At 64.0% G+C, this 112,895-nt stretch carries 103 protein-coding genes, 5 tRNA genes, 1 other RNA gene and 1 pseudogene (1 of these 110 only partly in view); 50 read left to right on the top strand and 60 right to left on the bottom strand.

The annotated features are described in order from the left end of the window. Window positions 1-12: 12 nt before the first annotated feature. Window positions 13-450, bottom strand: a complete 438-nt coding sequence (gene rpiB, locus EGM87_RS04200) for a ribose 5-phosphate isomerase B (RefSeq protein WP_137709770.1) — start codon at window positions 448-450, stop codon at window positions 13-15. Window positions 451-552: 102 nt separating this feature from the next. Here rpiB and EGM87_RS04205 point away from each other — a divergent pair, with 102 nt between their 5' ends. After that, window positions 553-747: a hypothetical protein gene (locus EGM87_RS04205; RefSeq protein WP_025549837.1), complete on the top strand. Its 195-nt coding sequence runs from the start codon at window positions 553-555 to the stop codon at window positions 745-747. Here EGM87_RS04205 and EGM87_RS04210 read toward each other — a convergent pair. Further along, window positions 744-1,829 (bottom strand): HPP family protein, encoded by a 1,086-nt coding sequence (locus tag EGM87_RS04210; protein WP_137709769.1) that lies wholly within the window; start codon window positions 1,827-1,829, stop codon window positions 744-746. The two genes, EGM87_RS04205 and EGM87_RS04210, sit on opposite strands and share 4 nt — an antisense overlap. Window positions 1,830-1,991: 162 nt before the next feature. Further along, window positions 1,992-2,648, bottom strand: coding sequence for an alpha/beta hydrolase (locus tag EGM87_RS04215; RefSeq protein ID WP_013040443.1), 657 nt, complete (start codon window positions 2,646-2,648; stop codon window positions 1,992-1,994). A 147-nt stretch (window positions 2,649-2,795) separates the two neighbouring features. Here EGM87_RS04215 and EGM87_RS04220 point away from each other — a divergent pair, with 147 nt between their 5' ends. The 12 genes from EGM87_RS04220 (at window position 2,796) to EGM87_RS04275 (ending at window position 12,886) form a co-directional block, all read left to right on the top strand. After that, window positions 2,796-3,842 (top strand): cysteine desulfurase family protein, encoded by a 1,047-nt coding sequence (locus EGM87_RS04220; protein ID WP_061940060.1) that lies wholly within the window; start codon window positions 2,796-2,798, stop codon window positions 3,840-3,842. Continuing rightward, complete coding sequence (locus EGM87_RS04225; protein ID WP_253719140.1) at window positions 3,839-4,927, top strand: cysteine desulfurase family protein; 1,089 nt, start codon at window positions 3,839-3,841, stop codon at window positions 4,925-4,927. The genes EGM87_RS04220 and EGM87_RS04225 overlap by 4 nt, the downstream gene beginning before the upstream one ends. A 69-nt stretch (window positions 4,928-4,996) precedes the next feature. Then, window positions 4,997-5,332 carry a 2Fe-2S iron-sulfur cluster-binding protein gene (locus tag EGM87_RS04230; protein ID WP_025549833.1) on the top strand — a complete coding sequence of 112 codons (336 nt, stop codon included), beginning with the start codon at window positions 4,997-4,999 and terminating at the stop codon, window positions 5,330-5,332. Window positions 5,333-5,346: 14 nt separating this feature from the next. Further along, window positions 5,347-6,264: an SGM family class A beta-lactamase gene (gene blaSGM, locus EGM87_RS04235; protein WP_410483111.1), complete on the top strand. Its 918-nt coding sequence runs from the start codon at window positions 5,347-5,349 to the stop codon at window positions 6,262-6,264. A gap of 89 nt (window positions 6,265-6,353) precedes the next feature. Further along, an RNA gene (gene ffs / locus EGM87_RS04240) (signal recognition particle sRNA small type) lies at window positions 6,354-6,451 on the top strand. Between the two features lie 114 nt (window positions 6,452-6,565). Further along, window positions 6,566-8,176 (top strand): DNA polymerase III subunit gamma/tau, encoded by a 1,611-nt coding sequence (locus EGM87_RS04245; RefSeq protein ID WP_137709766.1) that lies wholly within the window; start codon window positions 6,566-6,568, stop codon window positions 8,174-8,176. Then, window positions 8,173-8,496, top strand: coding sequence for a YbaB/EbfC family nucleoid-associated protein (locus tag EGM87_RS04250; RefSeq protein ID WP_025549830.1), 324 nt, complete (start codon window positions 8,173-8,175; stop codon window positions 8,494-8,496). The genes EGM87_RS04245 and EGM87_RS04250 overlap by 4 nt, the downstream gene beginning before the upstream one ends. Window positions 8,497-8,626: 130 nt before the next feature. Further along, window positions 8,627-11,023 carry an endopeptidase La gene (gene lon / locus EGM87_RS04255; protein WP_171407191.1) on the top strand — a complete coding sequence of 799 codons (2,397 nt, stop codon included), beginning with the start codon at window positions 8,627-8,629 and terminating at the stop codon, window positions 11,021-11,023. Between the two features lie 176 nt (window positions 11,024-11,199). Beyond that, window positions 11,200-11,472, top strand: coding sequence for an HU family DNA-binding protein (locus tag EGM87_RS04260; RefSeq protein WP_007688799.1), 273 nt, complete (start codon window positions 11,200-11,202; stop codon window positions 11,470-11,472). A gap of 287 nt (window positions 11,473-11,759) precedes the next feature. Next, window positions 11,760-11,836: transfer RNA gene (locus tag EGM87_RS04265), tRNA-His, on the top strand. 158 nt (window positions 11,837-11,994) lie between these two features. Then, entirely contained in the window at window positions 11,995-12,366 is a 372-nt protein-coding gene (gene hisI, locus EGM87_RS04270) for a phosphoribosyl-AMP cyclohydrolase (RefSeq protein WP_044662087.1), read from the top strand. Beyond that, window positions 12,353-12,886, top strand: a complete 534-nt coding sequence (locus tag EGM87_RS04275) for a hypothetical protein (protein ID WP_137709764.1) — start codon at window positions 12,353-12,355, stop codon at window positions 12,884-12,886. The genes hisI and EGM87_RS04275 overlap by 14 nt, the downstream gene beginning before the upstream one ends. Before the next feature lie 56 nt (window positions 12,887-12,942). On the opposite strand, the gene EGM87_RS04280 is transcribed toward EGM87_RS04275, so the two are convergent. The 4 genes from EGM87_RS04280 to EGM87_RS04295 all read right to left on the bottom strand — a co-directional run bounded on the left by EGM87_RS04280 (window position 12,943) and on the right by EGM87_RS04295 (window position 18,227). Then, window positions 12,943-14,139, bottom strand: a complete 1,197-nt coding sequence (locus EGM87_RS04280) for an MFS transporter (RefSeq protein WP_137709763.1) — start codon at window positions 14,137-14,139, stop codon at window positions 12,943-12,945. Window positions 14,140-14,255: 116 nt separating this feature from the next. Then, window positions 14,256-14,933, bottom strand: coding sequence for a L,D-transpeptidase family protein (locus EGM87_RS04285; protein WP_171010028.1), 678 nt, complete (start codon window positions 14,931-14,933; stop codon window positions 14,256-14,258). A gap of 92 nt (window positions 14,934-15,025) precedes the next feature. Next, window positions 15,026-17,293: an NADP-dependent malic enzyme gene (locus tag EGM87_RS04290; RefSeq protein ID WP_025549824.1), complete on the bottom strand. Its 2,268-nt coding sequence runs from the start codon at window positions 17,291-17,293 to the stop codon at window positions 15,026-15,028. Between the two features lie 10 nt (window positions 17,294-17,303). After that, complete coding sequence (locus EGM87_RS04295; protein ID WP_171010044.1) at window positions 17,304-18,227, bottom strand: LysR family transcriptional regulator; 924 nt, start codon at window positions 18,225-18,227, stop codon at window positions 17,304-17,306. 92 nt (window positions 18,228-18,319) lie between these two features. On the opposite strand from EGM87_RS04295, the gene EGM87_RS04300 reads away from it, so the two are divergent. Both EGM87_RS04300 and EGM87_RS04305 read left to right on the top strand, forming a co-directional pair. After that, window positions 18,320-20,416, top strand: a complete 2,097-nt coding sequence (locus EGM87_RS04300) for a malate synthase G (protein WP_137709762.1) — start codon at window positions 18,320-18,322, stop codon at window positions 20,414-20,416. 157 nt (window positions 20,417-20,573) lie between these two features. Next, window positions 20,574-21,512, top strand: coding sequence for a glutaminase (locus tag EGM87_RS04305; RefSeq protein ID WP_103001352.1), 939 nt, complete (start codon window positions 20,574-20,576; stop codon window positions 21,510-21,512). On the opposite strand, the gene EGM87_RS04310 is transcribed toward EGM87_RS04305, so the two are convergent. The 7 genes from EGM87_RS04310 to aroA all read right to left on the bottom strand — a co-directional run bounded on the left by EGM87_RS04310 (window position 21,509) and on the right by aroA (window position 28,075). Beyond that, window positions 21,509-23,293 (bottom strand): cation:proton antiporter domain-containing protein, encoded by a 1,785-nt coding sequence (locus EGM87_RS04310; RefSeq protein ID WP_044662091.1) that lies wholly within the window; start codon window positions 23,291-23,293, stop codon window positions 21,509-21,511. The genes EGM87_RS04305 and EGM87_RS04310 overlap by 4 nt on opposite strands. Window positions 23,294-23,369: 76 nt before the next feature. Continuing rightward, window positions 23,370-23,455 (bottom strand) — tRNA-Leu (locus tag EGM87_RS04315). 55 nt (window positions 23,456-23,510) lie between these two features. Beyond that, a complete protein-coding gene (locus tag EGM87_RS04320) occupies window positions 23,511-23,801 on the bottom strand; it encodes an integration host factor subunit beta (protein WP_025549821.1) in 291 nt (96 codons plus the stop codon). A 168-nt stretch (window positions 23,802-23,969) separates the two neighbouring features. Beyond that, a complete protein-coding gene (gene rpsA, locus EGM87_RS04325; protein WP_044662092.1) occupies window positions 23,970-25,682 on the bottom strand; it encodes a 30S ribosomal protein S1 in 1,713 nt (570 codons plus the stop codon). A 172-nt stretch (window positions 25,683-25,854) separates the two neighbouring features. Next, window positions 25,855-26,490: a (d)CMP kinase gene (gene cmk, locus EGM87_RS04330; RefSeq protein ID WP_025550487.1), complete on the bottom strand. Its 636-nt coding sequence runs from the start codon at window positions 26,488-26,490 to the stop codon at window positions 25,855-25,857. Further along, window positions 26,487-26,738: a CBU_0592 family membrane protein gene (locus tag EGM87_RS04335; protein ID WP_137709761.1), complete on the bottom strand. Its 252-nt coding sequence runs from the start codon at window positions 26,736-26,738 to the stop codon at window positions 26,487-26,489. The genes cmk and EGM87_RS04335 overlap by 4 nt, the downstream gene beginning before the upstream one ends. Beyond that, window positions 26,735-28,075 (bottom strand): 3-phosphoshikimate 1-carboxyvinyltransferase, encoded by a 1,341-nt coding sequence (aroA, locus tag EGM87_RS04340; protein ID WP_137709760.1) that lies wholly within the window; start codon window positions 28,073-28,075, stop codon window positions 26,735-26,737. Before aroA ends, EGM87_RS04335 begins: the two co-directional genes overlap by 4 nt. Before the next feature lie 149 nt (window positions 28,076-28,224). Here aroA and EGM87_RS04345 point away from each other — a divergent pair, with 149 nt between their 5' ends. From EGM87_RS04345 to EGM87_RS04365, 5 genes are all read left to right on the top strand, one after another. Next, window positions 28,225-28,560, top strand: coding sequence for a TIGR02300 family protein (locus tag EGM87_RS04345; RefSeq protein WP_007688826.1), 336 nt, complete (start codon window positions 28,225-28,227; stop codon window positions 28,558-28,560). An 87-nt stretch (window positions 28,561-28,647) separates the two neighbouring features. Beyond that, a tRNA-Ala gene (locus tag EGM87_RS04350) sits at window positions 28,648-28,723 on the top strand. A 195-nt stretch (window positions 28,724-28,918) separates the two neighbouring features. Continuing rightward, a tRNA-Ala gene (locus tag EGM87_RS04355) sits at window positions 28,919-28,994 on the top strand. Between the two features lie 425 nt (window positions 28,995-29,419). Further along, window positions 29,420-30,106, top strand: a complete 687-nt coding sequence (locus EGM87_RS04360) for a phytanoyl-CoA dioxygenase family protein (RefSeq protein ID WP_137709759.1) — start codon at window positions 29,420-29,422, stop codon at window positions 30,104-30,106. A 97-nt stretch (window positions 30,107-30,203) separates the two neighbouring features. Further along, window positions 30,204-30,701, top strand: coding sequence for a YcxB family protein (locus EGM87_RS04365; protein ID WP_137709758.1), 498 nt, complete (start codon window positions 30,204-30,206; stop codon window positions 30,699-30,701). Window positions 30,702-30,884: 183 nt separating this feature from the next. On the opposite strand, the gene EGM87_RS04370 is transcribed toward EGM87_RS04365, so the two are convergent. After that, window positions 30,885-33,161, bottom strand: coding sequence for an ATP-dependent helicase (locus EGM87_RS04370; RefSeq protein WP_137709757.1), 2,277 nt, complete (start codon window positions 33,159-33,161; stop codon window positions 30,885-30,887). 106 nt (window positions 33,162-33,267) lie between these two features. Here EGM87_RS04370 and EGM87_RS04375 point away from each other — a divergent pair. Both EGM87_RS04375 and EGM87_RS04380 read left to right on the top strand, forming a co-directional pair. Further along, window positions 33,268-33,663, top strand: a pseudogene (locus tag EGM87_RS04375) (GFA family protein). A 136-nt stretch (window positions 33,664-33,799) separates the two neighbouring features. Further along, entirely contained in the window at window positions 33,800-34,273 is a 474-nt protein-coding gene (locus tag EGM87_RS04380; RefSeq protein ID WP_253719141.1) for a Fe-S oxidoreductase, read from the top strand. Between the two features lie 206 nt (window positions 34,274-34,479). Here the strand turns inward: EGM87_RS04380 and rsmD are convergent, their stop codons facing one another. Continuing rightward, window positions 34,480-35,028: a 16S rRNA (guanine(966)-N(2))-methyltransferase RsmD gene (gene rsmD, locus EGM87_RS04385; protein WP_137709755.1), complete on the bottom strand. Its 549-nt coding sequence runs from the start codon at window positions 35,026-35,028 to the stop codon at window positions 34,480-34,482. Window positions 35,029-35,087: 59 nt separating this feature from the next. Next, on the bottom strand, window positions 35,088-35,999 hold the full coding sequence (locus tag EGM87_RS04390) for a pseudouridine synthase (RefSeq protein WP_137709754.1): 912 nt from the start codon (window positions 35,997-35,999) through the stop codon (window positions 35,088-35,090). 161 nt (window positions 36,000-36,160) lie between these two features. On the opposite strand from EGM87_RS04390, the gene EGM87_RS04395 reads away from it, so the two are divergent. Both EGM87_RS04395 and EGM87_RS04400 read left to right on the top strand, forming a co-directional pair. Further along, complete coding sequence (locus EGM87_RS04395) at window positions 36,161-36,619, top strand: response regulator (protein ID WP_025550502.1); 459 nt, start codon at window positions 36,161-36,163, stop codon at window positions 36,617-36,619. Between the two features lie 93 nt (window positions 36,620-36,712). After that, on the top strand, window positions 36,713-38,029 hold the full coding sequence (locus EGM87_RS04400; RefSeq protein ID WP_137709753.1) for an AmpG family muropeptide MFS transporter: 1,317 nt from the start codon (window positions 36,713-36,715) through the stop codon (window positions 38,027-38,029). Here EGM87_RS04400 and EGM87_RS04405 read toward each other — a convergent pair. From EGM87_RS04405 to EGM87_RS04435, 7 genes are all read right to left on the bottom strand, one after another. Beyond that, complete coding sequence (locus EGM87_RS04405; protein ID WP_137709752.1) at window positions 38,014-38,454, bottom strand: DUF6628 family protein; 441 nt, start codon at window positions 38,452-38,454, stop codon at window positions 38,014-38,016. The two genes, EGM87_RS04400 and EGM87_RS04405, sit on opposite strands and share 16 nt — an antisense overlap. 68 nt (window positions 38,455-38,522) lie before the next feature. Further along, a complete protein-coding gene (locus EGM87_RS04410) occupies window positions 38,523-39,845 on the bottom strand; it encodes a bifunctional folylpolyglutamate synthase/dihydrofolate synthase (protein WP_137709751.1) in 1,323 nt (440 codons plus the stop codon). 23 nt (window positions 39,846-39,868) lie between these two features. Beyond that, entirely contained in the window at window positions 39,869-40,720 is an 852-nt protein-coding gene (gene accD, locus EGM87_RS04415; protein WP_044662102.1) for an acetyl-CoA carboxylase, carboxyltransferase subunit beta, read from the bottom strand. Beyond that, a complete protein-coding gene (gene trpA, locus EGM87_RS04420; protein ID WP_137709750.1) occupies window positions 40,717-41,547 on the bottom strand; it encodes a tryptophan synthase subunit alpha in 831 nt (276 codons plus the stop codon). The genes accD and trpA overlap by 4 nt, the downstream gene beginning before the upstream one ends. Before the next feature lie 129 nt (window positions 41,548-41,676). After that, entirely contained in the window at window positions 41,677-42,918 is a 1,242-nt protein-coding gene (gene trpB, locus EGM87_RS04425; protein WP_137709980.1) for a tryptophan synthase subunit beta, read from the bottom strand. A gap of 90 nt (window positions 42,919-43,008) precedes the next feature. Beyond that, window positions 43,009-43,653: a phosphoribosylanthranilate isomerase gene (locus EGM87_RS04430; protein ID WP_137709749.1), complete on the bottom strand. Its 645-nt coding sequence runs from the start codon at window positions 43,651-43,653 to the stop codon at window positions 43,009-43,011. Between the two features lie 41 nt (window positions 43,654-43,694). Continuing rightward, complete coding sequence (locus EGM87_RS04435; protein ID WP_137709979.1) at window positions 43,695-44,588, bottom strand: lysophospholipid acyltransferase family protein; 894 nt, start codon at window positions 44,586-44,588, stop codon at window positions 43,695-43,697. A gap of 53 nt (window positions 44,589-44,641) precedes the next feature. On the opposite strand from EGM87_RS04435, the gene EGM87_RS04440 reads away from it, so the two are divergent. The 3 genes from EGM87_RS04440 to EGM87_RS04450 all read left to right on the top strand — a co-directional run bounded on the left by EGM87_RS04440 (window position 44,642) and on the right by EGM87_RS04450 (window position 47,731). Further along, the gene (locus tag EGM87_RS04440) at window positions 44,642-45,760 is read left to right on the top strand and encodes a glycosyltransferase (RefSeq protein ID WP_137709748.1); all 1,119 of its coding nucleotides are present in this window, start codon (window positions 44,642-44,644) and stop codon (window positions 45,758-45,760) included. A 5-nt stretch (window positions 45,761-45,765) separates the two neighbouring features. Then, the gene (locus tag EGM87_RS04445) at window positions 45,766-46,284 is read left to right on the top strand and encodes a TPM domain-containing protein (protein ID WP_171010027.1); all 519 of its coding nucleotides are present in this window, start codon (window positions 45,766-45,768) and stop codon (window positions 46,282-46,284) included. Window positions 46,285-46,588: 304 nt separating this feature from the next. Next, window positions 46,589-47,731 (top strand): acyltransferase family protein, encoded by a 1,143-nt coding sequence (locus EGM87_RS04450; RefSeq protein ID WP_137709746.1) that lies wholly within the window; start codon window positions 46,589-46,591, stop codon window positions 47,729-47,731. Here the strand turns inward: EGM87_RS04450 and EGM87_RS04455 are convergent, their stop codons facing one another. Both EGM87_RS04455 and gyrA read right to left on the bottom strand, forming a co-directional pair. Beyond that, window positions 47,732-48,079 (bottom strand): DUF952 domain-containing protein, encoded by a 348-nt coding sequence (locus tag EGM87_RS04455; protein ID WP_025552078.1) that lies wholly within the window; start codon window positions 48,077-48,079, stop codon window positions 47,732-47,734. Continuing rightward, window positions 48,076-50,811, bottom strand: coding sequence for a DNA gyrase subunit A (gene gyrA / locus EGM87_RS04460; protein WP_025552080.1), 2,736 nt, complete (start codon window positions 50,809-50,811; stop codon window positions 48,076-48,078). Before gyrA ends, EGM87_RS04455 begins: the two co-directional genes overlap by 4 nt. 274 nt (window positions 50,812-51,085) lie before the next feature. Here gyrA and EGM87_RS04465 point away from each other — a divergent pair, with 274 nt between their 5' ends. Together EGM87_RS04465 and EGM87_RS04470 are read left to right on the top strand one after the other, a co-directional pair. Next, a complete protein-coding gene (locus EGM87_RS04465) occupies window positions 51,086-52,366 on the top strand; it encodes a hypothetical protein (protein WP_025552082.1) in 1,281 nt (426 codons plus the stop codon). Between the two features lie 106 nt (window positions 52,367-52,472). Continuing rightward, complete coding sequence (locus tag EGM87_RS04470) at window positions 52,473-53,741, top strand: tetratricopeptide repeat protein (protein WP_137709745.1); 1,269 nt, start codon at window positions 52,473-52,475, stop codon at window positions 53,739-53,741. A 199-nt stretch (window positions 53,742-53,940) separates the two neighbouring features. On the opposite strand, the gene EGM87_RS04475 is transcribed toward EGM87_RS04470, so the two are convergent. Continuing rightward, window positions 53,941-54,414 carry an Lrp/AsnC family transcriptional regulator gene (locus EGM87_RS04475; protein WP_025551551.1) on the bottom strand — a complete coding sequence of 158 codons (474 nt, stop codon included), beginning with the start codon at window positions 54,412-54,414 and terminating at the stop codon, window positions 53,941-53,943. 204 nt (window positions 54,415-54,618) lie between these two features. On the opposite strand from EGM87_RS04475, the gene EGM87_RS04480 reads away from it, so the two are divergent. From EGM87_RS04480 to EGM87_RS04495, 4 genes are all read left to right on the top strand, one after another. After that, the gene (locus tag EGM87_RS04480; RefSeq protein WP_171010026.1) at window positions 54,619-56,328 is read left to right on the top strand and encodes a sensor histidine kinase; all 1,710 of its coding nucleotides are present in this window, start codon (window positions 54,619-54,621) and stop codon (window positions 56,326-56,328) included. 51 nt (window positions 56,329-56,379) lie between these two features. Next, a complete protein-coding gene (locus EGM87_RS04485) occupies window positions 56,380-57,417 on the top strand; it encodes a polysaccharide deacetylase family protein (RefSeq protein ID WP_137709743.1) in 1,038 nt (345 codons plus the stop codon). Between the two features lie 25 nt (window positions 57,418-57,442). Then, a tRNA-Ile gene (locus tag EGM87_RS04490) sits at window positions 57,443-57,518 on the top strand. 155 nt (window positions 57,519-57,673) lie between these two features. Then, the gene (locus tag EGM87_RS04495) at window positions 57,674-59,059 is read left to right on the top strand and encodes a tyrosine-type recombinase/integrase (RefSeq protein ID WP_076605735.1); all 1,386 of its coding nucleotides are present in this window, start codon (window positions 57,674-57,676) and stop codon (window positions 59,057-59,059) included. A gap of 40 nt (window positions 59,060-59,099) precedes the next feature. On the opposite strand, the gene EGM87_RS04500 is transcribed toward EGM87_RS04495, so the two are convergent. From EGM87_RS04500 to EGM87_RS04515, 4 genes are all read right to left on the bottom strand, one after another. Then, on the bottom strand, window positions 59,100-59,804 hold the full coding sequence (locus EGM87_RS04500) for a nucleotidyl transferase AbiEii/AbiGii toxin family protein (protein ID WP_044662110.1): 705 nt from the start codon (window positions 59,802-59,804) through the stop codon (window positions 59,100-59,102). Between the two features lie 4 nt (window positions 59,805-59,808). Continuing rightward, window positions 59,809-60,114, bottom strand: coding sequence for a hypothetical protein (locus EGM87_RS04505; protein ID WP_235600721.1), 306 nt, complete (start codon window positions 60,112-60,114; stop codon window positions 59,809-59,811). 177 nt (window positions 60,115-60,291) lie between these two features. Further along, complete coding sequence (locus EGM87_RS04510; RefSeq protein ID WP_044662111.1) at window positions 60,292-60,600, bottom strand: type II toxin-antitoxin system TacA family antitoxin; 309 nt, start codon at window positions 60,598-60,600, stop codon at window positions 60,292-60,294. Between the two features lie 174 nt (window positions 60,601-60,774). Then, on the bottom strand, window positions 60,775-61,056 hold the full coding sequence (locus tag EGM87_RS04515) for a helix-turn-helix transcriptional regulator (RefSeq protein ID WP_082718616.1): 282 nt from the start codon (window positions 61,054-61,056) through the stop codon (window positions 60,775-60,777). A gap of 11 nt (window positions 61,057-61,067) precedes the next feature. On the opposite strand from EGM87_RS04515, the gene EGM87_RS04520 reads away from it, so the two are divergent. Next, window positions 61,068-61,244, top strand: a complete 177-nt coding sequence (locus tag EGM87_RS04520) for a hypothetical protein (protein ID WP_157009830.1) — start codon at window positions 61,068-61,070, stop codon at window positions 61,242-61,244. A 106-nt stretch (window positions 61,245-61,350) separates the two neighbouring features. After that, entirely contained in the window at window positions 61,351-61,791 is a 441-nt protein-coding gene (locus EGM87_RS04525; protein WP_235600722.1) for a hypothetical protein, read from the top strand. Here the strand turns inward: EGM87_RS04525 and EGM87_RS04530 are convergent. Further along, window positions 61,775-65,503 carry a conjugal transfer protein TraG N-terminal domain-containing protein gene (locus EGM87_RS04530; protein WP_044663125.1) on the bottom strand — a complete coding sequence of 1,243 codons (3,729 nt, stop codon included), beginning with the start codon at window positions 65,501-65,503 and terminating at the stop codon, window positions 61,775-61,777. The genes EGM87_RS04525 and EGM87_RS04530 overlap by 17 nt on opposite strands. Before the next feature lie 13 nt (window positions 65,504-65,516). After that, complete coding sequence (locus tag EGM87_RS04535; protein ID WP_044662112.1) at window positions 65,517-66,938, bottom strand: conjugal transfer protein TraH; 1,422 nt, start codon at window positions 66,936-66,938, stop codon at window positions 65,517-65,519. 127 nt (window positions 66,939-67,065) lie between these two features. On the opposite strand from EGM87_RS04535, the gene EGM87_RS04540 reads away from it, so the two are divergent. Further along, window positions 67,066-68,232 carry an ATP-binding protein gene (locus tag EGM87_RS04540; protein ID WP_044662113.1) on the top strand — a complete coding sequence of 389 codons (1,167 nt, stop codon included), beginning with the start codon at window positions 67,066-67,068 and terminating at the stop codon, window positions 68,230-68,232. 32 nt (window positions 68,233-68,264) lie between these two features. Here EGM87_RS04540 and EGM87_RS04545 read toward each other — a convergent pair whose 3' ends face one another. From EGM87_RS04545 to EGM87_RS04575, 7 genes are all read right to left on the bottom strand, one after another. Further along, the gene (locus EGM87_RS04545) at window positions 68,265-68,861 is read right to left on the bottom strand and encodes a hypothetical protein (protein ID WP_044662114.1); all 597 of its coding nucleotides are present in this window, start codon (window positions 68,859-68,861) and stop codon (window positions 68,265-68,267) included. Next, window positions 68,858-69,706 carry a conjugal transfer protein TraF gene (locus EGM87_RS04550; RefSeq protein WP_044662115.1) on the bottom strand — a complete coding sequence of 283 codons (849 nt, stop codon included), beginning with the start codon at window positions 69,704-69,706 and terminating at the stop codon, window positions 68,858-68,860. Before EGM87_RS04550 ends, EGM87_RS04545 begins: the two co-directional genes overlap by 4 nt. Next, window positions 69,703-70,302 carry a S26 family signal peptidase gene (locus EGM87_RS04555; protein ID WP_044662116.1) on the bottom strand — a complete coding sequence of 200 codons (600 nt, stop codon included), beginning with the start codon at window positions 70,300-70,302 and terminating at the stop codon, window positions 69,703-69,705. Before EGM87_RS04555 ends, EGM87_RS04550 begins: the two co-directional genes overlap by 4 nt. Further along, window positions 70,274-71,122, bottom strand: a complete 849-nt coding sequence (locus tag EGM87_RS04560; RefSeq protein ID WP_235600723.1) for a type-F conjugative transfer system pilin assembly protein TrbC — start codon at window positions 71,120-71,122, stop codon at window positions 70,274-70,276. The genes EGM87_RS04555 and EGM87_RS04560 overlap by 29 nt, the downstream gene beginning before the upstream one ends. After that, window positions 71,094-72,128, bottom strand: coding sequence for a conjugal transfer protein TraN (traN, locus tag EGM87_RS04565; RefSeq protein ID WP_044663127.1), 1,035 nt, complete (start codon window positions 72,126-72,128; stop codon window positions 71,094-71,096). Before traN ends, EGM87_RS04560 begins: the two co-directional genes overlap by 29 nt. 59 nt (window positions 72,129-72,187) lie before the next feature. Further along, window positions 72,188-74,119, bottom strand: coding sequence for a hypothetical protein (locus EGM87_RS04570; protein WP_044662117.1), 1,932 nt, complete (start codon window positions 74,117-74,119; stop codon window positions 72,188-72,190). A 367-nt stretch (window positions 74,120-74,486) separates the two neighbouring features. Further along, window positions 74,487-75,494, bottom strand: coding sequence for a TraU family protein (locus EGM87_RS04575; protein WP_044663128.1), 1,008 nt, complete (start codon window positions 75,492-75,494; stop codon window positions 74,487-74,489). 96 nt (window positions 75,495-75,590) lie between these two features. Here EGM87_RS04575 and EGM87_RS04580 point away from each other — a divergent pair, with 96 nt between their 5' ends. Together EGM87_RS04580 and EGM87_RS04585 are read left to right on the top strand one after the other, a co-directional pair. Continuing rightward, complete coding sequence (locus EGM87_RS04580) at window positions 75,591-75,899, top strand: type II toxin-antitoxin system TacA family antitoxin (protein WP_044663129.1); 309 nt, start codon at window positions 75,591-75,593, stop codon at window positions 75,897-75,899. Between the two features lie 27 nt (window positions 75,900-75,926). After that, the gene (locus tag EGM87_RS04585; RefSeq protein WP_044662118.1) at window positions 75,927-76,451 is read left to right on the top strand and encodes a GNAT family N-acetyltransferase; all 525 of its coding nucleotides are present in this window, start codon (window positions 75,927-75,929) and stop codon (window positions 76,449-76,451) included. A gap of 29 nt (window positions 76,452-76,480) precedes the next feature. Here EGM87_RS04585 and EGM87_RS04590 read toward each other — a convergent pair whose 3' ends face one another. The 11 genes from EGM87_RS04590 to EGM87_RS04640 form a co-directional block, all read right to left on the bottom strand. Beyond that, a complete protein-coding gene (locus tag EGM87_RS04590) occupies window positions 76,481-77,116 on the bottom strand; it encodes a conjugal transfer protein TraW (protein WP_044662119.1) in 636 nt (211 codons plus the stop codon). Further along, complete coding sequence (locus EGM87_RS04595; protein WP_044662120.1) at window positions 77,106-77,342, bottom strand: hypothetical protein; 237 nt, start codon at window positions 77,340-77,342, stop codon at window positions 77,106-77,108. The genes EGM87_RS04590 and EGM87_RS04595 overlap by 11 nt, the downstream gene beginning before the upstream one ends. Beyond that, window positions 77,339-77,668, bottom strand: a complete 330-nt coding sequence (locus tag EGM87_RS04600; RefSeq protein WP_044662121.1) for a hypothetical protein — start codon at window positions 77,666-77,668, stop codon at window positions 77,339-77,341. The genes EGM87_RS04595 and EGM87_RS04600 overlap by 4 nt, the downstream gene beginning before the upstream one ends. Continuing rightward, window positions 77,668-80,187 (bottom strand): TraC family protein, encoded by a 2,520-nt coding sequence (locus tag EGM87_RS04605; protein ID WP_061934585.1) that lies wholly within the window; start codon window positions 80,185-80,187, stop codon window positions 77,668-77,670. The genes EGM87_RS04600 and EGM87_RS04605 overlap by 1 nt, the downstream gene beginning before the upstream one ends. Next, a complete protein-coding gene (locus EGM87_RS04610; protein WP_044662123.1) occupies window positions 80,184-80,819 on the bottom strand; it encodes a TraV family lipoprotein in 636 nt (211 codons plus the stop codon). Before EGM87_RS04610 ends, EGM87_RS04605 begins: the two co-directional genes overlap by 4 nt. A 32-nt stretch (window positions 80,820-80,851) precedes the next feature. Further along, window positions 80,852-82,234 (bottom strand): TraB/VirB10 family protein, encoded by a 1,383-nt coding sequence (locus EGM87_RS04615; RefSeq protein ID WP_373886318.1) that lies wholly within the window; start codon window positions 82,232-82,234, stop codon window positions 80,852-80,854. Continuing rightward, window positions 82,231-82,998, bottom strand: coding sequence for a type-F conjugative transfer system secretin TraK (locus tag EGM87_RS04620; RefSeq protein WP_044662125.1), 768 nt, complete (start codon window positions 82,996-82,998; stop codon window positions 82,231-82,233). The genes EGM87_RS04615 and EGM87_RS04620 overlap by 4 nt, the downstream gene beginning before the upstream one ends. Beyond that, window positions 82,982-83,617, bottom strand: a complete 636-nt coding sequence (locus EGM87_RS04625; protein ID WP_044662126.1) for a TraE/TraK family type IV conjugative transfer system protein — start codon at window positions 83,615-83,617, stop codon at window positions 82,982-82,984. The genes EGM87_RS04620 and EGM87_RS04625 overlap by 17 nt, the downstream gene beginning before the upstream one ends. 8 nt (window positions 83,618-83,625) lie before the next feature. Then, window positions 83,626-83,892 carry a type IV conjugative transfer system protein TraL gene (locus tag EGM87_RS04630; RefSeq protein WP_044662127.1) on the bottom strand — a complete coding sequence of 89 codons (267 nt, stop codon included), beginning with the start codon at window positions 83,890-83,892 and terminating at the stop codon, window positions 83,626-83,628. A 126-nt stretch (window positions 83,893-84,018) separates the two neighbouring features. Continuing rightward, a complete protein-coding gene (locus tag EGM87_RS04635; RefSeq protein WP_373886337.1) occupies window positions 84,019-84,321 on the bottom strand; it encodes a hypothetical protein in 303 nt (100 codons plus the stop codon). 227 nt (window positions 84,322-84,548) lie between these two features. Further along, the gene (locus EGM87_RS04640; protein WP_044662129.1) at window positions 84,549-85,331 is read right to left on the bottom strand and encodes a DsbC family protein; all 783 of its coding nucleotides are present in this window, start codon (window positions 85,329-85,331) and stop codon (window positions 84,549-84,551) included. Window positions 85,332-85,919: 588 nt separating this feature from the next. Between EGM87_RS04640 and EGM87_RS04645 the strand changes: the two genes are divergently transcribed. The 6 genes from EGM87_RS04645 to EGM87_RS04670 all read left to right on the top strand — a co-directional run bounded on the left by EGM87_RS04645 (window position 85,920) and on the right by EGM87_RS04670 (window position 90,375). Continuing rightward, window positions 85,920-86,339 carry a hypothetical protein gene (locus tag EGM87_RS04645; protein ID WP_044662131.1) on the top strand — a complete coding sequence of 140 codons (420 nt, stop codon included), beginning with the start codon at window positions 85,920-85,922 and terminating at the stop codon, window positions 86,337-86,339. Between the two features lie 237 nt (window positions 86,340-86,576). After that, on the top strand, window positions 86,577-86,996 hold the full coding sequence (locus tag EGM87_RS04650) for a helix-turn-helix domain-containing protein (RefSeq protein WP_044662132.1): 420 nt from the start codon (window positions 86,577-86,579) through the stop codon (window positions 86,994-86,996). 9 nt (window positions 86,997-87,005) lie between these two features. Next, complete coding sequence (locus EGM87_RS04655) at window positions 87,006-87,638, top strand: GntR family transcriptional regulator (RefSeq protein ID WP_044662133.1); 633 nt, start codon at window positions 87,006-87,008, stop codon at window positions 87,636-87,638. A 123-nt stretch (window positions 87,639-87,761) separates the two neighbouring features. Further along, complete coding sequence (locus EGM87_RS04660; RefSeq protein ID WP_137709742.1) at window positions 87,762-87,896, top strand: benenodin family lasso peptide; 135 nt, start codon at window positions 87,762-87,764, stop codon at window positions 87,894-87,896. Between the two features lie 65 nt (window positions 87,897-87,961). Next, a complete protein-coding gene (locus EGM87_RS04665; protein ID WP_082718614.1) occupies window positions 87,962-88,618 on the top strand; it encodes a lasso peptide biosynthesis B2 protein in 657 nt (218 codons plus the stop codon). Further along, entirely contained in the window at window positions 88,618-90,375 is a 1,758-nt protein-coding gene (locus EGM87_RS04670) for an asparagine synthase-related protein (protein ID WP_044662135.1), read from the top strand. The genes EGM87_RS04665 and EGM87_RS04670 overlap by 1 nt, the downstream gene beginning before the upstream one ends. A gap of 76 nt (window positions 90,376-90,451) precedes the next feature. Here the strand turns inward: EGM87_RS04670 and parT are convergent, their stop codons facing one another. The 6 genes from parT to EGM87_RS04700 all read right to left on the bottom strand — a co-directional run bounded on the left by parT (window position 90,452) and on the right by EGM87_RS04700 (window position 97,795). Continuing rightward, complete coding sequence (gene parT, locus EGM87_RS04675) at window positions 90,452-90,937, bottom strand: type II toxin-antitoxin system Prs ADP-ribosylating toxin ParT (RefSeq protein ID WP_044662136.1); 486 nt, start codon at window positions 90,935-90,937, stop codon at window positions 90,452-90,454. After that, window positions 90,934-91,413: a type II toxin-antitoxin system Prs ADP-ribosylating antitoxin ParS gene (gene parS, locus EGM87_RS04680; RefSeq protein WP_044662137.1), complete on the bottom strand. Its 480-nt coding sequence runs from the start codon at window positions 91,411-91,413 to the stop codon at window positions 90,934-90,936. Before parS ends, parT begins: the two co-directional genes overlap by 4 nt. An 87-nt stretch (window positions 91,414-91,500) precedes the next feature. Beyond that, the gene (locus EGM87_RS04685; RefSeq protein ID WP_044662138.1) at window positions 91,501-93,582 is read right to left on the bottom strand and encodes an Atxe2 family lasso peptide isopeptidase; all 2,082 of its coding nucleotides are present in this window, start codon (window positions 93,580-93,582) and stop codon (window positions 91,501-91,503) included. After that, the gene (locus tag EGM87_RS04690) at window positions 93,582-96,152 is read right to left on the bottom strand and encodes a TonB-dependent receptor (RefSeq protein WP_044662139.1); all 2,571 of its coding nucleotides are present in this window, start codon (window positions 96,150-96,152) and stop codon (window positions 93,582-93,584) included. The genes EGM87_RS04685 and EGM87_RS04690 overlap by 1 nt, the downstream gene beginning before the upstream one ends. A gap of 85 nt (window positions 96,153-96,237) precedes the next feature. Next, window positions 96,238-97,236: a FecR family protein gene (locus EGM87_RS04695; RefSeq protein WP_052628226.1), complete on the bottom strand. Its 999-nt coding sequence runs from the start codon at window positions 97,234-97,236 to the stop codon at window positions 96,238-96,240. Beyond that, the gene (locus EGM87_RS04700; RefSeq protein ID WP_044662140.1) at window positions 97,229-97,795 is read right to left on the bottom strand and encodes an RNA polymerase sigma factor; all 567 of its coding nucleotides are present in this window, start codon (window positions 97,793-97,795) and stop codon (window positions 97,229-97,231) included. Before EGM87_RS04700 ends, EGM87_RS04695 begins: the two co-directional genes overlap by 8 nt. A 431-nt stretch (window positions 97,796-98,226) precedes the next feature. Here EGM87_RS04700 and EGM87_RS04705 point away from each other — a divergent pair, with 431 nt between their 5' ends. Then, complete coding sequence (locus tag EGM87_RS04705) at window positions 98,227-98,349, top strand: hypothetical protein (RefSeq protein ID WP_262857254.1); 123 nt, start codon at window positions 98,227-98,229, stop codon at window positions 98,347-98,349. Here the strand turns inward: EGM87_RS04705 and EGM87_RS04710 are convergent. Genes EGM87_RS04710 through EGM87_RS04720 form a run of 3 tightly spaced genes read right to left on the bottom strand, consistent with a single transcriptional unit; the run spans window position 98,339 to window position 104,200 of the window. After that, window positions 98,339-100,558, bottom strand: coding sequence for a DEAD/DEAH box helicase (locus tag EGM87_RS04710; RefSeq protein ID WP_044662141.1), 2,220 nt, complete (start codon window positions 100,556-100,558; stop codon window positions 98,339-98,341). The two genes, EGM87_RS04705 and EGM87_RS04710, sit on opposite strands and share 11 nt — an antisense overlap. Further along, window positions 100,539-101,822: an ATP-binding protein gene (locus EGM87_RS04715; RefSeq protein ID WP_044662142.1), complete on the bottom strand. Its 1,284-nt coding sequence runs from the start codon at window positions 101,820-101,822 to the stop codon at window positions 100,539-100,541. Before EGM87_RS04715 ends, EGM87_RS04710 begins: the two co-directional genes overlap by 20 nt. After that, on the bottom strand, window positions 101,819-104,200 hold the full coding sequence (locus tag EGM87_RS04720; protein WP_082718613.1) for a tellurite resistance TerB family protein: 2,382 nt from the start codon (window positions 104,198-104,200) through the stop codon (window positions 101,819-101,821). The genes EGM87_RS04715 and EGM87_RS04720 overlap by 4 nt, the downstream gene beginning before the upstream one ends. Before the next feature lie 192 nt (window positions 104,201-104,392). Between EGM87_RS04720 and zorA the strand changes: the two genes are divergently transcribed. From zorA to EGM87_RS04745, 5 genes are all read left to right on the top strand, one after another. Continuing rightward, window positions 104,393-106,375, top strand: a complete 1,983-nt coding sequence (zorA, locus tag EGM87_RS04725) for an anti-phage ZorAB system protein ZorA (RefSeq protein WP_082718612.1) — start codon at window positions 104,393-104,395, stop codon at window positions 106,373-106,375. 5 nt (window positions 106,376-106,380) lie between these two features. Beyond that, a complete protein-coding gene (locus EGM87_RS04730; RefSeq protein WP_044662144.1) occupies window positions 106,381-107,091 on the top strand; it encodes an OmpA/MotB family protein in 711 nt (236 codons plus the stop codon). A gap of 8 nt (window positions 107,092-107,099) precedes the next feature. After that, complete coding sequence (locus EGM87_RS04735; protein WP_061934581.1) at window positions 107,100-108,752, top strand: EH signature domain-containing protein; 1,653 nt, start codon at window positions 107,100-107,102, stop codon at window positions 108,750-108,752. After that, window positions 108,749-111,970 (top strand): DEAD/DEAH box helicase, encoded by a 3,222-nt coding sequence (locus tag EGM87_RS04740; RefSeq protein ID WP_044662146.1) that lies wholly within the window; start codon window positions 108,749-108,751, stop codon window positions 111,968-111,970. The genes EGM87_RS04735 and EGM87_RS04740 overlap by 4 nt, the downstream gene beginning before the upstream one ends. Before the next feature lie 64 nt (window positions 111,971-112,034). Then, window positions 112,035-112,895, top strand: the 5' portion of a protein-coding gene (locus EGM87_RS04745; RefSeq protein WP_171010024.1) for a metallophosphoesterase family protein. It continues 393 nt past the right edge of the window; 861 of the gene's 1,254 nt are visible here — the first part of the coding sequence; its start codon is at window positions 112,035-112,037; its stop codon lies off the right edge, out of view.

Below are 112,895 nucleotides of genomic sequence, written 5' to 3' on the forward strand. Positions count from 1 at the left end.
AGGGCAGGCTCCTTAAAGCGCGGGATGGGAGAGCTTTTCAACGCGGCCGGCATGGCGGCCACCGCCGAAATCGGTGGAAAGGAAGGCGGAGACGCAGGCCTTGGCCATGTCGACGCCGGTCAGGCGCGCGCCCATGGCGAGGACATTGGCATCATTATGCTCGCGGCTGAGCGCGGCCGACAACGGCTCCGACACCAGAGCGCAGCGGCAGGCGGGGTTGCGGTTCACGGCGATGGAAATGCCGATGCCCGATCCGCAGAGCGCAATGCCGCGTTCGGCGGCGCCGGATGCCACCGCCTTCGCCAGCTTATAACCGAAATCGGGATAATCCACGCGGTCTGCAGTCGCTGGACCCAGATCGTCGACATCATGCCCTTCGCCGCGCAGCCAGTCGGCAAGTTCCGCCTTCAGATCGACGGCGGCATGGTCGGAAGCGATGGCGATTTTCACGATAAGGTTGTCCACTCACGCAAAAGGTGATTCGTTCCCGCGCCTCATAGGGGCAGCGCCGCGATATTGCCACAGTCCACCGGCCGACCTATGGCCTGCTTCATGGCTGGCACGATTTTATCCATATTGATGCTCGCAGGCATGGCGCTGACCGGCGGCGGCGCCTACGCCATCGTGAAGAAGGGCGACCGCAAACGGGGCACGCTGATGATCCTCGCAGGACTGGTGATGTTCGGCAATGTCGCCATCTCCGCGATTCCCGGGCCGGACCTGCCGGTGCTGGAAAACGCCCGCTAGGCGCGAAAGGCCACCGCCGTCAGCAGGTCGGTCTGGGTAACTAGTCCGCATAGCCGCCGATCGTCATCGACCACGATCGCCTCCCGCCGGGCACCGCTGGTCAATGGCCGCAGCAAAGCCGCCACCGGCGTGTCCGCATGCACGATATAGGGCTCGGACGCGATGTCCTGCACCCGCCCGCCTTCTCTCGCCAGATCCAGCGGGCCCACCACGCCCTGAACCCGGCCGGCATCGTCCAGCACGGGAAGCGATAGCAGCCGCCGCTCGTGCAGCAATTGCCGCGCCGCGGCCACCGGCTGGCCCGCCCGCACGGTGACGACATCGCGCGACATGATCTCGCCGCACGTCAGCCTGCCATGCGCCCGCTCGGCCGCCCGCATTTCCGCATCGTGCAGCACCGCCTGCAAGTCGGCCGCATTCACGTCCAGCCTGTCGCCATAGGCGTTCAGCGCTTCCTCCACGTCCTGTTCGGACGGCGTGCGCAGGATCGGCGCGGGGTCGCTGGTGCCATGGGTGGTCGCCGCCTTGGCCGCGACATGGGGATAGCTGTGCCCGGCCAGCCGGTGAAAGAGGATTGCGACGGTCACGAGCAGCGCCGTGTTCACGCCGACAGGCACGATCGCGAACATATAGCTCGGCGCGCCATGCGTCGCGCCCAGTACGGCGGAGAGGGCGACGGCGCCTCCGGGCGGGTGGAGGCAGCGCAGCACCGACATGGCGCCGATCGCGCAGCCTACCGCCAGCGCGGCAGCGATGGTGGGATCGGGGATCAGCCGGACCACCATGACTCCGACCAGTGCCGATATGATATTGCCGCCCAATACCGGCCAGGGCTGGGCCAGTGGACTGGCGGGCACGGCAAAAAGCAGCACCGCCGATGCGCCCATGGGGGCGACCAGCAGTGGATGGGCGATCCCGTTTCCCAGCATCAGTCCGCAGAGCAGCCCCGTAACGGCGATGCCGCCAATGGCGCCGCTCGCCGCCTTCAGCCGGTCCAGGAAGCCGGGACCGGCGGGAGCGGGGACGAAGGCGCTGTAATAGCGGCTCCAGATCAGGCGGACGTCGTTCTTCGGATCGGTCATGGGGCGCTGCCGCTAAAGCCCGCATGCCGACGGGCCAAGCGCAAAATTCCTCAGCCGCCTCAACCGCAGCTTCCATTCCCTTGCGGGAGGACCATGTACGATGGGCCAAAAAGAAAAGGGGCCGCCGCAGCAGCCCCTCCACCTCGAACAGCGGCAATCGCCTTATCGGATCGGAGAATCCGGCGACAGGCGCATGTCGAGATAATTGTCGACCGACTTCATGAGCTGGTCCAGTTCATGCTCGAAAAAATGGTTCGCGCCACGGATTTCGTCATGGTGGATGGTGATGCCCTTCTGCGTGCGCAGCTTGTCCACCAGCTTCTGCACGGCGCTTGCCGTCACGACCTCGTCCGCCGTCCCCTGCACGATGATGCCGGAGGAGGGGCAGGGCGCCAGGAAAGAGAAGTCATACATGTTAGCCGGCGGCGCCACCGAGATGAAGCCCCGGATTTCCGGACGGCGCATCAAAAGCTGCATGCCGATCCACGCACCGAAGGAGAAACCGGCGATCCAGGTCGTCTGCGCCTCCGGATGGAAGCTCTGCACCCAGTCGAGCGCGGCGGCGGCATCCGACAGTTCGCCAATGCCGTTGTCGAACGTGCCCTGGCTGCGCCCGACGCCCCGGAAGTTGAAGCGCAAGGTGGCGAAGCCGCGCCGCACGAAGGTCTTGTAGAGCGCCTGGGTGATCCGGTCGTTCATCGTGCCGCCGCCCTGCGGGTGCGGATGCAGGATCATCGCGACGGGCGCGCGGGGGCGGGGCGGCGGGCTGAAGCGGCCTTCGAGGCGACCTTCGGGTCCGGGGAAAATAACGTCGGGCATGGCACCTGTTATGGTTCTGGGCGGCCCAACCCGAAACCGGGCGAGCCGCGAATGGAGAGGGCGCAGCAGCCAGTGCTGGCGCTGCGCGACAGACCGCCTATATAGAAGTCGCCACCATTTCCGCAATCAATGAGTCTTCCCAAATCCGTGGCTTCCGACCGTCTCTATCTGGATCACGCCGCCACCACGCCGATCCTGCCCCAGGCAAGGGCAGCGATGGTCGAGGCGATGGAGAACTGGTCCAACCCGTCCAGCCCCCATGGCGACGGCCGCGCCGCCCGCGCCCTGCTGGAGGATGCCCGGCGGCGCATCGGCGCGGCGCTGGGATGGGGCGGGCAGATCATCTTCACCTCCGGCGCGAGCGAAGCCATCGCCATCGCGCTGGGCCGCGCCAGCTTTGACCGCATCCTGACCTCTCCCGTCGAACATGATTCGGTCCTGCGCGTCACGCCCCAGGCCGAGCGGCTTCAGGTGGACGCAAATGGCCTTCTCCTTGGTACTTCCCCTCTTTGCGAGGAGGAGGGGCATGAGACCATCCTTGCCATCCAGCATGTCAACAACGAAACCGGGGTCATCCAGCCTCTCGACGCGATAGACCGCAAGGGTGCCGTCCTTTTCGCGGACTGCGCCCAGAGTGCAGGCAAACTCCCCCTCCCGGATGCCGACATGATCGCAATCAGCGCGCATAAATTCGGCGGTCCTCCGGGCACGGGCGCGCTTCTGATCAAGGATCTTGCGCTGATCCGCCCGAGCGGCGGCCAGGAGCAGGGCTATCGCCCCGGCACCGAAAACCTGCCCGCCATCCTCGCCATGGCGGCGGCGCTCGACGCGCGCACGGACTGGCTTTCCAAAGCCGCGATCCTTCGCGCGCGGCTCGACGCCGCCATCGAAGCGGCCGGCGGAGAGATCGTCGCCCGCAATGCCCCGCGCATCCCTACCATCGCCAGCTACCGCATGCCCGGCCTTTCCGCCCGCGCCCAGCTTATCCAGTTCGACCTCGCCGGCATTTCCGTTTCCGCCGGCAGCGCCTGTTCTTCAGGTTCGCTCAAGACCAGCCATGTCCTCCATGCCATGGGCTGGGACGATGCGCGGGCGGGCGAAGTCGTCCGGGTCAGCTTCGGCCCGGATACGAGCGAGAAGGATCTGGATCGCTTCGCCGCGGCCTGGACCCGGATGGCGGGGCGGGCCCGGTGACGATCTATCTCGATTATCAGGCGACGACGCCTCTTGCGCCCGAAGCCTTCGATGCGATGGTCCCCCTGCTCCGCGACCAGTTCGCCAATCCGCACAGCGCCCACCGGCTGGGCCGCGCCGCCACCGCGCAGGTCGATCTTGCCCGCTCGGAAATCCTGAAGCTGCTGCCCGATGGCGGCCGCCTGATCTTCACCTCCGGCGCGACCGAGGCGCTCAACATGGCGATCCAGGGCGCTCCGCCGGGCGGCATCGTCACCATCGCCACCGAACATGCCGCCGTCCTCGACACGGTCGACGCGCTGCGCCGGGCGGGCCGGGACGTCACGATCCTGCCGGTCGGTCCCGACGGGATCGTCGACCTTGAAGAAGCCGCCAGGGCGATCCGTCCCGGCACGGCGCTCGTCGCGGCCATGCTGGTCAATAACGAGATCGGCGTCATCCAGCCTGTTGCGGAGCTGGCCGACCTTGCGCACAGGGCAGGCGCGCTGTTCCTCTGCGACGCCGTGCAGGGCTATGGCCGCGTGCCCATCGCGCCCCGCTGCGACATGATCGCGATCAGCGCCCACAAGATCCATGGGCCGAAAGGCATCGGGGCGCTCTGGCTGCGCGAAGACGTGACTCTCACGCCGATCATCCACGGCGGCGGCCAGGAGGGCGGCCTGCGTTCGGGCACCCTTTCGCCGGCCCTGTGCGCGGGTTTCGGGGCCGCCGCCCGGCTGATGCGCGAACGGGCGGAAAGCGACCGCCTGCATGTGGAAGCGCTCTGGAGCGCCGCCCGTGGCCTCTTCTCCCAATGGACGGTCAACGGCAGCGAGGATTTGCGCTATCATGGCAATCTGAACCTCCGAAGGGCAGGAGTCGACGGGGCGCGGTTGTTGTCGGAATGCCGCGATGTCGCTTTTTCGCTCGGCAGCGCTTGCGCAAGTGGGTCCGGGCGGCCTAGCCATGTGCTGCGCGCACTCGGCCTTTCAGACGCGGAGGCGCGCGGATCGGTGCGGATCGGCTTCGGCCGGTACACGACACTGGCCGAATTGGGGGATGCGGCGGAGGCAATGAACAGGGCAGCCCAAATATGGGCGCCATGAAGCGTCGTGCGAAAGAGCGGAAAACCGTTTTTCGCATCATGCGGCAACAGAGAGCGGGGAACGCATATCATGACCAGGGTCGTCTTCATCAGCGCCGATGGAGAGCATAAGCAGGAGGTCGAAGCGCCGACAGGCGCCGTGTTGCTGGAGGTCGCGCAGGCAGCGGGCCAGCCGCTCGAGGGAACCTGCGAGGGGCAGATGGCCTGCTCCACCTGCCATGTCATCGTCGATGCCGCCGACTTCCCGAAGCTGAAGCGGGCGAGCGAGGATGAGGAGGACATGCTGGACCTTGCCGCCGCCGCGACCCGAACCAGCCGCCTGTCCTGCCAGATCGTGCTGGACGAAAAGCTGGACAGCCTGACGGTCCGCATTCCGGGCGAATCCTATAATATGCAGGGGATGTAGGCTTGTCGAAGCGCCTGATCCTTGCGGCCCTGCTGCTCGCCGCGCCGGCTTTCGCGCAGCAGGAGGCGCCGCGACCTTCGCTCCTGCCGCCAGCGCCCCGCTACATGGTGAGCGAATCCGCTTTGGCATCCGTGCGCAATCCCAAGGAGATAGAGAGCGCGACCGGCGGCCGGCTGGGCGTCGCGCTGGTCGACAGCAAGGGCGCTTTGATGCTGGGCTTCAACCGGGACGAGCGCTTCGCCATGTGTTCGACCTTCAAGGCCCCGCTCGCCGCCGCCGTGCTGACCGGCGCGGAAGGCGGCAAGTTCGGGTTGGAGGGGCAGATCAGCTTCACCAGGTCCGATCTCCTGGACTATGCCCCGGTCGTCAGGAAGAATGTGAAGCGCGGCCGCATGTCGATGGAGGAACTGGCGGCGGCGGCCGTGGAGGTCAGCGACAACAGCGCCGCCAACCTGCTGCTGCCGATGGTCGGCGGGCCGGAGGGCCTGACCCGCTTCATCCGCGCCCATGGCGACATGGTGACGCGGCTCGACCGCAATGAGCCCTCGCTCAACGAGAATGTCGAGGGCGACGAGCGCGACACCACCAGCCCTGCCGCCATGGCCGGCCTGATGGGCCGCCTGATCTTCCGCGACCTCGCGCCGGAAAGCGCCGAAAAGCTGCGCGGCTGGCTCAATGCCAGCACAACCGGCGCCAACCGGATCAAGGCGGGCCTGCCCAAGGGCTGGACATCGGGCAGCAAGACCGGAAGCTGCGGCACCGCCTATAATGACGTGGCGCTTGTAAAGGCCCCGTCAGGCGAGGAATATATCCTCGCCATCTATCTCGACCGCCCGACCATCGACGCCAGGGCCGCCGAAGCCGCCATAGCCGAAACCGCCCGCGCGGCGCTGGATTTCGTCGGGAAGGCGCAGAAGACGGGGCTGGAATAAAGCCGCGACCTTGCTGGGAATAGGGCGCTCTTCTGGCGATCCCTCTCCTTGGCCCCTTGCCATAACCGCCACCTTTCGCCATATGCCGCGCCGGGAGTCGGGCGGACGTAGTCGTCGCGAACCTGGTCAGGTCCTGACGGAAGCAGCCACAGTGATTTCGCTGCGGGTCGTTCCGGCTCCCACCTCCAAACAGCATCCGTTCGGACCGGGCCTGACGGCGTCCACTTCTTCTTTCGATGTTGGAACGATGAAGGCTGCCCTTCGGGTCGCCAAGCCCCGTACGAACGGCTAGAAGATTCGCATGTCCGATTCCCCCCAGCCCTATCGCGTGCTCGCGCGCAAATATCGCCCGCGCAATTTCCGGGAACTGATCGGGCAGGACGCGATGGTCCAGACGCTGGGCAATGCGATTCGCCGGGGACGCCTGGCCCATGCCTTCCTGATGACCGGCGTGCGCGGCGTGGGGAAAACCTCCACCGCGCGCCTCATCGCCAAGGCGCTGAACTGCATCGGCCCGGACGGGCAGGGCGGTCCCACCATCGATCCCTGCGGCGTCTGCGAACCCTGCATGGCCATTGCCGAGGGACGCCATATCGACGTGGTCGAAATGGACGCCGCCAGCCATACCGGCGTCGACGATGTGCGGGAAATCATAGAGGCGGTGCGCTACGCCGCCGTTTCGGCCCGGTACAAGATCTATATCATCGACGAAGTTCACATGCTGTCCAAGAACGCCTTCAACGCGCTTCTGAAGACGCTGGAGGAGCCGCCGGCGCATGTGAAATTCCTCTTCGCCACGACGGAAGTGAACAAGGTGCCGGTGACGGTGCTGTCGCGCTGCCAGCGCTTCGACCTGCGCCGCATCCCCGCCGAACTGCTCGCCGCCCATTTCGCCCATGTGGTGGAGGCGGAATCGGTCGCCGTCGAACCCGATGCGCTGGCGCTGATCGCCCAGGCCGCCGAGGGTTCGGCGCGCGACGGCCTGTCCATCCTGGACCAGGCCATAGCGCATGCGGAAATGGGCGAAGGCGCCCCGCTCGTTACCGCCCTGCAGGTTCGCGACATGCTGGGCCTCTCCGACAGGGGCGCCACACGCCGCCTGCTGGGCCTGCTGCTCGAAGGCGACACCGGCGCGCTGCTTGGCGCGGTGCGCGATCAATATGCGCTTGGCGTGGAGCCGCTCTCGCTGATGCGCGGCCTGCTGGAACTGGTCCATGCGGTGACGCTGGTGAAGGCGGGCCGCGACATCGCCAATCCCGGCCAGTCGGCGGAGGAGCGCGAGGCTCTGGCGGATTGGGCCTCGCAACTCGGCTTCGCGCCGCTGCACCGGCTATGGCAATTGCTGCTGAAGGGGCATGAAGAGGTTGCCAGCGCGGCATTGCCGATCGAAAGCTGCGAAATGGCGCTGCTGCGCGTGATGCACGCCGCGACCATGCCCGACCCCGGCGAGATCGCCCGCCTGCTGCGCGAAGGCGCGCCTGCGGCCGCCGCTCCGGGGCAGGCGCCCGCCGCCATACCCTCCGGATCACCTGCCGCGAAACTTCCGGCCAGCTTCGAAGAGCTGATCGAAGCCTTCTGGCAGCGCGGCAAGGGGCAACTTGCGCAGGAAATGCATGATTGCATCGGCCTTGTCCGCTATGCCGCGCCGGAACTGGACTATGCCCCGACGTCTTCCCTGTCGTCCGATTTCCTTGCCCGCCTGAACCCGGCGCTGCGCGAGGTGACCGGCACGGCCTGGCGCGTCAGCGCCGTCGACGGTCCTGCTGCGCCGACCCTGCTGGAACAGGAAATGCGCAAGGCGGCGGATGCCCGTGCGGAAATCATGGAAACCCCAGTGGTCAAGGCGGCGTTGGCTGCTTTCCCCGATGCCGAGCTTGGCGACGAGCTCGAACAATGGAGTGCAGAGCGATGAAGGATCTGAACGAAATATTGGGCATGGCGAGCCGCGTGCAGGAGGAACTGCAACGCGCCCAGGAAAATCTCGACAAGCTGGAGGTGGAGGGCAGCGCAGGCGGCGGACTGGTCAAGGTCCGCGCCTCGGCCAAGGGGCGCATATTGGGCGTCGCCATCGACGACAGCCTGCTCGCCGTGTCGGAAAAGCAGATGCTGGAGGACCTTATCACCGCCGCGTTCAACGATGCGCGCAAGAAGGCGGATGAAGTGTCCAGCGCCGAAATGGGCAAGATGACCGCCGGCCTGCCGCTGCCGCCCGGCTTCAAGCTGCCTTTCTGATCGTGAGCGTGCCGGGGATCAGCCTTTATTCATCATTGCGATCCCATAACGCATGATTGAACCATGCGGCGACCATCCCCATAAAGGCGATGAACCGCATGACTGGGTGGAATGTCACCCCGGAGAGTGAATGACTACGCAATATCCCCTGCTTCCTCTGCGCGACATCGTCGTCTTCCCGCAGATGATCGTGCCGCTGTTCGTGGGCCGCGACAAGAGCGTGGCCGCGCTCGAATCGGCGATGGAAGGCGGCAAGGAAATCTTCCTCGTGTCGCAGCTCGACCCGGCGGAGGATGATCCGGGCCAGGATTCGCTCTACGACACCGGCGTCATCGCCGTGGTGCTGCAATTGCTGAAGCTGCCCGACGGCACCGTTCGCGTGCTGGTGGAGGGCAAGCAGCGCGCCCGGCTGGACGGCATCGGACAGGCCGACGGCCATATGGTCGCGGATGTGACGGCGGTCGAGGAAATCGACGCCGAAGGGCCGGAGGCCGCCGCGCTGATGCGTTCGGTGGCGGAGCAGTTCGAAAATTACGCCAAGCTCAACAAGAAGCTGCCGGCGGAAACCCCCGTGCAGTTGCGCGAGATCGAGGATGCGGGGCGTCTGGCCGATGCCGTCGCCGCCAACATCAACGTCAAGGTCGCCGACAAGCAGTCGCTGCTGGTCGAAGCCGACCCGGTCAAGCGCCTCGAAATGGTCTTCGCCTTCATGGAGGGCGAACTGGGCGTGCTCCAGGTGGAGAAGAAGATTCGCGGCCGCGTGAAGCGGCAGATGGAGAAAACCCAGCGCGAATATTATCTCAATGAGCAGTTGAAGGCGATCCAGCGCGAACTGGGCAATGGCGATGGCGAAGAAGGCGACGAACTCGCTGAACTCACCGAGAAGATCGCCAAGGCCAAGCTGAGCAAGGAAGCCCGCGCCAAGGCGACGGCGGAGCTGAAGAAGCTCAAGGGCATGCAGCCCATGTCCGCCGAAGCCACGGTGGTGCGCAACTATCTCGACGTGCTGCTGGGCCTGCCCTGGGGCAAGAAGGGCAAGGTCAAGACCGACCTCAAAAAGGCGCAGGCGATCCTCGATGAGGATCATTTCGCGCTGGAGAAGGTCAAGGACCGGATCATCGAATATCTCGCGGTGCAGGCGCGCACCAACAAGCTGAAGGGCCCCATCCTGTGCCTCGTCGGCCCTCCGGGTGTCGGCAAGACCTCGCTTGGCCGTTCGATCGCCAAGGCGACCGGGCGGGAGTTCGTGCGCCAGTCGCTGGGCGGCGTGCGCGACGAAGCGGAAATCCGGGGGCACCGCCGCACCTATATCGGTTCGTTGCCGGGCAAGATCGTGACCAACCTCAAGAAAGCCGGGACGATGAACCCGCTCTTCCTGCTGGACGAAATCGACAAGCTGGGACAGGATTTTCGCGGCGACCCCGCCTCCGCGCTGCTGGAGGTGCTGGACCCCGAACAGAACAGCAAGTTCCAGGATCATTATCTGGAGATCGACGTCGACCTTTCAGACGTCATGTTTGTGACCACCGCCAACTCTTTGAATTTGCCGCAACCTTTGCTCGACCGCATGGAGATCATCCGGCTCGAAGGCTATACGGAGGATGAAAAGGTCGAGATCGCCCAGCGGCATCTGTTGCCCAAGCAGATCGACGCCCACGGCCTCAAGGAAGGCGAACTCGACGTCACGGAGGAGGCGGTTCGCGATCTGATCCGCTACTACACCCGCGAAGCCGGCGTCCGCACGCTGGAGCGCGAAGTGGCGCGCCTCGCCCGCAAGGCGCTGCGCAAGATCCTCGAAGGCGCCTATGACAAGGTGACGATCACGCCGGACAATCTGGCGGACTATGCCGGCGTGCGTAAATTCCGCCACGGCGTGGGTGAGGAAGAGCATCAGATCGGCGCGGTGACGGGCTTGGCGTGGACCGAGGTGGGCGGCGAACTGCTGACCATCGAAGCGGTGACCGTGCCCGGCAAGGGCGCGATCAAGACCACCGGCAAGCTGGGCGAGGTCATGAACGAGTCGGTCCAGGCCGCCTTCTCCTATGTGAAGGCGCGCTCGCCCGGCTATGGGATCAAGCCCAGCATTTTCACCCGCAAGGATATCCACATCCACCTTCCCGAAGGCGCGGTGCCCAAGGATGGCCCCTCGGCAGGCATCGGCATGGTGACGACCATCGTGTCGACCCTGACCGGCATTCCGGTGCACAAGGATGTGGCGATGACCGGTGAAGTCACGCTGCGGGGCCGCGTCCTTCCTATCGGCGGCCTCAAGGAAAAGCTGCTTGCGGCGCTGCGGGGCGGCATCAAGACGGTGTTGATCCCCGCGGAAAACGAGAAGGATCTGGCGGAGATTCCGGCCAATATCAAGGAAGGGCTGGAGATCGTTCCCGTGTCCCATGTCGATGAGGTGCTGGCCCGCGCACTGATGAGCAAGCCGGAAGCGATCGCGTGGACCGAGGAGGATGACCTTGCCGCCCAGCCGAACCCGGCGCAGGGGCGGGACGGGGAAGCGTCCATTCGTCACTAAGCTGACTAAGGAAAGCGGCGTCGCACGGCTATTCAGCAAGCTTTTACCATAAAATCTTGCTTGACCGGCCGCCGACGCCGCTTTCCCTTTGACAAGGCCCGAAAGCTGGGCCTTATTGCGCCGCCTACGCCGCGATTCCTAAACTATCCAAACAGCTAGAAGGGGGTTCCCAAGGCATGAACAAGCAGGATCTTATCAGCGCAGTCGCTGAAAGCAGCGGCCTTTCCAAGAGCGACGCCAGCAAGGCCGTCGAGGGTGTTTTCGACGCCATCACCGGAGCCCTGAAGAAGGGGGATGAGGTTCGTCTGGTCGGTTTCGGCACTTTCTCCGTTTCGCAGCGCAAGGCCTCGACCGGCCGCAACCCGCGCACGGGCGAGACGATGACGATCAAGGCTTCGGCCCAGCCCAAGTTCAAGGCCGGCAAGGGCCTGAAGGACTCGGTCAACTAAGGATTTTCAAGGGGCGCTCCCCGGCGGAGCGCCTCGATCCGTTTTCGAGCCGGCATCGCGGTTGGCGGAATTTTTATCGGAGAGAGACTGCCGGATTTGAGCGCGGCAGCAGGGAGCGGGGCTCTCATGCGCGCTGATCTTCCAGGGCATGAAAAGGGGTGGGGGCATCACGCTTCTCACCCCTTTTCTTTTTATTTCGGCATTGCGGCTTTTTCCGCATCAGGCCGCTTGACGGCGCGGGAAGGGCCGCATATGTGGCCCTTCTCTCAAGGGGCACAGCCCCTGTGGCGATCGTAGCTCAGTTGGTTAGAGCGCCGGTTTGTGGTACCGGAGGTCGCGGGTTCGGATCCCGTCGATCGCCCCATTTTCCTTCTTCGCTGGATGAATTTGCGTGAGGGGCGCCCGGTCGCCTTCGAACTTGGTTCGCGCTCAGCCAGTCGAAACTGCTCTCCTTCTTTCCCGCGACGGCTCTTCATCATTCAGGGCTTCGCATGAGGGCCACCGCCCTCTATAGCCGCCTTCATGGACGAAGCACGTGACCGGGGCCTGACCCTCAATCCCAAATATGACAAGGACGGCCTGATCACAGCCGTCGTGACCGATGTGGACAGCGGGGAACTGCTGATGGTCGCGCATATGAATGCGGAGGCGCTTCAGCTTACCCGCGATACCGGCCTTGCGCATTTCTGGTCGCGCAGCCGCCAGTCGCTCTGGAAGAAGGGCGAGACGTCCGGCCATATGTTGCAGGTGCGCGATCTTCGCATCGATTGCGATCAGGACGCTGTCTGGGTGAAGGCTCTACCCGCCGGTCCCACCTGTCACACCGGCGCGCGCTCCTGCTTCTTCCGCCGCATCGGCCCGGAAGGCCTGACAGCTGTCGATGCGGCCGACTAGCCTTGCCGCATTGCTGTTGCTCGCGGCGTGCCAGCGTGAGGCTGCGCCCACGCAGGGGCCGCGCGAAACCGGCATGCAAATCAGTTCCGGCCTCGAACGCGCAGCGATCGAAACCGGCGTGATCGCTGATGCGGCCAAGGTGCCTGCCATCGGCCTCTACCAGCGCAATCATGAAGCCGGTCGCGATGCGCTTTGCGTGATCCCGGCCAAAAACGGCGACTATCGCTTCGGCCTGGAGGCGACCTTCGGGGAGGATCAGAGCTGTGCAGGCAGGGGCTCCGCGCGGCCAGCGGGCGACAAGCTGATCCTGAGCTTCTCCCATAGCGATCATTGCATCGTGGTGGCCCAATATGACGGCGATCAACTATCGCTGCCGGGCGTTGTCGACATGAACTGCGCGAATGTCTGCAAGGGAAGGGGCTCCCTCGAAGGCGTCAGTTTCCCCCGCGTGGCGAACGACGCCGCATCGGCTTTCCAGGCCCGCGACAGTGGTGGCGGGCTGCTATGCGAGTCGGACTAGACGCTTCGGACCCTGTCATGCTCCGGCGAACGGCGGAACGCGGGATGTTGAAGGACTTACTCGCAGGCTACCGCCGCCAAGCGCAATGACCTCTGGCGCAGGTTCAAGGCCAGCAGGAAGACCGCCAAGCCCCCCAAGGCCAATCCCGCGCCGATCCACCCGGTCGATGTCAGGCCGTAGCCGGCCGAGATCGCGAGCCCGCCAAGCCATGGTCCCAGGGCATTGGCGACATTGAAGGCGCCGTTATGCGCCGCCGCCGCCAGCGTCTGCGCATCGCCCGCCACGTCCATCAGCCGGGTCTGCAACACGCTACCCAGGCCCCCGCCGCAGCCGATCAGGAAGATCACCAGCGACAGGCTCCAGATATTGCCGGCCATCAGCGGGAACAACGCCAGCGATGCCGCGCTCCACAGCAGCACGCCGATAGCGGTCCGATTCGGCGCCCGATCCGCCGCCGATGCCGCAACAAGATTGCCGATCGTCAGGCCTATGCCGAAGATCGCCAGCACCACCGGCACCAACTCCTCGGGCACATGGGTCACGGAAATCATCGTCGAGGCGACATAGGTGTAAACCGCGAACAGCCCGCCGAAGCCAATAGCGCCGGTCAGCAGCGTCAGCAGCACCTGCGGTTCGCGTAACGCGCCCAGTTCGCGCATCGGGCTGGCCTCCGGATCGCCGGCGTCGCGCGGCGCATAGATCGCCACCAGCGTCACCGTGATCACCGCCAGCAACGCCACGATGCCAAAGCCCCAGCGCCACCCCAGCGCCTGCCCCGTCCAGTTCGCCACCGGCACGCCGACGACGGTGGCGACGGTCAGGCCCGTCATCACCTGCGCCACCGCCAGCGCGCGCCGGTCATTCGGCACCAGGGACGCCGCCACCAGCGCCGCGACGCCGAAATAGGCGCCATGGGGCAGACCGCTCAGGAAGCGGAACAACAGCATGGTTGTATAGTCGGGCGACAGGGCGCTGAGCGCATTGCCTATCGCGAACCATGCCATCAGCCCGATCAGCAGCTTCCTCCGGGGCAGCCGCGCGCCCAGCACGGCGATCAGCGGTGCGCCCACCACCACGCCCAGCGCATAGGCGCTGATGGCATGGCCCGCCATGGGTTCGCTGATACGCAGATCGCCCGCGAAAAAGGGCAGCAGGCTCATCGCCGCGAATTCGGTCGTGCCGATGGCGAAGGCGCCCATGGAGAGCGCGAGAATGACGAGAGCGGGGTGAACCGCGCGGCTGGCCTGCGCCATCGGTTGCTCCATGTTGCGATGCGATAGGAATGCCGTCCGCACATGATAGAGTTGCGGATTGAAATCAAGTTATGTTCACATGACTTTATTGCAATTACGCCAATAAGTTGCGCAACTCACATGGCCTGTCGGGCCTGGCTGGTGTCCAGCATCCTGCCATTGGTGATGACGACCAGGTCGCCCACCTTGGTCACGCCGAACAGCTTTTTCGCGAACGGCTTTGGCACGCCGATGCAGCCATGGGTGGCATTGCCCCACTGAACGTCGCTGCCGTGGATCGCCACGCCGTCGCTGGTCAGGCGCAGCGTGTAGGGCATGGGCGCGTTGTTGTAGGTCCGCGAATAATGATCGGCGTCCTTTTCCGTGATCGGGAACGCGCCAAGGGGACTGGGCTTGTCGTCCGCGCCATAGAGGATGACCGCCGATCCGATCTCATAACCGGCGCGGAATACCGACAATGTCTGCGCCTTGAGGTCGACGGTGATGATGACCCGTCCGGTCGCCGGCGCGCCGCTTTCGTCCCAGACATAATCGCCATGGCGGAAGGGGCCTTCGATGGGGAGCACCCGCCTGACCATCAGGGCGTGCGGATCGACCGCCAGAGGCTGGGCGCGGGTGCGCTCGACCGGTGGGGATGACCTGGCCGGCTCCGGCGCTTCACTCCTTTGAGCGCTTGTCCTGCCCTGCGGAGGGAGATCGCGCCCGCGGCCGAACGACAGGCCCAGCAACAGCATCACCGCCGCCGCACCGCCGCCGATCGCCAGCTTCACTCGCGTCGAAACCCGTCCCGCCATGAACCGTCCGTTACCTCAGATCGTCGTCATCCGCGCGGAGGCGTGATGACGACCCGTAGCAGCCCAAGCCATTGCAGAAAAAGGTTAAGGCTTCAGCCTTCCCGTTCCACCTCCGCCGCGGCTATGGCGGTAAGGTTCAGGATGCCGCGCGCCGTCACGCCGGGCGTCAGCACATGGATCGGCTGCGCCAGACCGACCAGCATCGGCCCGACCGTGGGCGAGCTGGAGGAAGCCGACAACGCCGTCAGCGTGATGTTCGCCGCGTCGAGATTGGGCATGACCAGCAGGTTGGCCGGCCCTTCGAACCGCGAATCCGGGATCAGCCGCTCGCGCAATCCCTGGCTGAGCGCTGCATCGGCATGCATCTCGCCATCGACCATCAGTTCCGGCGCCGCCTTCTTCACCAGCTTGAGCGCCTCCCGCATCTTGCGGGCGCTGGGGGAATGGGACGCGCCGAAATTGGAATGCGACAGCAGCGCCACGCGCGGCGTCAGCCCGAAATGCTTGAGTTCAGTCGCGCCGAGCAGCGCCATTTCCGCAATCTGGTCGGGCGTGGGATCGGGCACCATATGGGTGTCGGTGATGAACAGCGCGCCCGCGTCCAGGATAAGGCCGGAAAGCGCATAGACCCGGCTGTTGCCCGGGGTGCGGTCGATGATGCGCAGCACATGCTCGACCTCGCCCCAATATTCGCTGTTGCCGCCCACCAGCGCCGCATCGACCCGTCCGGTACGCAGCAGCATGGCCGCGGTGACGCTGGGCCGGCGATAGACATGGCGCACGACCTCTGCCGAGGAAACGCCACGCCGCGCGGCGACGGCGCGATACGCCTCGACCAGTTCGCCCATCAGCAGATGGTCCGTTTCGGGATCGACCACCTCGACATCGCGATCCAGCGCGAAGCTGAGGCCGAGGTCGGGCAGTTTCTGGTTCAATATGCGCCGGCGCGCCACGATGATCGGGCGGACGATGCCCTCGTCCAGCGCATCCTGAATGGCGCGCAGCACGCGCTCATCTTCGCCCTCGCCATAGGCGATGCGCCGCTGCGTTCCCCGCGCTGCCTCGAACACCGGCAGCATCAACTGGGCCGACCGCGTATTCTGCTGCGTGAGCTGTCGCTTATAGGCTTCCAGGTCGAGCTGCCGCTTGGCGACGCCGCTGTCCATGGCCGCCTTTGCCACGGCGCAGGCGATCTCCGCGATCAGGCGCGGGTCGAAGGGGGTGGGGATGATATAGTCCGGCCCGAACACCAGCTTGCGCCCGCCATAGGCTTGGGCGACGCTGTCATGGGCGGGCATGCGGGCGAGATTGGCGATGGCGTCGGCGGCGGCGACCTTCATCGCCTCGTTGATCTCGGTCGCCCGCGCATCCAGCGCGCCCCGGAAGATATAGGGGAAGCACAGGACGTTGTTGACCTGATTGGGATAGTCCGACCGCCCAGTGGCGATGATCGCGTCGGGCCGCGCCTCCCGCGCCACTTCGGGGCGGATTTCCGGCTCCGGATTGGCGAGCGCGAAGATCAACGGATTGGGGGCCATCAGCGGCAGCCATTCGGGCTTCAGCACGCCGGGCGCGGAAAGGCCCAGGAACAGGTTCGCCCCCGGCAGCACGTCGGGCAGGGTCCGCGCATTGGTGGTGCGGGCATAGCGAGCCATGTTCGGCAACATGCCCTCGCGTTCCGAATGGATGACGCCGTCCTTGTCGGTCAGCGTGACATTTTCTTGTCGGAGGCCCATCGACACCAGCAGGTCGACGCAGGCCAGCGCCGCCGCGCCCGCGCCGGAGGTGACGAGCTTGGCATCCGCCAGCGTCTTGCCCTGCAACACCAGTGCATTGCGCACCGCCGCCGCTACCACGATGGCGGTGCCATGCTGGTCGTCGTGGAAGACCGGAATGTTCATCCGCTTCTTCAACTCCGCCTCTATGGCGAAGCATTCCGGCGCCTTGATGTCCTCCAGATTGATGCCGCCGAAGGTCGGTTCCAGCAGGGCGACGGCGTCCACGAATTTCTCGGGATCGGTGGTGTCGACTTCGATGTCGAATACGTCGATGTCTGCGAATTTCTTGAAGAGGACGGCCTTGCCCTCCATCACCGGCTTGGAGGCCAGCGCACCGATGGAGCCCAGGCCCAGCACTGCCGTTCCGTTGGAGATCACCGCGACCAGATTGCCCCGCGCGGTATAGTCCATCGCCTTTTCGGGATCTGCGGCAATGTCGACGCAGGGCGCGGCGACGCCGGGCGAATAGGCCAGCGCCAAGTCGCGCTGGTTGACCATGCGCTTGGTCGGTTCGATCCTCAGCTTTCCGGGTTGCGGATAGCGGTGATAGTCTAGGGCGGCGCGCCGGGTGTTTTCGTCCATGAAATGGCCCTTAAAGCCGCTTTTCCGCGCGGGCAATGCCCGACCGCTCCCATGGCGGGCTGGGGGCATATAGTCCGACAAGAAAATCAATGAAGGCGGTGATGGCGAGTGGCGGATTATTTTGTGGCAGATGAACGGCATAGAGGCCGACATCCGCCGATCCCTCATGATCCGGCATGATCTGCCGAATATCGCCCCGCTCCAGGGCGTCGCTCACGTCCCAGAGCGAGCGCAGGGCGACGCCCACCCCGGAAAGCGCCAGTTCCCGGACCATTTCGCTGCTGTTGGTGCGGACATAGCTGTCGCCTTCGATCAGGACCGGGGCCCTGGGTCCGAGCAGGCGCCAGGGCAATTGTCCCTCCGCCGCCAGCAGGCGGTGCTTGCGAAGATCGGCGGCGGTCTGCGGCATGCCGAAGCGCGTCAGATAATCGGGGGCAGCACATAGCACGCGCCGGTTGGTCGCCAGCCGATGAGCGGCAAGGCCCTGGCCTGGATCGGCCGTGATGCGGATGGCCAGGTCCGCGCGGGTCGCCAGCAGGTCGGCATAGTCGTCCGACAAATCTATCTGCATCCGGACTTTGGGGTGCGCCTCCAGAAACCGGCCCAGATAGGGTGCGACGTGCATGCGCCCGAAGGATGTCGGCGCGGATACCCGCAGCGTCCCTGTCGCCTCCGCCGAAGCGCCGGAGACGCGCCGCTCCGCCGCGTCCAGCGCGGCCATGATCGCGCGCAGGTCTTCATGCAGCCGTTCGCCGGCCGGAGTCAGCGCCAGCCGCCGCGTCGTCCGGTGGATCAGCCGGGTGCCCAGCCGATCCTCCAGCCGGACCAGCCGCTTCGACACCATGGCGGGCGAGACATGCAATCTTCGTCCCGCCGCCGCCATGCCGCCTTCGTCGACGATCGTCGCGAAAAGATCATAATCCGGGTCCATCATTTGTTTCACCAGAGGAAAATCTGAATTCGAATAATATCATCTACCGCGCATAATGCGCCCCGTCTATGGTCCCGTTCAAAAGGAGACCATCCATGACCAGCATGACCGATCGCGCGGGCCTCAAGGTCGCGCAGCAACTCGCCACCTTCATCGAGGAGCGCGCGCTTCCCGGCACGGGCATCGATGCCGGTGCTTTCTGGCGTGGCGCCGCCGCGATCTTCGCGCAATTCGCGCCGGAAAATGCGGCGTTGCTGGCCAAGCGCGACGCGATTCAGGCTCAGATCGACGGCTGGCATCGGGAAAGGGCGGGCCAGCCTGTTGACGCTGCCGCCTATCAGGCATTCCTGCGCGACATCGGCTATCTCGTCCCCGAACCTGCGCCGTTTCAGATCGGCAGCGAAAATGTCGATGAGGAAATAGGGCGCCTCGCCGGACCGCAGCTGGTCGTTCCCATCCTCAACGCCCGTTTCCTGCTGAACGCTGCCAATGCGCGCTGGGGCAGCCTCTACGACGCGCTCTACGGCACCGACGCGATTCCCGGCGCGGCGGCCGGCAAGGGCTATGACGCGCAGCGCGGCGCGCAGGTCATCGCCTGGGCCAAGGCCTTCCTGGACGAAGCGATACCGCTCGCCAACGGCCCCTGGGCCAAGCTCGCCAGCGACGACATCCAGCTTGCCGATCCCGGCCAATATCTCGGACGGAGCGAGAAGGGCCTACTCTTCCGCCATAACGGCCTGCACATCGAAGTCGTCTTCGATCGCACGCACCCCATCGGCAAGGACGATTCAGCGGGCATAGCCGACGTCATCCTCGAATCCGCGCTCACCACCATCTGCGATCTCGAGGACTCCGTCGCCGCCGTCGACGCGGAGGACAAGGTCGCCGCCTATTCCAACTGGCTCGGCCTGATGCAGGGCGATCTTACCGACACGTTCGAGAAGAACGGCGCCATGATGACCCGCGCCCTCAACCCCGACCGCGGCTATACCGCGCCCGACGGTAGCACCTTCACCCTGCCGGGCCGCAGCCTGCTGTTCGTCCGCAATGTCGGCCATCTGATGACCACGCCCGCCGTCCTGCTCGCCAACGGGCAGGAAGCGCCCGAAGGCATTCTCGACGGCATCGTCACCACGCTGATCGCCCTGCATGACCTGAAGCGTGAAGGCGGCAACAGCCGCACCGGCAGCGTCTATATCGTCAAGCCGAAGATGCACGGTCCCGAAGAAGTCGGCTTCACCAACCGCCTGTTCGACGCCATCGAAGACCTGCTGGGCCTCAGCCGCCACACCCTGAAGGTCGGCGTCATGGATGAGGAGCGCCGCACCTCCGCCAATCTGGCCGCCTGCATCGAGGCGGTGAGGAACCGCATCGTCTTCATCAACACCGGCTTCCTGGACCGCACCGGGGACGAGATGCACACATCGATGCGCGCCGGCCCGATGATCCGCAAGGGCGAGATGAAGACCAGCGACTGGATCACGGCTTACGAGGACCGCAACGTCCAGATCGGCCTCGCCTGCGGCCTGTCGGGCCGCGCCCAGATCGGCAAGGGCATGTGGGCCGCGCCGGATCGCATGGCCGACATGCTGGACCAGAAGGTCGGCCATCCCAGGAGCGGCGCCAACACGGCCTGGGTTCCGTCCCCCACGGCGGCGACGCTGCACGCGACTCATTATCACCGCATCGACGTCTTCGCCCGCCAGGCGGAACGCAAGGTCGAGGCCATCGCACCCCTCGACAAGCTGCTGGCCATTCCGGTCGCGCAGCCGGGCCGCAACTGGTCGGAAGAGGAAATCGCCCAGGAACTGGACAATAACGCGCAAGGCATCCTTGGCTATGTCGTCCGCTGGATCGATCAGGGCGTCGGCTGCTCCAAGGTTCCCGACATTCATGACATCGGCCTGATGGAGGACCGCGCCACGCTCCGCATCTCATCGCAGCATATGGCGAACTGGCTGCTTCATGGCGTCTGCACGACGGAGCAGGTCGACGCCGCCTTCACCCGCATGGCCGCCAAGGTCGATGCCCAGAATGCGGGTGACCCGCTCTACCGGCCGATGAGCGGCAACCCGGACAGCCTTGCCTGGCAGGCGGCCCGCGCCCTGGTCTTCGAGGGCGTGGCGCAGCCCAACGGCTATACCGAACCGCTGCTCCACAAATATCGGGCATTGGCCAAGGCGACGGCTTGAGGCTGTGGGATTGAGGCGGATGGCTCATCGCGCCGCCCGTCCTGCCAGCAGCACATAGCCCTTTTCAGAATTTCCTGCCCAGCTATGTTGGGCAGGAGCCGGCGGCGTTCTATCAAGTCATTTCATCAACCCTGCCTGGTGGGACGCCGATCTGTTCATGGACTTGCCCGCGATCATTGCCGACATCGTCGCTCATGCTGCAAGCCGGGAAGATCGCGGCACGGTCGCCAGCTATATTCCGGAACTGGCCAAGGTCGATCCCGGCCAGTTCGGCATCGCTGTCGCAACCGCCGATGGCCGGTTGATCGAGGGAGGCGACTGCGCCACCGGCTTTTCGATCCAGTCCATCTCCAAAGTGTTCGCCCTGACGCTCGCGCTCGGCAAGATAGGCGATCAGCTTTGGCAGCGGGTAGGGCGGGAACCGTCCGGCAACGCCTTCAATTCCATCGTTCAGCTGGAGCAGGAACAGGGCATCCCGCGAAATCCGTTCATCAACGCGGGCGCCGTCGTCGTCGCGGACGTCAATCTGGGCGGTCATCAACCCCGCGTCGCGATTGGAGAAATGCTGCGCTTCGTCCGCTATCTGGCAGGCGACGACGGCATCGCCATCAATGAAACGGTCGCGGCGTCGGAAACGGCGACCGGCTTTCGCAATATGGCGCTGGCCAATTACATGCGCGCCTTCGGCAATATCCGTCATCCGGTCGATCTGGTGCTTGGCACCTATTTTCACCAATGCGCGATCGAGATGAGTTGCCGTCAACTCGCACTTGCGGGCCGCTATCTGATGCTAGACGGCCGGCATCCCGAGGGCGGACGGGTCGTTTCATCCAGCCGGGCCAAGCGGATCAATGCCTTGATGTTGACCTGCGGCCATTATGACGCTTCGGGCGATTTCGCCTTCCGCGTCGGCATTCCCGGCAAGTCGGGGGTAGGCGGCGGCATATTGGCGATCGTGCCGGGTCGCGCGTCCATTGCCGTCTGGTCGCCTGGCCTGAACGAAAATGGCAATAGCCAGCTTGGCACGCTGGCGCTCGAAGAACTGGCCCATCGCACCGGCTGGTCGGTTTTCAGCCCACCGCAAGGTCCGTCCTAAGGCACCTCATCGGCCCGCAGCCGCCGCAGCTTGGGCGCGGTTTCGAGCTGCGCGGCATCCTTGATGCCCATGCGCAGATCCTCCCGCGTCTGGTGGATGGAGGCGATCACCGGTCCCATCGCCACGCCCAGGTCGACCAGCGCGGTCTCCGCCAGTTGGAGCGAACTTTCGAGCGTCTCCGGAACCGCATCGCTGGCCCCGGCGCGATAGAGCTGGGCCGCATGATCGGTGTCCCGTGCGCGCGCGATGATCGGCAGATCGGGCACCCATCCCCGCACACGCTTCGTCACCCGAACCGACAGGACAGGATCGTCCATCGTCAGGATCAGGGCACGTGCATGGCCGAGACGAAGCTTGTCGAGCATTTCGGTGCGGGACACGTCGCCGAACAATATGGGATACCCTCCGCGCCGAGCTTCCGCGACGACGTCCGGGTCGGATTCCACGACGATGAAACGCTGCTTGTGCAGGTTGAGCAGGTCGCAGATCATGCGCCCCACGCGCCCGAAGCCGATTACGACGGCGGCTGCCTCGGCATGGTCTTCGTTGATTTCCGGCGCCTCTTCGCCCAGCGCCATTTCCAGCCGCCGCGCAATGTCATGTCCCAGCCGTGCGAGCAGCGGCGTGATGGTAAGGCCGATAGCGGTCACGATCTGCCAGAAGGCCGCGGTGGAAGGAAGGATCAACTGGGCCGCAGCGGCGGCGGACAATACGATCAATGTGGTTTCCGAAGGGCTGGACATCAGCACGCCGACTTCCAGCGCCACGCCCTTCCTCGCGCCCGACAGGTAGAGCAGGGCCGCGGTGACGATGGTCTTGGCAAGGACCACGCCCACCATCGCCAAAATGAGCGTAGGCCAGTTGGCCAGGATGACGCGCACGTCAAGGCCCATGCCGACGGTGATGAGGAAGACCCCGAGCGCCAGTCCCTTGAACGGCGCGGTCATGACCTCGACCTCGCCATGATAATCGGTTTCCGCGATCAGCAGTCCGGCGAGGAGCGCGCCCACGATCGGAGACAGGCCGGCGATCGAGGTCGCCATGCTGGATATGATGACGACCAGCAGGCTGGCGGCCAGGAACACCTCCGGGCTCTTGGTGCGGGCGGCCTGGCTGAAGATATGTGGCAGGCAGAGGCGGCCAAGGACCAGCATGATGGCGATGGTGATCCCGCTCTTGATCAGCGTGTCGGCCAGTTCGCCCCACGGGCCGTCCGGACTGGCAGCGACCGAGGGAGCAAGCGCGCCCAGCATGAAGATGATGGGGACGAGGGCCAGATCCTCGAAAAGCAGCATGGAAAAGGCCGCGCGGCCGACGGCGCTTTGCGTGCCCACCATCGGCAGCACCACGGCCGTGGACGACAGCGCCAGCGCGAGGCCCAGGCCGAAAGCGCCTGCCGGTGGCTGGCCCAGCAAGTAAAGGCCAAGAGCGATCAGCGTACCGCCGCCGATCAATTCTGCCGCGCCGACGCCGAATACTTGTGTCCGCATGGTCCAGAGACGACGAAAACTGAGTTCGAGTCCGATGGAAAAAAGCAGCAGGATGACGCCCAGTTCGGCAAAGGGCTCTATCGCCGCCCTGTTGGAAATGGTGACATGATAGAGCCAGGGATATTGGCCCACCAAAGCGCCCAATCCCGACGGCCCCACCGCCAGCCCGACGAGGATGAAGCCGATGACAGGGCTGATCCGCAGCCGCGCGAAGCCGGGGATGACGAGCCCCGCGGCCCCCAGGATGACAAGGGAATCGCTGAAGCTCTGTGGGTTGATCGCGCCGGCCATGACCGATCATCGCCACAAATGCAGCGGATATCCAGCGATAAGCACTGGAAACCGGAAAAGATGCCGTGAAAGGCTGTGGTGCGGACGGCGGGACTTGAACCCGCATTCCCAGGGGGAGGCGGATTTTAAGTCCGCTGCGTCTACCGATTTCGCCACGTCCGCTTGAGGCCGTTACCCCCTGAAGGCTAACGACGCACAGGTCAAGGATGTGGTTGGATCAGTGGGCAGCTTTGCCGTTCAGCCGTTCCCGCATTTCCTTTCCGGGCTTGAAATAGGGAACCCGCTTGGCATCCACCGGCACCTGTTCACCGGTGCGCGGATTGCGACCGGTACGCGCGTCGCGCGCCCGTGTCGTAAAGGCGCCGAAGCCCCGAAGTTCCACTCGCCCTCCGCTGGAGAGGCGGTCGACTATTTCCTTGAAGAAAAGATCGACGATCCTTTCCACTTCCTGGAGGTTGAGGTTTGGATTTTCCTCAGCCAATTTCTGAATCAGTTCCGAGCGTATCATTGGTCCTCCAGACTCCCCCTTCTGGTTCCCTGTTTATTTATAATGAATCCTCATGGCTGTGACAATCAGCCAATATCGGTATGTCATTCTCATTTTGGGAATAGAAAAAGCCCGCCGGAGTTAAGTTCCGGCGGGCCATATTACTTAAGTTAGATACCGAAGGAGGGCTTAGCCCTCGCTCTTGGCCTTGAGCGCTTCGCCCAGGATGTCGCCCAGCGAGGCGCCGCTGTCGGACGAACCATATTGCGCCACAGCCTGCTTCTCTTCAGCGATCTGAAGGGCCTTGACAGAGAAGGTCGGCTTCTTGGCGCGGTCGAAACCGGTGACCATGGCGTCGAACTTCTGGCCGATCTGGAAGCGTTCCGGACGCTGTTCGTCGCGGTCGCGGCCAAGGTCGCTGCGCTTGATGAAGCCGGTGGCGCCATCTTCGCCGGCCTGGACTTCCAGGCCGCCGTCGCGGACTTCCAGAACCGTGACGGTTACCGTCTGGTTCTTGTTGAGGCCAGCGGCAGCGGCGGTGGTGCCGCCAGCGGCCGGGCCGCCACGCTCAAGCTGCTTCATGCCAAGGCTGATGCGTTCCTTCTCGACGTCGATGTCGAGAACGACGGCCTGGACCGTCTCGCCCTTGCGGTGCAGGGCCAGCGCGTCCTCGCCCGAAATGCCCCAGGCGATGTCCGACATGTGGACCATGCCGTCCACGTCGCCGTCCAGACCGATGAACAGGCCGAACTCGGTGGCATTCTTGACTTCGCCCTCGACCGTCGAACCGATCGGGTGACGTTCGGCGAAGCTGTCCCAGGGGTTGTTCTGGGCCTGCTTGAGGCCGAGCGAGATACGGCGCTTTTCCGGATCGACTTCCAGGACGATGACGTCGACTTCCTGGCTGGTCGAAACGATCTTGCCGGGGTGGACGTTCTTTTTGGTCCAGGACATTTCCGAAACGTGGACGAGGCCTTCGATGCCCGGTTCCAGTTCCACGAACGCACCATATTCGGTGATGTTCGTGACGCGGCCCGACAGCTTCGCACCGACCGGATATTTGGCGGCGGCGCCTTCCCACGGATCGCTTTCCAGCTGCTTCATGCCAAGGCTGATGCGCTGGGTGTCGCGGTTGATGCGGATGATCTGGACGCGGACGGTGTCGCCGATGTTGATCATCTCGTTCGGGTGGTTGATGCGCTTGTAGCTGAGGTCGGTGACGTGCAGCAGGCCGTCGATGCCGCCCAGGTCAACGAACGCACCATAGTCGGTGATGTTCTTGACGACGCCCTCGATGATCTGGCCTTCGGCCAGCGTCTGGATGAGGCCCGAGCGCTGTTCGGCGCGGGTTTCTTCCAGGATGGCGCGGCGCGACACGACGATGTTGCCGCGGCGGCGATCCATCTTCAGGATCTGGAAGGGCTGCGGGATGTCCATCAGCGGGGTGACGTCGCGAACCGGACGAATATCGACCTGGCTGCCGGGCAGGAACGCAACGGCGCCGTCCAGGTCGACGGTGAAGCCGCCCTTGACGCGGCCGAAGATGACGCCTTCGACGCGGGCGTTCTCGGTGAACTCGGCTTCCAGCTTGTCCCAGGCGGCTTCGCGGCGGGCGCGGTCGCGCGACAGCATGGCTTCGCCATGGGCGTTTTCGACGCGGTCGACATAGACTTCGACTTCGTCACCGACCTTCAGGTCGGCCTTCTGGCCCGGCGCGGCGAATTCGCGCAGCGGCACGCGGCCTTCCGACTTCAGGCCGACGTCGATCAGCGCCATGTCGTTTTCGATGCCGGTAACGGTGCCCTTGACGACGCGGCCTTCAAAGCCGCCATCCTCGCCACCGAGAGAATCATTGAGAAGCGCGGCGAAATCGTCGCGCGAGGGGAATGCCGTAGAGGCCATAGGTAAGTCCTTCACTCGTCATTGCTGGCCTACCGGTTGTGTCCGGTGGTCTTTCAGGCCAAAGCGCCCGCAGGGCCGGATACCCATGCGAACATCCGTTCGGCCATGTCGAGTCGACGCCCTGTGGACAAGCGAAAAGGGCGCCTGGGAATCCCCGGCACCCGGCATCGCGTCAGGCCTGTTGCCGACGTTCCAACTGGGCGTCCACCAGTGCAATGGCCTGCTGGACGGCGGCGTCTATAGTCAAATTGCTGGTGTCGAGCAAGTCCGCTCCATCGGCCATGCGCAACGGGGCATGATCGCGGCTCATGTCGCGGGTGTCGCGGGCCTGGATGTCCGCTATCAGGCTGTCCATGTCGGGATGGCCGCCATGGTCGAGTGCGTCCTGATAGCGGCGCTGGGCGCGGACATGGACGCTGGCGGTGACGAAGATCTTGGCGTCGGCATCGGGGGCGATGACGGTGGCGATGTCGCGCCCGTCCAGGATCGCACCGCCGGGTTGGGTCGCGAAGTCGCGCTGGCGCCTGACGAGGGCCTGCCGGACGCTTTGGTGGATCGATACGCGGGAGGCGAGCGAGCCGACGGCTTCGCTGCGCAGCGCGGGATCTTTCAGCATGGCGTCGTCGAAGTCGCAGGCGGCGAGCGCATCGGCTTCATGGTCCGGGTCGCCGCTGGCCTTGAGCACGGCAAGGCCCACGGCGCGATAGAGCAGGCCGGTATCGAGCACGGGCAGGCCGTAATGCCGGCCCAGCGCCCTGGCGATGGTGCCCTTGCCCGATGCGGCGGGGCCGTCGACGGCGATGATCATGATGCTTTGCCTTTCCGCAGCGCCTTGGCGAGGCCGATCAGGGCGATGAAGGCCCATATGACTTCCAGCGCCATCGACGCGACGTTGAAATGAACCGTCAGCGAATAGATCAGCAGCACCGCGCCGACCAGGTTAAGCAGGTTGAAGAGGGTGAAGCTCAGCACCTTCGCCATGTTGCTATAGGCATAGGCAATGACCATCAGGCCGCTGCCGATCAGTCCCAGGACATTGGCAAGGTCGAACGTCATGCGAGTGCGCCGAGCGAATGCAGCAAAGCGGTGAAACCCGGGAAGCTGGTCGCGACGGGGCGCATGTCGTCGATGGTGACGCCATTGCTGGACACGAGGCCTGCGACCGCGAAGCTCATGGCGATGCGGTGGTCCAGCTTCGTCGCGACGGGGCCGCCGCCGGGGAGGGGCGCGCCACCGCTGCCCTCTATGACGATGCCGTCCTCCAGTTCCTCGACCTGCACGCCGATGGCGCGCAAGCCTGCCGCCATGGTGGCGATGCGGTCCGATTCCTTGACGCGCAATTCTTCCAGGCCGCGGAAGATGCTGCGCCCTTGCGCCAAGGCGGCGGCGATGAAGGCGACGGGATATTCGTCGATCATCGACGGGGCGCGGGCCGGATCGGGCTCGACGCCCCTCAGCGTCGAGGCCGCGATGACGAGATCGCCCACCGGCTCGCCGCCGACCTCGCGCGGGTTTTCGATGACGATGTCGCCGCCCATCTCGCGCAGCAGATCGACCAGCCCGGCGCGCGTCGCGTTGAGGCCGACATTGGCGATGGTCACGTTCGATCCCGGAACCAGCAGGGCTGCAACCATCGGGAAAGCGGCGGAGGAGGGGTCGCCGGGAACGATGATCGATTGCGGGTGGAGTTCGGCTTCGCCCTTGAGCGTGATGATGCGGGTGCCGTCGGCTTCGACCTCCACGTTGAGGTCCGCGCCGAAGCCCTTGAGCATGCGTTCGCTGTGGTCGCGGGTGGGGATCGGTTCGACCACGCGGGTGATGCCGGGAGTGTTGAGGCCGGCGAGCAGGATGGCCGACTTGACCTGCGCCGATGCCACGGGAAGGCGATAGTCCAGCGGCACGGCCGGGCAGGCGCCGCGCATGGTAAGGGGCAGGCGGTCTCCGGGACTGGTGGTGAAGCTGGCGCCCATGCGCGACAGCGGATCGGTGACGCGGGCCATGGGGCGCTTGCTGAGGGAGGCGTCGCCCACGAAGGTGGCGGTGATGGCGTGGCTTGCGACCAGCCCCATCAGCAGGCGGGTGGAGGTGCCGCTATTGCCCATGTCGAGCGCGCTTTCCGGCTGGAGCAGGCCGCCGACGCCCACCCCATGGATGTGCCAGATGCCGTCCGCATCCCTGCGGATGTCCGCGCCCATCGCCCGCATGGCGGCCGCGGTGGCGAGGACGTCCTCACCCTCCAGCAGCCCTTCGACCCGACTCTCGCCCACGGCCAGCGCGGAGAGCATCAGCGAGCGGTGCGAAATGCTCTTGTCGCCCGGCACGGCGATCGAGCCGGAAAGGGCCGGGGCGGCGGTGAAGGTCATGGGCAGGGGCTGGTCGGAAGAAGCGGTCACGGGTCAATCCGTCTGCAAAACTTGAAAAAATGCGCCCGGCTTTTGACAGCGCGGTTTCGCTATGGCAAGGCGCCGTCTCTTCGCGGGCGACCCTGTCGTGCCGCGTAATTTCTGTTTTGAGCACTCGCAAGAGAAGGACAAGGCCGGACATGGTCAAGGCTGAATGGGGCACGAAGCGTACCTGCCCGAAATGCGCCACGCGCTTCTACGACCTGGGCAAGGATGACCCGGTCACCTGCATCAACTGCGGCACGGCCTGGGAACCGGAACCGGTGCTGAAGTCGAAGCAGCCGCTACCCTATGAGGAAGCGCCCAAGAAGGTCATCGAAACCGCCGATGGCGAGATCGAGACGGCGGACGACGATCTGGACCTGGATCTGGACGTGGATGATGACGGCGATTCGCCGGACAATGACGTCGATCTGGGCGGCGACGACGATCTGGGCGTCGACGCCGGCGGGGATGATGGCGACGACGACAATTAATTGAATTTTGTGCTTGCCAAGGAGTTCGCCGCCACCTAATGGCAGCGGCCTCCGAGGCGCCGCCCCAACGGCGCCGACACTGGAAACGGGGCCTTAGCTCAGCTGGGAGAGCGCCTGCATGGCATGCAGGAGGTCAGCGGTTCGATCCCGCTAGGCTCCACCAGTTTTGCCGAAATAGAAGCCGTCCGGGGGACGGCTTCCGGCAAAACTCCCGAGCGCAAGCGAGGGGTGTGGTGAGGTTGCGAATAACCTCGATTAACACTCCAACGCCACGCAAGGAGTGTTCTATATTTGGCCGACGGCTTTATGCCGGACATGGCCTGATCCATTGGGATGCGGTATGATGCCGCGCAACGATGGGGCCTTAGCTCAGCTGGGAGAGCGCCTGCATGGCATGCAGGAGGTCAGCGGTTCGATCCCGCTAGGCTCCACCAACTTTCCCCTATCATCTGAAGTAGCTCGCCATGGGCCAGCTTCTCGATCCAATCAGGATTGTAGGCGGCTGTTTTGCGGCTGATTTCTGCCGTTTTCCGCCGAAGTTCACAGTGTACGCGCGCGTGCGCCCGCGCGCGTATGCGTAGGAACCCAATATATCAGACGTTTCAAAGACGGAGCCTGGTAGGCTGACCGGGGCGGGATAGGACAGATGGAAAGGGTCGCCTGTTGGCAAATAGGATGCTTTTTGCGGATGTTGTTGCCGTTGGGTTACTATGGCTGATCCTCAGTTGCTCGGTTAAGTCCGAAAGCTGACCGGTGAAAGGAGCGTCTGGAATCGACCATTTCTTGCTGCTCGCACCTCCGTGCAAGCGATCCGAAACCAGACATTGCTGCGGCGTAGGTCAGTGCTTTACATGGTGCGATGAAGCAAGCGGCGCACCTCGACAACCTTACTCTCGCCAAAGACGGGGCACAGCACATTCCCGCCGCTGTATTGCCGCTGCTTCCAGACATATGTGCGGCGTTGCGTGAATTTCCTCATGAGCAGGCAGGCGTTCGTATCCACGGCATCCAAGCCCTCCGGCCTTTTCTGGCTGCAAATGGCGCAATAGGCTCCGTTGCAGCAGAATTTCTTGGATCGCGATGTCGCCCCGTTCGTGCAATCCTGTTTGACAAAACCGCAGCGACGAACTGGTCGTTGGGATGGCATCAGGACCGCACAATCTGCGTGAAGCGGCGGATCGATGTCGAGGGTTATGGGCCTTGGACGATCAAAGGCGGAATGCAGCATGTCACGCCGCCGTTTGAACTGCTGGCCCGGATGTTGACCCTTCGGGTTCATCTGGACGACGTGCCCGCTCAAAATTCGCCGCTGTTGATTGCTCCAGGCTCTCATGTCCGTGGGCGCATACCGGTCGAACAATATGGTGATGTTGTTGCTCAATCCGGCATTTACACCTGCCTCGCCAAGGCTGGCGACGTGTGGGTGTATTCAACTCCCATCCTACATGCCTCGGAGGCGGCGAGCGTCATGGGCCACCGTCGAGTCTTGCAGATCGATTACTCGGCAGATGAGCTTGCGGGCGGGCTGGAGTGGCTGGGCGTGTAATGGCGGCGGGCGACCAGAAATTTTCTGTTACCCCGGCGATTGACTTGCTCAAAAGCAGACCTTGCATACCCTTTCAACCGTCGGCATTTAATTGGCAATGCAAACGGTCTCATTTCAAGCCACGCCAGAAGATTTGCTCGGAGCCTATAGGCTCAATTTCCGAGTGACACTCAAGTCAAAACGGGTGATCCGAGCCTATGTAAGTGGGGGCGCAGCGCTTGCCGTGATGGCGATGGCAGCCGCTTGGGAATGGGATATTGCTCCTGTTCCAATTGCCGCTGCAATTGGACTCGGATACTGGATCACGTTGCTTTCGTTGATCTTTTTTTCCGCCTATCTGCGGCTTCCCCGCCAAGTCAGACGCATCTTCGATCAACAAAAGTCCTTGCACGATAATACCACCGTAAAATGGTCGGAAACTGGCATCTCGTTCATTTCATCTCGTGGCCATTCGCAGTTCTCGTGGTCGGATTTCGTTAAAATCGTGAAGGGGCAGGACGCCATCATCCTTCGCCAAAGCGATGCGCTCATGAATTTTATCCCCAGCCGGGCGCTGTCACAGGAGCAATTAGCTTCATTTCCGGTGACGGTGTGAACTACCTGCTGCTCCAATGGCGTCCAATGCTCGGGCCTGCTTTCCTGTTTTGGTTGTCTGAAAGCTGCCAGTCGGCAATCCACCCATCTTTATCATTCCCATATAAAACGGCACCTACCAATGCTATTTCATCCGGTATCTACGATATTGGACGGCGGTCTTGAGGAAAGGCTCGATTGACGGCTAGGCAGGCTGAACGAAGCTGTCCATCACCCGCTTCCGACCCGCCGTTTCGAAATCGATCTCCAGCTTGTTGCCTTCGATCTCCGCCACCGTGCCGTAGCCGAATTTCTGGTGGAAGATGCGCAGGCCGACGCTCATGTCATCCCGCCCCTTGTTGCCGAGCGAGACCGCCGATGCGCGCGCCTCCACGATCCGGGCGGGTTCGCGGGTGAACTGTCCGCTCTGTTGGGCGCGCTGCCACCCGGGGCCGCGACCGGTGCCGCGCTGGACATTGGCGAAGGGATCGGCCCGCTCCGACCAGTTGGCGCGCCAGAGCGAGGCGCCGCCGGACATGCTGCTTTCCTCCTCCACATGTTCGGGAGGCAATTCCCCGACGAAGCGCGAAGGGATGGAGCTGGTCCACTGGCCATAGATGCGGCGGTTGGCGGCGTGCAGGATGACGCAGGACTTCCTCGCCCGCGTGATCGCGACATAGGCGAGACGGCGTTCCTCCTCCAGGCTGTTGAGGCCGCCTTCGTCGAGCGCGCGCTGGGAGGGGAAGATGCCTTCTTCCCACCCCGCGAGGAAGACCGTGTCGAACTCCAGCCCCTTGGCGGCGTGGATGGTCATGATCGTGACCTTGCGCTCGTCCTGTTGCGCCTCATTGTCCATGACGAGGCTTACATGCTCCAGGAATGCGCCCAGCGTCTCATATTCCTCCATGGCGCGGGTCAGTTCGTTGAGGTTCTCCAGCCTTCCTGCGCTTTCGGCGGTGCGTTCGGCCTGGAGCATGGCGGTGTAGCCGCTTTCGTCCAATATCTGTCGGGCCAGTTCGGCATGGGGAAGTTGCACCGCGCGGTCCCGCCAGCGGGCGAGATCGCCGATGAAGGCGCCGAGGCTGCGGCGGGCCTGCGGCGTCATTTCGTCCGTGTCGAGGATTCGCGCGGCGGCGACGGCAAGCGGAACGCCCTCCGCCCGGGCAAGCCGATGCAGCTTTTCCACGGCCTTGTCGCCCAGGCCGCGCTTGGGGACATTGACGATCCGTTCGAACGCCAGGTCATCGGCGGGCTGATTGACCAGGCGAAGATAGGCGAGCGCATCCCGGATCTCGGCGCGTTCATAGAAGCGGAAGCCGCCCACGATGCGATAGGGCAGGCCGATCTGGATGAAGCGGTCTTCGAACTCGCGCGTCTGGTGCTGGGCCCGGACGAGGATGGCGACCCCCTCCAGCGATTGGCCGCTGCGTTCGATCGATTCGATCTCGTCGCCCACGCGCCGCGCTTCCTCCGGCCCGTCCCAGACGCCGATGATGCGGACCTTCTCGCCCACGTCGATGTCGGTCCAGAGCGTCTTGCCCAGACGATTGCCATTTTCCGCGATCACTCCTGACGCAGCGCCCAATATATGGGGGGTCGAGCGATAATTCTGTTCCAGCCGCACGATCTTCGCGCCCGGAAAATCCTTTTCGAACCGCAGGATATTGGCGACTTCCGCCCCCCGCCATGAATAGATCGACTGGTCGTCGTCTCCCACGCAGCAGATATTCTTGCGCTGCTGGGCGAGCAGGCGCAGCCACAGATACTGGCTGCTGTTGGTGTCCTGATATTCGTCCACCATGATATAGCGGAAGCGCTGCTGATAGCTTTCCAGCACGTCCCGATGGCGTTTCAGGATCGTCAGAACATGCAGCAGCAAGTCCCCGAAATCGCAGGCATTCACATCCCGAAGACGCGCCTGATAGGCGGCGTAGAGCTTCTGCCCCTTTCCGTTGGCATAGCCCTCGCTCTCGCCGGCGCCGATTTCCTCCGGCGTCAGCCCCTTGTTCTTCCACTGGTCGATGAGGCCGGCGAGCTGGCGTGCGGGCCAGCGCTTCTCGTCGATTCCCTCCGCCTGGATGAGCTGCTTCATCAGGCGAAGCTGATCGTCCGTGTCGAGGATCGTGAAATTGGATTGCAGCCCCACCAGTTCGGCATGGCGGCGCAGCATCTTCGCGGCGATGGCGTGGAAGGTGCCCAGCCAGGGCATGCCTTCGACGGCGGGGCCGATCATCCGGCCGACGCGCTCCCGCATTTCGCGCGCCGCCTTGTTGGTGAAGGTGACTGCAAGGATTTCCGAAGGATAGGCCCGACGGGTGGCGATCAGATGGGCGAGGCGAGCGGTGAGCGCCGCCGTCTTGCCCGTGCCGGCGCCTGCAAGCACCAGCACCGGCCCCTCGGTCGTGAGCACGGCCTCCCGCTGGGGTTCGTTCAGCCCCTGGAGATAGGCGGGATCGTCGGGGGAGGGAGCGGGCAGAGTCATGCGCTATCAACTAGGATGCCGGGCGGGAAGCGGCAAGGGCGGGCGGCCCTTGCACCGTCGCTCCTTCTATGAGAACAAAAGGCGAATCATGCAAGGAGTAAAGGCCATGTTCTCGGGGCGGTGCCAATGCGGGGCGATCCATTACGAAGCGCAGGGCGAGCCGGCCTATAGCGCGCTGTGCCATTGTTCGGATTGCCGGAAAAGCGCGGGCGCGCCGATGGTGGGCTGGGCCCTGTTCCCTGTATAACAGGTGACGGTGACGGGTCGGCCGGTGGCATACCGGTCCTCCGACAATGTGACGCGGGAATTTTGCGGAACCTGCGGTACGGGCCTTTTCTACCGCAATGCCGCCGTTTTCCCCGGCATGATCGACATCCAGACCGGAACGCTGGACGACCAGTCGAACCTGCCGCCAGCCATCCATGTCCAATTTGCCGAGGCCGCGCCATGGATGGAGGGCGCGCATCAACTGCCCAAGTTCCAGCGCTACCCCGAGGCCTGAGGCCCACAGGCAGGATCGTCTGGCGGCGCATCCGCAACGGCTCGTCGCCCGGGCCGGAACGCAGGCATCGCGCATCCGGTTCTTTGTTCAGCCCAAACGGCAGAACGGGGCGAGAACAAAGGAAAGGATGATCCCGATGAAATCGATCCTGTTGGCAGGTGCGGCCATATTGGCCTTCGGCACCGGCGTTACCGGCATTGCGATCGCGCAGGACATGCCGGCTTCGGCGCAGCCGCCCGTCGCCGATACGCCGCCTCCGCCCGAGCAGGGCGCGACGCCCGCGACGCCGGCGACCCCCGCCGAACCGGGAGCAACGCCAGCCAGCCCGGCCACTCCGGCGATGCCCGCGACACCGCCCCCAGCCGCCGATCCCAATGCGGGGCAGCCGACCGGAGCCGTGCCGCCGGACACGGGCATGCAACCGGCTCCTGCCGGCGTTCCGCGTGATCCCTCCGCTCCTGTCGGAACCTCAGCCAATCCCGCGACCGTGGGTGGCAATATGACGCCGCCGCCGACCGAGCAGAAGGATTATCCGCTGTGCAGCAGGACCGTGCAGGATAGCTGCATCAACCGGAGCGAAGCGCCCAAATCCATGCGCAAGCGGCGTTGATGCTTGCCAGGCCGGGCATGGCGGCGATCATGGCCGCCAGCCCGGTCCAGCCACGCCCCCGGTCAGGCTGTGCCGGTCGAGCACCGTCAGCAAGGTCGCCGGGGCTGCTCCCGATATGCCGGGTCGCAGGCTGGGTGCAATGCGCAGCCGTGGCGATGGCCCATGGTCATGTCCGTCGCGCCATCACTTCACCCAATCCGCCTGGACTATTCGGCGCGCTCCGTTGCGCGCAGCAGCGTCAGTCGGGCCTTGCCCACGTCACGGGTCGTCTCCACGGTAAAGCCCTTTACCGCCACATCCTCGCGCCGGTCGGTTTCGATGCTGATCCAGCTTGCGGGGCCGGTCCAGCCCAGGCGGCTCAGCTTGTCCAGCGCCACCATGCCAGCGCCGCTCTGATAGGGCGGATCCATGAAGATGAGGTCGAGCGGCTCGCTTGCCGGACCCAGCGACAGGACGCTGCTCTGGCGAATGTCGGGGCGGATGCCCAGCCTGTCGCCATTGGCCCGGATCGCGTCCAGCGCCGCGCGGTCCTGTTCCACGAAGATGCAGCTTGCCGCGCCGCGCGAGAGCGCTTCGAACCCCAGAGCGCCCGATCCCGCGAAGAAATCGCCAACGCTCAGCCCCTCGAAGGAGCCGATCCGGCTCAACAGCATGGAAAACAGGGTTTCCCGGGTGCGGTCCGCCGTAGGGCGTGTTGTGTCGCCCTTGGGGGCGGTAAGGGGGCGACCCCGCCATTGGCCTGCAATTATTCTCATGGGCTGGCTCGTTCCAGAAAAGAAGGGCCCCTCGACAGGCTCAGGGCGAACGGAGGGGGTCAGGGTTTCCCAAGGCTCTTGCGGAAGACGACCAGATCGTGCTGCCGCACTTCCTCGACCGCGCCGGATGCCAGCTCGCCCAGATGGAAGGGGCCATAGCTGGTGCGGATCAGCCGGTTCACCTGAAGCCCCAGATGTTCGAGCACGCGGCGGACTTCGCGGTTCTTGCCTTCGGTCAGCGTCATTTCGATCCACTGGTTGCGGCCGGTGCGGCGTTCCAGATTGGCCTCGATCCGGCCATAGCGTATGCCGTCTATCTCCAGCCCGTCGAACAGGTCCTCCAGCTGGTTCTGACTGACTTCACCGAAGGCGCGGGCGCGGTAGGTGCGCGGGACGCCGGTGGAGGGCAGCTCCATCTGCCGCTTGAACTCCCCATCGGTGGTGAGCAGCAGCAGGCCTTCGGTCGTCATGTCGAGCCGGCCGATCGGCATGACGCGCGGCAGGTCGGCGGGCAGCTTGTCATAAATGGTCGGACGGCCGCGGGGGTCGCGTTCGGTCGTCAGGAAACCCGCCGGCTTGTGGAAGAGGAACAGGCGCGCAGGTGCCGGTGCGGCGACCGGATTCCCGTCGACCGCGACGCCGTGCAGCGAAGTGAGGAGGGTGGCGGGGGTGGACACCGCTTCGCCGTCGAGCGTGATCCGTCCCTCCTCGATCATCCGCTCGATCTCCCGCCGGGAGGCGACGCCTGCGCGGGCGAGCAATTTGGCGATGCGCTGCGGTTCGTTCTTGCCGCTGGCGGCGGCGGCAGCGCGGGCAGGATGGGGATTGGCGGGCTTTGCGGGCGCCGTCCTGGTCTTCTTCACGGGCGGGCGGGCCGGGCGTGATGCCGGCGCCGGTTTGGCGCCCGTCGGACGCCTGGGACCACCGGAGCCCGGCCGACGGGGCGGCCCAGATTTTTTCGGCGGTTCCACGGAAGAGTTCCTTTTCAAAACAGGGTGGCCTTCCCATATCCGGAAGGCCGGGAAATTGACGAATGGTGCTGTCCTTGCGCCCATGCGCCGGGACGACGGGAAACCCCTTCGGGGCCTTGCACGTTGGTCGGGTGAATGGCGCAAATGGGGCGGATCGGCAAATGTTTTTCGGGCTGGTAAAAGGGGAAGCCGAAGCGCGGGGGCGGCGCAAGGCCATACGCAGCGTGCTGGTGGTCGAGGACGAACCGCTGGTCGCCTTCGACAATGAGCATGTGCTGGAAATGGCCGGCTATCGCGTGGCCGCTACCGTCGACGAATATGCCCATGCAGTCACCATCATGCAGGAGGAAAGCGTCGATCTGGTGATCGCGGACGTGACCCTGCATGGGGAGAAGACCGGCATCGATCTTGCGCGCTTTGCCGCGGGCAGAGGCGTGGCGGTATTGTTCGTGACGGGGGCCTGCCCTGTCGACGCGCGGGAAATGGCCCTGGGATGCCTGGCCAAGCCCTATGCGCCGCGCGATCTGCTGGCGGCGATCGATGTCGTGGATGCCCTGCTTCGGGGAAAGGCATTGCCCCGTTTTCCCGACGGTCTTCACCTGTTCGAGGACGCCGCCTGATCCGGGCCCGATATAAGATTGCCGGACGGCTTGCCTCCACCGCATTTGCCCATATGGTGGCCCGAATAATCATTCCCGGGGGCGCACCAATTTATGACCGACATCGCGAAGGGCTCGGCCAACTGGCTGGATGCGGTGAAGCCCTATGTGCAGAAGGCGCCTTTGGGGGCATTTTTTCTCGGCATATCGTCGGGCTTTCCCTATGCGATGATCGGTGCGACGCTGACCACCCGGCTGGCGCAGGACGGCATCGACAAGAAGGCCGTGACAGCCTTCACCCTTGCCTTCCTGGTCTATAATCTCAAATGGCTGTGGGCCTGGGTCGTCGACGGCGTTCGGTTGCCGGTCATCGGCCGGCTGGGGCAGCGGGTGAGCTGGCTGCTGGTCGCGGGGTTGTTCGTGATGGCGGCGGTCGCCAATCTGGCGCTGGTCGATCCCACCACCGGCCTTTTGCAGACGGCCTATGCGGCGATCCTGGTCGGCGTCGCCGGCGCCACTTTCGACATCGTGATCGACGCCTACCGGATCGAGACATTGCGGCCCGAGCAATTGGGCGTCGGGTCGGGCATGTCGCAATATGGCTGGCGCATCGGATCGGTCGCGGCGGGTGCGCTGGCGCTGGTGCTGGCGGCCCGGATCGGCTGGCATGGCGCCTATCTGGCTTGCGCCATATTCGCGCTTCCCGCGATGCTGACCGGGCTGGTGCTGGGCGAGCCGGAGCGGCACCGCGAACCCACGGCGCGGCGGGGTCTGGGCGAAGTCTGGGAGTCGATCGCGGGGCCGCTGGTGGAATTCTTCCGCCGGCGCGGCGCCTGGCTGGTGCTGCTGTTCATCCTGCTGCACAAGATCGGGGATACGCTGGCCAACCTGACCTTCCGCCTGCTGTTCGACGATATGGGCTACACCAATGATGAAATCGCCATCTACGACGTCGGGATCGGCTTCTGGGCCTATCTGATCGGAATTTTCGTCGGCGGCGTGCTGTATGCGCGCATGGGGATGAAGCGCTCGGTGCTGGTCAGCCTCTTGCTGATGGGCGTCTCCAACTTCAGCTTCGCGCTGCTGGCGGCGCTGGGCAAGAGCAACTGGGGCATGGCCGGCGCGATCGGCTTCGAAAATTTCGCGAGCGGTATCGGCGGGGTGACGGTGGTCGCCTATTTCTCCGCGCTCTGCGACCTGCGCTTCACCGCCGCGCAATATGCGCTGATTTCGGCGGCTGCGAGCATCGTCGGACGGTTCCTGACGGGGACGACGGCGGGCGCGATGATCGAACGGTTCGGCTATGTCGATTTCTACCTGCTGACCACGGCGCTGGCGGTGCCGGGCATCGTCCTGTTCTGGCTGATGATGCGCGCAGGGTTGATCGACGCCAGTGTCGGGAGCGCGGCAGCGCCTCAGCCCCCGGCGTAAAGGTCAAGTGGCCGACCGAGGTCGCGATGCGCCTGGGCGACCGCTTGCAGGCAGGTGAGCGCGCCCAAGGCATGGTCATTGCCCAGTAGCGCGGCGACATCGTCATAAGCCGAGCGGGGGCTGCGTAGCGCGCTGCCGATCGCCTGAATCATCAGCGCCTCGTCGCTCGTCATGCGCGAACAACAGCAGGGTGCGATCAATATCCTGCGGCTGGATGTCCGCGCCAGTTCCAGCATCATCGCCCGCATCAGCACGAGCGGGCGGCGATAGCTGCGGCCGAAGGCGCCCAGCATCGCATTGGCGGCATGGGCATCGTTGACCCCCGCCGTCGCCATGCGGCGCATCACATAGAGGAACAGCCGGTTGCCGTAGCCGCCGGGAAGCGGACGGGGCTGATCGAGGGAGGGGGACTCTCCATGGGCCATGCGTTCGTACCTTCTGCCTTGTCGTCGGAAGGCAAGAGTACGCTATTGCGAGTCAATCGCAAGTAAATTCAGTCGGGATATTGACCGTTCAGTCGCAAAATTTCTCCGGCCAAATAGAGCGAGCCGGAAATCAGCAGCTTGGGTTCACGGCCCGGCTGAGCGGCGACGGCGGCAATGGCGTCTTCGGGGCCCGCATGCGCGGTGCAGGCAATGCCCCACCGATCGGCAACGGCGGCGAAGCGTTCCGGCGGATGATGATCGTGACCTGGCACCGGCAGGGCGTGGATATGCGCAATCCGGCCGGCAAAGGGATGGAGATAGGCGTCCAGTTCCTTGTTCGACAGCATGCCGATCATCAGTTCGAGCTTATGCCCCTCAAGCCGCTCGCTGCTGAAAAAGGCGCTGATCGCCTCGCCCGCTCCGGCATTGTGGCCGCCGTCCAGCCAGGCCTCGGTCCCTTCGGGAAGAGGCGCGAGCAAGGGACCATGGTCCAGCCTTTGCAGGCGGGCCGGCCAATGCGCCCAGAGCGGAGCGGCCTTCAACGCGGCTTCGCTGACGGGCACGACATTCTGGTGCCGCAGCATGGCGAAGGCGAGGGCGGCATTATGGATCTGGTGTGCGCCGGGCAGGCGCGGCAAGGGCGTGTCGAGCCGCCCCTGATCGTCGCGATAATGGAGGCGATCCCGGTAGGCCGCCGCGTCCCAGCTCTCGCCCATGGCGAACCAGTGGGTCCGGTTGCGGGCGGCGGCCTCCAGCATCACGGGGAAAAGCGCGTCGGCATAGCGCTGCGTCACCAGCGGCGCCCCGGGCTTGGCGATGCCGGCCTTTTCGGCGGCGATTTCCCTGATCGTGGTGCCGAGGAAGCTTTGATGGTCGAGGCCAAGCTGCGCGATACCGCAGATCACGGGTTTTTCGATGATGTTGGTGGCGTCAAGGCGGCCGCCAAGGCCCACTTCCACGATGCAGGCGTCGGCTGGATGTTCGGAAAAGGCAAGGAAAGCGGCGGCTGTGGTGACTTCGAAGAAGCTGGCGCCGATCCCTTCCGCAACGTCGAGCACGCGCGAGAGGTAATGAGCCAGCGCCTCGTCGGAGATCAGCTTGCCGCTGATGCGGATGCGCTCGTTGAAGCGGACCAGATGGGGAGAGGTGAAGACATGGACCGTCTTCCCGTCCGCCTCCAGCGCGGCGCGCAGGAAGGCGCAGGTCGAGCCCTTGCCGTTGGTGCCCGCAACGTGGAAGACGGGCGGCAGGGCGCGATGGGGGTTGCCGATGCGGTCAAGCAGGCGGGCGATGCGGTCCAAACCCAATATGTCCGCGCCCGGCGACAGCGTTGCGAGGCGGTCGAGCTGGGCCTGGACGGCCGGATCGTCGGAGACGGCGTGGTCGGCCATCGGCGCTGGTCTCCCCGATGACCTCAGGCCGCGGCGCGAGGGGCGAGGTAGCCGATCACCCGAGCCAGCGTGTCGCGCAGTTCGCTGCGATGGACGACCATGTCCAGCATGCCGTGCTCCAGCAGATATTCCGCGCGTTGGAAGCCGTCGGGCAGCTTTTCGCGGATCGTGCTTTCGATGACGCGCTGGCCCGCAAATCCGATGAGCGCATTGGGCTCCGCGATCTGGATGTCGCCCAGCATGGCGTAGCTGGCCGTGACGCCGCCGGTCGTCGGATCGGTCAGCACCACGATATAGGGCAGGCCCGCCGCGTGAAGCTTCTGGATGGCCACGGTGGAGCGCGGCATCTGCATGAGGGAAAGTATGCCTTCCTGCATGCGCGCGCCGCCCGCTGCGGTGAAGATCACATAGGGGCATTTATGGGCAATGGCTTCGTTGACGCCCTGGATGAAGGCGGCGCCGACGCCCATGCCCATGGAACCGCCCATATAGGCGAAATTCTGCACGCCCATGACAAGCGGCACGTCATCGATGGCGCCCCGCGCGTTGATCAGCGCGTCCTGGTCGCCCGTCGCGGCGCGTGCGGCCCTGATGCGGTCCGGATAGCGCTTGGAATCACGGAATTTCAGCGGGTCTTCCTGCACCTGCGGGGTCGGCAGCAGGATGAAACCGGCATCGAGTATCTGTTCGAACCGCTCCGCAGGTCCGATGCGGCCATGATGGTCGCAGCGCGGGCAGACGGAAAGATTGTCCTCCCACTCCTTGATGAAGATCATCTCGGCGCAGGAGGGGCATTTGTGCCATAGCGTTTCGGCGGTGGTTTCCTTCTTCGCCATGAAGGGCAGGGCGTTGCGGACGCGGTTGATCCAGCTCATGCGGCGGTCTCCCGGAAATGAGGGCTGTTGGCGTTCAGCGCGCCGCGAAGGGCAGCGACGAACTCCTTGACGAAGGGGGCGGCGGCGTCGCCGTGCGAGCCGATGATGTCGACGATGGCGGACCCCACCACCACGCCGTCGGCCACGCGGCCAATGGCGGCAGCCTGTTCGGCGGAACGCACGCCGAATCCCACCGCGATGGGAAGGTCGGTGGCGGTCTTCAGCCGGGCCACCGCCTGTTCGACGGCAGCCTGGGCGGCCTGCTGCTTGCCGGTGATGCCTGCGACGGCGACATGATAGAGGAAGCCGCTGGCGCCGTTCAGCACGGCCGGCAGGCGGGCCGCGTCGGTCGTCGGCGTGGCAAGGCGGATCAGGTGGATGCCGGCCGCGCGCAGGGCGGGACCGATTTCGGCGTCTTCCTCCGGCGGCACGTCGACGCAGATCACGCCGTCGACGCCCGCGGCCCTGCACTGGTCGGCGAACAATTGGGGGCCCCGCGCGAGCATCGGATTGGCATAGCCCATCAGGACCAGCGGGGTTTCAGGGTGCCTGGCGCGGAAGGCGCTGGCGAGGGCGAAAATATCCTTCGTCTTCGTTCCGGAGCCGAGGCTGCGCAGGTTCGCCAGTTCGATGGCGGGGCCGTCCGCCATCGGATCGGTGAAGGGCATGCCGAGTTCGATGATGTCGGCGCCGCCCTCGACCAGTGCATCGAGGATCGCGGGGGTGTCGGCCACGCTGGGGTCGCCCGCCGTCACGAAGGTGACGAGCGCGGCGCGGCCCTGCGATTTGCAGGCGGCAAAGCGGGCGGAGAGGCGGTCAACGGTCATATCGAATTCCCAAACCCGACACGCAACGCGCTCCCGCGAAGGCGGCAGCCCGGTCCACGGGTCGCGTGAACAGGTGACGGTTGAACGGGGTTGCTGCCTTCGCAGGAGCAAGACATATGGCGGGCGAGGTCATATCTCCACCCCCAGGGCGCTCGCCACGGTGAAGATGTCCTTGTCGCCGCGGCCGGACAGGTTGACGACGATGATCCGGTCGGCGTCGAGCGTAGGCGCGACCTTTTCCGCGCTGGCGATCGCATGGGCGGATTCGAGCGCGGGGATGATGCCTTCCAGCGCGGAGAGCTTCTGGAAGCTGGCGAGCGCTTCGTCGTCTGTGATGGGCATATATTCGACACGGCCGATTTCATGCAGCCAGCTATGTTCAGGCCCAATGCCGGGATAGTCGAGACCGGCGGAGATGCTGTGCGCTTCGGTGATCTGCCCGTCTTCGTCCTGGAGCAGATAGGTGCGGTTGCCGTGCAATATGCCCGACTTGCCGCCGGCCAGGCTCGCCGCATGCTTGCCGGCCAGGCCTTCGCCCGCCGCTTCGACGCCGATCATCTTGACCTCCGCATCGTCGAGGAAGGGATGGAACAGGCCGATGGCGTTGGAACCGCCGCCGACCGGCGCGATCAGCATGTCAGGCAGTCGGCCTTCCAGTTCCAGTATCTGCTCGCGCGCTTCCCGGCCGATGACGGACTGGAAGTCGCGCACCAGCTCCGGATAGGGGTGTGGCCCGGCCGCCGTGCCGATGATGTAGAAAGTGTCGTGCACGTTCGACACCCAATGGCGCAGCGCATCGTTCATCGCGTCCTTCAGCGTCTGCGATCCCGAAACCACGGGGATAACCTCCGCGCCCAGCAGCTTCATGCGGAAGACGTTGGGCTTCTGCCGCTCCACATCCTTCGCGCCCATGAAGATCTTGCATTCCATGCCGAACAGGGCGGCGACGGTCGCCGTGGCGACACCGTGCTGGCCCGCGCCGGTTTCGGCAATGACCTTCTTCTTGCCCATGCGCCGGGCGAGCAGCGCCTGGCCGATGCAATTGTTGATCTTGTGCGCGCCGGTGTGGTTCAGTTCCTCGCGCTTCAGATAGATTTTCGCGCCCTTGCCCGGTGCGGCTTCGGCGCGCAGCGCTTCGGTCAGGCGCCCGGCATAGTAAAGCGGGTTCGGGCGGCCGACATAGCTGCGCAGCAATTCGGTGAATTCGGCGTCGAAGGCCGGGTCCTGCCTGGCGTCCCTGTAGACCTTCTCCAGCTCCAGAATGAGCGGCATGAGGGTTTCGGCCACATAACGGCCGCCAAAGGAACCGAAATGGCCGGAGGCGTCGGGCTGTGAACGCAGGCTGTTGGGCAGGGTAATGCTGTCGGTCATCGCTTCTATCTCTTCAGTCATGGGGTTGGATCACCTGGGCAAGTGATCAACGCCATCGAAGGCCGATACGTTCTAAAAGGATGCTCTTCGTCAACATGCCGACGCCGCATTGCAGAAGGCCATGATCTTGTCCACACTCTTGATGCCGGGCGCGCTTTCGACGCCGGACGAAACATCGACCAGCGGCGCGCCTGTGATGCGGACGGCTTCGGCCACATTGTCGATGCCAAGGCCTCCGGAAAGACCCCAGGGCAACGACAGGGAAGCGCCGCGCAGCAGCGTCCAGTCGAAGCGCAGGCCCATTCCGCCGGGGAGAGCCGCGCCTTCGGGCGTCTTGGCGTCGAACAGGATGAAATCGGCAGCGCCCGCATAGGCGCCCGCGGCGTCGATGTCGGCGCGGGTCTTCACTGGAATGGCTTTCCAGACGGGAATGCCGAAGCGCTGACGAATGGCCGCCACGCGTTCGGGAATTTCCTTCCCATGTAGCTGAAGGGCGGTGAGGGCGCCCGTGGCGCTGAGATCGGCCAGTGTCTCGTCGGTTGGATCGACCAGCACGGCGACGCGCCCGACATGGGACGGGACGGGCGCTGCCAGGGCGCGCAATCGGTCCGCTTCTACATGACGGGGGCTTTTGGGGAAATGTACGAATCCCAGATGCGTGGCGCCCGCGCGCATGGCGGCGCCGACCGTGTCAGACGTCGAAAGACCGCAGATCTTGATGGCGAGTCGGGACATGGGGGCGCTTTAGCGGGTGCGGCAGGGCGTGAGAACCGCTTTCATCCCGCCACCTGTTCGCTCCGGGAAGCCACAAGGGCGGGGGAAGCAGCCGCCAGGTCCATATCGTGCAACGCCAGCCATTGGTCCGCATGGTCGATGCATGCCTTGCCCAGATAGGCGTCGATGGCGTCGAGCAGTTCCGCCTCCTCCATGGCCTTGGGGTCGAGCGGCGGGTGCCAGTCGAGATGGAAGTGCGCGCCCTTCGTCCGGGCGAGGGTGAAGGGCAGGAAGCGGGCATTGCTGCGCCGGGCGAGGCGCAGGGCGATGGAAAGATTGCCCGACGGTTCGAGGTCGCGGCCGAAACGGGGAAACCAGACCTGCCGGTCGCGCCTTTCGTCCACGAGGATATAGAGCATCGGGCGCTCCTTTTCCGAAAGGTGCCGCAGGATCGCGCGGGCCGCGCCGCTGCTGCCCGTGATCGCTTCCCCCATATAGCTTTCCCGCGCCCGCTTCAGCATCGCGGCCTGCGCCGCATTGTCCGGCGGATCGTAGACGCCCAGGCCGGGGCGGTCGGTCGACGCCTTGAGATGAGCGGCTAGCAGGTCCCAATTGCCGATATGGGTCGTCAGGAAAATCATCGGCCGGGGCGAAGCCAGCGCTTCCCGATAGGCTGCCTCGTCAGCGATGGTCACGTGCCGGTCGTTCACCAGCCGGTCCACGTTGGCGAGTTCGGCCATGGTGCGGCCCAGATTGAACCAGCGGCGGGTGAGCATCCTCTCCCGGGTCGCCTGGTCCAGTTCGGGGCGCAGGACGGCAAGGTTCCTGCGGGCTCGTTCATCCCGCAATTTCATGGACCTGCGCGCGACATTGGCCGACAGCCAGCCTCCCAGCCAGGAGGCGAGGGATGCCGGAAGGATACGGAGGAGGGTGAAGAGAAAGGGGTTGGAGAGCATCGCGCCTGCCGTCATACAGCAGCGGTCGGGGCGGTAAAGGGCTTGGATTTGCGATGAGTTGGGCCTTGGGGCTTTGGGTGATCCTGCAGGGGCTGAGCGTGATCGGCGTGCTCAACTATTGGCGGCATCTGCCGACGGACCGGCAGGAGGAGGCGCCGGAGGGCGTCGTCATGCTGCTGTCGGTGCGGGACGATTGGGATGGGAGCCCCGGTCTCATCGCGCGGCTGAAGGCGCAGACGGCCCGGTTCCGGCTGGTGGTCGCCACCTCCGGCGCATGCGCGGCGGCGGAGGCGATGGCTGCGCGCGAGGGGGATTGGGTGCAGCTCGTTCGTGCCGGCATCGCCGGGGACGAGGGGCAGAAGGTTCACAAGCTGCGCGCGGCCCTGCGCTCCCTGCGGGAGGCCGATCGCTATCTGGTTTTCGTGGATGCGGACATCATGCCGCCGCCGCGGCTGGTGGGTCGGCTGCTCTTTCCCCTGGTGCGGGGAAAGGCCGACATCGTGACGGGATACCGGCTGTTGTTGCCCGAAGCGGGCGTGGCGGCTGCGCTGGTGGGCGCGGTTGAAATGCAACTGGCGACTCTGCCCAGAGCCGCGAGCGCGACCATGCCCTGGGGCGGGGCCATGGCGCTGACGCGGGAGACGGCGGAGCGGCTGGAACTGGATGCCGCGCTGGCGGGGCGGCTGTCCGACGACATGGCGATCGGGCTGGCCGGATGGCGGGCGAAGCTGCGGTTGCGGCCGGTGCGCGATCTGCTGGTCGCCAGTCCGCTGGCGCGGCAAGGGGCGCTGGCTTTCGCCGTCCGGCAGTATCGCCATGTCCTGACCAACAGTCCGGGCATGTGGGGGATCGCCTGCGCCGTGGCGGGCGTGCAGGCGCTGGGCTGGGTCTGGGCGGCGGGATGGGGCGGCTGGAGCGCCGTGGCGGTGGGTTATGCAGCGGCTCTCGGCCGGGCGCTGGCGCGGCGGCGGATCGTCGCGGGCGTGCTGGAAGCCGGCCAGGCGCGGACGGCGCGGCGGTCGCTCCGGTGGGACGTGCTGGCGCCATTTGCCGTGTGCTGGGCGCATTGGGGAATTCAGTTGGCGGCCGCCTGCTCCAGCCGGATCAGATGGGGCGGCTATGATTATTGGATGAGGAACGGAAAGGTCGCGCGGATGGAGAGGGTGGGATGAGGGCCATGCCGGTCCGCCTTCTGCTGCTCTGCGCCGCTGCGCTGGCGATCCCCGGCCTGAAAGCGCAAACGGCGTCTCAGGAAACGGCGCCTCAGGAAACGGCCCGGCCTGTCAAACCGGCCGTGGCGCTGGCCGGGCGGGTGACCGATGCAGCCGGTATTTTCAGTGTGGGGCAGGAGGAAGCGCTGTCCCGGAAGCTGGAAAAGCTGGAGCGATCGACCAGGCACCAGATGGTTGTCGCCACCGTGGCGTCCCTTGACGGGGCGGAGATCGGATCGTTCACCACCGATCTGGCGAACCAGTGGGGCATCGGGCGCAAGGGCCATGACGATGGCGTGGTCCTGCTGGTCGCCCCGAACGAGCAGCTGGTCCGCATAGCCGTGGGCTTCGGGCTGGAAAGCGTGCTGACGGACGCTTATTGCCAGGGCGTCATCGACAAAAAGATGATCCCCCATTTCCGGAAGGGCGATCTTTACGGCGGCGTGAACGCCGGTGTCGACGCGTTGATCGAGCGGCTGGATTGAGCGCCCTCCATTCAGCCAGGGGCAGCCGCTCTGTTCCCGTATTTCTCCGCTCTTTCCGGGCCAGCGGCTATTCCGTCGCTTGCGAATTGTCCTAGGCTGTGTGGGGATTCAGCCCATGGCGGGCTGCAAGTGGCGGCTTTCTGCGCTTCCAGTGCTCACGTACTTTGAGTACGCTCCGCGCCGGTTCTCGAAATCCACCATTTTCGCTCCACCCTGAACTGAATACCCACATACCCTAGGCGATCGCCCTTAATGGCTTTCGACGCCGGAAACGCCTATCCAACAAAGAAAAATCGGGCGCACGATGAGCGAGCGAAAGGCGTCATCGATGCAATGCGCGACACAACGTTGGGAGTGGCTGGACTGTGCCAAGGGAATTGGCATCGTCACTGTCGTGGTGGGCCATGCGGTCACGGGGCGGCTGCATGACTGGATCTACCTGTTCCACATGCCGCTGTTCTTCATCCTGTCAGGCATAGCCTATCATTCCGAACCGTCCGCGCAGTTGATCTACAAGCGCGTCTTTTCCCTGCTGCTGCCTTATGGCTGCTTCCTCACATTGCTGACGGGCATGCAGGACGCCGGCATGATGCTGGATGGGAAAAGCTGGTCCGCGATCTTCCATTCCGACCTGCTGCTGGCCCGGCGCATGCTGTTCGGCGGGCGGCAGCTTACCGGCTGGTTCGGAACGGCCTGGTTCATCACCGTCCTTTTCGGGGCGCAGGTCGCCTTCAACGCCATGGCCCGGCGCATGGGGGAGGGGTGCGGGGTGCGGTTGATCCCGCTGCTCCTGCTGATGCTGGTCATCGCCTGTCCGCTGGGCGGTTATTCGCTGGCGTGGAATATGGCGGTGCTGCCCATGGCGATATTCTTCCTCGGCATCGGCAGCCTTTGGGCATCGACCTTCCTGCTGGGAGGCGAGCCGGTGCTCGAAGGCCCGGTGCACCTGCTGATCGCCATCGTGACGCTGCTGCTGACGCCCTTCATCCTGCCGATGGACATGAAGTTCGGCCATTATGGCTCGGCCCTGACCAGCGTCGCAGGGGCGATCGGATGGTCGCACATGATCGTGTGGCTGAGCCGGTGGCTGGCATCGGGGCCGCTGAGGCCGCTTGGCATCGGCCGCAAATTCGCCCTGCTGGGACGGGCGTCCCTCGTGATCCTCTTCATGCACAGGATGGTGCTGATCGAGACGCAGCCATGGTGGCCCGCCTCCGTGCGCATCGTGGCGGCGCTGGCGGTCCCGGTCCTGTTCTATCTGCTGCTCGAAAGAAGCTCGCCAATCGTTCGGCTGGGCCTGCTGGGACTGCGCCGGCCGGTCCCGCCACCGGCATGGGTGCGCAGGATCGACGGACTATTGCATCATCCCGCCATGGCTGTCAGGGCGCAGGGGGTCATGACGGCGCCGCGGCCTGCCGCGCGGGCGCGTCGCGCCAGAGGCCGGTGATCAGAAACCCGCCGGAAAGAGATGCCTGCCCTGCTCGTCCAGGCGCAGGACCACCTTGCCTGCAACGGCGCTGAGCGGCAGGTCGCCATAGAGGTGCGGGAAGAGGGCGCCGCCGCGCGACTCTTCCCATTTCAGCGCGTCCCCGAAAGGCGCCAGGTCGACCATCAGCATCACCAGATGGTCCTGCCCCGCAAAATGCCTGGCGGCGGTTTCGGCGGCCTGTTCGCGGGTCGACATGTGGATATAGCCATCTGCAAGATCGACCGGCGCGCCCTTGAACACGCCGTCCGCCTTCAACTGGTCATACTGATCCCCGGTCAGGATCTTGTAGGCGAAGAGGTCTGTCACTCTTCGGCCAGGTCCGGATCGGCTTCGGGGCTGACGTCCGGGCTGACTTCCAGGCCGGCGGGGGTGCTCACCTCCGTCTCCTCGTCGCTTTCCTCGATCTTCGCCGCGCTGACGACATGCTCGTCGTCGGACACGTTGAAGAGGCGCACGCCCGCCGAGCTGCGACCGATGACGCGGAGGGATTCAAGGCCCATGCGGATCAGCTTGGCCTGGTCGGTGACGAGCATCAGATGGTCGCCGTGCCGCGCCGGGAAGCTGGCGACGACAGGGCCGTTGCGGCCGATATTGTCGATATTGGTGATGCCCTGCCCACCGCGTCCGGTGCGACGATAGTCATAGGCCGAGGACAGCTTGCCATAGCCGTTCGCGCAGACGGTGAGGATGAACTGTTCCTTGGCCGCCAGTTCGGCAAAGCGTTCCGCGCTCATCTGCGGCGAGCCTTCCTTCTCCGCCTTCCAGGGGGCGAAGCGGAGATAGTCGTCGCGTTCTTCCTGATCCTTGATGCCGGCGCGATGAAGGATGGAGAGCGAGATGACCTCATCGTCCTTCTTCAGCGTCATGCCGCGCACGCCGGTGGAGGTGCGGCTCTGGAATTCGCGCACGTCCGTCGCCTGGAAACGGATCGCCTTGCCCTGACGGGTGGCGAGCAGCACGTCATCCTCTTCGGTGAGCAGCGCCACGCCGATCAGGCGGTCGCTGCTTTCATCGTCGAAGCGCATCGCGATCTTGCCATTCGACGGGATGTTGGCGAAGGCGTCCATGCTGTTGCGGCGCACCGTGCCGTTCGCGGTGGCGAACATGACGTGCAGATCCTTCCAGCTCTCCTCATCCTCGGGCAGCGGCAGCACGGTCTGGATCGTCTCGCCGGGGCCGAGCGGCAGCAGGTTCACCATCGGCCGCCCGCGCGTCGCCGGGCCGCCTTCGGGCAGGCGCCAGACCTTGAGGCGATAGACCTTGCCCGCCGTCGAGAAGAAAAGGACCGGCGTATGGGTGGAGGTCACGAACAATTCGGTGATCGCGTCCTCATCCTTGGTCGCCATGCCGGAGCGGCCCTTGCCGCCGCGCGCCTGGGCGCGGAAACTCTCCAGCGGGGTGCGCTTGATATAGCCCTGCACGGTGACGGTGACGACCATCTCCTCCCGCTCGATCAGGTCTTCGTCGTCTATGCCGTCGGCGGCGGCGGTGATCTCCGACAGGCGCGGGGTGGCGAAGTCGCGCTCGATCGCCTCGAACTCCTCGCGCATCACGGCGTAGAGCTTCACGCGGTCCCCGAGGATGGCGAGATATTCGGCAATGGCGGCGGCGAGTTCCGCCAGTTCATTGCCGATCTCATCCCGGCCGAGCGCGGTCAGGCGATGCAGGCGCAGGTCGAGGATCGCGCGGACCTGCGTGTCCGACAGGCGATAGCTGTCGCCGCTGACTTCCGTTTCGATCGCTTCGACCAGCCGCAGATAGGGCGCGATCTCCGCCACCGGCCAATCGCGGGCGAGCAGGGTTTCGCGGGCTTCGGCGGGGCTGGCCGAGCCCCGGATGATGCGGACGACTTCGTCGAGGTTCGTGACCGCGATGACGAGGCCCAGCAAGATATGCGCGCGGTCGCGGGCCTTGTTGAGTTCATATTTGGTGCGGCGGGTGATGACCTCTTCGCGGAAGCGGACGAACGCCTCTATGATGTCGCGGATGTTGAGCAGTTCCGGGCGGCCGCCGCGAATGGCGAGCATGTTGGCCGGGAAGCTCGACTGGGCGGGGGTGTTGCGCCACAGCTGGTTCAGCACGACTTCGGGCGTGGCGTCGCGCTTCAGGTCCATGACGATCCGCACGCCTTCGCGGCTCGATTCGTCGCGAATGTCGCTGATCCCCTCGATCCGCTTGTCCTTGGCCGCTTCGGCGATCTTTTCGACCAGGCCGTTCTTGCCGACCTGATAGGGAATGGCGGTGAGGACGATGGAACGGCGGTCGCCGCGCCCTTCCTCGATTTCGTGCCGGGCGCGCATCATGATCGAGCCGCGGCCGGTATGATAGGCGCTGCGGGCGCCGGACTGGCCGAGGATGAGCGGCGCGGTCGGGAAGTCGGGGCCGGGGACGATCTGGATCAGTTCGTCCACGGTGATGCCGGTGTTGTCGATATAGGCCAGGCAGGCGCGGATCACTTCGCCAAGGTTATGCGGCGGGATGTTGGTCGCCATGCCGACCGCGATGCCGCCCGCGCCGTTGACCAGCAGGTTGGGGAAGCGCGCGGGCAGGACCTGCGGCTCGCTTTCCGAAGCGTCGTAGTTCGGCTGGAAATCGACGGTGTCCTTGTCGAGATCGTCCAGCAGGGCGTTCGTCACCTTGGCGAGCCGCGCTTCGGTATAGCGCATGGCCGCCGGCGGGTCGGGGTCCATGGAGCCGAAATTGCCCTGCCCGTCGATCAGCGGCACGCGCATCGACCAGTCCTGGGTCATGCGCGCCAATGCGTCGTAGATCGCCGTGTCGCCATGGGGGTGATATTTACCGATCACGTCGCCGACGATGCGGGCCGACTTGCGATAGGGCTTGTTGTAGGTGAAGCCCGATTCATGGGCGGAAAAGAGAATGCGGCGATGCACCGGCTTCAGACCGTCGCGCACGTCCGGCAGGGCGCGGGCGACGATCACCGACATGGCATAGTCGAGATAGCTCGCCTTCATCTCCTCCACGATGGAGATGGGGCTGATGTCCGAAGGGTCGGCGAGGGCAGTCTCGTCGGTCAATGCGATTCTCTTTTTGGATGGATATGGTTCGTTGCTGCTGCACTAGCGGAGCGAAACAATATTGTCACCCCTCGCGCGCACGCGCGCACGCGATGGGAATGAGCGGTATGGACCATGAGCCGCGCGATCGGCGCGCCAGATTGTTTCGCGCGATCCGTTCCTTGGGGCTGACAGGCGGTTAACTGGTGCATATAGGTCGTTCAAACGTTATTCACGCGCCGACCCCTAATCGGCGTAAACAAAGGCCGCCTGTCCCCCGGGCGCAGAGGAGAAGATGAACATGCGTTTTGTTACCCCCGTGGCGCTCGCGCTGACTCTCGCGCTGGCTGGCGGCGCCGTTTCGGTTCCGGCATTCGCGGCCAAGAAGGAAGAGAAGAAGGGCGGCGCGCCCAAGCTGAACGTCTCGCCCGACGTGGTGAAGGCGCTGCAGACCGCGCAGCAAGCCGCCGAGAAGCAGGATTTCGCAGCGGCCAAGGCCGCGCTGGCCGACGCCGACAGCAAGGCCAAGTCGAACGACGACAAATATCAGATCGGCGCCATCAAGCTGAACACCTCCATCGCCGGCAAGGATGCGGCGATGCAGAGCGAGGCGCTGACGCAGATGCTGGACAGCGGCCTCACGCCGCCGGAACAGGCCGGCCAGTTCAACGCCGTCGCCGCCGATCAGGCGCTGCAGGCGAAGAATTACGATCTTGCCATCACCCGCGCCCAGGCCGCGGCGCAGGCCGGTTACAAGCCCGAAGCGGTGAACGTGACGCTGGCGCAGGCCTATTTCGGCAAGGCCGGCACCGCCAACGCTTCGGTCGAGCCGCAGCGTGGCCTGAACCAGCAGGGTCTGGCCGCGCTCAAGGCCGCGGCGGACGCCACCAGGGCCTCGGGCGGCCAGGTGCCGGCGCAATGGTACCAGATCGGCGTCAGCCGCGCCGCGACGGCGAAGCTGCCTGAAGTCACCGAATGGGCCAAGATGGCCTATCAGGCAGCGCCCAGCGGCGAAAATCTGCGCACGCTGATCCGTCTGTTCCAGCAGGCCAATCCCAATATCTCAAACCGCGAGAATCTGGACGTGCTGCGCCTGATGGCGACCTCCGGCGGCCTGGTCGTGGCGCAGGATTATCTGGAATATGCCGAAATGGCGTCGAAGACCGGCATCTATGGCGAAGTGAAGTCCGCGATCGACGCGGGCCGCGGCAAGGGCGTGCTGAACGCCAGCCAGGGCGGTGACCTGTACCAGCCTGCCGTGTCGAAGATCGCGGGCGACAAGGGCTCGCTGGGCACGGCCGAAGCCGATGCGCGCAAGGCGGCCAATGGCAAGATCGCGGCGGCCACGGCCGACGCCTATCTGGGCTATGGCGACTATGCCAAGGCGGCGGCGATGTTCGAACTCGCCAAGCAGAAGGGCGGCGTCGACGCGGACGAGATCAACACCCGCATGGGCATCGCCAAGGCTCTGGGCGGCGACAATGCTTCGGCCAAGGCGGCTTTCCAGTCGGTGCAGGCCGGTTCGCGCAAGCAGATCGCCGATCTGTGGCTGGCCTATCTGGCCACCAAGGCCTGATCTTTGCCTGATGGAGGCGCGCTGCCCGGTCCGGGCGGTGCGCCTTTTTCATCTTCGAACATGATGACGGTCTGGCCGGAGCCAGGCGACAAGGGGGATGGCTGACATGGCCATGATGAGACATTCCAATCTGACCTGCGGGCTGCTGGCCGGCGCCGCCCTGATGGCGGCCGCGCCCGCCGTTGCGAAGAAGCCGGCCGTCGGCCCCGCGATCCAGATGTCGGACAGTTTCCGCGCCGCGACGCAAGCGGCGGACAGCGCGATCAAGGCCGGGGATGTCTCGACCGCGCAGGCCCAGATTTCGGGCCTGATGCCGGTCAGCGATTTCGAGGCCTATGTGGCGGCTGGCCTGCGGTTCCAGCTGGCGGTGCTGAAGGTCGACCGGCAGGCGCAGCGGGTGGCATTGAACGACATGTTCAAGACCTCCTCGGTGCCCAAGGGCGATATGCCGCGCCTGCGCTATATTGCGGGCTATCTGTCCTATATCGTCGGCAATTACGACGATGCGACGGCGCAGCTCGATTACGCCCGGACGCTCGGTTACGATCCGATCGACGCCACCATGCTGCGCGCGGACATCGCCATCCGGCGCAACAAGCCCAAGGATGCGCGAGGCTTCGTGCAGGAGGCGCTGGCGCGGCAGCGGACGGCCGGGCAGCCGATACCGGCCGCCTGGTACGACCGGGCGATCTCCATGGCCTATCAGGCAGGGGACTGGACGGAGTTGGGGGCGTTGTATCGGGAGCGCCTTGCCCATTATGATTCGGCAGGGGAATGGCGGTCGGCTCTCGCCAATTACCTGACGGCGCCCGGCATGGATGCGCAGGTGCAGCTCGACCTCTATCGCCTGCAGGCGGCCAATGGCGCCATGGCGAGCGAGCGCGACTACCAGGCTTATGCGCAACTGGCCGACAAGACGGGCTATAGCGCGGAGACCAAGGCGATCATCGAGGCCGGTCGCTCGGCCGGCAAGCTGACGCCGACACAGGCGGCGACGGCGCAATTGCTGAAGAGCGCGACGCCCAAGGCTGCGAAGGAAATCGCGGGCCTGCCCGCTGCGGCGAAGAAGGCGTCGGCGGCAAAGGACGGGTCGGCGGCCATGGGCGTGGGCGACACCTATTTCTCGCTCGGCCAGTTCCCGCAGGCGGTCGAGCAATATCGCCTTGCCCTGAGCAAGGGAGGCGTCGATGCCGGCAAGGCCAATGCACGGCTTGGCGTGGCGCTGGCGCGGTCGGGCGATCTGGCCGGGGCGAAGGCCGCACTGGGACAGGTGACGACGGGCAACTGGGCGAATGTCGCTGGCTTCTGGTCCGTCTGGGTGGATCAGCAGAGCAGGAAGACGGCCTCCATGCCGACGGCGACGCCTGCGAGCTGAGGGAGAAGCCGGGCTGCTTGTTGGCCAATACAAGACATTCCCCTCCCGTAAACGGGAGGGGTTAGGGGTGGGCGCGAGCGTAGCGAGCTTCTGACTTAGCCGTTGCAAAACAGCGCAGATGCCGCGGCAGCATACCCCCCTAGCCCCCTCCCGCCTGCGGGAGGGGGAATGGCAGGAAACCAACCCTGACCGTCACCCTTCAAACGGGAAGCGGCACGCCCGGCAGGTTCTTGGATGTCCTTATGGTGAGCGAGGTCTTCACGCTGACCACATTGGGGGCGGGCGTCAGTTTCGACGTCAGGAATTGCTGGAAGCTTTGCAGGTCCTTCGCCACCACCTTCAGGATGAAGTCGATTTCGCCGTTCAGCATATAGCATTCGCGCACCTCGGGCAGGGTGGCGATGTGATCTTCAAATGCCTTCAGGTCGGCTTCGGCCTGACTCTTCAGGCTGACCATCGCGAAGACCGTGATGGTGTAACCCAGCATCGATGGGTTGACCACGGCATGGTAGGAACTGATGGCCCCGCTTTCCTCCAGCGCGCGGACGCGGCGCAGGCACGGGGGAGCCGTCAGGCCCACCTTGCGGGCCAGCTCCACATTGGTCATCCTGCCGTCGCCCTGCAATTCGCCAAGGATCTGGAGGTCGATGTCGTCAATATTGGGGCCGGCCATTATTCCGCTTATTTCCTTGCCAGTTAATAAGGCGTTACCATAATAATATTTCAGGACAATGCAATTGTCCCACTATGCGACGTTCGCATAAGAACCCGTCCGCGGCCCTTCCCCTTTGCGGCGCGAAGCATTATTCCTGTGTAACGATCTCTCCGGCGGAAGGTTTTTCAGTGCTGCGCCGGGGCTGGAATTTGGGGAATTCGGGTGCGCTTCAACGATCTCATGCAGACGGTTCTCGCCGCGGAAGGACGCAGCGGCATCGGGGCCGTCACGCTTTGGCGGCAATGCGTGGATCTGCTGGCGCAAAACGACCGGCACGACCGATCGATCATGTCCGATGCGGAGCGGGCGGCGCTGCTGGAACGGCTGACCGGACTGCTGCCGAAACTGTCGGAAACGCAGCGGATCGCGACGGTCGTGGAATTGGGCGGTCGGTTGCGGTCGCCCACGCTGGTCGAATTCTTCGCCAATGACCGCCCGGCGATTGTCGCCGCCGCCATGTCCCGTGCGCGCCTTTCCGACGCGGCCTGGGTGGAGATGTTGCCGCGCCTGACGCCCACGGCGCGTGGCGTGCTGCGGTCGCGGCGCGACCTTGGCCCGGCGACGCTGCAGGGGCTGGAGGCGTTCGGTGCGACCGACCTGGTGCTGACCAGCGATGTCGCGGTCGAGCAGGAAGACATGCTGCTGACCGAGGCGATGATCGTTCCCGCCGATCCGAAAATCGACCAGCCGCAGGCCGAGCCGGTCGAGGAGGCGGAGGAGGATCGCAGCCAAATCCGCAATCTGGTTGACCGGATCGCACGCTTCACCAGCGCCCGGCGCGCAGGCGACGCGGACGAAGCGCCGCAGCGCCCCGCCATCACCGGACCCCGCGCCTTCGCCTTCGAAACGGATGCGTCCGGAACGATCGTCTGGATCGACCAGGGACCGCGGGCGGCGCTGATCGGCCTCGCGCTCAACGAGACGGCGCTGGAAGGCGGCAGCGGCCCGGATGGCCATGTCGCGGGCGCCTTCATGCGGCGCAGCGGTTTTCAGAACGGCCGCTATACGATCGTCGGCGGCACGATGGCGGGCGAGTGGCGGCTGTCGGCCACACCCTTTTTCGATCCGCGCTCCGGCCGCTTCCAGGGCTATCGGGGGCAGGCCCGGCGGCCCTATCTCCACGAAGTCGCCGCCGAACCCCGCGTCGAGCCCGTGTCCATCGCCGGCCTGTCCGCCGATTCGATCCGGCAACTGGTGCATGAACTCCGCACGCCGCTGAATGCGATATTGGGCTTTGCCGAGATCATCGAACAGGAACTGTTCGGTCCGGCCGGTCCCGAATATCGCGACATGGCGGGCAAGATCGCCGTGGATGCGCGGCATCTGCTGACGGCCTTCGACGATCTGGACCTTGCGGCGCGCGTGTCGGGGGGCGAGGGCGGGAACGAGGCGCCGCGCGCCGTCGACCCCGCGCTGCTGGTGACGCAGGTTTCGGCGCGCTTCCGCGAGCAGGGGGACAGCGCGCAGATCGACATCGCCATGGCACGGGGCCTGCCGATGGTGCGGATCGATCCGGTGCAGGGCGAGCGCATGATCCAGCATCTGCTGCGTACGCTCATATCCGTTGCACCGGCCGGGGAAGCGCTGACCGGCGCCTGCTGGTATCAGCCGGACGGGGCGGAAGGCCGCGTGGTGCTGGCCATCGACCGGCCGTCGACGCTGGCGGGGATGGAAGAGGACCGGCTGCTCGATCCGGGCTATATGCCGGACGGCAATTGGGCGGACGGCCCGCTGCTGGGCCTTGGCTTTTCCCTCCGCCTGATCCGCAGCCTGGCGACGGGGTGCGGCGGGGCGCTGGACATCGAACCGGGCCGTTTCCTGCTCGCCGTGCCGGCCATGGCGGAGACGGAGGATGCCGTCGGCAGCGCCTGACTTGCGCCGAGCGAAACCCTATCGCAACCAAATCCGGGTAGCGGTGGCGGGATGACGACGCTTTTCCATGACGGCAACCTGCTCCGCGCGCCAGCGGCGGAGGACAGGGTTACGCTCGATCCGGACTTCGGCACGCGCTTCATGCTGTTCGTGGATACGGAGGAGGAGTTCGACTGGAACGCCCCCTTCCGCCGGACGGGGCATGGCGTGACGGCGCTCGACGGAATGGCGCGCGGCCAGGCCTATTTCTCGGCCGCCGGGGTGAAACCCGTCTATGTGACCGACTATCCCGTGGTCGACAGCGACGCAGCGGCGGAGTTGATGGGAGGCTGGCTGGCCGATGGCGCGGCCGACATCGGCGCGCATCTGCATCCCTGGGTCAATCCGCCAAATGTCGAGGAGGTGACGGCCGCCAACAGCTATGTCGGCTTTCTGCCGGAGGCGGTGGAGCGGGCGAAGCTGGAAGCGCTATGCCAACGGATTGCGGAACGTTTCGGCGCTCGTCCCATCGCTTACCGGGCCGGCCGCTACGGTGTCGGGCCCAATAGCGCCCGCCTGCTGGAGGAGGCTGGCTTCCGGCTGGATAGTTCGGTCCGCAGTCGATTCGATTATGGCGGGCAATATGGTCCGGACTTCCGGGGCTTGCCGCAATATCCCTATTGGGCGGGACCCGGGCGGAGCCTGGTAGAGCTGCCGCTGTCCACGGCCTTTGCCGGTCTGCTGCGCGGCGGTGGCGAGCGTCTGTACCGCGCGGCGCAACTCATGGGACCGATGGCTGGCGCATTGGCGCGTACCGGGATGTTGAGCCGCATACCGCTGACGCCCGAAGGGATCGACGCGCGGGAGGCGATCGCCGCAATCGACGCCCTGTTGGGGGAGGGCGTGCCGGTGCTGAATTTCAGCTTCCACTCCCCGACGCTGGAGCCCGGGCATACGCCCTATGTTCGCGACGAGGCGGACAGGACCGCCTTCTATGGCTGGTGGGACGCAGTGCTTGATCATCTGGACAGGCGAAATGTTCGCCCCGCGACGCTGGATGCGTTCCTTAACGCAGTCCAGCCGCGAGGACAGGCTTGCCAAGCGGCCTGATGCTGCCTATCCGGGCAACAAGGTGGGGCCTGTAGCTCAATGGTTAGAGCTGGCCGCTCATAACGGCTAGGTTGCGGGTTCGAGTCCTGCCGGGCCCACCAACACTCGATTTCATGAGCATTATGTGATATCATAAATCCCTATAAATCAGGGGTTTGTGAGCCGTTGTTCATCCATAATGTCTCAGGATGTCTCGGGGTATCTCACGAATCGTGGGGTATCGGTGGGGGTATCGAAACCAATTTTTGGGGTATCGATGACTCTTACATACGCTGAAGCGAAAAACGCCGCCGCCACCGGGCGGAATTACAAGATGACCGATTCTGCCGGTCTCTATCTCTATGTCACAAAGGCCGGCGCGAAGTCGTGGCGGTTCAGATATCATTTTGCCGAGCGCGAGAAGCTTGTCACTTTCGGGCTGTTCCCCGAGGTCGGGCTTGCCGAAGCGCGGGAAAGGCAAAAAGAGGCGCGCGAACTGCTCCGGCAGGGCATCGACCCTGCGGTGGAGTTTGTCCGACGGAAGGCGCAGGCCGTAGTTCAGGCGGACGCCAGTTTTCGTACCAAAGCCGAAGAATGGCTTACGGAAAACGAGCCTTGGTGGTCTGCCGCCAACGCCTTCAGGGTTCGATCGAGGATCGAGAAGGACATCTATCCTGAGTTCGGGAAGCTCCCGGTCAGTCAGGTCACCAGCGAAATGGTCCTCATCGCCCTTCGCAAGATCGAACGGAGAGGCGCGATCGAGACTGCGAAGCGGGTCCGCGGCTACATCCTGGGTGTTCTCAAGCGCGCTCGCGGCGAAGGGCTGGTGACCACTGAAACGATCGTCAGCGTCGAGATCGTCGCGGATGCGCTGAAACGCTCGCCTCCGGGGATCAAGCAACCAGCGCTCACGCGCGTGTCCCAGCTTATCGAATTTCAGAGACGCGTCGATCTCTCTACCGGTGGCCCGTTGAGCAAGCTGGCCTCCCGGCTGCTCGCTCTGACCGCCGTCCGCGTTGGCGTCCTTCGAACCGCGTTGTGGGACGAGTTTGAGGGCATCGACTGGGAAGATCCCGACAAGCCTGCGCCGGGGGCGATCTGGCGGATACCCGCCGGGCGGATGAAGCTGGCCGTCGAGGACAAGAGCAATGCCGCTTTCGGCCACGACGTCCCGCTTTCCTGGCAGGCTGTCGAAACGCTGCGCGCCATACGGGTACTCACCGGAAAGTTCAGCCTCGTCTTCCCGAGTAGCCGGTCCTGGCGTTTGCCGATGAGCGACGCGGCTGTCAGCACCTTGTACAAGCGGATCGGGGATGGTGCCTATAAGGGGAAGATGGTGCCGCACGGCTGGCGTTCGGCATTCTCTACGGTGATGAACGAGCGGGCTGCGGAACTCGAGCGTGACGGCGATCGCATGATCATCGATCTTGTTCTGTCGCATGTGCCCAAAGGCATATCGGCGTCGGAATGGGCCTATAACCGCGCGCGCTACTTCAAGCCGCGGCGGGAGATGCTGCAGGCCTGGGCTGATCTGATCGGGGACGGGCTCGAAAGCCCGTTCGCTCTGGTGAATGTTCGGATGGCCAAGGGCAGGCTGCTTTCACGCTGGGAAAGCGCGCCGACGGGTCCGAACGTCATCCAGTTCAGGCCGGCCAGGCGTTAGGCCAGCCAGTTTGATCTTGCGAGATCGAAGGGCGCTGGGTTCAGGGATTGCGTGCCGCGCTAGCGGCACGCAGACTTGAAATCGTTTCGGTGAGATATTCGCGGCTCATAGCCTGCGCCGTATCAACGAGATAGGCCGTCCCTGGCCTGAACATCAATTGGCCAATGATCGACCGAACGAATTCTGGCTTGGCGTTCTTGATGATTTCCAGCGCCTTTTCGCAGTGGCCCAGGCCACATTGTCGCAGTGCCGAGACGACGTAATCGATACCGTGCTGATCGCCCACGGCTGCGAGATCAAACATGTCACGCGGCTGGAAATTCCATCCACGGTAATACACCTTCTTCGCGATGATCTCGGCAGGAGTTTCAAGATTAACATCGCGATTCCTGATGACAGCTCTCTGAGTAGGGTCATCGGTTATGCTTTCGCAGCAAATAAAATCGATCTCGCCTATATCCTTATAGGCAAGCTTCAAAACCCCATTTCCGTCCGCGACGTAGCTATCAGGCCGTCTGTTGAGAGAAATTCCCTGTGTTTCAGGATTGAGATAGGGTATGATTTGCGGATCATCCAAAAACAGATCGATGTCATGGCTTTCGCGATGATCGATTTGCAGCATGAGTGCCGTGCCGCCGCCGAAGGTCCAATCTGGAATGAAGCCGTTGGTCGACTGAAAATGATCGAAGATGTTGCCCGCCAGATCGAACAGGATTGGCCACTGGCTCGCTTGGTTGTTCGGCACCCGTTTAAGCCGCCAGAGGCAACGCGTAGCCGGAAAGCTCCGAAAACTGGCATGCTACCTTGCTGGCCGCTGCGGCACTCACGCCCATCTCCTTGAGAAAATCCTGTTGAATGTCAGCAGGAACCTCGGAGAAGAAAGAAAAGGCCATAGCGTTGAAGGTGACCGCACTTTCCAGATCGGTGAGAAGCTCGGCCAGTTGATGCGCAGAAAGGTCCGCCCCGTAGGGAGCGTTCACTGTCGTCAGAACCTGTACCGTTACGCTACTCATCGAACTACCTCGAACGATCTCCGTCGGATCGATCACTACCATATATCGATCTTATGTTATCAAAACAAGAATGGCAGAAATTACCATTAACTTTCAAACATCTATGCGAAAAATTGGCCTGATCGACCATTCCGTCATTCAGGAGCGACATGGCGGCTTCGATAGGTAGCAGCATAATCAGTTCGCCCAATTCGGCATCGGTCTGCAGTCGACCGGACTTCAGCATTCCCAAGCCGGTTTGCGCCGAAATAGCTCCTGCAACGGCTCTGAAGGTGCGGGCGGAGAATCGAGCATTGCCAGGAACCGCTCATGCTGCTCAGCGTCGAGCAAGAAGGTGCGTTGGTCGAGAATGGCATCCTCGGCTTCACGGCGCGCGCAATCGAGCATGAACTCGGAGAGTTTCTGGCCGCGCAAAGCGGCTGCACGGGTGAGGACGGCCTTCATGCTTGCCGATGCCCTAATCTGGATGACATCATCCTTGGGCGCTGATGAGCGCCGGTTCGAATTCGGTTGTACCGTCCGCGCCATTTTTGCGAGCCTTCCCTTAGATTCCCGGCATGCCTTTCTTCTAATGACGATGCCAATATATTTTTGGTGGCGGTCGATGCGCGGTGCTCAGAAGGGGCCGCTGGCGAAAACCGTCGGGGTGCCGCACTGGTTCGTCTGGCTTAAGACGGTAGATTGTTGGGCCCCCGCCTGACCTTATCGCCGCGCGGATCGCCTTTTCACCGTCTGAATGAAGGCCTTTGGATTTGCGATGAAATCCTCAATGTCGCTTCCGTACCATCCAACGCATCGTGGGCTGATCTGCTGTCGGTTGGGGAAGTGGCCCGCAGCCTCAAGCCTGTAGATGGTCGCGCGGGAGAGACCCGTCCGCTGAGCAACCATGGCAATGCGCCACAAGGAGTCGGTACGACGATCCTTCGCAGCAGGTATGACGAACTGCTTTGCCGCATCCGGCGGCGCCGAAACATTTTTAGGCATCAATCAACCTCATGAATGAGGTCTGCCCGGCCAAACAAAATGATGCCGCCGAATCGCAGGAAAATCAATGGATTTGCTCGATTTATCTGGTGGCGACGGCATTTTGTGAGAGCGAAAACTGGACCCGAAATGGGGGCATCGACGAAGGGAAGGGGGAGGGCGCGATGGGTAGCAGGGGGCTGGAGTGATCGGATCTTGGTAAACCAGGTGACAGGAGGACGAAACTTCCTGATTTCGGAGGGTTAGCTATTTTCCGCGCGGCTCCAAGATGGTAGGTTCGGCGAAGAGGAATTGATGATGGCTGCAACCATTGAACCCAATGACGCGGATCGGAACCCCGACGAACTTCGTCTCAGGGATTGGCTTTCGCGACCCTGGTACGCGAAGCTCTGGTGGAGTGGCGTGCCAGTCTATTGGCTGGGCATGCTTGCTGCCCTCAAGCTGGATGCTTTGACAGAAGTTTATCATTCGGCTGCCGGTGGATATCTGAATATCTTCTTCTTTCCGCCCATTGTGGCGCTAGTTCTCTCTTTCGGATTCATTCGACGCTGGTTGGGATCATTGCCAGCTGCGACAGACGGTGAGTTTGATGAGGACTATTTTAGGGATCGCAGGAAATACGGCCCATCGGGGATGCCGTGGCAGTTTGATCCTCTAGATCCGCGATCTGGCGCATTCTGGATTGGCAATCCTTTAAACCCGCTCAATCCCAGCAATATCAATCGCGTTTCTTGAAATGAGGATCGCCATCAAATGGTCCATTGGCAAGATCTGTGGAGAAGCGCCCCCCGCTTAGCAGGGATGACTGCTCCCAGGATGTCACCGGAGCATTTACATCGACTGTACCTCGGCCACTATCGGCATCTTCGAGATATCGATTTCGCAGTCCATCGCGTCCAAGAATTTCAGCCGAAAGGTGGTTGGCGAATGAAGATGCCGGATTGAGCGATTTGGACGCCGCACGCTCAGAGTTTGCGATTGCCTGGCGTACTTCGAAATTGACTATGTTGAGCTGGGCATTGGCCGCTTCGCTGGTTGTTCCGCTTTCCTGCGAGGACGCACCGAGTGACCCGGCAAACTGACCAAACCCAGCCGCCGCTCCTGCGCGGCTGCCTTTGCTTCCACGACTCGTTGATCCACCACTGATCTCCGCTTGGACAGAAGTGCTAAAGGCAGACTGGTCTTGCGCTGCTCTCGTAATCGACCGTTCCCAACCGGTCTGAGCCATGATCGCCTGCACATCCCGTTGGAGCGTGTCAGCGATCTGCGGCTTGAGACGCCAATTGCCCTTTCGGTCCATTTCGAATCCGCCCTTGAGCCAGTTGGCCATGGCGGCGCGACCTTCGGCACCGCCGCCCATGAAATGCTCGATCGTGTCGGGACCGGCCTGCTTGCCGGCCTCGAACCGCGTGCTGGTGTCATTGCGCGCCGATTTCTCGAACCCTGCGCTACTAGAGACGAGCAGGTCATTATGAGCGAGGCTGAAGCGGGCATGGCCGCCATTGGCGACCGCACCGAGCTGGCTCTCGTTAAGGAGGCCAGCCTGCCACATCTGGGCGGCCGTCGCCGGGGTGAGGTTCATCCTGAAATCGCCATTCTGGTCCATGGCGATCTGGCGCTTGCTCATCTCGATGCCGTTGGCCCGCAGCAGCCCCTGCATGCGGGACAGACGCTCGCGCTCTACGATACTGGTCATCCGCGCGTTTCGCGCCCGATCAGCGATGCGGTCGGCACCGCCTTCCGACATGTCGAGCTGGTTGCCACTCGCATCCGCCAGCGTCCGAATGAAGCTGTCGAGACGAGCTGCCTCGCGCGTGGACATGCTGGCGGCCTCGGCGCCTTGCGCAAAACCAAAATTATCCGACTGTCGGCGTTGCTCACCGATCCGGGCGGCGCTGCGTGTTCCATCGTGTCCGACCTCCTTCTGCGCGTCGAGTTTCCCCGACCGCTCGGCGAAGTCGTAACCGGCAGCTTCGCGGGTCCGGCCATAGACGCTGGTTCCTTCGCGCGCCGCTTCGGCTGTCGCCCCGTCCGCCGTCCCAAGATCGGTCGCCGCCCGATAGGTTTCGAGAGCCTTGGTTACCTGGGCCTCATTCCGGCCAGTGGCGCGGGAGAGTTGCGTGATGGCGGAGGAGCGCGCTTCACCGGAGAGGGCATTGATGAAGGCGATGCGGCGGCTCATCTCATCAACGGGGAGGCCGAGCATGGTGGCGGCGTTGCGGTGGCCCTGGTTCCCGCCGGTGCGATAGGCCTGCTCGGTCGCAACATTGCCTCGTTCCACCTGAGACACCCGGTCACCGGCGTAATCCCGGCGTCCCTCCATGGTGCCGACCTGCACCTGGGCGGAGGTCAGATCGTTGCGCAGCATTTCCTCCTGCGCGTAGCTGTTGGCGATGAGCTTGGCGAAGGTCGGATCGGCGCTCGCCTCGGCGATGACCCCGCTCGCCTTCAGCGCCGCGTCCTGCGGTGAATAACCCCCGCGCTCAAAATGCCGCGTCGCCGCCTGCATCATCATGCCATAAGCGCGAGTGTCGCCGAACGCCCGCCATTGGACCAAGCCTTGGGTGAAGGCCCCGAATGCCTTCTCGCCCGCTTCGCCCGACCCGAAATAGCTGGTGCCAAGGCTTCGCAGTGCGTCCTTTTCGGCAAAGTTGTGGATCGCGCCGGTTGCCGCCGCCGCGCGCACAGCGCTCGCCGTCGCCGGATCATTGAGGTCTCGGCCGTGGAGTGCAGGCGCAAGGCCGCCCAGTTCTCGTGCGGCGTCCGTGCTTCCGAGGGCCATGGCCGCGCTGCCGGGCGCCCCGCCGCCATGGGCCGCACCAACAGCGCCTGCTGCACCGAAACTCCGGTTGGTGCCGAAGGTTGAGCGCTCCCCGAAGTCACCGAAGCCGGAAGCGGCCGACCGGCGTGAGCCCGTGCCCATGGCCGAGGCCTGCGCTTCAAGGGCCGTAGCAAAGCCTTCGGAGGTCGAGACCCCGGCAGCCGCGGCCGATCCCTGGGCCTGGACGCCAAGCGAACCGCCGGTGAAGGATGAGAAGACGTTGCCCGAGAAGCGGAACACCGTGAACACGAACGCTCCAGCTAGGCCCGCCGCTGCTGTGCGGAAACTGCCGAAGATGGCGAGCGCCTTCATCGCCGAGGAGGGGGCAAGCATCCAGGTCGTGGCGGCCACATGATTGGAGCGCATCTCGGCCAGCACCGCCATCGCGCGGCCAAGGGTCAACTGATAGATGCCGGCGTCGATCACGCCCCACAGCGCCACGAAGACGAAGAGCCCCAGCGCGAAGCTCGCGACCCGCAGGTTGATCGGCGTGAGGATGAACAGCAGCGCAATCGGCATCATGAACAGCATGATCCCGAACACTGTCGCCCGGATCGTCGGCATCCATTCATTGGCGGTCGACATGGTGGCAAGGCCTCCCGCCACCACCGCGCGATTGGCCATGACGCGGGCGGCTGTCGCCGGGCTGTCTTCGAAGAGAACATCGCCCACGCTGTTTCCAAGCAGGATGTTGGTGAAGAAGGCCTGGGCGGTGAGCGGCGTTCCCAGCATCATGTCGCTCATTTCGGAGAGATTGCTGCGGCAGCGCGCGAGCTGGTCGGCCTTGGCGATGTCATAGCCGGTGCGCTGGCAGACCTGGGAGGAATAATCCTCGAAGATCGCCGGGTCGGAGAGCCGATCCGCGATATGGGTCCAGGCCTCGTTGCAGCTGACCGTCGTGCCGCCCTTGTCCGAGGCTGTGAAGATGGTGCTGAAGGTCGAAGGCCCCGCCATGGCGGCGAAGGACGCAGGAAGGTCGGTGCTGGTGCGAAAGAGCTGGTCGTCGTCGATCCCATAGGCCGGCGAGACGCGGGCGACCGGATAGCATTGGCGGACATAATCCTTGATCGTCGCGTCGAGAAAGGCATCGGTCATCGGCCCTCGCGGACTGACGGCATTGAGGAACAGGTCGAAGGCATGGCCGCCCGCACCGAATTCGAGCTTGGCATGCGGGTCGAGTGTATTGTCGTCGATCGTTTCGGCCAGCGCCCGCTCCATCATGTTGGTGACGCCCGCCACCAGAACGATGAGATTGGGGACGTCGCCGACCGGCTGATATGCGTTCCTGACCCGATCATAGACATGGACGGTGCCGGTCGTTGCGACAAGGCCGACGAACAGGCCGATGCCGACCAGCATCTGAAGACCGAAGGCGACAAGGCCCATGCCGGTGCCGCGGATCATGGCGAGCACGGCGCCGAGCGCCATCCCGACGACCGCGACGATCAGCACCAGCGTTTCGTAACGCGGATCGGCGAAGATCATCGAGACGAGCCGGAACGCATCCACCGTCTCGGCAAAGCCGTCATAGGTGTGAAAGCTCGTCTCCAGAGCGAGGGCAGGGGAGGCGATGAACAGGCTGGCGAGACCGCACAGCAGCGCGGGCAAGCGGGAGATGAGGCGCATGGTGTCCGATCCTTCAGCGGTTGCGGCTGGCGGCGGTGCCGGCGGCGTCGCGCGCGTCCCGATCGCGCTGGCGGATGAGGCCGGCATAGCCCGTCGAGAGGTTCGCCTGGGAGAGCGCCGCCATATAGGATTGCCGCATCTGCGCGCGCTGGCGCAGCACCTCTTCGCGCAGGTCGCGCAGCTGTTCGATGCCCTTGGTGAGGATGCGGGTCTGGCAGATATTGGCGCTGGTTCTATCGGCGGCGCCCGCCGCGCTGGTCCCGCGCTCGGCATTGGAGATGGCAAAATCGATGCTGCGGGTGAGGTCGTTCAACATCTGATAGGCGAGCGTCAGGGCGACCAGCTCGTCGGTATCGCCAATCACCGAGTCGACCACATCCTGTCGCACGCCCCATTCAAGCATCCGGTAGACCGGCAGGGTCCGCACATTGGCGACGAACTGACGCTCCTCGGCCGTCAGCGCTGCGCGCGTCCTGATCTTCTCGGCGATCGAGGTCATGCGCTCACGGGTGAGCGCCAGCGCGCCCTTGGTCCCGTCCTGCGTGCAATCGGCGGCGGTGGCGGGCATGTTGAGCGCGCGGCGCATGACCCGGCCGCTCAGGAAATCATCGGACGACTCGGTATCCTGCCCAGCGCAGGCGGGGATGGCCGAGAAGAGCGGCACCTTGTCGTTGGCGTCCCAGCGCATATAGACGTCGCCCACCCGGGCGCGCATGACGCCCGCCCAATCGGCGGCGCCGACGCGGGCCGCCGCATGAGCCAGCAGCGAGCCGGTGCGGAAGATGTCGGTGACCTCGGCCGGGCAATTGGCGAGCGCGTCCTTCAGATCCTCGGTGGGGCTATTCCCGTTTGCCTGGATTTTCTCTCGGCTTTGCTGATAGCTTTTGGCGTAACCTTCCTTCACCGACTTGTAGCCGGTCATCTCCTCAATGATCCCCGACATGTTATCATCGCCCTTGGCGATCTGGACCATCCGGTTAGCAAGGCGGCAGTCATTCACCTGGATGGAGTTGAGGAAATTGGTGGCCGCCTCCATCTTTGAAATGATGTTCCCCATCTTCTCGTCGAGGGTTTCGAGCAGATATTGGAAAGCGACGGCGGGCGCGGCCTGGAGGATGCTCTCGAGCTTCTGGACGAGATAGTCCGGGTCAAGGAAGGACATACCGCCCAGAAACATGTCGATGCCGCCGCAGCCCGCCTTCACCTTGGGCATGGTGAGCGACATGAGATAATCGCTATGGACATCGATCCGGCCCGACATGCCGCCCGCCGTTACATAGCCGCGAGTCTGGTCCTCGAAGCTGCCGGGGCTGGTATAGGTCACATTGTCGAACCAATGTTCGGCCCAGCTCTGGGCGTGCGCGGGCATAGCTGTTCCGCAGGTTGCAAGCAGAGCCAGAACAGCTAGGGTCGCGCTATATTTGAGATGGGGCATGGCGGCTTCCTTGTCTTGAGGAGTAAGGAAAGGGCCCACCCGCCATATGCGCGCCCTTTGGTATTGCTTGCAAAATCTCTAGACAATTAACCTTGCAAATTCGTAATATCGATCCAAATATGCAAGGATGATTGAACGCCGTATCAAAAGCGAACTTGTCGCCCGACTGGATGAAAGCCCCGCAGTCGCCTTGCTCGGGCCACGCCAGGTCGGCAAGACGACACTCGCGCATGAGATGGCCGATGAGCGGCCATCCATCTACCTCGATCTTGAATCGGATCGGGATCGAGCAAAGCTTACGGATCCCGAACTCTATCTCGAAAACCATGAAGACAAGCTGGTCATACTCGATGAGGTTCATCGGCTGCCGGACCTGTTCCAGCTTTTGCGGGGCCTGATCGATCGGGGTCGTCGGAAGGGATTGCGGACGGGCCGATTTTTGCTGCTGGGCTCGGCTTCGATCGACTTGCTGGCTCAATCGGGCGAAAGTCTTGCCGGGCGCATCGCCTATCTGGAAATGCGTCCGCTCGACGCCCTGGAGGTGGGCGACGGTGATGTTGATCGGCTTTGGATTCGCGGCGGCTTTCCCGACAGCTATCTCGCCACCAGCGATGCCGCGAGCCGGCGTTGGAGGCAGGACTTCATCCGAACCTATCTCGAACGTGACATTCCCATGCTGGGTCCGCGTATTCCTGCCGAAACGCTGAGGCGTTTCTGGACGATGCTCGCCCACCATCAATCGGGCCTGTTGAATGCCTCGGAACTGGGGCGCAGTCTTGGCGTCGATTCCAAGACCATCGCCTCCTATCTCGATCTTCTGGTCGACCTGCTTCTCGTCCGCCGTTTGGAACCCTGGCACAGCAATAGCGGCAAGCGGCTCGTCAAATCCCCGCGAGTCTATGTGCGCGATAGCGGCATCGTTCACACATTGCTGGGTCTGGGCTCCCGCGAAGATGTGCTGGGACATCCCGTCGCTGGTGCGAGCTGGGAGGGGTTTGCGATCGAAACGCTGATCTCGGCAGCGCCTGAGGGCACGCAGGCAAATTTCTACAGAACATCGGCTGGCGCCGAGATCGATCTTCTTCTCACCATCCCCGGCCACGGTCTGTGGGCGTTCGAGATCAAGCGCAGTCTTTCGCCCAAGGTCGAGCGGGGCTTCCACCACGCCTGCGCTGATCTCGATCCGGTGCGCCGGATCGTCATCTATCCTGGAGAAGAGACCTACAAGCTCGCCGAGAATATCGAGGTTTGCGCGATAGCCGAGGCGGGCCGATGGCTCCTGTCTCTGCATTGACGGAATGTCGATGATTGAGGCTCCCTGCATGATCAGTTCCGATTCCGCTCTTTTGAGGCGGTACCGGCTGCGACAATGCCGGTGAACTTCGCCATGGCGCGCACGCCGACCGCGGCCCGCACGCCGGTCTGCATCTTGAGTCCGAGATAGATGTTGCGGGCGAGATTGGCTGGATGATCCGTCCCGATCGCGATCGGCAGGATGCGCGCCTCGTCGGAGGCGGGGCGGAGCCAGGCAACGGGATGGCCGATCCAGGGGAGGCCAAGCCGTCCCGAGCGGAGCATCGCCTCCTCCCTGCCGATCGGGCGGACCGCCAGGCCATAACGTGTCTTGAGGGCGAGGAGCTTGGTCCAGAGATCGCCACAGGGGAGGCAACCGGGCGCCGTGCTCATCTCAATGACGAACGCGGGTCCCTGGCCCTTCAAAGCCGCCTCGAAATCCGGCGGATAATCGACCGTTCGAGGAACGCGGGCGAGCCAGCTCTGCATTTCGCTGGCGGTGGACACCGGATGGATCGCGGCGCGGGCCGCCTGGGTTCGGTCAGGCGCGCGTCGTTCCGCCTGCGCCTGAACCGGGAGCGGCAGCGCGCCCAGCAGCGCGATCGATGCTCGAAGGTGGAGGGCTCTCATGGGCGGACACCGCCTGGGTTTGCCATCGGATCGGCGGCCGCAACCGGACCATTGGCGAGCGCGTCGAAAAATCCATTCTCTTCGCCCGCGCCCGTCAGGAATTGTTCGGGCCTGATGTCGCCTGATAGCAATTTCACCGCCTGATAGGCGGTCTGGATGAGCGTCGGGAATGTCTCGACGCCATTGGCGATAACCATGCGCTGCGCGGAGTTGCGGCGAATGACCATGGTGGTGGGCGTCACCTCGACGCCGAAGCGGGCGCTAAGCTCGGGCCGCCGGTCAAGGTCCTCGCGGATGATCTGCCAGCCCGTTTCCTCCTGAAAGCGCTGGAGGATCGGCCATTGCACCCGGCAATAGCCGCAGGAGGTGCGCGAGAACATGACGAGCGCGAATTCTGGGCCGCGAGAGCGCAGATAGGCGCGGCGCACCGCATCCTTCTGCGCGCCCAGCGCGTCGCGCGCATCGCCGATCATCGGATTGGCCGACTTGGCGCTGAGTTCGGGATGGGTGAGCATCGCCAGCTGTGTGACGCCCGCAAAGGCGCGGGCCTTGCGCCGCGCAAAATCCTCCAGCCGCCAGAAATCGGATACGGCTTCGACGGTAAGAACGGTCGCCGCATAATCACGCTGGTCTGCGATCAGCTTGGCGATCCTGGGCGGGCTCCATCGCGCGAGTTCGGCCATGGGCGGGATGACCGGGGCTGGTGGCACATCATCGTGCGGCGTCTCGGTGGGATCGGGCTTGGCGCGATACCACCAGTAACCTTGGCGGATCGTGTCCTCTCCTTGGGCTGCCGCCGGGAGCAGCAGGCCAGCCACTGCCAGCAGGGCAAGCGCGCGCCTCACAGGATGCGCTCCATGCGGGTGAGGCGGTCGAGCCGGACCGGCCCGAAATAGCGGCTGTCAAAGCCCCCGGCATGATCGGAGCCGACATAGACAAAGCCCTGCGGGATCGGTCGATCACCCCAGCGCAGATGGGGAAGGGGCCGACCGTCACGGCCGAAGGGCCGGCTCGCGCCAAGGAAGGTGCGGTCGCAATAATACCAGCTGCGGGTGCCCTCGCGGCCATCGACCGAGAGCCGCTCGATTTCGCGGAGGCGCTCGCCCGGAAGGCAGAGCGCCCGCTTCGTGACGCTCACCGGCTTCGGGCCGGCGATGGGGTGGAAGAGCATGAACTCGACGAGATCGCCCTTTTGGATCAGACCCGGCGCGCGCCGTACGGCCCAGGCATCGATCGACGGGCTCATGACCAGGGTGATGCCCGGCAATCCAAGCCAGGTGAGGGTCGCGACGGGCAGGATGACGGCGAGGTTCAGGGCCAATCGCCTGTTGTCGGCAGGCTGGTCACCGACCGCACCGCCGAGCGCGCGGGCCGCCTGCGCGGGCAGGGCCTCGAGGGCGGGCCAGAGCCGTCTAGCGGCGAGACAGGCGAGACGCAGCATCGCGGACCTCCTGTTTGCCGCCAAGGCGGGCATATTCTTCGAGAAGCCCCGACAGCGCGGCGTCGCCATAGACGATATGGCTGGCGCTTGGGCCGACCTCGTCGTCGCGCTCGCAATAGGGAAGGGTGGGATCGCCCGGCACCATGGCGAAGGCAGGGACCTGATTGACGCCATGCTGGCGGAAGAGGATCGGGTCGACGATGAGCTGGACGTTGCGCATCGTGCAGGCCGGACCTCCGCAGCCAGGATCGACGCGCAGAATCTGCGCCGTCAGTTTCGCCAAAGGGCCGATTTTGCTCATGCCCCCGGGAACGCCACGAAAGGCGATAACCCCGCCCACGGACTCAAGCTGTGCGGCGTAATTGCGCAGGGTCTGGAGCGGCATGGAGGAGGAGGCGAACAGCATCGGCACCCAGCTCTTTGCTGAAGCCGCTCCGCGCACGTCCTTTGGCTTCGCAGAATCGATCGGCGCAGCCAGCCCCAGGGCCTCGTAAAGGCGCCTTTGCAGGGCGTCATGCTCGGCCGCCATGCGCTGCGCGGCGTCCTCTCGATCCTTGCGCGCCCGCGCTTCGATGTCGGGAAAGCGCCCCTTCTGTCGCATCGCCTCGAACGCCCGGCGGCGCATCGCCTGCGATGGTTCGGGAATGCCGGTCGGGCCAGATATAGCGGGCTTGCCTGGGGCGGGCTTGTCTGGTTCGGCCGGCTGGGGCTCTCCCACGGTCTGCCCGCCTTGCGCCAGCGCGGGGGCGGCGGCGCAGAGCGCGACCATGGCGCCGGCGCGCAGCAAAAGGTCAGGGATGGATGATGCTGAGCGTCGCATCGATCTTCTCCTTCATGTCGATCTGGATGTCGGATTGGGCGCGGGCCTCGATGTCCGAATAATATTCGCTGAGATCCATCCGGCTGAAATCGAGCGCCTGGAACTCTTCGGCGGAAAAGCCGCGGCAATAGGGATGCTCGGGCGTGCCCCAGCCAAGACTGTTGAAGGCGGCGAGTTGCGGCCGGCCCTGCTCCTGGATGATGCGACCCAACTTGGTGTTGAAGCAGCAATGGCCCCGCGCCTTCTGGATGCAGATTCCCAAGATACTGGACGAGCAATAGGTGCCGACCTCATGGCACATGCCCGAACCGCGCAGCATGCCGGTCTCCATATCCTGTTGGTCGCAGCTCTGGAGCAGCACCTCAATCATGTAATTGATGGCAAGGCTGATCGCGATCGAGGTGGGATCGATGCCGACGATGATCGCATGGGCGCCGGCCGAGGCCGCCTCGCTCGCGGTCGCGCCCGCCTTGAACGCGGTATAGGCCGCTTTCATGCCGGTAAAGACGCCCTTGGCGATCGCGATCTTGGTCGTGATGGAGCTCAGCGAGCCGCCCATCCCGTCTTTCACGATCTTGCCCTTGTCCTTGCAGCAATTCTGGAAGGTGACGCTGGCGCCAGGCGGCCGGCAGCGCAGCGCCCGTCCGCCAAATATCTCGATGGTGCCAAGGCAATTGCCGTCGGCATCGACCGGGCCGTCACCCGGCGCGCCCGGATCATCGACGACCGCTTCATTCTCGATCGGCGTGGCAGCGGTATCGATGCAGCTGTTGGGCGAGCAGGCCGGCACGCCCCCTGCCGTCGGAGTCTTGCAGGCATAGCTTGCCCCCAGCGGACAGGCATAGCCGCCCTGCACGTCGGCCACGCAGTCGACCTTGCCGATGGGGCAAAGCGATCCACCGTCCGCAGTCGTGAGGCACTGCGCCATCTCTCCCTCATCGGCGGCATCGCCATTGCCATTGAGGTCGGCGGCGCAAATCTGTGCTGCCTGGGCAGGCGGGCTCATGGCAGTGCCAAACGGCGCCAGCGCGCAAGCGAGCGCCAGGCTGAAGGCGAGCCGGCGGGTCATCGCGCCACCGCCGTGCAGGCAAGGTCCGAGCCTGCTAGCCGGACCGTCTGCATCATCACCACCGCCTCGGGAAAATCATCGAGGCAGCCGCAGGGTGAGACGATCTCTTCGCCGTCGCCCAGCGGGCAGACATTGTCGGCCGAACAGACATGATAAAGGCTGTCCCAGCCAACGGGCAGATTCTGCTTTTCCGCCACGAGCCCCGCCGGGGCGACGCCGCTATTGGCGCTGGCCGCGCGGGTCTTGCAGATGGACTCGCAGGCCGCGACCGCCGGACGGTCGGGGAGCGCGAACGCGCGGGTCGACTGGACGAGGGCGCCATCGCTGCTCCGGGTCTGGTCGGCGAGCATCGTCTCGGTCGAATGGTCGATGATATAGGTTGCCCGGCTGAGATCGGGCTGCGCTGTTCCCGTTGTGTCGACGACGCAGGCATAGCGGCGCGTGCGCAGGAAGAAGTCGCGGCCATATTGAAAGGTGCAGCTGCCGGTGCCGAATAACCGGGTGAGGGGCAGGGGTTTAAGGCCCGTGACGACGCCATTGCGGACCGTTTGCACGCCGTCGATATCTTCCTGGGTCAGGCGGCAGGCGGGATCGCTGGCATAGCCCGCGCAGAGATCCACCAGCCGCTCGCTCACCTCGCAGCTCGTGTCGACCTGGATCTCGACGGTGACGTAGCCCCAATTGCCGCCACCCCCGCCGCGCACCCGCGCGCTGACGGACGTCGCGCCGGACTTGAGCCTGTCGGTAAAATCGATGGGCGTGCGATTATACCAGGGATCATCGCTGATCCGGCAGTCGCCAGACGGCAGGCCATCGCCCGTCCAGAGGCGCTTGCCCGCCGAGCCCACGACCTGACCATTGATCCGGCCCTGAACCCAGTCGTCCGCGCCCATCTCGATGATCCGCGCCGAGACGATCCGGCTGGGCAGCAACGGACTAAAGGTGACGGTATAGACGGGCGGATTGCTGCCGCAGCTCCCCGCACCCCGGATCTGGAAGCGGAGGCATCCCGTGCCGCAACTGCTGGTCGAGGTGATCGAGCCACTGGCCGAGACGATATCGGTGAAATCCCAGGCCTTGACGTTGATCTCGCGCTCGATCGTGCAGGACCGCGTTTCCTCCGCCTTGCCGTTCCCCGCCGGCGAGGCCGCCAGTGCGGTGAAGACCGAATTTGCCTGCGAGGCGGCATAGGCGTCGCCGCTGATCGCGGTTGGATTGGCGCGATAGCTCGTCGCGGACACCGCAGGCGAAGAGGTGCAGGCGGTCGTCTGCGCGCCGACATAGCGGATGGCCGGGCCGTCGATACTGGCCTGCGCCACCGCGATCCGGGGATCGGCGGTCGTCAGCGCCCCGATGACCCCGCCACCCAGATCCTTCAGGACCGAGGGGAGATTGCCTGCGACCAGGTTCGCGCCGCAGCTTGCATTGATGCAATAGCAACCCGACAGATCGGGCATGTCGACCTGGCTGAGCTTGAGGTCGCCGCTACCGCCGACATCCCATTTGAAACTCTGGCACTGGTTCCAGCTTCCGGGCGAACAGGAGATGACGCCGTTGGCGCAGATTCCCGACACTGGGACCGGGAGGGTCAGGACCTGGTCGAACGCGCCGTCGAGATCCTTGTCGCGGGAAATGGAGAGATGGGTGATGTCGCCGGTGGTGCCGGGCTGAACCAGCATTTCAAGCATGGTGGCGCTCTGCTGACAGGCGAGATTGGGTGTGAAACTGCGGCTATTGTCGACCGTGCTGACAGGTTGATTGGCGAGACCTGGCGTCAGATAATTGTTGCTGATCGCATCGCTGTCGCCGGATTTGGCCCGCGAGGCCGCCGCCGCTGCCCGCGCTCTCGCGTCCATGTCCTGCGCGAAGGCCGATTGGACGCTCAGCGCTGCCAGTATCGCGAGCGAGGGGGAGAAGGGCCACCTCATGCTTCTTCCTCACGTGGGCGAGAGCGATTCACGGCGCGGAGCCGGAAAAGGGGGCAAAGCCCGACCATGTCGGGTGGTGCCGACAGGCATTGGAAGGCGGCCTTTCCGTCGTTGATGGTCAGCACGGCCAAAGCGGGCGAGGATTCAGGCAGAGGGGGGTATCCTCGCTCGCCGGGGGTACATCTGGCCGTGCTGACCTTCTCCCCGTGCGTTTCCAAAGCCGCACGGGAAGAATCGGATGATGGAGCGGCGCCGGATGGCGACGGTGCCGCTCCGCCCACGTAGCGGCCGACCGGGCCAACATGGCCTTGGCGGGCAGACCGGGCAGGAAGGCGGGCCGCTGTGGGACAGGGGGGAAGGGTCTGGCTCATGGGGTGGACACCCCCGCGCAGCAGATCACCTTTTCAAAGGACATGAACTGGGCATTGTCCTTACCTGGCGCATGTTTGGCCGAGGACCAGAGCGCGCCGGGACGTCCGATATTGACGCACTTGCCGCCCTTGACCGGTTCCATGATCTGGAGCTTGTAGCGGCTCTTGGTCCAGATCGGCTGGGCCTTGAAGGAGCAGCCGTCGGCAGAACTGATGGTGAGCGCACCCAGGCGCCCCATCATGAACGTGCCTCTGGCAGCAAGACCCGCCCAGGCCTCGACGCTGTCGCCAAAATGGATGTCGCCCGCGACCGGATAGGTGGCGCCCCAGCTCCCCATGCACCAGGAGAGCGGGTCGATGACCTTTCCCGCGGCGGCCGCGGCGCTGTCGGCCATGCAGGCAAGACCCGCGGCGGGATTGCCGAAGAGAATGCCTTCGGGCTGGATGATCGCGCCCAGCGTTCCCGATTGCCAGGTCGGCAGCACTTCGGTGATCATGGCGACGTCGAACCCGTCATCCTCGATACAGGGGAGGTCGGTGAACATGTCGAGCATCTTCCAGACCGGCGAGATGTAATAGTGCATCTGCGCGAACATCTTCTGGCTGTTGGTGCCGTCGGCGATCGAGGACTGGCTGCCCTGAAGCCTGCCGCCGGTGGGGAGGAGATCGGCGCCGATCGCCATCATGCATCCCGGCTCGGTCACGACGTCGATCATCCGGTTGGGCGACCAGAAGCTCACCTTCACGCCGAACCAGAAGGTCGCGCCCTTGCGGCAGGCGCAAAGCGGCTTGGACGCGGACTGGGCATCTAGCTCCTTGTCGAGCTTGTCGAAACTGCCCACCCGCACGCCGCCGATGGTGATCGGGAAGATACAGTTCCACCGTACCTTGGTGATCGGATTGAAGATGGTGCCGGCTTCGCATTTGGAGGCGTGGGCGGGCGCGGAGGTGCCGCCGGCGGCCAGCGCCAGTGCGAGCGGAGCGATGCGCGTGAAGAGGATCAGCCTCGCCCGGCGTCGAGAAAGTCCTTTGATCAAACTTGAAATGTGCGCCTTAAAGGCGTACATATTGCGATAGACAGGAATGACGAGGTTTTGGCGATGCAAGCGTTTGAGGACGTGGCGGCTGCGGTCAACGAACGCAGCACGGTCCGCATGAATTTTCGGACCAAGCCTCATATCAAGCAGGCGATCCAGCAGGCCGCCGCCTGGTGCGGCGTGGATGACTCCGCCTTCGTGATGAACGCGGCCTATAAGGCGGCGCTGGAAACCATCCAGACCCATGAGCGGACGATCGTGAGCCGAAAGGATTATGATGCGATCCTCAACGCGCTTGAAAATCCTGTCCCGCCCTCGGAGGCTTTGCGGGATGCCTTCGCGCGTCACGACCAGATGATCGAAAGCCGGTAAGAGCGCACTTTCGTGATTGAAAAGGGAATGGTGATCGAGCCGCTCGATCCTGCGCGGCATGATCGCGCTATTTTTGCGTCCGGCATCGAACAGGTCGACAATTATCTGCGCAAGACGGCTGGCAAACTGGCCCGGGCGGATAATGTCCGGGCCTTTGTGCTGTTGTCGCCGGACGGGGAACTGATCGGCTTCTACACCCTCAATGCACACAGCGTCGATTATGGGCATCTGCCCGCATCCTTCACGCGCAGCAGGCCGGGCCATGGTCAGATACCGGCAGCTTTCATATCGATGATCGCTATCGACGCCCGGCATCAGGGAAAGGGCCTTGGAAGCCTTCTCCTCGCCGATGCACTCAAAAGAATTGGCCGTGCCTCCAGGGACGTCGGCATCGCGGTCGTGCTGCTTGATATTCTTGACTGTGGTGACCCGGCGAAGGTCGAGAAGCGCAAGCAACTCTACATGCGGTACGGGTTCCAGCCCTTGCCCGACATTCCGCTGCGGCTTCACCTTCCTGTCGCGAGAATTCACGCCTTGTTGGACATCCCGTAGCCTATCGCTGAGCGCTTCGTTCATGGGGGTCATCTCGCCGCTCCTTCAGGCGCGAGGCGGCTGTTGAGAGCATATTCGGAAAGCACGAGCTTTTTGCCCTGCTGGGCGACGATCACCGGCGCGACAGTAAGGCCGAGCCGTTCCTTGACCCGTTCCTCCAAAATGAAGAGCGGCCGCCCGCTGCGCTCGGACAGGTCGAGCGCATCGCCCGCGGTAAGCAGGATGAAATCGGTAAAGCGCGCCTGCTTCAGCGCCCAGCCGAGATCACGGGGATGGACGATGACGAGGCGCTGGGGCAACGACACATAGTCGAGCGGGTTGAAGGTGAAGCCCTTGGGGTAAAGCAATCGGCCATCGGGCAGGCGGATATCCTCCTCCACAGTATAGAAAGGGACGAGGCTGCGGACGCGGTCGACCCTGGCCTGCCTCAATGGCGCCGCCTGGAGCGCCGACCAGTTCGAGCGTGGGCCGAGCCGGGAAGCAAGGCTAGGCGCCCTGGCAGCGCGGGCCTCGATCTCCGCCATGGCGTCGGGCTCGGCGATCGGCCAGGTTCGGCCGATCGTGGAGGTCGCGGCCATCGCCGGCTCATGGCAGGCAAGGGCGAGCATCAGCGCGCCGATCAGCGCATGGCGGGCGCGATGGGGATAGCGCGGCTCAATGTCCATGGCGCCGCCTCCACCAGGGTTCGCCTTGTCCGTTCTCGCCGCGGATGGCGCAGATGAGGGCGGTGGCGCCAAGGACGCCGCACGCGAGCAGATAGGCCTTGAGGCTGGCCGGAAGGCCGTCCGCCGCGTCGAACACCAGCATCGTCTGGACGAGCAGCATGAGCTGCGTTCCCACCAGCAGGCGGATCGGTCCGGGCGCAGGTGCGGGGTCAAGGATGCCTCTCATCTTGCCCGCCACCAGGCACGCAAGCGCATGATCCCCTTGTCGATCGCGCCGGTGAGGCCAATGAGAAGGATGCCGCTCGCAAAGCAGCCGGCGGCGACCATGACGGCGGCGCGAAAGACGAGGAGGGGCGGCTGATGGAGCGCGAGACCCGCGGCGCCGACGAGCAGCCCCAGCATCATCGTCTCGATCGTGATCAGGCGGAAGCGCCAGTAGAGCGCCTGCGCTTCGGCCTTGGCGGCGGCGCGCCGCTCGATGAAAGCTTCGAGCGCCGGATCGGGTTCAAACTCGAACCGGGGATGGCTCCTGTCGGTGGAGGGCTTGCTCATCACAGCGCCTCCCCGTTGAGGGTAGACCCAAGGATCTCGGTCGCTTCGACGCCTGCCAGGTCGCAAATCGCTTCGAGCGGCGATCTTCCGCTACGCAGCCGCGCCTCGAACGCCGCCACCTCCTGCGGCGCGCTGGTGTTGATCCAATAGGAGAAGGGATCGACCACGAGCCGGGCGATGCCCAGACCCAGCGGCGAGTCGATGAAGACTTCGGAGTAATTGGGCTTGTTGTTGCGGACCGATTTCAGGAGATCGAGGACGAAGCCCGAATAATCGAGGATCTTGTTCTCGACGGCCCGGTCATAGGTCGACCCCTGGAGGAGGAAGCGGGTGGCGGCATTTTCGAGGATCACCTGTCCCGTGCCGCCGAACAGCAGCAGGTCGTTCATCGACTGGAGGACGACGCCAAAACTCCCCTGATATTTGCGCGCGCGCCTGTAGCCCTGACCGAAGACCTCGGCGAGGCGGGAAAGATCCTGCCCGTCGGTGCGGGTCATGAACTGGGCAGCTTCATCGCACAGGACAAAGCGGGGCCGGTCGCGTGCGGAAAGATAAAGCTCCTGGGTGACCGCGTTCACCACCACCATCACGATCACGTTGAAGAGATCGGGCATGGCCTTGAGGCGCTCAAGCTCAAGCACGACGAACTCGTCGGCGGAAATGTCGAAGGTCGAGGGGCCGTTGAAATAATGGCCATAGGCGCCCGAACTGGCAAAATCGCGCAGGTTGAAGGCGAGTTCGCGGGCGGTAGGGATGAGGTGATCGACTTTGTCGAGATCGCTTGTTGCATAAGCGGGATAGGCGCCCAGCCAGTCACGGACCGCATCGATGCCAGCCTCGGCCCGTCCGCTGTCGATCGTCCACTGGACCGCGGACTTGAGCAGGTTCCATTCCGACGTGCTGACGCCCTTGCGAGTTGCGGCATTGGCCATTTCCGCGACGATCGCGACCGCCATGGAGATGGCCGACTGGCGATCGTCGCCGTCGAGCGCGAATCCCATGTCGAAGGGATTGAGGACGAGATGCTCCTCGCCAATGTCGATATATCGCCCGGAGCAAAGGGTGCAGAGCTTGGCGTAGCTTCCGCCGATATCGATGATGCGGATGAGCGCGCCTTGCGCATAATATTGCTGGCAGAGGTTATTGAGCAGGAAGCTCTTCCCTGCGCCGCTCTCGGCCGAGACGATGAAATTATAATTGTTGATGCGCGGGTCGAAGAGATCGAGCGTGATAAGCTGGCCCTTGCGCCCGGCATAGAGGAGGGCGGGGCGGCCCCCGCCGCGAAAGTCGGTCTGCACCGGAGCCAGCAGCGTCGCCGCCTTGGCGGGCATGGGCAGATCGCGCTCCAGCATCTTGACCGTGCGCCGGTCGGGATAGAAGCCGAAGGGCAGGGCCATCGGCAGCAGCACGGGATTGAGATAGCTCTCCTCCTGCATCATCCAGGGGAGCGGTTCGCTTTCCCAGAGGCGCTTGGCGCGCGCCGCCATCTCGCGGGCCTGCGCGCTGTCCCGACCGAAGACCCAGATGACCGGGATCACCGAGACGAAGCGGCTGTTGCCCGCCTCGTCGAGTACCCAGCCAATTTCCTCGATCTGCTTGCCCACCTCGACCGCGAAACTGCCGGCGGCCTTTTGCGCGGAGAGGATCTGCGCGCGCTTGTGGATCTCGAAGCTCGAATGATCGAAGAGGATGTTGAGTGTGTAGAGGAAGGGGCCGCCTATCTGGTCACTGTCCTCGGATGCGCCACGCATTCCGCCCAGGAGGCGGTTGCAGCGCTCGGCGGTGACGCGCCGGGCCGGCGACTTGGGTGTCAGGCAGCGCGCGACCTGGTCGCCGAGGAACAGTTCGGGGCCATCGAAGACGAGATCGGGGCCGGCATCGATCAGTTGTTTGCGCACCGGGCGCGCGGGCATATCCTCGCTGCCGCGGGCGAAAACACCCGGAGCCGCCGAGAACACGCCGTTGAAGATGCGGCGATAGAAGGTGACCAGCGCTTCGGGCGCGAGGCGGGCGATGCCGAGCTTGGAGAGCTGCTCTTCGATTTGACGGCGCAGGTCGGCCCCGAGCGGCTTCCTCGTCTTGATCGAGAGGAGCAGGCGGAAATTGCGCAGCGGAATGCCGTGGAGGGCATCAAGCCCCTGCGTCCCTTCGCGGAGATAATCGCGGGTCCGGCGCGCCGAGGCCTGGATCAACGGATCGGGCCGGGATTTGAGATCCAGGAAGGCGTCGAGCGCGTCGTCGATCAGCGGATCGGCAAAACAGTGAAGCTGGACGACGGTGCCCGGCGCGAAGTGGATATTGAGGAGGCCGAGCAGCGCCTGATGGACATGGGCGAAAAGATAGGCCGACGGGATGAGTTCCCAGGCCTGGCCCCAGCCATCGTCGATGCAGAGAAATGCCTCTTCTTCCTCGACCCAGGCGACCATCGGCAGAAAGTCGGAATAGGCATCGCGCGAGACGCTCTGGCGCAGCCGCTCGAAGGTCATGCCGCCGCCATGGCGGGTGCCGGGCGCCCTCATCGGCCCGACTCCTGTGGCTGTTCCTGTGGCGACGCGGGAAGGTCGCTCGTCTCCATGGGCGCGGGCTTGGCTTTCACCTGTTCGAGAACGGGTACGCGGGCCGCGGGATTGACGGGGGTCACCAGATAATCGCCGACCACCCATTGGGGCTTGTCGAGGATCGAATAGACATAGCGCGGCATATAGAGACGGTCGGGCCGCTCCCGGTCGGCATAGGGGAGGATGAGCGTGCGGATCGTGCGGCCGGGGCGCAGCATCGGCGTCACCGGCGCCTCGACCAGGCCCTGAAGCTCGCGATAGACGCTGTCGCGATAGCCAAGATAGGGCGTGGCGGCCTTGCCCCGGGCGCGTCCCGTCGATCCGTGGGACGCGGCAGCAGCGCTGCCTTTCAGGATCTTCTTGTCGTTCGTGACATTGGGATCGGACCGCGACACCGCGCCGGCGACCGCATCCTCATAGGCGCGCTCGGGGTGGATGCACTGGCCATGGTCGCTATTCTTGCAGCTGAATTTTTCCGGGTAGGGCGACATGACCGATCCGATGGCGGTGCAGGCCGGCAGGGATGCAAGGATCAGCAGCGGGGCGCCGGCGCGGCGCAGGGGTGAAGCTGACGAGAAAGAGAGTAGCGGCATGGGCGTGTCTCCTTGTGTGAGGCGCGGGCGCATCAGAATTTGCTCCCCGCTGTCGGTTTGATCTCGAGGGCGACGCCTTCCTGGATCACCACGACCACATCCTTGGCGGCGCCCACCTCGACGATGGGACCGGCCTGGCGCGCGAGATCGAGATAGAAGTCGGTGAGCTTGTCGGAGGACTTGGAAAGGCCGCCGGCGATGCCGGACTTGGCCGCATCGCTGGCGTCGAGCGACCGGACGGTGCCGAGCGCGGAGACCGAGGTATCGCCAAAGGTGTTTTCGACGCTCTGGCTCATGCCTGAGATCGTGCCGGCAATGAAGCTGCGGGCGAGCGCGGCCCCGGCGCGGGTGACGACCCGGCCCGACAGCCCCTTCTTCCCGTCGGTGTCGACGAAGAAGCCCTTGATCGGCTGATCGACCACCGAGCGTTCGTCGAAATCGACGCAGGAGAGGGAGACGAGCTGGACCTCGACCCGCTCCTTGGCGAGGCTGCCGGTCGCATTGCCGATGACGAAGCAGCCAGAAAGGTTCGCCTTGACATCATTGGGCAGCACGGCGGGCGCCTGGACACGGGCGATCAGCGGTTCCGGGTTCGAGGTCGCGTCCCGGCTCGCCAGCGCGTCGATCCCGGTCAGCAGCCGCGCCTTCATGAAACCAGGCGGCAAATAGATCGTCCGGGTCTTTTTTTTAACGCTTGTTGCCCCCTTGTCGCCCGCGTCGGCGGTGAGCGCGGCGGTTGCCGTTCCGATCGAGCCGACCTGGCGCTCGACCGGCGGGGCGGGCGGCGCGGGACGGGCAGACGGCACGGGTGGCGGTGGCAGGCTGCCGTCGGCGCTTTCCAGCTCATGCGCGCTGGGGCTTGGCGGGAAGGCCGGGATGTCGCCGGGCATGGCGCTCGGCAGGTCGCCTTCCGCCGCGTCCGTCGAGGAGCGCGCGCCCGGGGCGATCTTGCCCTCCTCGATCGCGGTGACCCGGTCGCCCAGCAGCGCCTGGCCATCGAGGATTTTCTTGAGATCGCCCCGCACCTTGGTCTCGAGGCTGTCACCGCGAAGGCCCGCGCCCATGTCGAGACGGGAGGCGGCTGGTGCTGTCGGCGCTTCGTCCTTCGATCCCGTCGAGGCCGTGTAGAGGCCGTAGCCGAACATCGCGATCACCACGCCGACGCCGGCCTGCCGGGCGCGCAGCTGCTGCTTGGCGCTCAGACTCGCCCAGCGGGCTTTCAGGTCGAGGAGCGCGGGGCCGCGACCTCCATTCTGCGCGCCGCCGTCCTTTGCGTTGTCACCAAGGCCTTCCTTCTTGGGCGGGCGGGAATAGCCCTGCATCCCGGCATGTCTCCGCTGGGGGGGCGCAGGCGAAGCGGGATCACCGCTACCGGCACCTGTGTTGCCGGGGGTTTTGTCGTCGGCGCCACTCACAGCGCTTCTCCCCGGCGCAGCAGGATGAGCCGTGCGCTCTCGCCGGCGCGGAGAGACAGGCGATCGAGGGTGACGCTGAAGATGCGTGCGCCCATCGCAGTGCCAAGGAACAGCCGCTCGTCAATCTCGGTATCGGCGCTCGCCTCGATCCAATATTCCGAAGCCGAAAGCCCCGTGCCCTCGATTGCGATGCGGCGGCGCTCGGTAATGCGGATCGCGGGCGCGGCGCTGAGCGCAAGCAGCCTTGGCGAAACGGCAACCTCGGTGAAGCTGGCCGGCACTTGGTCCTGGAGCATCGAGAGGGTGATGGAGACGGCGCGCTCTTCCTCGACCAGCGGCCCCAGCAATTCGCCATTGGCGCGGGCGCGCTGGCTGGCGCCGGGCGCAAGCGTCACGGTCTGGGCAGGAATGTCCGAGGGCTCGGCATAGAGCGGATAGCTCGCGCCGTTGCAGGTCACGAAGAATTCCGAAGGGGCCGTCACATAGCTGCGGGTCACCTGGCCCGCATCATCGCTTTCCTTGACGAGGAATTTGACCCAGGCGTCGGCCCCGGCCTTCTCGACCGCGATCGCTTTTTCGGCGGAGAATTTGACGTCCTCAATCTCGCCGCCCTGGCAGACGAGATGATTGATGTCCCGGTTGGAGAGGCGGATGCTGCTGGTCTGGTCGGGCAGAGCCATGATGGTTTGCGCGAATGTCGGGACAGGAAGACAGGCGGTGATGAGCGCCGCGGGCGCGCAAAGGCGCTTACCGAAGTTCGGCATCGAAATTTTCCTCGGCTAGAGACAGGAGCCAGAATCGGCCGGCATCGATTGTGTAACGGATGCGCAGATTGCCCCGGAACTTGCGGATGACGCCGCCGATGACGCGCACCTTTTCGACCGGCACCAGGATCTGGCGGTCGGTCCAGGTGACAGGCTGGTCGGGCCGGATATAGGTCGCGATCGAGAGCGTCGGATTGTTGGCGAGCTCGTCGAGGATCGCGTTCAGGCTGTCGCGGATGCCATTATAGGCGGTGGGGTGGACGATACTGAGCAGTTCCTGAAATTGCCGGTCGGCCGACAGCGCGGAATAGGTGCCCGAAAGCGCCACGATATTGCGCGTCATGGTGCGTAGATAGGCGGGCGAGGGCTTGCCACCCGTCACATAGAGATCGCCGCCGGCGCCGAAGGGGACCACGATCGTGCGCTGGTTCTGGCTCGTCGTATAGAGGGCGATCCCCAGGACCGCGGTGATGCCGAACAGGCCCGCGATCGAGAATTTGAGGAGGCGGTTCTCCTCGAAGAGGTTGGATGAGCCCTGGAGATAGCGATGGATGCCGAAGCTGGAGGGCTTATCCAGCAAGGGGTCGCTGGGCTCTCGGGCGGATGATCTGCCGAACATGGGATACCTCACTCGCAAAAGCGGGTCTGGGTCGGGCCGGGGTAGCGGGGGAGCTTGAGCAGCCCCCAGCGCCAGGCGAGATGGGGCATGAAGCCGCGCGGCTTGGTCCGCTTCCAGGGAATGAAGAGGAGAAGGACGCCGAGGAGCGACCAGCCCACATATCCGCCGACGATGACGGCGACGAAGATGGTGGACACCACGACGATGAACTCCTGCGCGTCGAACCAGAGTATCTGGACCGGCTTGTGCAGAAATTGGGGAAGTCTCTCGTCCACGTCCTTCTCCCTTGCTTCATCACGCCTCGACCAGGCGTGATTGTTACAAGGAGCGACCATCCGCTCCCCGTATCCGGCGTGGACCCGGAACATGAGATCCACGCCAGTCCCTGTTTCAGGCGGCTCTCAGACCATCATGCCGAAGGTCTGGAGGATGGAATCCGCCCGGATCAGGCAGACGGCGGCGACGATCGTCGGGATGCCGATCATGATGTTGGAAAAGAGACGGCTGACCCCGAACAGAAAGGCGGCCACCCCGCCCACGAAGCCGAGCGGCCCTTTCACCCCCTGGTTCACCACGATGTCGTAGATATCGTAGCCAAGGTCGCCGGCGGCCGGCGCCTGGAAGGCGTGGGCGGCCGATGCCAGGGTCATCGCGATAAGCAGGGTTCCCACGGCATCGGCCAACGCAAACGAGAGGCTGCGCATCCGGTTCCGGGATTGGGCAGGCAGTGAGGCAAGTTTGAGCATGGCTTTTCTCCAGGCAATAAGGAGCCTCCCCATGAAAATGCCTGCCGGCACCGACATGAGAATCGTTGACGGCCAGCGAAGGGATGGGTGGCTCCTTGGAAACGGGGCCCTGTCGCCGGCATCTGTTGCTCAGGGAACGGGCGCTTGTTCGTCCGTCGCCGTGAGCCCGCCAAATTTGGGGGAAATCAGCTGGGTGGCTTTTTTGGCGCCCGCTTCTCATCGAGCCAGGCCTCGATCTCGGCCTGCTGGAAGCCGGAGATGGCGCGGCCATCAAGGATGAGGGTCGGCGTCCCCGATATGCCCATGGCTTTGACGGCCTGCGCATTGGCGGCGACGCGTGCCGCGCCCTCCTTGCAGGTGGCGAGCGGTTTTGGCGCCTCTCCGGCATAAGTGGCGCGGAAGGCGCCAGCCTGATCCTTCGAGCAGAGGATATGCTCGGCCTTGGACGCGGCTTGCGGGTGGATGCCGCTCACGAAATAGATTTGCCGACGTACCGGCTTTCCTTCGGCGGCCTTCGCCGCCCAGAAGCGATCGAGCGCGCGGCAATAGGGGCAGTCGGGATCAGTGAACTCGATGACGGTCGGCGCGCCCGGCGGTCCGATGGTGAGCGCCTGGGAAGGCTCGAGCGCGCCCAACTTTTTTTGCGCGCTCGCATCCTGGGCGAGGGCGGTCAGATTGACGCCGTTCTTGTCGTAAATGGTGGCGAACAGCAGATGGTCGCTCTGCGGCGCATAATAGAGGATGCGGCCGCCGGCGCTCGCCTGGAACAGCGGGCCCTTGACCGGCGCCGGCCCGAAATCCTCGAACTGAAGATTGGCAAAGCTCTGATGAAGGCTCTGTTCGGCGGCGCGGGCTGCCGCGGCAAGGTCCGCCGGTTCGCCCGGTTGCGGCTGTGCCATCGCAGCACCGGGAAGGAGGAAGGTGGCGCAGGTGAGGACTGCGGAAAGATTGCGGGAAGGCCTCTTCATCGGGCTATCTCCTTCAGGGGCAAAGCGGGGGAGTTCAGCAGGTCCGCATCAATCCTGACCCTGGAGCCCAGCTGCAACGAACGACGCGGTTCGACTGGGGAAGTGGCGTCTGCGCGAATGAAGAAATCTCCGTTCGCCTGCGCTATGTCGAGATGCCCCAACGGGAGCGCTGCCGCAGTTCCGGCGCTTGGGTGCGCCGCTCCGCATGGGTTCGCGATCAGGCCGGACAGGAACAGTCCAGCCACGATCGCCGGTTGATTGGCCGACATCATCATCGTCTCCAATGCATGACGAAGCATTGCGCCTCGTGTGGGTCTCCATGGGTTGGCGGTGGACGCTCAAACTGGAAATCGGATCTGTGCCTCGTCGCCCCATGTCGGGATGAGCCGGTGGTGCGCCAACCTTGCGGGCATCCGCAATGGGCAGGGCACTGAGATGCCGAAACCGGCACTGAAGTACCGGAATCGGCATCTCAATGCCGATTTCGGCATTTCAGTGCCGATTTTTTGATCAGGAAACGCCTTCAAATTCGCGGATGCCCGTCAGTAGCATGGGGGTGGTCGCGCGAATCACAAAAGGGGTTGAGCCATGGTCGGCAACCGATCGAGGACCTACAGATTGTACCTGTCGAGCGAGGGCACCGACCTGTTCCTCGCGTGCCACTATCGATTGGCGCGGATCGCCAGGAGCTTCATTCCCTATGGCGCGACGCTATCGGTCGCGCTTCTGCTGATGGGGTCCGTGGATACGGACGAGCTCGTCGCGGAACTTACCATGCCCTCGCTCAAGAAGTTGGTGGGGAATGAAGAACATTATGTCGGGGCATCGGCGCAGCTGAAGCCCTTTGCCGGCGCCATTCTCGAACGCGTCGCCGCCTCGGACCATATCGATGCGCGCCCGACGGTCGCGAAACTCCATGTCGCCGCCATTGCGATCATGGCGGCGAGCGAGGATCGGGCTCTGGCGCGGGCCTTTCGACGGCTTCCCGACACTTTTCGGCAAGGCTGACCGGGCGTCGAACAGCGCGTCAGGCCGCTTTTGTAGGGCGGGCCTCCACCATGAGTTAGGGTGGCGACGCGGCATCTCTTCTTCAATTCGGGTAATTTGACCGTCTGTCTGCGGACCCAAGCGGCTCGCCAACTGTCAAAATGGTACCGATAAAATTTGACCGACGGCATATTTCACCCAAATCTTGGGTCATCGGAATGTGCATGGATGCTTTGAGACGCGATCAGGGAGGACCTGATGACCTCATCTCAAAGCGGCGCCTTTGAAGAAGGGGCGTCGATACTGGCCGAGGTCAAGTCGATCTCAGGTCGCCGCATTGAAGAACGGCGCAGGCGCCATCGCATTACGCAAGAGCAACTTGCCGCCGATGTCGGGATCGGTGTGCGGTGGCTCAGGGAAATCGAATCGGGCAACCCGAAGTCCCGTTTCGATGACCATATCGCCTGCGCCCATGCCCTCGGACTGTCGGCGGCGCATCTCCTCATCCCCATGATGTTTCTGGAGCATCACATGCACTTTCCCCGCCATTTCTTTCTCGATGACATGCGCGACCTCGAACAGCTCTGTATCGAATTCATCTCCGGTCTGAACCTGCGGACTTTCCTCAAGCCGGCCGACGGCGGGCGCGGTCCGACCGGCACCGGCTCATCGGCATAGGCAGTCCGCATGGCGCCGGAAACCGTCATCGCCGATCGCGTCTATCGCGAACTCAAGCTGCTGATTCTGCGCGGTGACCAGCCACCGGCAGCGCCGCTTGTGGTGCTGGCCCTCGCGGAGCGCTTCGGGACCAGCATCGCGCCGGTTCGCGACGCGCTCCATCGTCTCGTCGGTGAGCGACTGGTCGCGATGCAGGGCGGAGGCGGCTTCGCCATGCCGCCCCTGACCCGGCAGCGAGCCTATAATCTCTACAGTTGGCACCGAGACATTGTCGAAGCGGCGCTCAAGGTCATGGTGAAATTCGAACGAATCGAACAGCCGCCAGCCTTTCTTGACGATGAGATAGCCGATCCCGTACGCATTGCCGCTGCCAGCGCCGATCTTTTCACGCAGATATGCGCCTGTTCGCCCAATGACGAACATCTTGATGCGGTCAGCATCGTTGGCGAACGTCTTCACACATTGAGGCTGTGCGAAAGCGTGGTGAACAGGCAGGCTCAGGAATTGCGGGAATTATGGACCATCGTCTGCGAAGGAAACAGACGCGCGATCCGAAATGCAATCTCCCACTATCATAAACGTCGCCTGGCGCGTGTAGACCAAATCGTGAGCGCTGTGCTTCTGGCGTCAATTGCGGACTGAAATTCTCCATCCATTTGCAAGCTTATAAGCTGTCAAAATGGCACCTTATAAGATCGGATATATGGCTTTCCTTCAATAGCATCAGTCCTGCCGCAAGACTGCGGTGAACTGATGGAGATGAAGATGAACAACATCAACGAGCATGAAGACAGCGTCGTCGATCTCGGCGTCGCATCGGTCGAAACGAAGGGCGCAGCGCTCGACGATTCCGACAATATCGGCGGCCAGGTCCGCCAGCTCGGTATCGCCGACGACTGACCAAGGGGCGCGCGCCGGAGGGCGCGCGTCTTTTTCATGATGGCCGCAAGCGTCGGAGAGCCGAAATGGGATACAGGTTGAGAAATGGCCTGTCCTTCTGCGTGACAGGGCAGCGCGCGATCTTCCTCGATGTCGCGGCCGACCGCTATTTTGGCCTGCAGCCGCAATGGGATCTGGCGTTCCGGCGGCTTGTCATGGGCGAGGCGCCGGGGTCCGACCTCGGCCATCTGGTCGCTTCTGCCATTCTCGTTGAAGACGAGGAAATCGACTGGCCGCCGCAGCCGGTTTCCATTCCCTGCGCGTCGCGCGAAGTGCCGCTTGATCCCGCGACGGGATCGATGGGGCAGCGGCTCGCTTTCATCCGAGCGCAGATCAGCGCGATCATTCGCCTTCGCGTCCGGGAGTTCGGCGTCATCATCGCGCAGATCGAGCGGCGCGCGCGTTGCGTCGAGATCGACCATGCCGGTCGCGCGGACCTGGAATGGACAGGCTGGGCTTCAGCGTTTGCCGCCAGTAACTGGTTGCTGCCGCAAAGGGGCCAGTGCCTGCCCCGCTCGATCGCCTTTCTCGAGGTCCTGCTCGCCGCGGGCCTCAGCGCAAAGCTGGTCATTGGCGTCAGCGCATCGCCCTTTTCCGCCCATTGCTGGGTGCAGGCCGATGACATGGTCCTCAACGATCGGCTGGAGAATATCCGGCCCTTCGAGCCGATCCTGGCGATCTGATGCTGGGGCGCTACCTGATCCTGATCGACTGGAATGAAGAGGCTCTGCCGCGCAGGCAGGCGTTCGTTCAGGAGCGCACGGGTCTTCGATATTGCACGCGCATTGGGCAGGCCATCATCTGGACAAGCGCGCCCGACCTTGTTTTGCTGCTGCCTGACGGTTCGGGCGGGGTGATTGGAACGCTGTTCCCGCGCCATGGCCCGGCCTTCCCGATCACCATGGAGGACAAGCAGTGGCAGGAGGAGATGCGCACCGGCGCCGTCCTGCCGACACTGCGCGACCGATATTGGGGCGGCTACATCCTCTCTGCGGAAGGCGAGGGAATGATGGAACTCGCGCGAGATCCCGGCGGTGCGATGCCTAGCTATTTTCTCCAGATGCCGACGGGCTGGGCCGCGTCGTCGGATGTCGATCTTCTGGTCGAAGCCGGCCTTTTGAAGCGCGCCATCGCCTGGGATCAGATCCCGCGATATTTGATCGCGAAGGACTTGCCGAATAGCGCGACGGCGATCGAAGGCCTCCACGAATTGCTGCCCGGCACCTCCGTCCTGTTGAAGCCTGGAGAGCAGGAAGTGACGCGCTTCTGGTCACCCTGGGATCATGTCAGGGAAGCCGAACAATGGGACAGCGAGGCGGCGGCTGAACGCCTCCGCAGGACCATCGATCATTGCATCGCTTCCTGGGCCTCGACCTCCAGCGCGATCCTTTCGACCCTTTCGGGCGGGCTTGACTCCTCGATCGTCACGGCTGGCCTGTCGAGGGCCGGGACGCCGTTCCAGTGCGTCACCCTCGTCACCGAAAATCGCAACGGCGACGAGCGGGATTATGCGCGCGCCATGGCCGCGTCGGTCGGTGCGCCATTGCTCGAAGGCTTCTACGATCATGGCGATATCGACCTCTCCCGTTCGGTCGCGAGACATTTTCCCAAGCCCATCGGGCAGATCCATGAGGTGGCCTATCATGCCCTCGTCATGCGCCTGGCGCGCGGTTGCGGGGCGGATGCCGTCCATACCGGAAATGGCGGCGACAATATCTTCTACAACAGCAGTTCGGTCCGCCCATTTTTCGATTGCATCCATGCGCGGGGCATCGGTGGCGAGGCTTTCGCCACGCTGCGCAATATCGCGAAGGTGACCGAGACGTCGTTTTCGACAGCGGCCTGGGAAGTGCTGCGCGCAATCCCCCATATGCGTCGGCCCTACAAATGGGTCCGCAATGGCGAGGCCATCGCCGATGATGTGATGGCGGATTTGCAAGCCAAGCCGTTGCGGCACCCTTGGCTCGATGAGCAACTGCGCTCGCGTCCCGGTAAATCCGGGCAAATCGCCTTCCTCCTGCGGGTCCAGAACCATCTTGAAGGCTATCTGCGCGAACATGGGATGCCGATGGTCAACCCCCTCATGTCGCAACCGGTGGTCGAAGCGGCATTGGCCATTCCGACCTGGAAAATGCTTGAGGGCGGGCGGGATCGTGCCATCGCGCGAAGGGCCTATCATGATCGCCTCCCGCCGCTGGTTCGGGACCGGCGGCGTAAGGGAAGTCCGAGTGGCTTTGCGATGGAGGTGATCGAGCGCAACCACCATGAAGTGCATGAGCGGCTGCTGGACGGCGAACTCATGCGTCGGAAACTTCTGAACGGCGCTGCGATCGACGCAGCGCTGGCGCGGGGACCGGCCATGGGATTGAGTTATGTCCGGCTGCTGACCCTGCTCGATATGGAGGCCTGGATCGCGCGCTGGAACGGGGCTGGCGGTTGAACCGCCAATGACGAGGAGTCCGGGCATCGAGTGTCAAGTGCGCAAGCGGACTGATCGGTAACGCTGCCAGAGAAGATCACGCCTTGCGGATCATCCTTGGATCATAGAGCCATTTGCGCACCTTCCGGGCCTTGATCCCCTTGGCATCGGGGTGCGCGGGATTGATGAGGAGATTAGTCTCCTCTGGCACAATGACGGAAGGGACGAGCAGCAGCGCTGTCCTTTGGCTCTGCGCCCATTGCGATCCGAATGAGATGCTGACCCGTCCCGCCGGTTCGGCATCCCAGCCGACCGGGAGATTGCCGGGTGTCGCGACCTCCGCTGATGCCAGCACCTCGTCCGGCACCTCGATTTCGACGAGGTAGCGATTGAGCGGCAACCCACCCGAGTTCAGATGAACGACCGTCTCCAGGCAGGCGAGTGCCCGGCTGCTCGCCGCATAGACGATGGCGACGCCGACCTCATTCCACCGGCCCCCGGTGATCTTGGCGCCGGCGCCTGACAGGTCGTCCGCTTCATAGGTCCTGGCGTCGGTTGCGATTCTCCAAAAGCTTGTCGTCACGCAAAGGCGCCGCTCTGGATTTGCGCAAGGGCGCGGGACACGACGGCCTGTCCCTCCATCGTGTCGAGAAGATCGATCGGATTGACGCCTCCCAGCGCCGGGAGAGGCTGACGCAGCCAGGACGAGAGCCATTCGGGCGCATCGAACCCATCCGTCTCGCCCGATTCCTCGACCATGTCTTCGAGCTGGCCGACCAGTTTTGCAAGGCCCAGAACCCGTTCACTGTCTTCCGTCGAGAGCGGCTGGTTGTTCGCCGCCTTCTTGTTCACCGTGGCCGTCTTGAGATTGAGCGCGTCGAACATGACCTTCTGGTCCACATGCAAGGCGGCGATGAAGCGCTTCAGGTCGCTGGCCGCCACGCCCTTCTTGATGACGCCGATTCGATCGACCGGCGAGGCACGGTACAGCGCCTTATAGGCAAAGGGGGGCGTGCCTTTCCCCTGCGCCTTGCGCGCGCCAGTTTCGAGTTCGGACATGGCAATGCTCCTTTGAGCATTTATATAGCTCCTTTGAGCGTCATTCGCAAGGAAGGCGGTGGAGGCAGCCATGCCATCGGTCGCCCATCAGCTGCCGACCGGCCGGTTTTCGCCGACGGCGGCTTGATCCTGTGCCGCCCGCCGCATCTCGGCCCAGCGATCGACTTCGGGCGCATCGTCATCCGAAGGGTCGGGACGCTTACCCCTCAGCCAGAAATCGAACCATCGCAGGTTCCGCTTGTAGATGCCCGCCCGATGAGCGGGGTGACGCTTGATGTGGACCTCATCGGGGAAGACGTAGAGATCGATCGGGTGTTTCGCGGCCCGCAGAGCCCTGACTGTTTCCAAGGCCACGAGATATTCGCCGTCGGCGGCCTGCATGAGGATCGGAAAGGCGACCCGCGAGGCGTTGCGGGCGAGCGAAATGTCTCCCCACATTTGCGGCTTGTCCTCAGGGGAGGCAGGCCAACCGAGGCTTTCATAGTGACGCTGGAGGGAAGGCCCCAACACCCAGGTTTGAGAGGGCTCCCAGCAGCAGCCGCTCACCACCGCGGCCTTGAACAGACTGCTATGCAGCGCCGCATATTGGACGGTCGTCGATCCATCGCTGAGCCCGGTGATGCCGATCTGTTCCGGGTCGGCGACCCCGGCGTCAATGAGCTGCCTGACCTTCGTTTCGATGGCGGACAATATGCTTCGCCGCTCCATGAAGCCGTCATTCTGCCGCCGCTGTCGCTCTATCGATGGGAGGCCCAGCCCGTAAAGCGGGGAGCGCGGCCGCTGGACGTTTAGAACCAGATATCCGGCGCGGGCGAAGAGCTGGACGGGATATTCATCGCCCGTACCGCCTCGAAGGAACCCGCGGCTCTCATATTGCACGACGATGAGCGGGTAGCGGCGTCCGGGTTGATAGTCGGGCGGATAGACGAGATCTCCGAAGCATTCGATGCCCTGATCGTTCTTCCAGAGCAATCGTTCGACCTTGCCAAGCTTCAGCGTCCCAAAGGCCGGGTTCGGGTCAAACAGAGGGACGGATTTCCCGGTGCGCAGGTCGATACGACTGAGATAGCGTGGGTGGGTCGAGCCTTCCCGCCCACATAGGACATCATCGTCGATCGGCTTGCAGTCGATGAGCAGATCTGATGTCGCATAGAGCCTGTGGGGTTCGGCCGAACCGACCTTCCATTCATAAATCGCCATCTCATTCTTCGCCCAACCCTCGCGCCGGACGTAGCGCACGGCGCCTTTGGAAGAGAACCAGGGCGCACCTTCCACCTCGGTACAGGCGCTGCTTTCGCAGCGGCTTTCCTTCCCTGCCGGACCAGCGGCGATATGATCGAACCCTTTGTCATCCCGCACCGTTGTCGCGTGAACGCCCTTTGCGGCTTGCGATTCCGCGATCGGTGCCGTCAGCAACGCTTTCTCTTCATCACTGGCCGCGCGGATGTCACCGTCACTGATGCGTACCGCCTTGTAGACATAGGCGGGGCGGCCTCCTGGAAAGGGCCAGGCCGAGGCGAACGGAAAATAGCGATCATCATAGCGCAGCCCCGAACGGGATTCCCGGCGCAGAGCCGTTGCCTGCGCGGAACCGTCGCGGACCTTGTAGATGATCATGCTTCCATCGCGACTGAAGCGGAAATCGACGATATCCTGCGGATCGGCGCCGATGGTCCGGGCTTTCAGCTTCTCATCCCACAGGCGGAGCTGCAGCCGCCCGTCGATGAATTTGAGATAGGCGAGACGCTTTCCGTCGCCTGACCATCTCGGCGTGATCAGTTGGGTGATGCCCGATGGGAAGCCATTTGTTCCGTAGAAATCTTCGAAGCGAAAGAAGGCGACGCCCGGCCCGGAATCGATCAACGTCGAGTTTCCGTCGCGATCCACAAGGGTGATGCCGGTACAATAACTGTCCCCTGCCACGCTTGCGCGTCGGACACCGACCGCGACCCTTCGATTGTCCGGTGACAGCGTGAAGAAGGAACCGGCTTCCATCGCGGCATTGGGTCCAAGATCCAACGTCTCGATGAGGTCGCGATCCGCGATGGGACGAGGGCTGCCGGCTTGTGCGTCGGGCTGCAGGATGCGGGCGCAATCTTGTGATGCAGGTGCGGCCGGGACTGCGGCCGCACCTGCCCCGGATATGCTCAGAACAAGGGAAATGAGCATTACCAAGCCTTTGAGACGGTGAAGCTCAGGAGGCGCCCGATGCTGGAATAGTTGGTGGCGTCATAGGTCGGGTTGGTTGCCGTCGCGCGGATGGCCGAGGGCTTCTCATTGAGGATATTTTGCCCGGAAAGCAGGAAGGACCATCCGCCCAACAAGCCGCTCCCCTCGGGTCCCCAGCTGATCGTGGCGTCGATCGAGTGGAAGCCCGAGACCTTGTAGGTCGTCGTGGTTCGCGTGTCGTCCGTACCGCCGATATAATTATAAGCGAGGTTTGTCCCGATCGGCCCACGCTTCCAGCCGCCGCCGGCGCGACCGCGCCAGCGCGGCGGGTTGAAGATCCTGCCGGCCTTCACGATCGTCGGCTGACTCGCGCTCAATTTCTGATCGCTCTTGAGATAGCTGCCGCTCGCTTCGAGGTGGAACTGATTTTCTCCTGCCGAAAATTCATAGGAGGCGGAGGCATCGACGCCTCGGATATGCTGCCTGGCGGCGTTCTGAAGCTGGTTGAAGATGATAGCCGCCAGATTGGCAGGGTCGTAAGCGCCGCCTGTCTGGTTCTGGACGCCCAAAGGGAGATTGGCCGTCGCCGCCAGAACCTGTTCCAGGGTTGGGTTGAGGAGGATGAGGTCGGCATAATCAGCTTTGAAGGCCTGGGAGCTGTCGGCGATCGGGCGAACCACGCGGTTTTTGTAACGGACATCGAAGTAGCTGGCTTCAAGCCGCAGGCCGGGGATGCTTTGAGGCTTTGCCTCCGCCGTCAGGGTCAGGGTCGTCGCCTTTTCGGGTTCGAGATCCTTGCTGCCGCCGCTGATCTGGAGGACATTCCGGCTGGTTGGCGGGGAGGGGAGATAATAGGCCGGGAACAGGAGCACACCCTGCCGGACCGTGTTCTGTTGGCTCAGCGTCGGCGCCTTGAACGATTTTCCCCAGGCGCCCTTGAGCATCAGGTCGCTGATCGGCTGGTAGCTGATGCCGATCTTGGGGGTCGCAAGCCCACCAATATCGTCATAGCGCTCATAGCGAACGGCACCCGAGAACTGGAGCGATCGGATCAGGGGAACCGCGTTGCGATCGGCGACCAATGGCAGGAAAAGCTCGCCATAGGCGAAGGTTGCCGTCTGGCCATCATGATAGTTGAGGAGGGACGTGGTTGCCGTTGCGGTGACGCGCCTGATCGATGCGTCGAGGCCGTTGGAGCGAAGGCCCGCGCCGACCGCGAGCCGCGCATCGCCTCCCGGCAGAGCGAAAAGCGGGCCTTCGCCGCTGAATTCGGCCGACCATAGATCATTCTTGTACCGGACATGGTTCACGGCCGAGGCGGTGCCTCCCGAATAGATTTCCGCGATGATCTTGCTGTCGCTGATGGCGCGGGTGGCGCGAGCCGTGACTTCCCAACCCGCGGGTAGCCGAAACTTGACCGAAGGGCTGATGGAATAGCTCTCGATATCGGGGCGGCTGATAATGCCGCTTTGCTTCACATCGCCCGTGTTTGTGAAGGGAAGGGCGGCCACAGACTTGTGCCGGTTGTAATGAGCGTCGATCTCAAACTCGATAATGTCGGCCAGCGACTGGTGACCGGCCAGGACCGCGCTGACTTGCCGTTGCGAGGGGAGCAGGGTGTTGCTGGCCTGGCGTGACCGCATATAGGAGCGCTGCGATGCCGTGATGTCCGTCGCTTTGTTGAAGTCGCCCGCGATCATGAATCCGCCACTGTCCCAGCGGCGGCCGGTCACGGCGCTATATTGCTGCTGGACGTCGCCGCCGTCAGTGGCGGCGCCGAACCGAGCAGTCGTCAGCAAGCCGTCATAGTCCCGGCGGAGCAGGATGTTGGCGACGCCGCCCACCGCGTCGGACCCATAAAGAGCCGATGAACCGTCCGCGACGATCTCCACTCGCTCGATGGCTGCCAGGGGGATCGCGGAAATGTCAATCCCCTGGCTTACTGCATCATATGCGACACGATGGCCGTTCAATAGTGTGAGCGTGGCATCGGCGCCGAGGCCCCGCAGGTTGAGGGTGGAGGAGGATGTGGTGTTTTCCGAACCGGTCTGCACGCTGGAGATGACACCCGGGTTCTGCCCGCCGCTGAAATTCTGCGGAATGCTGCGGACAAAGGAGCCAAGGTCCGTATAGCCGAGTTCCCCGATCTTCTCTCGGGAAGCAGCGATGACCGGAGACATGGGCTTTGCGCCGCGAATGCGTGAGCCAGTAACGAAGAGCTGGTTGTCCGCCGCGCCTTCTACCTCCTCGCGCGACGGCGTTGCTCGCCCCCGGAGGTAAATGGTTCGCCCCCTGATGTCCGCATTGAGGCCGGATTGTGCAAGCAGGGCGGTGACGGCTTCCTCGACCGTGAATTCGCCGGTCAGCGCGGGCGAGCGGCGTCCCTGGAGCGACTTGGGATCAGCCACGAGCTGATAGTCATTTGCCCTGGCGATGGCGCGCAAACCCGCGCCGAGTTCCTGGGCCGGCAAATCATAGCTTTTCTTCGCTTCCTGCGCCGCAGCCTGCGGCGCAACCATGCTGACGCAGATCGCGGCGCTGCCCAGAAGCGCAAACTTTCCCATACCCATTTTCTGCCCCCTTGATTGGTCCGCCTCTTTGCGAGGCTCAAAACCAGAAGACGGGGCGAGACAGGTTTGAAGCTGGGCGCTTGAATTATTTTCTGGGGCTGAGGATCAATCTGCCCTTTTCGGTGCGATCGATGTCGAGGTCCAGAAACCCGCTGATCGCTTCCGCCACGCGCTCAATGTCGCGAATGTGGATGTCCGCGAATATCTCCCGGTCGCCCAGGCTCGCGGGCATCAACTCGATCCTGGTATCGCTGTAGCTGTTTGCTTCGGCGATGACTTCCCTGATCGGCACATTGTCGAAACTCTTCACGCCGTTCACCCATTGCTCGTCAGACCTGCGTGCAGGAATGACAAGGGTTTGCGGCTCATGTCCATGGCTGAAGGCCAAAATCTGGCCGGGCCGGAGCCGAATTTTTCTGGCAGGCTGTGTGTGCTGAGAGGTCAACTCCACCTCTACGCCGCCTTCGATCAGATGCACCGCCACATTGTTTCGGAATAGCACATCGAAGACAGTTCCGGTCGCACGCACCTCCATGCCGCCGGCCCTGACGAAGAACGGACGCTCGGCATCATGGGCAACGATGAACCGGGCGCGACCGCGCTTCAGCACGAGGTCACGGCGGTCCGCCGTCATCGTAACGGCGATCGCGGTGTCGGTATCAAGGACGACTTGGCTTCCATCGGCGAGCTTGACGGTCCGCACTTCCCCCACTTTCGTAACAAAGGGGGCTGGGGTCACTCCGCCCGCCATCTGCGGTGATTGAGTGCGGATGGTCTGGAACAGGATGCTCGCGGCTATGAGCAGGCCCAGGATAGACGCAGCCGCCAGGATCGGGACTGATTTGATCCCCAAGGGCTTTTGCACCGGAAGCCGGGGAGGGGGCAAATCGAGCACCCCGCCGGCATGGCCGGCGGCCTGCACATCGTTCATCAGGTCAAGATAGAGCTGCCGCCGAGCCGGCTTTTCCTCGATCCAATCGGCGAGCGACTGCGCGTGACGCTCCGGTTCATCGAGCATCTGCAACACCCATTTTTGAGCGGCCCGGCGATCCTGCGCCGTAGTCGCGCTGTGGTCCTCAGTCATTGTCCGCCTCCCGCTGACGGTCGATGAGCCGAATGGCCTTGAGCATATGCTTCTGTACGACCCAAAGTGGCTCTCCGAGATCCGATGCGATCTGCCGGTAGCTACAGCCTTCCACCCGATTGAGAAGGAAAATTTCGAGTGTGCGGGGGGCCAGTTGCTGGAGGATCGCCGTCCAGCGAGCCAATTCCTGGCGCGATTGAACGTCACGATGAGGGTCTAGGCTGGAGATCGCATTTACGCCGTCCTCGAGCAGGGTCAGTTGCCTTGAGAGGCGTGTGGAGCCGCGTTCCGCATGGTCGCGTAGCAGGTTGGTCGCAATCCGTGTCAGATAGGCACGGGGGCTTCCGAGTGAGGGATGCGGGGCGGCGCACACGAAGCGGGTCAGCGTTTCCTGGCTGAATTCGTCGGCATCGGCGGGGTTGCCGAGCTTGCGGGTGAAGAAACGCAATAGGCGAGGCTTCTCCCGTCGATAGAAATCGGAGAAGCTGAACCGCTCGCCGGTATCATTGCTCACAATCTGAAGGTCGATCCGGCGACCTTCACTTTCGCCCTGGCCCATTCGTCGCACCTATGTCCACTCGGGGCGACGGCCAAAGCCGGATGTTAGTAACCTGGCCATAAGATCAGGCGCGTGCGCCTTTACCGGCAAGCCGGCTGGACATGCGCGCACGCCACCCGGCCCAGAAGTCTGGTGCCGAGTTCTTATGGCTGGGGTTACTATGCCCCACTTCCGCTCTTTCTACGGAAGCAATGGCTACCTTGCCGGAACGACGAAGTTCTGCAACCTAAATAATGGGTTTGTGACGTTTTTGCTTCTCAGCGAGGATGACACCTCGGGCGATGAGGGGGGCGGTTCGCAGTGCGCCGCGTCGCCTTCGCCGGACAAAAATTTACCTATGAGATGGGTATCCGTCGGACGGCTTTTCCGCGGCCCTGGGGACATTCGCGACTGTCCGGTTCCGGGTAATGATCCGAGGAATGCGGACATTCATGGTGGAAGCGGTCATGACAGCTGCCGGCGATTATGCGCGCGCCGGACGTCTTTTCGGCATTCTGGTGACGTCCATCGGTTCCTTCCGAAAAGCAGGCTCAGTATTCGGCGTCAAAGCGTAGTTGTGGTTGATCTGAGACTTTCCAGAACATGGGATACGTCGTCACGATACCTTTCGTGTCGTGACGCCCACATCCGCCGGAGGAGCGCTTCATCGACGAAGTCGTCGAGCTTCGCCGTTCGTAGGCCCGCGACGAAGTTGGACAGATCCTCCATCGGCGGACAGTCGCTTGCCTGATGTACAACAGTCGCGAGCTGCTCGGGCGTCACATCGACTGCAGTAACGCCGATGTCGTGGACCGCCACCTCGAGTCCGGCGCTCATGAGGACGATCGACAGAACGGAGTTTACCGCCGTGCCACGCCAGGTGATGACGTGGGTGTCGCGCGCGGCTGGGATGAGAGCGCGCCGGTCAAGGCCGAGTTCGCGGAAGGCGTTCCTCCCCTGCAGGAGGAACTGCTTTCCGCCCGCGTCTAGATATGCCGGAACTTCGTGGTCGGACAGCACCTCCAGCATCGTCGCAGTGACCCGATCATGCAGCTGCTCGTTCGCAGGCCGGTCGAAACGAGGCAGTTTGCCGGAACGGTGCGGAATGACGTCGAGCACCTTGGCGCGATCGTCGACAGTCTCCACTCGCCACCTCCGGCCCGCGAAGCCGACGAGTGATCCAATGCCGAGAACGTTGGTGAGTGGGACGGTTCCAAGTGTCCGACCGCTCGAAACCAGCCGCCACTCCTCGTCGGTCTTGAAGACGGCATAGAAGTCACGCGCTTGGACCAATTCCTCCCCGGCCTTACCAAGCATGAGGATGCCGTCTGGCGATTGCTCAAGAAGGTCAGAGCCCTGGGGGCCGGCCCCGCGCAGGAGATCGGCGTAGTCTGTCGGCGCGAAGGCAAGGTAGCTGTCCTGCCCGAACAGGAGCTTGTGCGCCGCAGGCGCTCGGACTCCGCCCTGCGATGCGATGAGCGATAGGGTCTGATGCAGCGCCACGGTGGCTAGCGAGGAGTCCTCGGTTGAGGGTTCTACCCAGTTCGCCTGCAGCAGCCGGACGCAGGCGACAGCTCTCACCGTTTCGAGACGTAGCTTGTCCAGAGGATCGGAATCCGGATCGAGATGATCTTCGCGGACATAAATCCGAAGCACTGCCGGGGTCCCGCGGCGACCGCTTCGGCCAAGACGTTGCTTCAGACCTGACAGCGATCTGGGCGCCCCGACCTGTGCGACTGACTGGACGCTGCCAAGATCGATGCCGAGTTCGAGCGTCGTCGTTGCTACGGCAGTGGTTGGCTGGTCGCCGGCCTTCAAGCGCGTCTCCAGCGTTTCTCGCAGCTCCTTCGACAGGCTGCCGTGATGGGGGAAGAACTCCTCCGGCACGCTGTCGCGCTCCGACCGTTCGCGCAGACGGTCGGCAAGAGCTTCGACCGTGCGGCGCGATGCAGCGAACGCGAGGTTGTTCGATCCCCGCAGGTTCGAGAAGATATGGTCTGCGATCTGACTGAGCGCATCGCTCGCACCATTCTCAGCGATCTCGTCTATGCCTGCTCCCTCGGGCGGTTCCTCATAGCCACGGATCTGCAACCTGACCCCTGGTCCGCTCGGCGGCGCGCGAAGCACGTCGACGCTTTGTGGGTTCACTGCGTTCATCCAACGGCAGGCGGCGTCGGCGTCGCCCAGCGTAGCGGAAAGTCCAACCCGTCGCGGACGCCCGGCCGTTATCCTATCGACGCGACGGAGAAGGGACGCAAGGTGGAGCCCCCGCGGTCCCTGGAGGAAGGCATGGAGCTCGTCGACGACGATCCCATGCACGCCTCGAAACAGCTTGGCGGCGTCTGCGGGGCGACGCAGAAGCAGCGCCTCGATGGACTCAGGCGTGATCAGGGCAACACCGGCTGGCGTCTTGAGTAGCCGCGTCTTGGGGCCTTGCGGCGCGTCCCCGTGCCAGCGGGTGATCGGAAGGCCAAGACGTTCGCATAGCGGTTCCAAGCGCCTGAACTGGTCGTTGACGAGTGCCTTGAGGGGACTGATGTAGAGGATGCGAAGGCCGGCCCCCGTCATGTCTGCCGCTTCGGTGAGCAATGGCAGGAACGCGGCCTCGGTCTTGCCCGACGCCGTGCCCGCCATGATGATCACGTCGCTGTCCGACCCCAGGATCGAACGGATCGCGGTGTCCTGTATCTCACGCAGGCCGGTCCATCCCTCGTCGCGCACCCAGCGGCGGATTTCAGGATGAAGCCGGTCATAGGAAGGGATATCAGATGCGGAGGTCGACAAGCTCGTCGTCCGCCTCTGGTTCGTCGGGCTCTTCCTTGTCCGGCGATACAGCCCCGATCAGTTCATGCCACTGCGTGTCGGGGTTCTGCTCCAGAACGGAAAGGAACTGGACGAAGGCCTTGATCGTGTTGCGGGGGGTGCGGAAGTAGGCTTCTCCGATCCGCTTGTTACAATGCTCCATGAAGGCGGTCTTCGCCTCGTCGGGCACAAGGAAGGCCGACGCGTCGCCGAGCGCGAAGACCGACCTGATGTTCCCGAGAAGCACGAGGAGATCCTCGGGCGAGAGGCTTTGGAGCCGTATCACGGGTCCACTGAGGTCGATCCGCCCCTCAGTTGCGAAGCTGTTCTCTTCCAGCCGCGACTGGAGCGCCTTGTAGCTGTAGAGGCCGCGTCGGCTGTCGAGAAGAAATTCCGGCGTTCCGCCGAACACGAAGCCGAGCCCCTCGACGTTACCCTGAAGCACGTCGTTGAGCATCCTGAGAAGCTGTTCGTAGTTCTGGTTGCGCGCCTGTGAGCTCTGCAGCTTGTAGAGGTTGACCATCTCGTCAAAGACCACGAGGAGGCCGGCATAGCCCGCAATGCGGACGAACGCGGAGAGCAGTTTGAACGTGTCGTATACGTCGGCGTCGTCGATGATGCTGCGGACCGGAAGGGCCTGCCGCGCCTCCGTCTTGGTCGGATACTCCGCCCTGAGCCAGCGCAAGGCCGCCGCCTTGAGGCTGTCATCGCCATCCTCATGAGCGCGCCAGTAGGTCTTGAGCACGGTGGAGAAGTCGTGTCCGCCCAGCATTTCAAGCAGGGGTGTAAGGCGGCGGTCGATGACGCGCTCGACGGGCGAACCGCCGTCCTCGGCCTCGCGGACGCATTCCGTGACGAAGCGTTCGACGATGCTGGGAAGCGCGCCCCCCTCTGGCTTGGTGCGTGTGGCCATGTTCCGGACGGCTTCAGCATAGAGGCCGCGAGCTTGGCCTCCGGTCGCGTGCAGCCTGCGATCCGGAGCCAGGTCTGCATGGATCGTCACGCATTTCCGTTCGAGCGCGATGAGGCGAACCAGGTTCAGGAAGAAGGTCTTGCCCGCTCCATATTCTCCGATGACGAAGCGGACGGCCGATCCGGCGTCCGCGACGCGGTCGATGTCGCGCACCAGCGCACCGACCTCCTGCGAGCGCCCGACCTGGATATGCTGGAGACCCACCCGCGGAACGACGCCAGCCGATAGGGCCTGAATGATAAGATCCCGGTCCTTGCGTCGGATTGTGCTCAAGCGGTAACTCCCATCGGTTCAATTTGGTCAATGACTTCGGAGGACACGCGAACGTCGTCGTCGTCCTCGACTATGGGCTCGCCCAGGGTGTCGAAGCCCCATTCGTTGAGCGTCTCGATGGCTCCGTCCGGCATCAGGCGCAGCTCGGTCGCGAGCGCGTCGAATGCGATCCTTGACATAGGTCCGGTCAGCAGACGGACGAGAAGGTCGGAATGAGGAACGTCGAGGCCTGCAAAGGCCGATGCGGTGACGCTCGACTTGGGCGGCGGGGCGGGGGCGGGTTCAGGCTCGTCCTCGACGAAGATGGATGCGAGCATGGCGGACACCTGGGTCGTCTCGCCCCTGATCCTCTCAAGCCGCGCGGCGTCGATGGACACGCCAGATCGCTTCGGCTCATCCGGCAGTGGCACCGTGCGCTCGTCGATGGCTGATACCACTTCCACCGGTCCGACATCCTCGCCGCTACGATGCAGCGCCGAATAGAGCGCGCTCGCGGGAAGTCCGAGGGCGGCGTGGAGCGCCTCGAGAAATCTCACCTCGTCCGGCAGCACACGACCATCCGCCAGCACCGCCTCGACCGCTGAGGCTGCAAGCGCCGCCCGGCTCTCCGGCGCGACGTCCGTTAGCTTCTTCAGCGCTGCGCGGACCTTTGGTGGATCCGCCGCAAGCGCGCTTCCGCAAGCGAGGAGCCGGGTGATCTCCTCGTCCTTGAGTTCGGGTGTCGAGCGAAGCCGGCGCTCGATGGCGTCCATCTCCGATGAGGCGACTGTTCCGTCGGACACTGCGGCCAGCATGGCGACCTCGACCATTCCGCGGGCAGCGGCATATGCTCCTCGGTCGGGATCGACCGCCCCACCGAGACTTGCCGGGAACAGGGCAATGCGCCCGTCCATCCTCAGAGCGGCAGCTGGCCCATAGCGACGATCGGGCTCGAACCCGAGGTCGAGCGCATCGAGGGCGACGCCGATCTGTCGGACGCTTGCCGCCGGGAGCTTCTCGGAGCCGGCTTCCAGTTCCAGGCCGAGCGCGCGAGCCACATCGAGGACTGCCGCGAGACCGTCAACCGTCGAAAGGTCAAGAGCGCTTCGGCATTCGGCGAAGGACGCCCGTCCCCGGCGCAATTCGAGAGGTAGCAGAAGGTCGCCGCGGAGCTTTCCGCGAGCCTCCGGATCGCGACCGAGGAGCCGACTGTAGGTCGATAGATCCTCCATGCAGCCGTCGAGGATCGTGCGCAGGCCAGTGAGCGGAGCCTGCGTCCCAGAAATGTCAGGAAGATCCAACTCAATCGAGCGGAAGAACGTGTTGCTGGCAGCCTGATACTGGGAGCGGATCTTGGTCTTGGGACGTCGAACGCGCAGGCCCTCAGGGTTGCGGACGGCGAAGCGCACGCGCCAGAGGTCGAGCAACTCCTCAAAACACCGTTGCCCTGGGGTGCGGAGATAGACATCAGGCAGCGAAAGCACCCACAGCAGACAGTCATCTGCATCGAACGGCTCGTTTCGCCCGATGCGGTTGCCGAGCCGCACGCGCACATTGAGCGGCAGCTCCATTTCGTAATTGTGGGGCGGCGCTTGCCTCACTGGCTCGTCGCTGCTCTCGCCGTAGAGGCACGAGAGCGCCAGCAGCTTCGAGGCATAGGCGGCGAAGGAGTAGTTCTCTCCGTGAATGGAGAGGAGCCGACGGAGTTCCGCGAAGATTGCAGGTGCCTCTTCCTTGGCGTCATCTACCAGCAGGCACTGCTCGAGGCCGTAGAAGAATACGAATACGTAGCCGATCGGGATGGCGGGATCTTTCCGACCTCCCTCCAGCCAGTCGAGGTAGGTCCAGCGCGCCCGAGGGTCTAGTCGGTCGTAGCTCTGCCAGTATGTGAGTGTGTCGCCCGAGCGATCGCCTCGGGGATCGATCGGAAGAGTGGGGTCGATCCGGGTCTTGTCATGGGCGGGGTCATGCCGGGCAGGAGTGCCATAGTAGACCATGTCGACGGTTACGTTCCGCGTGCCCACCAGGACCGAAGTCGCCTCTTTGACCCAGCAAGAGGGAGCGCGTTGTCCCTTCGGTGTCGAGGCTGCTGGCTGCTGAGGCCGAGATGGAGGAACAGCCGGCGCTGCCGGCTTGGTCATCCGTCTCGCATAGCCCGACGCCTGCTCGAGGGTCGAGAACGAGTATCCGCCGAAGAGGTATCGGCCGTTTGTGCTGAGGCTTATGCCTTGGGGGACAGCATCGAAATTTGACGATTGAGAAGTGGACGATGTGGGGGATGCTCCCAGCGCGGGGCGCTGGGGGGCAACCTGCGGATCTATGTCTGGCGCAGGGGCGCCAGACATTATTTCGCCGAATCGGCGCGCGACTCTAGAGAGCCAACCTTCTGACTGGGCCATCACTCTTTCCCCCAACCCAGCGATACTGTCGCAAAGTCATGCGGATTGCCAGAGGCTTACGCTTCCCAAAAAGTGGCAGACTGATGTGAATCAGTCGATGTTAGCCGTAGAATAATAGATGCAGATATAGCAGCATGACGCGTCGAGCCGCCCGTGCGTGGGAATCACGGGAGGTCCTCGGCGGTTGGGGGAATGAGTGAAATGACGTTGTTCGGAATTCCGGTGATACCGGTGCTTGTGTTTGTGGTTCTCGTTGCTCTGGCGATCGCATTCTTCCGGTATTTCTTCATCCCTGCGAATCGGCTCGATGCGAACCTCAAGCAGATCATCGCGAACGTGGAGGCGGCGCGGGCAAAGGGCCTGAACGACCTCTCCAAGTGCTTTGAACCTGACCGCGCGATCGCGGCGATCTTCAACGAGTATCGAGAAACGCTCCATGTCCAGAAGGACTTGGACGTCCAGACGGGCGAGATGGTCGAGCGCGCCATTCGCTCGACGGTCCCCGCGGAGATGTTCCTCTCTCCCCACGCCGTGGTGGACAATCGCGTCCACGCCGAGTTCTTCAAGCATCTCCCCGGCATTTTCACCGGCATCGGCATCATCGGGACCTTCACCGGCCTTCTGACCGGCTTGAGCTCCTTCCAGATCTCGGACGACTCCGGCGTGGTCCGGAACAGCCTGACCGCCCTGCTGCATGGCGTCAGCGAGGCCTTCATCGTCTCGGCCTTCGCGATCATCCTCGCGATGTTCACCACCGGCCTCGAGAAGTTTCGTCTGAACAGCCTCTATCGGAAGGTCACCCAGCTCGCCCACGAGATCGACGCGACCTACGAGGCCGGCGCCGGCGAGGAGTATCTGGCTCGGCTGGTGACCTCCTCGGAGGACTCGGCCAGTCAGACCAAGATCCTGAAGGACGCGCTCGTCGCCGACCTGAGGGAAATCCTTACCGAACTCTCGGACCGGCAGATCAACGCGACCGTCCAGCGCTCCAACGAACTCGGGACGACCATCGCGGGTGCCCTGACCGATGCGCTCAAGGGGCCGCTCGACCAGATCGCCGGCGCGGTCGGCCAAGTCAGCCAGGATCAGTCGTCCGCGGTGACGAAGCTCCTCACGGACGTGCTCGCCAGCTTCAGCGATCGCCTCGAGAACATGTTCGGCACCCAGCTGTCGGGCATCGGTGACATGCAGCAGCGCACGATCGACGCCATGCAGACCGCGGTTTCGAAGCTGCAGGACCTCACCGACAACGTGGAGGCGGCCGGGACGCGCGCCTCCGATGCGATGTCCACCAAGCTGCTCGAGGTCGTGCAGGCGGTGGAGGCGAAGCAGGCCGCGATGTCGGAGGAGCTCCGCACCGTGATCGACGAGATCCGATCATCGACTGGCGAGATGCAGGAGGCTACCCAAACCCGCGTCCAGGGCATGCTGACCGCCCTCGGCGAAGGCATGGCGCAGGCAATCTCGGCGATCGAGAGGCAGGCTGCCGAACGCTCCAGGCTTCAGGCGGAGGAGGACGGCAAGCGGGCCGAGGCTGCGGCTGGCCATGTCGGACAGATGCGTGAATCCGTAGGCGCGATCTCCTCGAACGTCGATGGCCTCGTCGAGGCTATCCGGGAGATGACGGCTGGCGTCCAAACCGCGACCCGAGATGCATTCGTGCGGCTCAACGGCGGGGCCGACACACTCCTTGCGGCCGCCAACAAGCTGGAGAACTCGGGTCGAGAGGTTGTCGGGGGCTTCGACCGGATCGCCAACGTTACGACGGGTCTTTCGGAGGCAGCGGGCAGCGTCGCCGGAGCTGCGAGGGGTCTAGATTCCGTCATTTCGGACTACCGCTCGGCGCGGGACGCCGTCGCCACGATGGTCCAGGATCTCCGCGGTACGGTGGAGAATGCGTCCCGAGAGGCGAGCCTCACGGCGGATGTCCTCGGTCGGATAGAAGGCGCCACGCAGAAGCTGGTCGCGGCGCAGTCGGAAGCGGACGGCTTCCTCGACGAGGTCGCCGATGTCATCGGCCAGTCGCACGAGAAGTTCTCGGAAGGTATGCGCGGCGTCGTGGTCGAGGCGAACCGCGAGTTCCACACCCAGCTCTCGCGCGCCACCGGCATGCTCAAGGAGGCGATCCAGGAGCTGGAGGCCTCCCTCCCGTCCACCGGTCGGCAGGCGGCGTGATCTGAATGTTCCAGCGCGTTACTATGGGGCATCGAGGTCGCGAGGAGGGCGAGAAGCCCTTCTGGATCTCGTTCGCCGATCTCATGACCGCCCTGATGGTGCTGTTCCTGCTGGTGATGAGCGTGGCGCTCCTCGCGGTCACCCGCACGATCTCGGAGCGCGAGCAGCTCGAGGCCGAAAGGCAGGCGGAGATCGTCAAGCTCCTCGACCGCATCGACAGGGCTGCGAAGAAGCAGGGCATCCGCGTCGATAGGAACAGGGCCGTCATCGACTTTGGTGACCGGGCCCGCTTTGACTCGGCAAGCAACGCACTCAGCCTTGAGCAGGAACAGCTCCTGCGGTCCTTCGTCCCCGAGGTCCTCGCGATCGCCCGGGACAAGGGTGGGCAGCGTTGGCTGAAGAGGATCGTCGTCGAGGGCTTCACCGACCGGAGAGGTAGCTATCTCTACAACCTGAACCTCAGCCTTCAGCGCAGCCAGCGGGTCCTTTGCGCCCTTATGGCCCGGCCGCAGGCAGGCGAGCGGCCCATGGATCGTCGTGAGCTAGAGGAGATACGGCGGCTATTCCTCGTCGGCGGCTATTCATCAAACTCCGCGAAGGCGTCACTGGACGCAAGTCGACGCATCGAGCTTCGTTTGGAGTTCTTCGGGGTTGATGAGCCCGCAGCTACTCCGGTGGACGCGTTCGAAGGCGAGTTCGGCACATGCGCCCTCTGAGCCCTAGGATGGCGAGGCTGCAGCAGCGGCTGACCGATGTCGGCGCTGCGGCTTTCAGGGACATGCCAGAACCGGACCTCCGTGCTTTGAAGGGGCATGTTCAGTCGCTTCAGGCGATGCTCAGCGGAGCAGGGGCGGGCGCTGGCGCGTCGAACGACCGTATCCAGACGGAGCTCGTCAGATTTCGCGAGACGGGGAAGCTCCATGATGTTCGGTCTGCACGCCTGGTGAGCTGGGGCACCCGCCTCCGGTCGGTGGGTCAACCCGCCCTGATCGAGGACGGTGAGCGGTTCGATCCGCTCCTGAGCGAGATAGACTCATTCCGATCGATGCCCCGTCCATACAGGCGATGCTGGCGCGGGCTTCTGGACGGCTATGTGAACTACGACCCCGGCAGTGCGCGTGGGGCAGGCGATCGGAACTGGCGTGTCCTGCGGGAATATCTGAACGACAACCTTCCGCAGCTGGAGCGCTCCGGGCAGGCGCCTGACTGGCTCGCAGCGATAGACGACCATGCGAACCTTCTGACGGAAGACCCGTGCACCCGCTACGGCGCCGAGATCCTGACTGGTGAGGGGGATCCTCTCGAGATCCTTCGCCGCGATCTTTCAGCCGGCGACACGTCTTGGATCGGACAGCGGATATTCGAGGCGCAGATCGAGGCTGCGGTGAGGTTCGACGACCGTAGATTCCGTGATGTTCTCCCACGCGTCATCGGACTGATCGAGGAGCACGACGTGCTCGCCGACGAGGGCCTGTCCCGCGTGCTCGACCGCTACGCGGAATGCGCGTCGATCGAGGTCGATCCGGCGCTGTGTGAGACCTCCGTCACCCGGTGGGGCAATCCGTGGCTAGAGCGGAACGACACGCTCTGGACGCTGGTCCGTCCGGACACGCGAAGGATGGTGTCGTCCTGGCACAAGCTCCGTCTGATCGAGGACTTCTTCAACCTGCTTTCTGCCGACGGAATAAACGACCAGCGTCGCATCAAGTTCTGGAAGCGCCATGTCGATCAGATCAGCGACATGCACTTCGCGCTCGGCGACGCCGCGTATCGGGATCCGCGACCGAGCTTCAAGGCCCTTCGCCAGATGATGAAGGGACGTATGATGAGTCTGACGAGCGGAGGCGTCTCGAGCAACAACGCCTTCATTATGCGCATCGCGGGCCACGTCTATGTGGAGTTCGGGGAGGAGGGCAACGCCATGTTCGCGTTCGACGCCGCGAAGCTACCGTTCGACCTTACGAAAATGCAGGTTGCCGGCAACAAGACGGCTTTGAAACACCCGAGCCATGTCGCCCGCATCGTCCACAATAACGGTGCGGGAGAGCGATGGGAGCGTAGGGCCGACCGTCTCATCGCTTCCCTCTCAACCGCAAGAGGGGGCCCCCAGGTCAGTCATACGACGCCGTCTTACGGCGCACGTCCGTCCGCATCACCGCCGCCTAGTGCAAGGTCATCATCGACCGGTTCAAGCGTTGGCAAAGATGCTGAGCTCTTCGCGTTTCTCGCCAAGCATGGGATCAAGACCGCGGATTCGCGTGATAAGGGAGGTTCGCTCTGGGCTTACGCACCGCGTTCCGGTCCAGCGGCGAACGAACTCACCCGTAGGAACTTCGCCTGGGCGGAGCGCCGCGGCGCCTGGTATCTTCGCTCATGATCTGGGGTAGGAAGAAGGCCAAGCCGGAAGTCCGTCAAGCGACCACGCCATCGCTAGTCGTCGAGGAGGGAGGCATTCTCCTGCCTGCCGGCAGCGAGCCGACCCCCCGGTCAAAGGCCGCGGCGGCGCTTCTCGACCAGCTGGCCGACGAGGGGCTCGCGGAGCGGGTCGACGGTGGCCACCTTTTGCAGTGGACGCAGCTATTCGTTCTCCTTGAGGACGAGGAGGCAGCGGCGGAGCTTGAAATACTCCAACTCCCACCGTCCACAATGGCGGTTCCGAAGATCGTGAGCCGAAATTCGCTGACGGATCGCGACTTCTCGGTCGCGATCGACGGTTGGTTCAACGCTGACCGCGGCCCCGTATCCGGGGCGAGGCTTAGGGGCGGCGCGCTCGAAGCGGACGCCGGCCTCCAGCTTGTTTCTCCGCGCGTTTGGAGCTTGCTGGAACGCGTCCGGAGATTTGCACGTCGTCCAGAGGAAGAGCGCAACGAAGCCGACCAGCGTCGCGCCTGGGGAGAGATCCGTCAGTTGGCGGTTGCGGCTGGCGCCTCGCTTGATGACTTCCTCTACCGGACGGTGGTGCTCACGCCGGAGCGATTGCAGATGGCACTGCGTCGTTCGGAAGGATTGGGGCTGGTTGAGGTCGAGCCATGGTTTGAGGGCGCGCCAGCCGACTGGCTTGAAGCGTTCGACAGGTCGGGTCAGGTGCGTGACCGATACGATCTGCCGACGCCGGACGGAATCATTCAGGTGATGATCTCGCCCGAGGTGAGCACAGTGCTGCGCGAGGTCAAGCGCATGCCTGGTCGTCGTGTCGCCGGCGAGCGTGCCGAGGCTTTTCTCCTCAATCCGATCGCAGCGCTGGGACCGGACGCGGCTGCGGTCGTCGACGAAGAGCAGTTCGAGGAAGCGAAGCAGCAGGCGGGCATCGTGTTCGAACGGTTTGCCGCCGTGACGCCGGAAACTCATGGTGAAGGTGCCCTCGGCCTGCTCATCACCAGTGGGGCAGGCGAGGCCATCGAGACACGTGAGGTCATGCTCGAGGAGGCCGACGTCATCGAGTTCGTCGCCGGCGTCGAGCGCAATCTTGATCGCGGCCTTCAGCTGTTCGCCTGGGACGAATATGAGTTCGAACTAGATGGCGACAGCCGGCTGCACTGCGAAGCACTTCGTCGGGCGCTTGGCCATAGTGAGGACGGCGTCATCACGCACGGTCAGGTCTACGACCTCTCAGGCTACTCGGAACGCGTGGAGGGCATCGGCCAGGAGAAGTCCTTCTATTCCCCCCACATCGCCAAGCGCGACGACGGGGAGGGCTGGTTCCCTGAAAATCTCGTCCCGATGATCGGATGGACGGATCCGGAAACCGACCAACCCTGTATCCTGCCGCTAACAGACGAGTTGTCGGCCGAGCTGCGTGAGGGGCTGGAGACCGCGAAAGCGACCGGAGCAACGTCAGTCCCTCTGACAGGGTGCCCGACGCCCATCCCGGTCCGTGAGGCCGAGGCGATCGTATCCACCTTCGGACAGGTCAGGGATCAAGCCGCGAAGGGAACGTTCAAGCCCGAAACTCCTGCGCGTCGCGGGAAGAAGCCCACACTGATCCTCAAGAGCAACATAGGACAGGTGGACTACAGGGAGGAGCGGCTTGCGGCGCTCGCGGAGAAGCCGGCTCCTGCCAGGCTTCCCTCCAATCTCCGTCCTGGCGTCGCGCTGAAGCACCACCAGCTCGAAGGACTTGCCTGGATGCAGCATCTTCTAGCGCTGGCGCCCGACAAGTGCCGGGGCGCTCTGCTGGCCGACGACATGGGTCTTGGGAAGACGCTTCAGATACTCAGCCTCGTAGCGCGGGCGCGGGAGGAGAATCCCGAAACCCCGCCGGCGTTGGTTGTTGCCCCGCTCTCACTTCTGGAGAACTGGAAGGAGGAGTCGGAGAAGTTCCTCGAGCCCGGGACGCTGAAGATCCTGACGGCTTATGGCGAAGGCCTCACTGGTCTGCGCGTCGATCGGGCCTCGGTCGATGAGCAGCTCCGCAGGGAAGGGCTGGTGCGGTTTCTTCGCCCGGACTGGCGCGGCGATGCAGACCTCGTCCTCACGACCTATGAGACGCTCCGCGATCTTGAGTTCTCGTTCGCGCGCGAGAAGTGGTCTGTGATGGTCTGCGACGAAGCGCAGAAGATCAAGAACCCGAACGCCGCGATGACCCGGGCCGCCAAGAAGCAGCAGGCGCAGTTCCGTATTGCCTGCACGGGGACCCCGGTCGAGAACAGCCTGGTCGATCTTTGGTGTCTGTTTGACTTCGTGCAGCCTGGTCTGCTCGGTGCGCTCAACGAGTTCGGTGCGACATACCGTCGCCCGATTGAGGCAAAGAGCGACGACGACAGAGCGAAGGTCGAGGAGCTGCGGGGTGTCATCACGCCCCAGCTGCTCCGACGCATGAAGGCAGAAGTCGCTACCGACCTGAAGGCGAAGGTCGTGGACGAGTCCAGCCGCAGTCTTGATATGAGCCCGTTCCAGCGCGGCCTTTACGTCGGCGCGATCGACGCCTTCAGGCGGGCCGGGGCGGCGCCGGGAAGCCATCTGGCACTCCTCCACAAGCTCAGGCTGCTGTGTTCGGACCCGGATGAGAGCGCTGGCAGCGCCTATGATCCAGTGGATAGCTATCGGGCACGGTCTCCGAAGCTCGACTGGCTGATCGAGGTTCTCAAGGCGATCCGTGATCGAGGAGAGAAGGCGATCGTCTTCTGCGAGTTCAAGGCGATCCAGCGCCTGATCAAGCATTACGTGCAGGAGGAGTTCGGCGTTCCCGTCAAGATCATCAATGGCGACACGACCGCATTGGCGAGCGCCATCGATAGCCGGCAAAAGATGATACGATCCTTCCAGGAACAGCCGGGATTCGGTGTAATTGTGCTGTCGCCCGTAGCTGTTGGATTCGGCGTCAACATGCAGGCGGCGAACCATGTCATCCACTTCACAAGGACCTGGAATCCAGCGAAAGAGGATCAGGCGACCGACCGGGCATACCGCATCGGCCAGACGAAGGATGTGTTCGTTTACTATCCCTCCGTGTCTGCAGGAGACTTCAAGACGTTCGACGTGAAGCTGGACGAGCTTCTCGAACGGAAACGCTCGTTGGCGAGCGACATGCTCAACGGCAGCGGTGAGATCGGCCTCGGCGACTTCGACGTCGACGAGCTACGCCCAGTTGAATAATGTGAGCCAAGCATTGGGGATCGTGGCGTACGTTCGTCAGAGAAATGAAGGACTTGGGGGGTAAATGGGCAGCTTCCGATTTCTGCACGCGGCGGACGTGCATTTGGACAGTCCGCTTCACGGCCTCGCGCGCTACGAGGGCATTCCGCTTGAAGACGTCCGCGGCGCAACCCGTGCGGCCTTCGACAACCTGATCGACCTGGCGCTCCGGGAGCATGTCGACTTTCTGGTGATCGCCGGAGACCTATACGACGGCGACTGGAAGCACATGGGGACGGGGCTCTACTTCGCCCACGCCATGGGCCGACTGGACCGAGAAGGCATCCCGGTCTTTCTGCTCGCAGGCAATCACGACGCGGCCTCGGTGATGACCCGCCAGATACCGTGGCCCGCCAACGTGCGGCTTTTCAGCAGCCGCCAGCCTCAGACCCACCTGCTGGAAGATTTCGGCGTGGCGGTGCATGGCCAGAGTTTCGCCACGCCTGCGGTCACGGACAACCTCGTGCCGAAATACCCCGATGCCGTCCCGCACGCCTTCAACGTCGGCGTGCTCCACACCGCTCTTTCCGGAGCTCTTGGGCACGCGCCCTACGCCCCCTGCGACGTTCCCGACCTGAGAGCGAAGGGCTACGACTATTGGGCCCTGGGACACGTCCACGCCCAGCAGATCGTCTCCACCGAACCGCACGTCGTCTACCCCGGCAACCTTCAGGGGCGGAACATACGCGAGACTGGTCCGAAGGGCGCGGTGCTCGTGGAGGTGGCCGACAGGCAGGTGGCTTCCGTTGTACCCGTTGAGCTGGACGTGCTTCGCTGGAGCAAGATCGAGGTGGACTGCACAGAAGCCCGGATGAACTCCGTTACCGACCTGATCCGTTCCGCTCTGGGGTCCGCCTTGCCAACCGAAGGCGCAGGCCGACCGCTG

This window comes from Sphingobium sp. RSMS (assembly GCF_005406185.4).
Classification (GTDB): domain Bacteria; phylum Pseudomonadota; class Alphaproteobacteria; order Sphingomonadales; family Sphingomonadaceae; genus Sphingobium; species Sphingobium fuliginis.

Excerpts from the sequence above, each read along its gene's own strand:
- EGM87_RS04595 (WP_044662120.1), bottom strand. The coding sequence starts at position 77,342 with ATGAGAGGCATCCTTGACCCCGCACCTGCGCCCGGACCGATCCGCCTG.
- EGM87_RS04370 (WP_137709757.1), bottom strand. The coding sequence starts at position 33,161 with ATGACTCTGCCCGCTCCCTCCCCCGACGATCCCGCCTATCTCCAGGGG.
- EGM87_RS04300 (WP_137709762.1), top strand. The coding sequence starts at position 18,320 with ATGACCAGCATGACCGATCGCGCGGGCCTCAAGGTCGCGCAGCAACTC.
- EGM87_RS04250 (WP_025549830.1), top strand. The coding sequence starts at position 8,173 with ATGAAGGATCTGAACGAAATATTGGGCATGGCGAGCCGCGTGCAGGAG.
- EGM87_RS04245 (WP_137709766.1), top strand. The coding sequence starts at position 6,566 with ATGTCCGATTCCCCCCAGCCCTATCGCGTGCTCGCGCGCAAATATCGC.
- EGM87_RS04405 (WP_137709752.1), bottom strand. The coding sequence starts at position 38,454 with ATGGCCCATGGAGAGTCCCCCTCCCTCGATCAGCCCCGTCCGCTTCCC.
- EGM87_RS04735 (WP_061934581.1), top strand. The coding sequence starts at position 107,100 with ATGGCGAGGCTGCAGCAGCGGCTGACCGATGTCGGCGCTGCGGCTTTC.
- EGM87_RS04475 (WP_025551551.1), bottom strand. The coding sequence starts at position 54,414 with ATGGCCGGCCCCAATATTGACGACATCGACCTCCAGATCCTTGGCGAA.
- EGM87_RS04620 (WP_044662125.1), bottom strand. The coding sequence starts at position 82,998 with ATGCCGAACTTCGGTAAGCGCCTTTGCGCGCCCGCGGCGCTCATCACC.
- cmk (WP_025550487.1), bottom strand. The coding sequence starts at position 26,490 with ATGATCATCGCCGTCGACGGCCCCGCCGCATCGGGCAAGGGCACCATC.
- EGM87_RS04320 (WP_025549821.1), bottom strand. The coding sequence starts at position 23,801 with ATGATACGCTCGGAACTGATTCAGAAATTGGCTGAGGAAAATCCAAAC.
- zorA (WP_082718612.1), top strand. The coding sequence starts at position 104,393 with ATGAGTGAAATGACGTTGTTCGGAATTCCGGTGATACCGGTGCTTGTG.
- EGM87_RS04395 (WP_025550502.1), top strand. The coding sequence starts at position 36,161 with ATGTTTTTCGGGCTGGTAAAAGGGGAAGCCGAAGCGCGGGGGCGGCGC.
- EGM87_RS04470 (WP_137709745.1), top strand. The coding sequence starts at position 52,473 with ATGGCCATGATGAGACATTCCAATCTGACCTGCGGGCTGCTGGCCGGC.
- trpA (WP_137709750.1), bottom strand. The coding sequence starts at position 41,547 with ATGACCGTTGACCGCCTCTCCGCCCGCTTTGCCGCCTGCAAATCGCAG.
- EGM87_RS04445 (WP_171010027.1), top strand. The coding sequence starts at position 45,766 with ATGCCGGTCCGCCTTCTGCTGCTCTGCGCCGCTGCGCTGGCGATCCCC.
- EGM87_RS04410 (WP_137709751.1), bottom strand. The coding sequence starts at position 39,845 with ATGGCCGACCACGCCGTCTCCGACGATCCGGCCGTCCAGGCCCAGCTC.
- EGM87_RS04290 (WP_025549824.1), bottom strand. The coding sequence starts at position 17,293 with ATGGACGAAAACACCCGGCGCGCCGCCCTAGACTATCACCGCTATCCG.
- EGM87_RS04540 (WP_044662113.1), top strand. The coding sequence starts at position 67,066 with ATGATTGAACGCCGTATCAAAAGCGAACTTGTCGCCCGACTGGATGAA.
- EGM87_RS04435 (WP_137709979.1), bottom strand. The coding sequence starts at position 44,588 with ATGCTCTCCAACCCCTTTCTCTTCACCCTCCTCCGTATCCTTCCGGCA.
- EGM87_RS04495 (WP_076605735.1), top strand. The coding sequence starts at position 57,674 with ATGACTCTTACATACGCTGAAGCGAAAAACGCCGCCGCCACCGGGCGG.
- rsmD (WP_137709755.1), bottom strand. The coding sequence starts at position 35,028 with ATGAGAATAATTGCAGGCCAATGGCGGGGTCGCCCCCTTACCGCCCCC.
- EGM87_RS04610 (WP_044662123.1), bottom strand. The coding sequence starts at position 80,819 with ATGCCGCTACTCTCTTTCTCGTCAGCTTCACCCCTGCGCCGCGCCGGC.
- EGM87_RS04545 (WP_044662114.1), bottom strand. The coding sequence starts at position 68,861 with ATGAGAGCCCTCCACCTTCGAGCATCGATCGCGCTGCTGGGCGCGCTG.
- EGM87_RS04520 (WP_157009830.1), top strand. The coding sequence starts at position 61,068 with ATGAATGAGGTCTGCCCGGCCAAACAAAATGATGCCGCCGAATCGCAG.
- EGM87_RS04645 (WP_044662131.1), top strand. The coding sequence starts at position 85,920 with ATGGTCGGCAACCGATCGAGGACCTACAGATTGTACCTGTCGAGCGAG.
- EGM87_RS04670 (WP_044662135.1), top strand. The coding sequence starts at position 88,618 with ATGCTGGGGCGCTACCTGATCCTGATCGACTGGAATGAAGAGGCTCTG.
- EGM87_RS04365 (WP_137709758.1), top strand. The coding sequence starts at position 30,204 with ATGCAAACGGTCTCATTTCAAGCCACGCCAGAAGATTTGCTCGGAGCC.
- EGM87_RS04205 (WP_025549837.1), top strand. The coding sequence starts at position 553 with ATGGCTGGCACGATTTTATCCATATTGATGCTCGCAGGCATGGCGCTG.
- EGM87_RS04450 (WP_137709746.1), top strand. The coding sequence starts at position 46,589 with ATGAGCGAGCGAAAGGCGTCATCGATGCAATGCGCGACACAACGTTGG.
- EGM87_RS04275 (WP_137709764.1), top strand. The coding sequence starts at position 12,353 with ATGCGGCCGACTAGCCTTGCCGCATTGCTGTTGCTCGCGGCGTGCCAG.
- EGM87_RS04310 (WP_044662091.1), bottom strand. The coding sequence starts at position 23,293 with ATGGCCGGCGCGATCAACCCACAGAGCTTCAGCGATTCCCTTGTCATC.
- EGM87_RS04510 (WP_044662111.1), bottom strand. The coding sequence starts at position 60,600 with ATGGCGCGGACGGTACAACCGAATTCGAACCGGCGCTCATCAGCGCCC.
- EGM87_RS04295 (WP_171010044.1), bottom strand. The coding sequence starts at position 18,227 with ATGATGGACCCGGATTATGATCTTTTCGCGACGATCGTCGACGAAGGC.
- EGM87_RS04665 (WP_082718614.1), top strand. The coding sequence starts at position 87,962 with ATGGGATACAGGTTGAGAAATGGCCTGTCCTTCTGCGTGACAGGGCAG.
- EGM87_RS04690 (WP_044662139.1), bottom strand. The coding sequence starts at position 96,152 with ATGGGTATGGGAAAGTTTGCGCTTCTGGGCAGCGCCGCGATCTGCGTC.
- EGM87_RS04625 (WP_044662126.1), bottom strand. The coding sequence starts at position 83,617 with ATGTTCGGCAGATCATCCGCCCGAGAGCCCAGCGACCCCTTGCTGGAT.
- EGM87_RS04305 (WP_103001352.1), top strand. The coding sequence starts at position 20,574 with ATGGACTTGCCCGCGATCATTGCCGACATCGTCGCTCATGCTGCAAGC.
- EGM87_RS04695 (WP_052628226.1), bottom strand. The coding sequence starts at position 97,236 with ATGACTGAGGACCACAGCGCGACTACGGCGCAGGATCGCCGGGCCGCT.
- trpB (WP_137709980.1), bottom strand. The coding sequence starts at position 42,918 with ATGACCGACAGCATTACCCTGCCCAACAGCCTGCGTTCACAGCCCGAC.
- EGM87_RS04465 (WP_025552082.1), top strand. The coding sequence starts at position 51,086 with ATGAACATGCGTTTTGTTACCCCCGTGGCGCTCGCGCTGACTCTCGCG.
- EGM87_RS04570 (WP_044662117.1), bottom strand. The coding sequence starts at position 74,119 with ATGAGGTGGCCCTTCTCCCCCTCGCTCGCGATACTGGCAGCGCTGAGC.
- EGM87_RS04700 (WP_044662140.1), bottom strand. The coding sequence starts at position 97,795 with ATGGGCCAGGGCGAAAGTGAAGGTCGCCGGATCGACCTTCAGATTGTG.
- EGM87_RS04590 (WP_044662119.1), bottom strand. The coding sequence starts at position 77,116 with ATGGACATTGAGCCGCGCTATCCCCATCGCGCCCGCCATGCGCTGATC.
- EGM87_RS04215 (WP_013040443.1), bottom strand. The coding sequence starts at position 2,648 with ATGCCCGACGTTATTTTCCCCGGACCCGAAGGTCGCCTCGAAGGCCGC.
- EGM87_RS04430 (WP_137709749.1), bottom strand. The coding sequence starts at position 43,653 with ATGTCCCGACTCGCCATCAAGATCTGCGGTCTTTCGACGTCTGACACG.
- EGM87_RS04525 (WP_235600722.1), top strand. The coding sequence starts at position 61,351 with ATGATGGCTGCAACCATTGAACCCAATGACGCGGATCGGAACCCCGAC.
- hisI (WP_044662087.1), top strand. The coding sequence starts at position 11,995 with ATGGACGAAGCACGTGACCGGGGCCTGACCCTCAATCCCAAATATGAC.
- EGM87_RS04360 (WP_137709759.1), top strand. The coding sequence starts at position 29,420 with ATGAAGCAAGCGGCGCACCTCGACAACCTTACTCTCGCCAAAGACGGG.
- EGM87_RS04600 (WP_044662121.1), bottom strand. The coding sequence starts at position 77,668 with ATGAGCAAGCCCTCCACCGACAGGAGCCATCCCCGGTTCGAGTTTGAA.
- EGM87_RS04580 (WP_044663129.1), top strand. The coding sequence starts at position 75,591 with ATGCAAGCGTTTGAGGACGTGGCGGCTGCGGTCAACGAACGCAGCACG.
- EGM87_RS04730 (WP_044662144.1), top strand. The coding sequence starts at position 106,381 with ATGTTCCAGCGCGTTACTATGGGGCATCGAGGTCGCGAGGAGGGCGAG.
- EGM87_RS04705 (WP_262857254.1), top strand. The coding sequence starts at position 98,227 with ATGGTGGAAGCGGTCATGACAGCTGCCGGCGATTATGCGCGCGCCGGA.
- lon (WP_171407191.1), top strand. The coding sequence starts at position 8,627 with ATGACTACGCAATATCCCCTGCTTCCTCTGCGCGACATCGTCGTCTTC.
- EGM87_RS04505 (WP_235600721.1), bottom strand. The coding sequence starts at position 60,114 with ATGGTAGTGATCGATCCGACGGAGATCGTTCGAGGTAGTTCGATGAGT.
- EGM87_RS04285 (WP_171010028.1), bottom strand. The coding sequence starts at position 14,933 with ATGGCGGGACGGGTTTCGACGCGAGTGAAGCTGGCGATCGGCGGCGGT.
- EGM87_RS04685 (WP_044662138.1), bottom strand. The coding sequence starts at position 93,582 with ATGCTCATTTCCCTTGTTCTGAGCATATCCGGGGCAGGTGCGGCCGCA.
- EGM87_RS04655 (WP_044662133.1), top strand. The coding sequence starts at position 87,006 with ATGGCGCCGGAAACCGTCATCGCCGATCGCGTCTATCGCGAACTCAAG.
- EGM87_RS04345 (WP_007688826.1), top strand. The coding sequence starts at position 28,225 with ATGGTCAAGGCTGAATGGGGCACGAAGCGTACCTGCCCGAAATGCGCC.
- EGM87_RS04555 (WP_044662116.1), bottom strand. The coding sequence starts at position 70,302 with ATGCTGCGTCTCGCCTGTCTCGCCGCTAGACGGCTCTGGCCCGCCCTC.
- rpsA (WP_044662092.1), bottom strand. The coding sequence starts at position 25,682 with ATGGCCTCTACGGCATTCCCCTCGCGCGACGATTTCGCCGCGCTTCTC.
- EGM87_RS04485 (WP_137709743.1), top strand. The coding sequence starts at position 56,380 with ATGACGACGCTTTTCCATGACGGCAACCTGCTCCGCGCGCCAGCGGCG.
- EGM87_RS04650 (WP_044662132.1), top strand. The coding sequence starts at position 86,577 with ATGACCTCATCTCAAAGCGGCGCCTTTGAAGAAGGGGCGTCGATACTG.
- EGM87_RS04440 (WP_137709748.1), top strand. The coding sequence starts at position 44,642 with ATGAGTTGGGCCTTGGGGCTTTGGGTGATCCTGCAGGGGCTGAGCGTG.
- EGM87_RS04720 (WP_082718613.1), bottom strand. The coding sequence starts at position 104,200 with ATGGCCCAGTCAGAAGGTTGGCTCTCTAGAGTCGCGCGCCGATTCGGC.
- EGM87_RS04560 (WP_235600723.1), bottom strand. The coding sequence starts at position 71,122 with ATGCGACGCTCAGCATCATCCATCCCTGACCTTTTGCTGCGCGCCGGC.
- EGM87_RS04260 (WP_007688799.1), top strand. The coding sequence starts at position 11,200 with ATGAACAAGCAGGATCTTATCAGCGCAGTCGCTGAAAGCAGCGGCCTT.
- EGM87_RS04640 (WP_044662129.1), bottom strand. The coding sequence starts at position 85,331 with ATGAAGAGGCCTTCCCGCAATCTTTCCGCAGTCCTCACCTGCGCCACC.
- EGM87_RS04335 (WP_137709761.1), bottom strand. The coding sequence starts at position 26,738 with ATGACGTTCGACCTTGCCAATGTCCTGGGACTGATCGGCAGCGGCCTG.
- EGM87_RS04280 (WP_137709763.1), bottom strand. The coding sequence starts at position 14,139 with ATGGCGCAGGCCAGCCGCGCGGTTCACCCCGCTCTCGTCATTCTCGCG.
- EGM87_RS04515 (WP_082718616.1), bottom strand. The coding sequence starts at position 61,056 with ATGCCTAAAAATGTTTCGGCGCCGCCGGATGCGGCAAAGCAGTTCGTC.
- EGM87_RS04210 (WP_137709769.1), bottom strand. The coding sequence starts at position 1,829 with ATGACCGATCCGAAGAACGACGTCCGCCTGATCTGGAGCCGCTATTAC.
- EGM87_RS04400 (WP_137709753.1), top strand. The coding sequence starts at position 36,713 with ATGACCGACATCGCGAAGGGCTCGGCCAACTGGCTGGATGCGGTGAAG.
- EGM87_RS04230 (WP_025549833.1), top strand. The coding sequence starts at position 4,997 with ATGACCAGGGTCGTCTTCATCAGCGCCGATGGAGAGCATAAGCAGGAG.
- EGM87_RS04535 (WP_044662112.1), bottom strand. The coding sequence starts at position 66,938 with ATGCCCCATCTCAAATATAGCGCGACCCTAGCTGTTCTGGCTCTGCTT.
- accD (WP_044662102.1), bottom strand. The coding sequence starts at position 40,720 with ATGAGCTGGATCAACCGCGTCCGCAACGCCCTGCCCTTCATGGCGAAG.
- EGM87_RS04530 (WP_044663125.1), bottom strand. The coding sequence starts at position 65,503 with ATGCGCCTCATCTCCCGCTTGCCCGCGCTGCTGTGCGGTCTCGCCAGC.
- EGM87_RS04605 (WP_061934585.1), bottom strand. The coding sequence starts at position 80,187 with ATGAGGGCGCCCGGCACCCGCCATGGCGGCGGCATGACCTTCGAGCGG.
- EGM87_RS04660 (WP_137709742.1), top strand. The coding sequence starts at position 87,762 with ATGAACAACATCAACGAGCATGAAGACAGCGTCGTCGATCTCGGCGTC.
- traN (WP_044663127.1), bottom strand. The coding sequence starts at position 72,128 with ATGAGCCCGCCTGCCCAGGCAGCACAGATTTGCGCCGCCGACCTCAAT.
- parS (WP_044662137.1), bottom strand. The coding sequence starts at position 91,413 with ATGTCCGAACTCGAAACTGGCGCGCGCAAGGCGCAGGGGAAAGGCACG.
- EGM87_RS04380 (WP_253719141.1), top strand. The coding sequence starts at position 33,800 with ATGAAATCGATCCTGTTGGCAGGTGCGGCCATATTGGCCTTCGGCACC.
- EGM87_RS04585 (WP_044662118.1), top strand. The coding sequence starts at position 75,927 with ATGGTGATCGAGCCGCTCGATCCTGCGCGGCATGATCGCGCTATTTTT.
- EGM87_RS04635 (WP_373886337.1), bottom strand. The coding sequence starts at position 84,321 with ATGCGCAGCCTCTCGTTTGCGTTGGCCGATGCCGTGGGAACCCTGCTT.
- EGM87_RS04740 (WP_044662146.1), top strand. The coding sequence starts at position 108,749 with ATGATCTGGGGTAGGAAGAAGGCCAAGCCGGAAGTCCGTCAAGCGACC.